This window comes from Pseudomonas sp. FW300-N2F2 (genome assembly GCF_017351655.1).
GTDB classification, from domain to species: domain Bacteria; phylum Pseudomonadota; class Gammaproteobacteria; order Pseudomonadales; family Pseudomonadaceae; genus Aquipseudomonas; species Aquipseudomonas fluorescens_AA.
On the sequence record NZ_JACNDQ010000002.1, the window covers coordinates 860,260 to 974,644 of the forward strand.

A 114,385-nucleotide genomic window follows, 5' to 3' on the forward strand; every position below is an offset into this window, starting at 1 on the left:
CTCCGAGCTGATCGAGAAGCGCCAGGCGCAGACTCTGGCCGATGTGCTGGCCAGCGATCCGGGCGTGCGTCAGTCGTTCGGCTTCGGCAACTTCTCCCAGGTGTTCGTCGTGCGCGGGTTCCAGCTGTTCAGCGACGATATTGCCTTCAACGGGCTGTACGGCATTCTGCCGCGACAGATCATCTCCACCGAGTCGGTCGAGCGGGTCGAGGTGTTCAAGGGGGCCAACGCCTTTGTCAATGGCGTGTCGCCGTCGGGCAGCGGTGTCGGCGGGGCGATCAACGTGGTCTCCAAGCGTGCCGAAGACACCCCCACGCGCAGCGCCACCCTGGACTATGCCAGCGACAGCCGAGTGGGCGGGCACCTCGACCTGGGCCAGCGCTTCGGCGAGGACAACCGCTTCGGCGTGCGGGTGAACCTGGCCCAGCGCGAGGGCGAGACCGCGGTGGACGATGAGCACTCGCGCTTCAGCCTGGCCACCCTAGGCCTGGACTATCGGGGTGACCGTCTGCGCCTGTCCGCGGATCTCGGTTACCAGAAACAACGGGTCAATGAGGGGCGCTCGGTGGTCTACCTCACCACGACGGGACCTACCAGCACACTCAACGGCAAGACGCCGTCGGCACCGGACTCCGACCACAACTACGCGCAACCCTGGAGCTGGTCGCAGCTCGAAGACACCTATGGCATGTTCAGCGCCGAGTACGACCTGTCGCCCACGTGGACCGCCTACCTGAGCGCAGGCGGCAAATACACGCGGGAGAATGGTGTCTATGCCTCCAACTACGTCTACGGCGCGAATGGCGATGCCCGTATCGGCCGTCTCTATTCGCCGCTGGACCAGGAAACCCTGAGCGCCGTCACCGGGCTGCGCGGCGAACTCGCCACCGGGCCGGTCAGCCACAGCATCAACCTGGCCGGCAACGGCATCTGGCAGGAAAAGCGCAACGCGTTCGAGTCCACCGCGGCGGGCAGTCGTGGCTTCGGCAATCTGTATCAGGGCCAGCCCGTCGCCGAGCCGCCGGCCACCAGCGTCTCCGGCGATATCCACGACCCGGACACCACCGCCAAGGTGCAGAACCGTAGCCTGGCGGTCTCCGACACCCTGGGCTTGCTCGACGACCGCGTGCTGCTGACCCTGGGCGTGCGCCGCCAGTCCATCGGCGCCGACGCCTGGAGCGCGGCCAGCGGTGCCCGCACCTCCAGCTATCAGGAAAGTATCACCACGCCGGCCTATGGCCTGGTGATCAAGCCCACCGAATACCTGTCGCTCTATGCCAACCGCGTCGAGTCTCTGCAGCAGGGCCCGACCGCGCCGGCCGCCGCACTCAACAACGGCGAGATGTTCGCCCCCTATCGCTCCAAGCAGACCGAGGTGGGCGCCAAGCTCGACTGGGGCACCTTCGGCGGCAGCCTCAGCCTGTTCCGCATCGAACAGCCCCAGGGCGTGCTCGGCGGCGACGGCTACTACCGGGTGGATGCCGAGCAGCGCAATCGCGGCGTGGAACTGAGCCTGTTCGGCGAGCCACTGGACGGCCTGCGCCTGCTGAGCGGTGCCACCTGGACCAAAGCCGAACTTAGCGGCACAATCGGCGGTCGCGACGATGGCAACCAGGCGGTGGGCGTGCCGAAATTCCAGTTCAATCTGGGCGCCGACTGGGATGTGCCCGGCTTGCCCGGGGCGAGCCTGAACGGCCTGCTACTGCGCACCGGCGGCCAGTTCGTTGACAGCGCCAACGAATACAGCATCCCCGCCTGGACCCGCGTCGATCTGGGCGCGCGCTATCGGACGAAAATGGAGGGCCGCGGGGTGACTTTCAACGCGATGCTGGAGAACGTCGCCGATGAGAATTACTGGGCCTCGGCCAATGGTGGTTATCTGACCCAAGGGGCACCGCGTACGCTGAAAGTGTCGGCTACTGTTGATTTTTGAGGTTGTTGGCGATTAAAGAGGTGTTGTTGCAAGTTGTGTGATTACTAAAGGTGGTTTTGTCAGACGCTCTGAGAGGCTGCATTTGTGGCCTCTGTTGTTATTGCTGTGATTGGGTCGATTGGCGCTTTTCGCTAGGCAGGAGCCAGCCAGAAGCTGCCACTCAAAGCGACTCGATAATTCCCACCCGACCGTGCATCATCATGCTCCCCACGATCCCGTCTTGGCAGCGAGGCCGTAGGTGCAGTACCTGCCCGCCCGCAAAAACAAGCCTTTTGAAATGGAAGTCATCTCATGTTCGTACGTAACAAACTGGTTCCGGAGTTAATGGTCACCAACCTGGATAGCAGCCTAGCTTTTTGGGTTTCTCATCTGGGGTTCAACGTAGCTTATCAACGTCCGGATGATGGATTTGCGTACCTTGATTTGAATGGTGCTCAAGTAATGCTTGAGCAGGTTGATCCAGACGCGGGTCAATGGCTGACTGCGTTGTTGACCAAGCCGTTTGGAAGAGGCATCAACCTACAAATTGATGTAGAGGCTGTCGCACCCATCATCCAAAAACTTGTTCAGGCTGGATGTCCACTCTATCGAGAATGCAAAGACACCTGGTATCGGGCTGACGACATAGAAGTAGGCCAACGCGAATTCATCGTTCAGGATCCCGACGGTTATCTCGTAAGGTTGGTAGAGCGGTTGGGTGAGCGACCGGCTTGTTCAATGTGAATCTGAGCCAAGCCGACCGTCAGCAATGGGTCGGTTAGCGACCTCCACGCATTGTGACTGATCCACCCTTGTCCTTCCTCAACCTGGAGGACAAGCCATGAACACTATCGCTTTATATCGCCATCAGCCTTGGAACAAGGGAAAGCTTATAGGGCAGAAAGCCCCGCTTCGAGTCAGAGATATCTGGGCCATTCGGGTCAGGCTTCAGCTCGCGGAGAAGGCACGGGATCTGGTTCTCTTCAACTTGGCCATCGACAGCAAACTGCGTGCCTGTGACTTAACCAAGCTACGAGTACGTGACATTGCGCATGGGGAGCATGTTTCGTCACGGGCCATCGTGATTCAGCAGAAAACTCAACATCCAGTGCAGTTTGAAATTACTGAGCAAACACGAACAGTTCTGGAGTCTTGGATGCGTCAGGCGCATCCGCAGTGAGGATTATCTGTTCCCGGCGCGATTGCATGACTCAGATCATCTCTCCACCAGGCAATACGTTCGAATAGTCAAAGCATGGGTAACAGCCATTGGACTTGACCCGACGATGTACGGTACCCACACGCTACGGCGAACCAAGGCTTCGTTGATCTATCGCAGGACCAACTTAAGGGCAGTTCAACTCTTGCTTGGTCATACGAAACTCGAAAGCACTGTCAGGTACTTGGGCATTGAGGTAGACGATGCTCTAGAAATGGCAGAGCAGACAGACGTGTAATCCTCCACTGCGACGGTCTGGGCCAGACCGTCGCTTTCCGACCCATTGCGGTCGGTCGCCGCTTTTAGAAAACTAGGGGCGATACACAACCTGCCGCCCGCCAAGGGAGGCTTGTCGACGAGCTGACTCTTTTACAAAGGCCTCCGCCGCTGGTCTACGCTGAGAACTCAGCGCGCTTGAGCTAGGCGCAGGCTTCAAATGGCGTTGGAACTGTAAGGGAATGATCCAGATTCAATCAACGAAGGAGAGATTGTATGCCGCAAGCTTATCGAGGAAGAAACAACGTAAACCCCCAATTTTCAAGGGTTCAAGATATCCTCGCGAGAATAAACGCGCAAATAACTGGGGTGGGACAAGAGGTGACAATTGGAATTGCAAAGAACGACCTGCTTATTGAGTGCGGCCGCCTATGGATGGCCCAGCTTTTGGTCCCCGGCGGAAGAACCTACGGCTATTATGCATCAAACTATAAAGACCCGGAGCGTGGTTGTCAGGCCAACTACCTTATTTATTTGAACGGATCAACCATATTGAACGCTCATGTAAGTCAAATGCCTTAGTCGGAATTGGGGGCGTCTTTGCTCCGGTGGCCACGGCCATGATGTGTAAGCGTCCAGCAAACGCGCCACATCAGGCTTGCCGTGTGAGGCAATGAACAAGAAATACTTATGTACATAGAGTTGGGGGGGGCGAGATTCGCGCTTTTGAAATGGGTATGCGTCTTTAAACAATGAACTGCCACGAGTCTGTCATTACCACGGCCGTCCGCTGTAGGTCTGATAATAAATCTGTCCCCTCTTTCTTTTCCCTTCGGCCAATAGCTGCCTTGCGGGTATTAAGGCTGCAGCTAGTAACCACAGTCGGTGATCGCGGTCAGGTCGTGCAATAGCGTGCTTGGTACGTTGATGGCTAAACACCTACGTTGTGCCCCCTGAAGATGGACGCCTAATCCTGTAAGTCCTTGTCAATGCGCGCCGAATAGCCGTCGACCGAATCGGCGTAGACGCGATGGTCCAAAATGCCCCAGTTGCTCTTCAACCTCGGCGGATACGGCATTCTGCTTAAGAGCAAACATCAGGCCAAGGAAACTGGTGAGATGAGCTGACAGCTTTGAGGACTTATCGTGGTTATTTTGCCACCGACTTTTCAAGTTTTCGAGTGTAGATACCAGCGTATTTCCGCAGACGGTCCATCCCGCAGACGGTTGGTGAAGTTCGCGCCAGCGCGAGAAAACCCAGTAAATGTAGATCGACGTCGGCAGATATCCCTCATACCACGCGAGGAATTCATCGAACTGGAGACTCCAGAATCTATCGAAGAATATCTCAGCTTCAACGTTAAGGCGTTCGGAGCTCCATGCACTTGCAAATCCTGAGGCCGATTCTGCCTGTGCGATCAGCAGCTCACAGCGCTTCTTCTGCATTTCGTCAAATTGCTTATGGAAGTGAATGATGAGGTCCGCTTGCTTGTTTTGAATGCTGAAGCGTGCATTCATATAAATAAAAACCAGAGTCAATAAGGATGTGGCGATCGGCATGATCTGCCAAAAACCGATTTCGGGTTGAGTGCTCATCTTTGCTCCCAACGAACTTGACGTAAACACACGCTGCCTGTGGCGGGATACCCACATCGCTATGAGCATAGACCTGAACCGTCATTTGGTACTTTAAGGAGTTGCCTTAAGGCAACATTCGCGACCGGCGGCTTGTGGCCGATTGCAGCCCTTCACGAGAGACAGCAACGGAAAAAGCGGACAGATATATTTTTTGATAGTAAATCTGCCCCTTTTTGGGCTACTGCTGTGGGCCTAGCGTTTGTCGTGGCAGTCGGGCTGCTAATTAGCACCAGCCCGGCGCAAGCGGCGGGGTTAGCCACCAACGCTTTGCGGCAGCGACACCAGCTCAATCTGCGTACCCCACGGTGCTTGAAAATAGAACCAACGAACGCCGTCCGTGTTGGTGATGGGTTCGTTGAGAATGCTCACATTCAGGCGCTTGAGGGTCGCTAGGCTGCCGTCAATATCGGCGGTGCGCAAGGCCACATGGCTGGCTCCGGCGTCGTCGCCATGGGGTTGGACCTGATTGACCTCAGAGCCTTGGTATTGGAACAACTCCAGCTTCGCGCCGCCGTCCATTTGCAGCATCACAAAGCGTTGCAGCTCGCTGGAGCCATGCCAGCGGAATTGGCTTTTCCACTGATCCGGGATCTTGCCAGGGCTGATATCCGAGACCACCCGTGCGCCCATCAGCGCGGAGAAAAAACGGGTAGCGGTGTCGATGTCCGGTACATTGATGCCGACATGGTCGATGGCTGAAACCTGAAGCGGTGCGGCTGAGTTCATACCGGGGTGGCTTTGAGGGGGCGTGGTCGCCGCCTGAGTAGCGGCAACCAGGGTCACGCTGGCGGCCAGCAATATCGATTGCAATGGGTTCACAGCCTGTTCCTCTTGAGATGGGTTGGCGGGCGACTGTGGCAGTCGCCCGCTGGGTGGTCAGATTTGCGCCTGGCCGCCGTCAACAAACAGCTCGATACCGTTGACGAAGCTGGCGTCATCCGAGGCCAGGAACAACGCGGCGCTGGCAATTTCGTCAGCTTCACCGACACGCCCCATGGGGATCAGCGACGCCATGTAGTCGAGCAAGCCCTGCTGCTGAGCGGCATTGGGGCCGGCCAGTTCAACCAGGCCAGGAGTGCGGGTGGCGCCAGGGCTAATGGTGTTGATGCGCACCTGGCGGTCTTTCAAATCCAGAATCCAGTTGCGTGCAAATGAGCGCACGGCGGCCTTGGACGCGGCGTACACACTAAAGGCGGCGGTGCCCGAGCTGCCCGCCGTGGAGCCGGTGAGAATCACCGAGGCTTTTGGGGCCAGCAGCGGCAGCGCTTTTTGCACAGTGAACAGCACGCCTTTTACGTTGCGATTGAAGGTGTCGTCGTACTGCTGTTCTGTGATGTCACCGAGTGGCAGCATGGAGCCGCCACCCGCATTGGCGAACAGCACATCGATTCGGCCGTGGGTCGCGCCAATCTGGCGATACAACGCGTCCAACTGATCGAGGTTGGCTGAGTCCACCCGCACGCCGGTGGCGTTGCCAACAGCGGCGACAGCGGCGTCCAGTTCGGCTTGGCGGCGGCCCGTGATATAGACGTGGGCGCCTTCCTGAGCGAAGCGTTTGGCAGTGGCCAGACCGATGCCTGTACTGCCGCCGGTAACCAATGCAATTTTGCCTTCGAGTTTGTTAGTCATGGTGTTTCTCCCGTATTTCGATTGAGTAAGTTGCGGTGTGGGAGAAGCTTATCGACGGGGCAAAATTTTCAAAATAGAATTGTCTGAAACCTATCGTTGCAGAAATGAAATGAGCAAGCTTCCAGATTTCGAAGGGTTGGCGATGTTTGCCAAGGTGGCCGAAGAAGGGTCGTTCGCCGGCGCGGCGCGCGTCATGAGCGTGTCAGTGCCAACGGTATCGCGGGCGGTCGCGCGCCTGGAGGAACGCCTGGGCGGGCGCTTGTTCAACCGCACTTCGCGGCAACTGGCACTCACCGAATTCGGCGCGAGCATGGCGGCCAAGGCGGGGGAGATTTATCGGCAGGCTGAAGAGGTGGAAAGCGAGGCTCAGGAGTTATCGGTCCAGCCCCGCGGCCAAGTACGCCTTGCGATCCCCATGTCGTTTGGCCTGCGTTGGGTGGCACCGCTGATGCCGCAGTTGATCCGGCAGTATCCCGAGCTGTCGATTGACCTGCACCTTTCAGACGCCTCGGTAGACCTGATCGCCGAGGGCTTTGATGCGGCGTTACGCATTGCCGTATTGCCGGACTCCTCGCTGGTTGCGCGGCGTCTCTGCGCTGTCACCCAATACCTGGTCGCCTCACCGGCTTATCTGGATGCCCATGGCCACCCTGGCCATCCCCGCGAACTGGCGGCCCGCACGTGCCTGAGTTATGCCTACCGAGCCCGCAGCCAAGTATGGCGGTTCACCCATAAGGACGGCACCGAAGAAGACGTGGTGCCCAGCGGCCCGTTAAGGGTGACCAACTCGGATGCGTTATTGCCGGTGTTGCTTGAAGGCCTGGCCATCGCCGAACTGCCGGAGTTTATTGCCAGCGAATACTTGGCAGATGGACGCTTGGTCGTGGTGCTACCGGAATGGAGCATGACCCGTGGTGGCCTGTATTTCGTCACCCCCTCAGCCCGCACACGGCCGGTAAAAATCACAGCTCTGTCGGACTTCTTCGCCGAGCATTTAAGCGAGCCCGTATGGCGATGGCCGTTATGAGACGATGGGGGCAGCTCTTTCAATTATGAAATGATGACTTTCATTAACTGCTATTTTTGAAACCTGGTGGATACCTTAACGTGGTTTGGTCGGCACAACACAGCGTGCCATCCAATTATTCGTTTCGGGAGAAAGTCGTCATGAAGAATGCCGTGGAATTACTTCAACAGTACTTGGATGCCATCCAGACGCCTTACTTGGCAGCGGCCCTGTTCGCCGAGGACGGCGTGCTGGAGCTGCCCTACCTGGAGTCGCTCGGCATTCCACACCGCGTGAAGGGGCCTGCAGCGATCGAGGGTTTTATCGGCTCATTGCTCGGTAAAGTGCCGGATTTCAAATTCCACAATGTGCGCTTTTTGATCGACACCCCCGATCAAGTGTTTGCCGAATACAGCGTAGAGGCGCTGGTGCCTGCCACAGGCCGCATCTACCGGCAGATGTACGCAGGCCGCCTAGTGGCCAAAGACGGCAAAATTCAGCTGCTGCGCGAATCCATGGATACCGTGGCCGCTGCCAAGGCGTTCGCGCCGGTTGAGCCAGCGTAAGGCTATTGAATCGCGACACTAAAATTCGTGGCTAGAACCGCTTCTACTGAAAACCAAATGTCCTTGTGGGAAAGGCTTTAGCCTCGATCCTTTCGTTTTTAGCTGAGTGGCAGAGACTGTCTGCTTCTGGCCAATTGTGCCCATTGTGAAAGGCAGCTTTGGGTCGGATTCTGTTGAAAAAGTCGGATTTTCCGCTCGCCTGAACTCACACACGATCACCACCGGAGAACCTACTCACCACATTGAGTGGTTTTTTGGCCCTTCGTTGACCGTTGCCGCTCAGTTAGTGGGTTAGTTTGAGGTTTTTTGCTTAGTGCAGGCGCACCTATCCCGTGACCGGCGGACCTTGAGAGGTAAATTTGGCCAGCCGGCGCAGATTCTGCACCGCAGCGGCCAGCGTGAACTCATCGGTCGCGCCGCTCATGCCACGTAGTTGCAAGCGATCCAGTTTCAGGATGCGTTTGAGATGGGCAAACAACATCTCGACCTTTTTACGTTCGTGGCGAGAGCGCTGATATGCCGGCGTCGCTGCAATGCGCCGCGCTACATCACGAGCGGCTTCATGGACGCTGCGAGCGATCTTGCGGAACGCAGTCTTGCGCTCGGTTTTGTCCCACACCGGCACATGCGGCTCGATGTCTTTTTTCTCCACCATCCAGGCTAGCATCGGCGCGGTACCGTAAGCGGTGTCGCCAATACAGATCGCTGTCCTGAAAACGGCCGTGTCTATTTTTGGAAAAGGTCGAGTGATTGGGGACTTCATCTTCAAGGCTCAACCGGCAGAACCCGCGATACGCCAGGTTCAGATGGGCCTCTTCGCACAACCGCCGCTCTGAGCGAATGCCGTAGCAATAGCCGACGATCAGCATGCGAATCATCAGTTCGGGATCAATCGACGGACGGCCAATCGGACTATCGAAATCGGCGAGGTAATGGCGCAGGTCGCTCAGATCGGGGCACTGATCGATGCTGCGCAGAAGGTGATTGGCTGGGATGTGATCTTCAACGTTGAAGGAGTAAAACAGTCGCTCCTACTCACTCGATAACTATCCCATCATGCTGCATGCATCGCTGCTGGCCAATGCAGAGATTTTGCCGGAGGTCGGTTAGGGGAGCTACTTTTTCAACAGAATCGACCCAAAGCGGACAGTCAAGATCTTAGCTGCCCCCTCGACGTTGGAACATGGAGTTTGAGAGGGTCGACTCTCTGGCCCCGAGGAATCATCAGCTGGTCAGCTTACCTGCCATGCGCCGGGTCCGCTTGTCGTGGGGTAGACGTAGACCGTTCTCATAGACTTCGACCTTGTCTCCATGACGAGCATAAACCACGAGCCCTCCGACCAGATATTCCACGTCCAGAGATCGAACGGGTGACGGGTCTCGAACAATCACCGTCACTGTGGCTCCGCGCTCGATCCAAAATTCGCTGGATCGGGGCTCTAAGACAAGCAGCATCCGCGATGATGTGCTGTTGATAAATTGCAGCTCTTGACTTGTTTGCATGATTTTTCCCGAGTTGCTCTGGGCCGAAGACGGCAATATCAATTGCTGATCAGCTTGGCACCGCAGCGGTGACAATCACTTCTATACGGATATCTGGTTCGTCAAATGTCACTTGGGAAGTCGCGCGTGCAGGGGCTTCTCCGGGTGCAAACCACGCGCTCCAGACGTCGTTCATCAGGTCAAAATCAGCGGCCATGTCCTTCATCCAGATCTGCGCACTCAGAATCATTGAGCGGTTGCTCTGTACGGTCGCCAACAACTCATCTAGGCGCGTCATTACCTGCTTCGTTTGACTCACAATATCCTGCTTCCAGTCGGCGGCGACGATTCCGCTGAACCACGCTATCCCGTTATAGACGACCACTCTACTTAGCTTCGGATTGCTTTCGATTCGGGTGATTTTTGTCATGTTTCCCTCACGCCCCCCCACACCAGGCGGTCTCGCTGGGCGACTGCCTGGCACGAATACGTCATCTACTTAATCAATGAGCTGCGCTTTCGTTGAAGCGGCGAACAAACTGATCGAACCGTTCATTGACCCCTCCTGCAAACAGTTGCTGGGGCTGCCCTTGGGCTTCGATGCGCCCTTGGTCAAGGAACAGAATCCGATTAGAAACATCGCGGGCAAAAGCCATCTCGTGCGTGACGATCAACATTGTTCGACCTTCAGTAGCGAGATCGCGCATGACCTTGAGCACCTCACCTACCAGTTCTGGGTCCAAAGCTGACGTCGGCTCATCGAACAGCAGCACGCGAGGTTTCATCACCAGAGCGCGTGCAATGGCCGCTCGTTGCTGCTGCCCACCCGATAGCTGTGCTGGGTATGCATCGGCTCGATGTGTCAGGCCTACGCGCTCCAGAATCGACAGCGCTTCGTCACGGACCTCAGCCTTTTTTCGCCCTTGGACATGAACAGGGGCTTCCATCAGATTTTCCAGAACGGTCATATGACTCCACAAGCAGAAGTTCTGGAAGACCATGGCGACCTGGGTTCTTAAACGGTCCACTTGTTTGCGGTCAGCAATATGGGCGTCCGAAGCGCCTTGTTTCAGCTTTACGCGCTCCCCAAAAACATCAAGTGATCCTGCGGAGGGAAGCTCCAGCAAATTAAGGCAGCGCAGGAACGTCGACTTACCCGATCCAGAGGCTCCAAGAATCGAAACCACTTCGCCTTCGCGAGCAGTAAAATCGATACCTTTCAACACCTCTATTTCACCATAACTTTTACGCAGCCCCTGAGTCGCGATAGCAGTGGCGCGAGCCGATGACTCGTTAACAGCAACAGACATTAAATGCTCCTTCCCAGCGCTCGGCAGGGTTAATTGCGGCGATAGGCAAGATGTTTATTGAGTCGGCTCTCGATGACTGAAAACGCCAGACTGATGAGGAAGGTCAGAGTCAGATAGAGCGCTCCGGTGACGGCGAACACTTCCATGACGCGGTAGGAGGAGGAGATCAGCTTGTAAGCAATCCCGGTTACCTCTGTCAGAGTGATGATGCTCGCGAGCGATGTGGCTTTGAGCATGAGAATCACCTCACTGCCGTAAACCGCAAGCCCTTGGCGAACCGCGATTGGCCATACGACCCTGCGCCGCAGCAACAGCCCGGACATCCCACAGGACCGGCCAGCTTCGATCTCTCCAAGGGGAACAGCCTGCAATGCCCCACGGATGATCTCTGCTGTATAGGCCGAAGTGTTGAGCGCAAGCGCCAAAACCGCACACCAATAGGGTTCACGCAAAAAAGGCCAGAGAAACGACTGACGCAACCCAGGAATCTGACCTAACCCGTAATAGATCAAAAAGATCTGCACTAACAACGGGGTTCCTCGGAATAGTTCGATGTGGGCATTGCCTATCCACCGAAAGAGCCGAAAGCTGCTCCCTGCCGCGGCCGCCACCAGGATCGACAACGCAAAGCCCACGGCAAGCGCCATTGCCGAAAGCTGAAGAGTCAGCGGTAAGCCTGTCAGTAACTGCTGAAATACATCCGTTAGAAAATTCCAATCCATCATCAACGACTCCACGGTCTGGCAAGACGTTTTTCCGTGCGGCTCAGCAGTGATCCAGTTAAACGGCCAATGATGAAGAACATCGCAGCTGCCACGCCGTAAAACAGCAACGGTTCACGTGTTGACCCAGCAGCGGTAATTGATTGGCGAAGTAACTCGGTCAGACCAATTACGGATAGCAGGGCGGTCTCCTTCAATACCGACTGCCAGACGTTCCCCAATGCAGGCAATGCGAAACGCAAAGCTTGAGGGGCGATGATTCGGCGCAGCAGCAAGAAGTCGGACATACCACACGCCAACCCCGCTTCGATCTGTCCGCGATCAAGTCGAAGAAAACCTGCACGATAGGTTTCGGTCTGATAAGCGCCGGATACTATTCCCACCGCCAATACGCCGATGGCAAATGCCGGTAGGGAGAAAAAGCCAGGGAACCCACTCATGTTCATGACTTTGGTGAACGCTACGCTGCCGCCAAAATAAAAGAGGTAAACGATGAGGATCTCCGGGATGCCGCGAAAAACTGTCGTATAAAACGTACCCGCAGCACGCAGAATCCTGCTTCTCGAAAGTTTCAAGGCAGCACCGATGACCCCTAGCAAACTGCCGAGGGCGAATCCGCTGACAGCAGCCGCTAGGGTGATACTAGCGGCAGTCAGTAATGGCAAACCCCACCCATGGGGGCCGAACCCAATCAATTCAAAAATACTCAGCGTCATTGTTTTTGGCCTTGTAGTTGCGCAGAGGGAGAAGAGGTAAATCGTGTCGTGCTGAAAGGTTCGATCAGCGGGTGGACTGAACCGCTGATCAACGAATGAGCTACGGTTTCACCTACAGCCGGTGCTAATTGGAAACCGTGCCCGCAGAAACCAAACACGTGCCATAGCCCTTTGTGCGTGGCACTCGGCCCTATGTAGGGGACTCCGTCCGGCGTTGCTCCTTCGAGCCCTGTCCAGGTGCGAAGCACAGGCACACCTGCCAATACAGGAAAGGCCTCAAGCGTCGCGGCGGCGCTGGATGCCATGCGATCCATGACGGTGAAGGACGTCCCGTCGTCCAGGCAGGGCTTGCCAGATATGCCGCCACCGATGACCAATGACCCCACCGCGCTTTGCTTGAATGACAGTGGTCGATCAATGCCTATCACCACGGGTTCGATAAATGGCTTTACCCGAGCAGTCACCATCATGCTGAGCGCCAACACCCTCATGGGAAGCTCGTCCCCCAATGACGCCGCAACTTGCGAACCCCAAGCCCCTGCGCAGTTGATAACCCAATTGGCCTCAATGAGTCCTCGTTCGGTTCGCGCCGCCCAGCGCCCACTGGAATATTGATCGAGCGCCTTGACTGCAGATCTCTCATGGATCACCACCCCGGCTGTTTCCGCCGCTCGCCGGAACGCCTGTGAAGCGCTGGCAGGATTGGCATGACCATCACCCCGGGAAATGAGACCTCCCAATGCGGAGTCGGCTAAGCCAGGAAGCATCTGATGCAGTTCATGAGCGTCTATGAACTCTTCGCTGGTGTAGCCCCGACGCATCATTTTTTGATGCCGGTCACGCACCCATTTCATCTCCGCATCGTCGAGCGCAAGAGCAATCTGGGAAGAGCCGAGTTGCACCTCGCAGGCTAGTGCTTGCTCATGCCCAACGATGCTTCCGAGATCCTTCCACATCTCCATGGCACGAATGGAAAGCGGGTATTCCCGAACATCTCTCATCAAAAGGCGAAGTCCGCCCGCGTTGACACCTGAAGCATGGCGACCCGGTAAGCCCTTATCTATGAGGGTCACTTTCCAACCCGACCGGGCAAGGAACAAACCAATTGAGCACCCTTGCAGTCCGCCACCAATGATCAAAACGTCATCTGTTCGCTTATTCATGGGAGTGCACCTCAACTCCGTCGACAGGCTTATCTTCCAAGGAGACGATTTGCGCTAGATCGGGATCCAGACTTGTGAGATTTGCCAGTGCGACAAGGGGCAGAGGGCGCAGAGGGGGACGAGCCCTGAAAGGGCTTGGGGAGGCAGTACCGGAATCTTCAGCCAGGAGGCGGGCGACGGTCACTGCGCAACTACGTCCCTGGCATGGCCCCATCCCACAACGCATGATGCCCCGCAGATGGTTCATGTCAGTAGCACCGTTATGAATCGCTGACCGAATATCACCGGCGGTCAACTCTTCACAGCGGCAGACTATCGTGGAGTCTTCAGGAAGTTGCGCGGCGATACCGCGAGGAAAGGCTTTATCAATGAATGGGCGAGCGGAGAGTGTCCGAGCGACGTGAGAAGCCCCTTTAACCAGCTCACTTCTTAGGTTTACTCCAAGAAGCTCGGCCACGATGCAGGAAGCAACCTGTCGTCCATGGGCGATTGCCGCGTCGGCTCCGCCAATGCGTCGAGCGTCACCGGAAATCCAGATGGCACAGGGACGTTCCGTCAGCGAAGGGCCCGCGGCTAACTCTGCTCGACCATCTTCAGTCGTTTTAGGTTTCCAGCTCGTGTCATCGTGTAGCCATTCCATCGCCAGCCCAGCGCAGTGGGCAACGTCGGTCGCGGGTACGATGCCGTCGTGTACCACCAAAAGATCACAAGGCAGTTCAATAGTGCGCCCGGCGACAGACAGGCTGACCGATTCAACTTTGTCACGTCCGTAGGCCTTGAGATCAGATACCCCTGTGCGCATGGTGATACCAGCGAGCTTGAGGCGAGAGAGCCATCCAAACCCTTTGGCGAGAGGCGCTATGGCACTGAGTTTGATCGAGCCAACCGCAGCGAGCTTGTCGCGTATCGTGTCGGTGCGACCAATCAAACTAGGTCTGACGCCAAGCCTGCGCAGTTGCTCGGCCAACAGCAAAATGAGTGGGCCAGTTCCGACCAGTACCACTCGGCCATCTGGCTGTAACCGCCCAGCCTTGAGCAACGTTTGTACGGCGCCTGCTGTCATTACGCCTGGCAAGGTCCAACCTGGAAACGGCATCGGGCGTTCCATCGCACCATTGGCTACGACTACTTGTCGTGCCCGCAGATACCCGGCAGAGTTGCCGCGTAGCCATCCTACAGTTGCCTCCGCGCGAAGCTCCCACACCGTCGTTTCGGGTCGGTAATCGATGGCAGCTACGGAGCGGAACTCCTCTATCAACGCTTGTCCTGCGAGATAGGTAGGACCCAAGGCATTCAGCAGCTTGTCAGTCGATGGGCGGGCGAGAAGATTGGATTCGAGAGAGCGAAAAATCTGCCCTCCAGGCGTTGGCTGCATGTCGAGCACAATGACCTTCAGGCCAGCTTTAGCGACTCCGATTGCAGCGGACATTCCCGCCGGACCTGAGCCGATAACAATGACATCCGCATCTAGAGCACGAGGGTTGTCTGCTGCTGGAGCACGAGACTCTTGCGATAAATCAGGCATCACACCCCCCACTCAATTGACGCCACACCTTGTTGGGGGGTGACTCTCATGCCGTCTTCAACGATCTGGAGACAGGCCTGCCGGTTGCCAATGCCGTTGACCTCGACCAGACAGTCGAAACAGTGACCGATCATGCAATAGGGCAGTCGAGCTGAACCTGTGACAGGGGTGGTGCGAAATGCCGATATCTCAGCTCTCAACAAACACGCCGCAAGCGTTTCGCCTGTGCGAGCGGTGATCGCCTGGTCATTAAAATAAATGGTGATTGTTGCCTCGACGGCACCCACGGGGATAAACATGCCTGTACCTGCCAGGATGAAATTGCGAAATTGCGTTTGATGGGCAAGCGGCTGAAAACCTCTCCCGTTTGCCGAGAGAGGTTTTCCGGATCAGTCTTTTGTCGAGATGTCCGTGCCGAACCATTTCTCAGTCAGCGCTTTGTTGGTGCCGTCGCTGTTGACTGCGGTGATGGCGGCATCAAATGCCTGACGAAGGGCTTCGTCGCCTTGTCGCAGCGCTATGTTGGTCGTCCCTTGGCCCAAGACGCCGCCAGCGAAGGTCGGCCCGGTAGAAACCAATACGCCTTTGTTCACCTCTATGACGGGCTTAAAGGTCGTGACGTTCGCTACGCCTATATCCAGACGGCCATTAGCCAAATCCAACGCGAGTTGTTCAAATGTCGGGTAATCACGAATGTCCAAACCTTTGAAATACTCTCGTACAAAATTCGACGCAGTCGACCCGGTCTGGACACCGATTACCTTGCCTTTGAATTTGGCTTTTAGCGCATCAATCGCAGCTTGTGCGCTGGCTGGCGAGTCAGTCAGATCGTAGCTATTGCCCGCATCTGCCAGGCCTTTCAGCTCATTGTCTGAAGTCGTGAGAAAGCCATTAGGTGCTTTGGCGTACGATTTAGAAAACGCGATGACCTTTTTGCGTTCGGCAGTAACGCCCATCGAAGCGATGATCGCGTCATATTTACCAACTGTCAGGCCAGGAATAATTCCGTTCCATTCTTGGCTGACGATGGTGCACTTGACCTTCATTCGTTCGCATAACACGTGGGTCAGCTCGATCTCGTAACCGGTCAGCGAGCCATCGGCATTCGTATAATTCCAAGGAGGGTAGGCGCCCTCTGTTGCAACTTTGATTTCGCTTGGCAAAGCCTGAGCACTGGCTATACCTACAAACATTGGCATTAGCGCCAAAGCGAGCCACGCACGGTTTTTCAACATTTCCATCTCCCTGCTTTATTCAGGTTATTAAAAGGGCAGATAGCGAAAGGATTTAAATCAATTACTAGTCGTTGTGGATTCACTATACCCACGGATCAGGAGGTGCTACAGACGTCATCTAGTTGACCTGAGCGAAAGCTGAACTTATGCTTGGGTTATGAGCAGATCACTTATTCCTTCACTGAACTGGCTTCGTGTCTTTGAGGCCGCTGCTAGACATCAAAGCTTCTCGAAGGCCGGGCAAGAGTTGAGCATGACGGGTGCTGCGGTAAGTCAGCAGGTCCAGTCATTAGAGGCCAGTCTTGGCCGTCCTTTGTTCGAGCGCTCGGCGAACCGAATTCTGCTCACACCAGAAGGCAGGGATTTTCTTCCCACCGTACAACTCTCCATCAGTGCAATGGAAAGCAAGGCGGCGGCGCTCTTTTCCCCTCAACGTATTCAACGTGTGTCGTTGCAGGCCAGCCATCTGATGTCGATGAGCTGGCTTCCTCAAGTGCTTGCGGACTTTGAGCAGGGTAACCCCGGTATTCGGGTCGAACTCTGGATGGAAGGTGCGCAACAACGGAACATGGAACCTGATCTAGCGATAAAATTCGGTGAGGATCCTGATTTAGTGCGTCATCCTGGCCGTCTGATGGGACTTTCCTACGTAGCCATGTGCCGCAAAGCCGACGTGCCTGGGCTGACATCACTGGAAGCCCTGCTGAAATATCGGCTGCTGGAAATGGTGCCGCATTCAATGGGATGGATGGGGCTGCTCAATCACAATTTTGGCCCAATGCGTGCTCACAGTCTGAAGTTGGAACCCGTAGATACGACCCCTCTAGCCTTCATGATGGTGAGCCAAGGACTAGGACTCGCCATTGGTCCCGTTCCAGTTTGTCTGCCTTTAGCGGATTCGCTTGGGTTAGAGATATGCCCGCTCATTCCCGTGACTCCAGGACCAGGGAATTACTATCTTGAGCATCCCGCAAATCAACCTCGCAGCGCCGCAGTACTGAGGTTGGAGCAAGCGCTCCATGAAGCAGCCCAGCGCTCGATGAAGATGTTGACCGTCGTAGCAGCAGAGTGAGCATGGTTCACCTGGATGCATGGCCGGTGCCCGCTTCTGGCACAGAGTGTGTAAAAACCCCAATAGCCTGAAAAGCCCCGTATCGAATTTTTACTTCGTTGTGAGTTGAAGCCGCGAGCGGCCTTAACTGAATGATGACCATCCCCGGCCACAACAACACTCGCAAAGGAATGCACATGATCGATGGTCCCGCCGTTTTGACAGTCTTTTTGGTTTACCTGGCCGGTGTCGTTATTCCAGGTCCAAATTTCATTGCAGTAGTCCACAAAGCGGTAGCTGCTACGCGGTTTTGACGATACGAGCGTATTGACGAGTGGATAGATGGTTTGACGTATGCAGCCGGCTAGGAAAAAGCCAGTCCTCGCTGCGTTTTCTGCTGCATCACCATGGCTCGTGATGATATGTACTCACCATGGGCAATGTCGCGCACGCGGAGCTTGGTTAAGTCGCAGGCTCGAAGCTTGCTGTCGATGGCCAGATCGAAAAGAGCTAGATCCCGGGTTCTTTCTGCGATTTGAAGCCTTACTCGGATGGCCCAGATATCTCTCAGTCGGAGTGGGGCTTTCTGCTCGACCAATGTTCCTTTGTTCTACGGCTGACGGCTGCAGGTCGCAATGATGTTCATGACAAGTCCTCCACGTGTGGAAGGACAAGGATGGCTACTAAGAGCAACGGTCGCTAACCGACCCCCTTGCTGCCGGTTGTGACAGGCAGCATGGGGCCAATCTCTCTCGTCCGCTGCGTCGGCAGCAGTGGCAGCACATCTTTGAGATAGGCATACGGATCATGCCCATGCATGCGTGCTTAGATATCCAGGCAAATTTTGCCGAAATGCTGGTTGGTTTCCTGATACTTGAACGCTTCGACAATCTCGCTCAAAGGGAAATGACGATCGATAATCGGGCGCATGCCATTAGCATTGATGGCTCGGATCATGTCCTGCTGCTGGCTGCGGCTACCCACCAATACACCCTGCAGACGCACTTGCTTGATCAGTGCCGGTACAAAATTCATTGCACCGCTTACGCCACTCAATATGCCAATGACAGAGATGTGACCAGCAACCCGAACTGCACTCATCGATTGCTCAAGCGTCGCAGGGCCGCCGACTTCGATGATGTGGTCAACACCACGGCCACCCGTTAGCGCGCGTGCAGTTTCGCCCCAGTTGAGGTCTTTGCGGTAATTGATCACATGGTCAGCGCCTAGCGCTTTCAGACGTTCAAGTTTTTCGTCGCTTGAAGAGGTCGCAATAACGGTAGCACCGGCCATTTTAGCGAACTGCAGGGCGAAAATTGAAACGCCACCAGTGCCTTGGACGAGCACGGTGTCGCCCGGCTTGAGTGAGTCATCGGCCATCAGGGCGCGCCATGCAGTAAGGCCGGCGGTGGTAAGCGTCGACGCTTCAGCATGGCTGTAGCCAATAGGCGCGAGGGTGAACGATGTGGCGTTGGCCGTCACTTGCTCACGAGCGTAGCCGTCGATGCCATCACCTGGCACGCTGACAAAGCCTTCAACCAGTGGCGCACCGTTGATCCATTCCGGGAAGAAGGTGCTGACGACCGAGTCACCCACCTTGAATTCAGTGACATCTGGGCCGACAGCAATGACTTCACCTGCACCATCGGCCATGGGGATGCGTTTTTCGCTAGGGCCCCACATACCGCTGACCACCGCGAAGTCGTGGTAGTTGAGCGAGTTGGCATGAAGGCGTACGGTGATTTCGCCACGCGCTGCGGCTCGGACTTCGCTGCTGCCAACCACAACCTTTTCATAGCCGCCACCAGGTTCAACGAAGATAGTTTTGCTGCTCATAGGGGGTTTCCTCATGTTTTCTCATTACGCGAAATAACGAAATGAAGGTTTAAAAATTACAATTCGATGATCAGCCTAGCCGCAAAGTCATCAATCGCCTGCTCATTGCGCCGGTAGTAAGTCCACTTTCCGATGCGGGTGGTCAGCACGAAGCCTGCACGTTGCAAGATAGCCAAATGTGCAGACGCGGTAGAAGGTGAAAGCCCGGCCTTGTGCTGCAAATGGGTGACGCACACGCCTATCGCAGGATCGCCATGATCCTGAGGGGGGAAATTACTGAGTGGGTCTTTGAGCCACTCCATCATTTGCATGCGAGTGTCATTGCCCAGGGCTTTGAGCTGTTCGAGTATCATGGGCGGTGATGTTACGCTTTTTTACGAAATGTTCAATAAGTAATCTATTACCCAGCGCAAAGGATTGAAATCAAAAAACGCATCCAGCTGAATCGACGCTGCTTTTGTGGACGCATTGAATGACTGCTCGGACGACCCCGCTCTGGTAGACATCCCTGGTATATGCTTGAACGACTGCTTGTGGCCGGAAGCCGTCTTTGTAGAGTGCCCTACGTTACAACTATCCGCCAGCCACGACCTGTAAATGCCAAACATGAAAACGGGCGCCGTAAGCGCCCGTAACGCCATCAGTTTTCAACCTGCGCCTGAAGCCGCCGACCAATCACCTCCAGCAAATCACATCCATCCCGCAACGGAATCACCAAAAGCTGCGCGAAATCCGAAAGCACCACCGTATCGCTGGCAATCTCAGAGCGAAACGCGATGTTTTCCAACACTTGGGTCACCGTGCGGATGCGGTAATCGGCAGTTGCGTGCAGGACGTCAAGCGGCGCCTGGGTATCGATGAGTAGGGCGGCCGGGGTGCAGTCGATGCCGGTGATGGGGATGTATCTCTGCATGGGATTGCTCCATTTGGTTAGAGGGCTTATCCGATACGCAGGTCGCCAAACCTGATCACCATGGTTGGCGACAGAAAGAACTATAGATTTGCGCACCCAAGACGAACAAGGTGAGAGATTCCGAGGCCTTCGTAGGAATCATGAGAATTCTCCGAGGAAACGAACCGACGTGATCCATTTCTGTAGGAACAATTACTCACACCGCAGAAAACCCCACCCCAACCCCGAGGTCGCGACATCCGGTATCCTGCGCCTCTGGAACACCATCCCGGCCCGAGGCGTTCCAATCGTCATCCCGGCCTCTCGAACAGTCTGCAAAGCAACGCAACAGGAGGCATGCATGTTGATAGGACATCGGTTCGAGCGCACCGCGCAGGGTGACCTGCACATCCATTCGCGCAACGTGGTGCAGAGCTTGGTCGTGTTGGTGATAGGGGCGTTGGCCTTTATCTTGCCCATGGCGTTCGCCGTGTTCGTGATGGTTGATGGGGCCTCGTTGATGGCGGAGGTGGATCCACTGTCCGCTCTATTGATGGTGCTGCTGTGGCTGCTGATTCCTGCCCTTGGTCTGCTGCTGGTGGTGTACACCGGCGTCCACGAGACGTTGGTGTTGTCGCGGGTCGACGGCGAAGGCAAGCGCCTGACCCGTAACTTTTTCGGGGGCCGCGAGCGTGTGCAATCGGCCTTCCGGATCGATGCTGCCAAATCCCTTGAACTGCGCCGCCTCCCGCAGGCTGGGCGAGCTCGCACCCAGCTGTGGCTGATACTGCGCGATGGCACCGCGCAGCGCCTGACCACCGACAACGTTCCGGTGGTGCCGGGCAGTCAACGCACGGACGTGTGGCTGCGGGAGCTGGCCGATTACCTGGGCGTGGCGCTGCCCACCGAGGTCGTCGAGGGGGCGGCGCCGGTTGTGAAGGTGCCTTACAGGCCAACTCCGGCCCCTAGCAGCGGCAAGGCGGTAAAGGCAGCTCGTCAGCGCCGGGAAAACGGCGACGCTGCTGCGCCTGAGCCGACCGAGAAACTGGGCGTGCCCGCACGTGCCTTGCTCACGCTATTGGGCGCCTTCTTTGCGGTGCTGGAACTGACTAACGTCATGACCTTGGTGCCGGCCATTTTTACCGGACGGCTGCGCGTCAGTGGCTTTCGAACGGGCTCGACGACGTTCTATTGGGCCGAGCAGCCGCTGAGCTTTTCCTTCAACTTGCTGGTGGGTGTGGCCGAGGGCGTGATCGTCGGCTTTATTGCCTGGGGTTGCCTGCGCGTGGCGATCCAGGGGCGCATGAGCTCCAAGACCTGAAAGCGGTCGATTCGGTCGTCGTTGGGTTGGAAGGTTGAGAGGGCGCGGCGCAACTGAATGCGATTTTTAAACATCTACAGAGGAGATGAGTATGGAACGCCACAACGACAGCAGCGCCTACATCACCACGGCGCAAGCGCTGGAAAGCCTCTACGGCCCCGTCGCGGCGCCCTCGATGCTCAAGGAAGTCGACCATATCCATCCGGTTTACCAGCCCTTCATCGAGGCTGCATCCTTTGTGATCCTTGCTTCCTCGGGCCCCGGAGGGCTGGATGCGTCTCCGAGGGGCGACGCGCCGGGGTTCGTTCATGTTCACGACAGCAAGACGCTGTATTTGCCCGACCGCCGCGGCAACAACCGTATCGATTCGCTGCGAAATATCGTCGAGGATCCCCGGGTCGCGCTGCTTTTCCTCGTGCCCGGCGTGGGGGAAACCTTGCGCGTGAATGGCACGGCCAGGATATCCATCGAGCCAGCCCTGTTGTCCCGCTTTGCAGTGAAAGGGCAACTCCCTCGAACCGTTCTGGAAGTCACCGTAACCAGTGTTTATTTCCAGTGCAGCAGGGCGGTGGTCAGGGCGGGGTTGTGGGACGTGAAACGGCAGATCGAGCGCAGTGCATTGCCCACGGCAGGCGAGGTGTTCAAACGCATCTGCCCATCGCAGGTCGATGGCGACGCTTATGACAAGGCACTGCCGGAGCGTGTTGCCAATACGCTTTACTGACGGTTTTCCAAAGTACTTCAATACCCAGGTCTGATAGACCCTGGGTATTGCCTGTTTTTGTCGATAAGCCGAGGTGCAGTTCTCCGTAAGATCATTTATTTGAAATGACCTCACTCATGTATTGATGCAGATCGCGCAGGTCCTTGACGCTCCAAGGGTGCGGCGGGATCTTCACGCCATTCTCTTTCAAGGTCCTTGGAATCAGGTTTCCATTGGGGCGAAGTATGATCGAAGAGACAATCACGCCCGGGTAATCGGTCAGTCGCTTCTTGAAGGCGGGTGTCGTAAGGTCAGGGGTTGGAGGGTTGCTTTTCCTGGCCAATGGCCCTGTTCCCTTGATGTCCGCGCCATGGCACACGGCGCATCGCTGAAGATAGAGCGTTTTCCCATTGGCGTTGTCCGCGAAGGACGCTGACGCTTGCATGCATGACAGGATTCCGAGTAGAGCGACGAACAATGTTTTGATGTTCATGTGACCTATTCATGGCCGAGCGTTTATCGGTGGTAGCACCGAACGCGTACAGCTGTGTATGTAATTGGGAGTGACTGCGGGATAGGACAGCTTGGCTGTTAAACCACGTTAGATCTAAGGTTAACAAGCGCGATGATTTCCTGGGGTGGGGCATGAGGATAGGCGAACTGGCGAAAATCAGCGGGTTGGCGCCTTCGCGCATCCGTTTTTACGAAGCGAGCGGCCTGATCAAGTCTGTCGAGCGCAAGGCCAATGGTTATCGGGACTATGCCCCCGAGACAGAGTGGGTCCTGGAAATCATCACCGGCGCACAGGCAGCGGGGTTTTCATTGGAAGAAATCCGACAATTGCTGCCGGTCGATGCCAGCGGCTGGCAGCATGAAGAGTTGCTCAGTGGGCTCAGGCGCAAAGTTGCGGAGATCGAAATCCTCCAGCAACGACTGGCCCAGAATAAAGCTCAGCTTTTGTTGGTCATTGATGGTATCGAGGGTAAGCCCGAAGGCTTGGGGTGCGCGGACAACACGCAGCTGTTGTTGCACCGATTGCGCGAAGAGAGTGTGGCGCCTGCCAAGAAAAAAGCGGCTCGCCAGGTTTCAGAACACAACACCAGAAATCACCAGGCCTCGTTGCGGGAGCTGAAAAAAGGGGGTTGACCTTAAAGTTCACTTCAAGCTTAAGGTGGCCCTACGTCAAATGAGGACCACCCCATGAATGTGTTCGATGCCCTGATGCTTCCCAATGGTTCGACGCTCAAGAACCGAATCGCCAAGGCCGCCATGGAGGAAAACATGGCGGATGCCGAGCAGGCACCCTCCGAAGAACTGATGCGGCTCTACCAGGCCTGGGCTGACGGTGGGGCCGGCCTGATCATCACTGGCAATGTGATGGTCGATGGCCGCGCCATGACCGGTCCGGGCGGCGTGGTGCTGCAGGATGACCAGCAATTGGACAAGTTCAAACGCTGGGCGCGTATTGGTCGATCCGCAGGTGCTCAATTCTGGCTGCAGATCAATCACCCCGGTCGTCAGATGCAGGCAAACCTTGGGCAGAAGGCCTGGGCACCGTCAGCCATACCGCTGGAATTGGGCACATTGTCCAAGCATTTCGCCACGCCGCACGCGATGACTCAAGAGGTGATCGAAGAGGTTATCCAGCGCTTTGCGCGCACCGCACACCTGGGTGAACAGGCCGGTTTCAACGGCGTAGAAATCCATGCCGCCCATGGCTATCTGTTGAGCCAGTTTCTTTCGCCGCTGAGCAATCGCAGGACGGACCAGTGGGGCGGTTCCCTGGAGAATCGGGCGCGTCTGTTGCTTGAGATCGTCAAGGCGGTGAGGGCAGTGGTTTCTGCGGACTTTGCAGTGGCGGTCAAACTGAATTCTGCCGATTTCCAACGGGGAGGATTCACGGCCGACGACGCCAGGGAGGTGGTCGAACGGCTCAATGACCTGGGTGTGGACCTGGTGGAATTATCCGGCGGCAGCTACGAAGCACCCGCCATGCAGGGTGAGGCCCGCGATGGTCGAACCCTGGCGCGCGAGGCCTATTTCGTTGAGTTTGCCCGTGATATCCAGGCGGTCGCCAAGATGCCCGTCATGGTCACCGGTGGCATACGTCGACGTCCGGTGGCCGAAAGTGTCGTCCAGAGTGGGGTGGACATGGTGGGCATCGGAACGGCCTTGGCCATCGATCCGCACTTGCCTCGCGATTGGCTCCAAGGCAAGGACAATGCACCTCAGTTGCCACCGATCACTTGGAAGAACAAAGCCGTCGCGTCCTTGGCCAGCATGGCTGTCGTGAAATTCCAGCTGCGCAAGCTCAGTCGACAGGGAAAGACCGATCCTGATGTATCGCCGTTACGCGCGCTGATCTTGCAGCAGCTTGGCATGGCATGCCGCACTCGCCAGTACCGGCGCTGGATAGAAAAACGTTCAGCGTGACGCGACGCCGTGGCTGCTCAAGCCCCGGCCACGGCCTCGCGCACGAAGTCTTCATAGGTGCGTAGCGGGTGGATTCGTCAGGAACAGTCGAACCATCCCGGCTTCTGCAGATGCCTCTCTTGAGGCGCTCAAGACAAGTCGTGCAGATCCTTGCCAAGCGCTGGCCCAAGCGTCCAGTCCGAAAACAGCACTTTCAATCCACTTCGCTTGGGGCTGCAAGCCATCGGGCCGACCCGGTAATTCGGTGCGACAGGGAAGGGGCATAACCGCACCAACGGCCAGTGGTTGCCGTCGGACGAAACCTGCAGCCGAAGCACGCCGTCGGCCACCGTGGCGCGCATCCAGAAGTCGGTGGGGTCTGCGGTATAAGGGCTGGTCGCCCAGTCGGACTTTCCGTCGGTAAGAACGCTGCTGAGCATGGCGTGTCCGTCGCTCAGCTCGATACCTGCCTTGACCCATTGCCGCTCGTTGATCCGGACCATGATGCCGGCTTGGTCGTACAGCGCCTCGAAGGTGCCGCGGATACGGAATTGGCAGGTGAAGCGGGAGGGGGCTTCAAGGCCCAGGAAGTGACCGCTGTCGTGGGTGAAGCCGTAGTAGGTCTCGCGCCAGAAGTCCGTTTCTTTGTCTGTTAGCAGTTCCAGCGTGGTTTCTGTGGGCGTGTAGATCTTCGGTTCATTCAACCATGAGCCGTTGAGCAGTGCTAATTCCAAAGCAGACTCCTGTCGTAGTGCGGTTAGGACCGATCCCTCAACTATGTAACATTTTTCAGCCGTGCGCTGACAGGTGAGTTGATGAAAACCTGTGGCGAGGGAGCTTGCTCCCGCTGGCCGCGAAGCGGCCTTCTAACAAGCGCTGGGAGTTGACTGGATACACCGTGTTGGCAGGTTTCGGGACTGCTTCGCAGTCCAGCGGGAGCAAGCTCCCTCGCCACGGGGTTTGTGTTGGTCGGTGGGCCGAGTTGTCGGCTTTTAGGGCCGCTTCGCGCCCCAACGGGGATAAATCCCCTCGCCACAAGAAGGGTCAGCGGGATGCCGCTCAGCGCAGTCCGATGGCTTTTGTGGGGAGGGTATTGCGACTACCCTTCGAACTCCGTCTTCAACATCGTCAAAAACGCTTCCCTGGCAGGATGCCGGCCAGCGTTTTCATGCCAGTAGAACAGGTTATCGATGCCCGTCAGCTCAGGGAATTCATACCCTGTCCAGCCAGCCCCCTGACGGTATTGCTCGTAGATCCCCCGAGGCACCAGCGAGACGCCGGCACCGGCGCTGACGCAGCCGACGATGGCGCCATAGCTGGCGATGCTGATGATCGGTTGCACTTGGTCATGGCGCAGCAACCACTGCTCCAGGGCAAGGCGGTATGGACAGCCCGGGGGCCACATGAAGATGGCCTTGCCTTGCAGGTCTGCGGCGTTGCGCAAGGGGCCGTGGGATTCGGAGGCGATGAGCATCAGGTCTTCGCGGTACATCACCGCGCGCTTGAGTCCGGGCCGTTCCACGTCTACCGCCACGATCACACCGTCGAGCCGGTGGTGCTGGGTATCGTCCAGCAACTGCGCCCAAGTTCCCGTGCTCAGTTCCAGCGACACCTGAGGATACTGCGCGTGGTATTTGGCCAACAACTGCGGCAGGCGCCCGGTGGCGCTGGATTCGATGGCGCCTATGCGCAACGGTCCGCTTGGCGTGTGGTTGGGGTTTACTGCGCGGCGGGCTTCTTCCGTCAGGCTGAGGATTTTTGTCGCGTACCCCAGGAACACCTCGCCCGCCGGGCTGACCCGCAAGCCGCGACCTTCACGAAAAAACAACGGTGTACCCAACTCCCGCTCTAGGGATTTGAGCCGTGCCGTGATGTTGGACGGTACGCAGTGCAGCACTTCGGCGGCACGGGCGATGCTGCCGGTGTCGCAGACGGTCTTGAGCATGCGCAGTTGGGACAGTTCCATGACTCACCAGAAGTGAATGGTTGGCTGAGTTTAAGTCACTTGTATTGAGGATGGGTGGTTTTGATACTGCGGCGTAAATAGACCAGACGCTCAGTGCGCAGGAACTCTGAATGGAAACCCGATGTGTGCCGTTTGACGGCTTGAAGAATCCCGGCAGACCCCGCGTAAAAGTGATTCTGGCGACGCTGTTCGTGATTCTTTGCTGGGCCTATTCGCCGATTGGTATTCGCATCGGCTTGCAGGCTTACGAACCGGGTCAGCTGGCGTTGATGCGGTTTCTCATCGCTTCGGTGTTCATGGCCGTCGTCGCGATAGCAAATGGTATTTCCTGGCCACGTCTCGGGGATTTGCCGTTGCTGGCGGTATTGGGTTTCTTTGCCGTGAGTCTGCACCACATCGCTCTCAATTACGGTCAGCGGGGCGTCAGCGCAGGGGCGGCCAGCGTCCTGGCCCAGTCCACGCCTTTGTTCAGCACGTTGTTGGCGCATTTTGTCTTCAAGGACAGAGTCGGCGCTTGGCAATGGGGCTGTGTACTGTGCGGCTTGCTTGGCGCTGCCGTGGTCGTCACGGGGGATCGAGGCTTGGGTGATATGGACGCCCGTGGGCTATTGATCCTCCTGGCGGCGCTGTCCTGGAGTGTGTATTTCGCTTTGCAGAAGCACCATACCCATCGCTACGACGGCTTGACCCTGGTCTGCTACACCGTCTGGTCGGGCACGCTCCTGTTGTTCATTTTCGCGCCGGGCATGTTGAGCGCGGCGCGACAGGCTTCGGCTTCGGTGAACCTGGCGGTGTTGGTTCTCGGTATTTTTCCCAGCGCGCTGGCGTACCTTGCTTGGGCTTACGTGCTGGCCCACAGCAACGTGAGCCGCGCTTCCACGGCGCTTTACCTGATACCGCCCACGGCGATGTTGATGGCTGGTCTAATCCTGGCCGAACGCCCAGCGGCGATGGTGATGGTTGGGGCGGTTATCGTGTTGGCGAGTGTGCTTGCGTTGAATGTCGGGCCGGCGAGTGTGGCGAAAGCCGGCTGATTCTGTAGTAGATGCAGGCAATGATGTTCGATGCTGTCCTGTTTAGGGCTGCTGCGCAGCCCAGCGGGAGCAAGCTCCCTCGCCACGGTTGTGTTTCGAGCCAACAACTTTCGATCGCTCCCGTGCGTGGGAATGCCACCAGGGACAATCAACGCACCGCCACCTTATTTTTTAACCTGATAATCCTGGCCCCACACCCGCACGGTGTTGATTTTCTCGTTCAACCCTTCAAACACAAACTTCTGCCGCACGGCCGTCTTCGGCGGAATGGTGACTTCATCCGGGTTTTCAAACCCTGCGAGCTTGTTGGCGTAACCGGCCTGGTCGATGGCGAGCAAGGCGCCCGTCTGGCCGAGGTTGATCAGGCGCAGTTGCGTGTCGGTGCTGTTCTTGAAGCCGAGGGTGATGCTGAAGGTGTCGTCGACGGGCTCCAGCTTCAGGACTTCGATGGTGACGCGGTCTTTCAGTTGCTCATTGGAAGAAATGATCGCGGCGCCATCGGCGCCCTGGGCCGATTCGCGGCCATCGAGCACGCCTTCGCTGACGCCGCCCAACAGGTTCTTGCCTGCGGTAATGAAGCTTGAGACGGCTGCCTTGGTCGAGTCCTTGATGAGGCTGCCGTCGGTTGGCTCGCCTTCGGCGAAGCACAGCGAGCTGAGCAAAAGGCTGGAGACGAAGAGGGTGGAGCGTGACGGCAGAAGGTTCATACCTGAGTCCTTGAGGGGGGCAGCGACATCGCCCGTTAACAGGGCGAACGGCAATGATAGCCGTGATCATGGGCCGCTAGCGATCTGCTTCCTTGAGTTTTTCCGACATCTTCACCAGCGTTGCCAACGAGTCCGCATTCATCTTGCGCATCAACGACCCGCGGCGCACTTTCACGGTCACCTCGCTCAAGCCCAGTCGGGCGGCCACCTGCTTGTTCAACAGCCCTGACACGACCAGCTCCATCACCTCGCGCTCGCCGTCAGTCAACGCGTCATGCCGACGTTTCAGCGCGTCGACACTCGCCGCGGCCTTGCGCCGTTCCTGGTCGCGGTTCAGGCCCAGGGTGATTGCATCGAGCAGGTCCTGTTCGCGGAACGGCTTGGTCAGGAACTCCAGCGCCCCGGCTTTCATGGCTTTGACGGACATGGGAATGTCGCCATGGGCGGTGATGAACACCACCGGGACCTGGATATTCAAACGCGCCATTTCCTGCTGGAAATCCAGCCCGCTCAGACCCGGCATGCGCACGTCGAGGATCAGGCACGCCGGGACGTCCGGCCGTTCGGCGTCCATGAATTCACGGGCCGAGCCGAAGGCCATGCTGGCCAGGCCCACGGAGGCCAGCAGGTCTTGCAGTGAAGCCCGCACCGAAGGGTCGTCGTCGACGATGAAGACCCGCGAGTCGGCCTGGTCATGCATGTCAGTCTGGCTCATCGGATTCCCTTGTGACGGCGGGCAGGGTGAAGTGAAAGGTCGAACCTGAGGGCGAATGGCTGGTGGCCCAGAGCCGTCCGTCATGGGCCTCGATGATCGAGCGGCTGATGGCCAACCCCATCCCCATGCCGTCCTGCTTGGTGCTGTAGAAGGCGTCGAACACCCGTTCGCGGTCGCTGGCCGGCAAGCCATTGCCTTGGTCGGATACTGAAAAGAGCAGTTGCCCAGGCGACTCGAGCGTCACCTGAAACTGCAGAATCCGCTGGTCGACGTCAACCTGACGCATGGCGTCGAGCGCGTTCATCGCCAGGTTCAGGATCACTTGCTGGATCTGCACTTCGTCCGCCAGCATCGGCGGCAGTCCGTCCTGGACCTGCACCTGCACAGTGATGTTCTGCTCGTTCAGCTCGCCCGTCATCAGGCGCAACGCGGCATGGACCGTGTCGGCCACGTTCAGCCACTGCTTCGTCGGTGCTTGATGCCGGGCCATGCCGCGCAACCGAGCGATGATGTCGCTGGCCCGGTGGGTGTCGGCGATGATCCGCTCCACCGCCTGCCGGGCCTTGGGCAGATTGGGCGGCTCGGTCGCCATCCAGCGCAGGCAGGCACCGCCGCTGGTGGCCACGGCAGCCAGGGGCTGGTTGACTTCGTGGGCGATCGAGGCGGCGAGCTCGCCGAGCATGTTGATGCGGGCGATGTGCGCCAGGTGGGCACGGGTCTGGTGCACCGTGCGCACGGCGGCCGAGAGCCGCAGCGCCAGGTACGTGGTGCCGGCGATGGCCGCGAGGCTGATCAGCACGTTGATCAGCCCGGCCTCCGTGTCGCCAAAACGCGTCAGTCGATAGCTCAGGATCGTCAGGATCATGCAGAGGATCGCGACCCCTGCCACGGCACGTGCCGGCAGGATTCTCACCGCGATCAGCACCACCACGATCTGGAAGACCCCAACGGCGATTTCCAGGTCGGTGACCGTATCGATCGCCGCGATGCCGAGGGCCAACCCCAGCAGGAGCAGCAGGCGCAGGGTCAACTGGGTTCTTCTCATTGAATGTCCATCGCGCATTGCTCCAACGACCGATCCACGCAGTTTATACCGCAGCACCTCAGGATGGATTGTCCAGGCTGAACTGATCGGCCACTTCGTCATAGGCGAACAACTCGGCGTAGCGTCCCCATTGCGTGACACAGTCCAGCGTAATAGCGGCATCGTGCTCGGACATGAAATCTTCCAGTTGGTCACGGAAACGCCTGGCCGGTGCGGTGCGGGTGGGGCGGTCGTCCAGCACCCGACGCACATGCCCTACCAACGGCACATATTTAAGCAGGTGCCGGGCAAACAGGTGCTTGCGCTCATCCACCGCTGACTCGGCGTAGCGCAGCCCGGCCGGCAGGAGAGTGATGTGGCCGTCCTGCAGGTCGGCCAGGCGCAGGAGCTGCAACACCTCGGCGACCGGCAAAAGATCACTGGCGGTGTAGCGCAATGCGTCGGCGAGCTCGCGCAAATCCGCTTGGCCGGCAAACGGCTGATCCTGCACCGCTTCGATCAGCCCGGCCAGGGCATTGCTGGAAATCGACGGCAGGACCATGCCCACGCCGCTGCCTGCAAAGGTCTCCTGGCGTGCGGAGCCGATATTCGCGCCGCCGGTCATCTGCACGTAAATGTGTTCAACCAAGGCTTGGAACGCCGGGTCGGCGCGATTGCGCGGCTGGCTGAGGTCCACGGTGATCTCACTCATGACCCGCCCCGGGTTGGAGGAGAAAATCAGTATCCGGTCACACATCAGCACGGCTTCTTCGATGTTATGGGTGACCATCAGGATCGACCTGATCGGCATGCGCCCCTCACGCCACAACTCCAGCAGATCGGTGCGCAGCGTTTCGGCGGTCAATACGTCCAGGGCGGAAAACGGCTCGTCCATTAACAACACATCCGGATTGACCACCAATGCGCGGGCCAGGCCGACGCGCTGGCGCATGCCGCCCGACAGTTCCTTGGGGAAGGCGCTTTCGAAGCCGTCGAGGCCGATCATATCGATGGCGGCCAGCGCCCGCCGACGTCGCTCGGGCGCCGCCACGCCTAAGGCTTCGAGGCCGACCTCGACGTTCTGCAGCACCGTCAGCCAGGGGAACAGGGCGAAGCTCTGGAACACCATGCGCACCGAACTCGCCAGCCCTTGGGCATTGGGCGGAAAATCCACCACCCCCGTGGTGGGCGAAATCAGGCCGGCGATGGAGCGCAGCAAGGTCGATTTGCCGGAGCCCGAACGCCCCAGCAGGCCGACGATTTCGCCCTCGTCCAGGCGCATGCAGACATTGTCCAGGACCCGGCGCTCGGCACCGCCAGCCGTGCCGTAGACATGGCCGATTTGCTGCACATCCACCAGGCAGCGTTTGTCTATCACTTGCATGGGATTGCCCTCAATCAATTCGAAGCCGACGTTCGGCGAAACCGTACAGCGGGCGCCACAGCAACCGGTTGAAACCCACCACGAAAATCGACATGACCACGACGCCCAGCGCCACCCGATGCAGATCACCGGCCGTGGTGGCCTGGGCGATAAAGGCCCCCAAGCCGGACGCATACAGATGCTGGTCGCCCCAGGACACTGCCTCGGCGACGATGCTGGCGTTCCATGAGCCACCCGCTGCCGTGAGGGCGCCGGTGATGTAGTAAGGGAAGACGCCCGGCAGCGCGACCTGGCGCCACCACTGCCAGCCGCGCACGTGGAAGCTGCGCGACGCCTCGCGCAAATCCGTTGGCAGGGCGCTGGCACCGGCAATCACGTTGAACAGGATGTACCACTGGGTGCCCAGGATCATCAGCGGCGAGAGCCAGACATCGGGGTTGAGTTTCAGGGCGACGATGGCGATCACCGCAAACGGAAACAGCACGTTGGCGGGGAAGGCCGCCAGCAATTGCGCGACGGGTTGCAGGCGTTCGGCCCAGCGCGGGTTCAAGCCGATCCAGACGCCGATGGGCACCCACAATACGCTGGCCAGCACGATGAGCACGCTGACTCGTAACAGGGTGGCCAGGCCCAGGCCGAAGGTACTGGCGACGTCGTCCCAGCCCAGCGTGCTGCCAATGAAGCGCGACATGTGCAGGATGCCGGCGATGCAGGCCGCGGCAACCAGGACGAGCCAGGCCAGGTCGGCGGCGCGGCTGACGCGGGCGCTGGTCTTGAAGCGGATGGACGGCAGCCGAGGGATCTTTTCCAGAAACATCGACGCCTTGAGGCTGCCCAGCGCCAGCAGCACCAAGGGCACCAGGCGAGTCGAGCGCAGCAGGTCATAGACCCTGGACCGTGGGCGTTTCTGGGAGGCGGTCTGTTCAAAGCGGAATTTGTCCGCCCAGGCGACAATCGGCCGGAAGAACAGCAAGTCATAGGCAATGATCACCCCAACCATGGCCAGCACCGCCCAAGCGATCGCGGCGATATTTTGCTGCTCGATCGCCAGTGCCAGCCACGAGCCGATGCCCGGCAGGCTGACGGTGGTGTCGCCGACGGTAATGGCTTCGGACGCGACGACGAAAAACCAGCCGCCGGACATCGACATCATCATGTTCCACACCAGGCCTGGCGTGGCGAAGGGCAACTCCAGCCTGACGAAACGTTGCCATGGCGAAAACGAGAACTGTCGGCTGACGTCGTAGAGATCGTTGGGCACGGTTCTCAGCGATTGATAGAAACTGAAGGTCATGTTCCAGACTTGGCTGGTGAAGATGGCGAAGATGGCCGCGCACTCCACGCCGGTTTCCTTGCCCGGGAACAGTCCCATGAAGAACACAACGGTAAAAGTGAGAAAGCCCAGGACTGGCACGGATTGGAGAATATCCAACGCCGGCAGGATCACCATTGCCGCCTTGCGGCTTTTGGCTGCCAAGGTGGCAATGACCAGGGAAAAAACCAATGAAACAAACAAGGCGATGAACATGCGCAACGTGGTGCGCAAGGCATATTCCGGCAGGTGCACCAGGTCCAGGGACAGTGGCGAAGCGTCCAGCACGCCGAGGGGCTGGTTCATCTGACCCAGGCCTTGGAATACAAAGACAGCCAAGAGCACCAGGAGGCCCAATGACGCTATGTCGGCGCGCCAGGAATGGGCAGGGAGTTGTTCTCTGTTTTTGAAGGGCGTCAATGCAGGTGCAAGGAATGAAGGGCGCATGGATCACCTCTATTACGCTTTGAAAACCAGGGCTGCGACCACACTTGCGATCATTGGAAGTCATGAAGTTGAAGCGCACTTGAGCGGGGGGCGTTAAGTGCCCGGCAAGATTAAGTGTTGCCCGGGTCGATGACCACGCTGACTTGGGACATGAAAATATACGTTGGTATATCCGTTCCCTTTGGTGGGAGAACTAAGCGGTAGGGCTTTATCTTTTGTTGCTCACTAAAGTTGCGCGAGGAGGGTAGAAGGGCGTGCGTCTGATCCGTATTTTTCTGCGCCAGGTGCCTCTGTAATGAACCCGGGCCCGGCCCCAGAATAACCGCGCGGTTAGCCTAGTGAGCTGCCCGTGTACTGCAATTTTTTGGTCCAGGAGTACTCATGGCGAAGATGGCGATTTTTCTAGGTGGGTTTTTGGCACTGACTCTTTTGATCGGCGTGCTGGCGACGATTTCGCCCGTATAGGCACAAGCGGCTGAAGCATCTGTGGTTTTGATTGCACCTCGCCACAACTTCACTGTGGCTTTGATTGCCTTTGTGGCGAGGGAGCTTGCTCCCGCTGGGGCGCGAAGCGGCCCTAACGCTCGCACCTCGGTCTAGCATTTTGAGCATTTTGGGGCTGCCAGCGGGAGCAAGCTCCCTCGCCACAGGGCGGCTCCTGTTGCAATTTTTTGGTCCAGGCGTACTCATGACGAAGATGGCGATTTTTCTAGGCGGGTGATTGCACCTCGCCACAACTCCACTGTGGGAGCGAGCTTGCTCGCGATAGCGGTGGTTCAGCTTGCATCCGTGTTGAATGGGCCGCCGCCATCGCGAACAAGCTCGCTCCCACAGGTTTTGATTGCCTTTTTAATGCTGTTACCGATGCAAGATCACCTGCGCGATTTCCTGCAGCCCCATCACCCGTTGCGCAGCATTGAGTTTGATCGCTTCCTTGGGCATGCCGAAGACCACGCAGCTGGCTTCGTCCTGGGCCACGGTACTGGCGCCGGCGTCGAGCATTTCCTTCAGGCCGCGGGCGCCGTCGTCGCCCATGCCGGTCATGATGATGCCGGTGGCGTTGCGGCCGGCGAATTTGGCGACTGAGCGAAACAATACATCCACCGAAGGGCGGTGACGGTTGACCAGCGGGCCGTCCACCACTTGCACGTGATAGAACGCGCCGCTGCGGGTCACCATCATGTGTTTGCCGCCCGGGGCGATGAGCGCCAGGCCCGGGTGGATGCGGTCGTTGTTGCGGGCTTCGCGCACTTCGATCTGGCACAGGCTGTTGAGCCGAGCAGCGAACGAGGCGGTGAATTTTTCCGGCATGTGCTGGACGATGACGATGCCTGGGCAGACCCGCGGCAGGGCGGTGAGCACCGCTTCCAGAGCCTGGGTGCCGCCGGTGGAGGTGCCCAGGGCGACGATGCGTTCGGTGGTCTGCGCCATGGCATGGCCGTTGGCGGCGGGCAGCATGGCGTCGGCGTTGAGTTTGATCGCTGGCGCCAGCGCCGTCGGGGCGGGGCGTTTGCCGAGGTTGCGCACGTTGACCTGGGCGGCGGCACGGATCGCCGACACCAATTCGGGCGCCGATTCCAACAGAAAATTCTTCAGCCCTGTGGTGGGCTTGGTGATGATTTCCACCGCGCCCGCGGCCATCGCCTGCAACGTCGTTTCCGCGCCCCGGGGCGTCAGGGACGAACAGATCACCACCGGGGTGGGGCGTTCGCTCATGATTTTCTTCAGGAAGGTGATGCCGTCCATGCGCGGCATTTCCACGTCCAGCACGATCACGTCGGGCCATTCCTTGGCCAGTTTATCCATGGCGAAAATCGGGTCGGACGCCGCGCCCATGACGTGGATGTCCGGTGTCTCGCTGAGAATCGCCAATAACACCTGGCGAACCACGGCAGAATCATCCACCAGCAGTACATTGATCTTTTTTGACATGGTCAGTGCCGGGTCCTTATGGGTTGGTGCCTGACCCACACATCACCGCTGCGCAGGTCGAAGATGATGCTGCGGTGGCCGGTGCTGCCCATGTCCTGGGCGATCAGGTCGAGGCGATAGAGGGCGGCCATTTCCAGCGCGGCGTTGACGTTCAGTCGTGCCACATCGCCGTAAGGCACATGACGTTGCAGCTCGGGGAACATCTCCCCGCCGCCGAACAGCTTGAGTTGGTAGTCCTCGGGATCGGTGTGGTGCGCCCGGGCCTGACGGATGAACAGTTCGATGGCTTCGTCGGCGTAGAGGCCGTTCAGTGCGTTGGAGCAGCGCACTCGGCTGGGCAGCATGAAGTGGCACATGGCGCCGATCCTGCGTTCGGGGTGCCACAGCGTGATCGCCACGCAAGAGCCGAGAATCGTGCGCAGGCGGGTCGGGCAGGTGGCGAAGCGAAACTCCCCTGGTGCCAGGTACACCTCGGCCACTGCTCTGATGGCGGCGTTCATGGTTTGCGGTAAATCGAGGGCGCCACCAGTTTCAACGCGTCGGACACACCGTTGAGACTCTCCGAGTGGCTGACGATGAAATACCCGCCGGGCTTGAGCCGGGGGATCAAGCGGGCGACCACTTTGCTTTTGGTCGGTTGGTCGAAATAGATCATGACGTTGCGCAGGAAGATCACATCGAACTCCCCCAGCTCCGGCAAGGTGTCGTTGAGATTGACCTGGATGAAGTTGACCCGGTTGCGCAACGCCCGGTCGATGAGGAACGTGCCTTGCTGGCTGCCGGTGCCCTTGAGGCAATATTTCACCAGCAGCGGCTGGGGCAGGGTGCGGGCGCGTTCCATCGGATAATGCCCGGAGCGCGCCTTGGCCAGCACCTGGCTGCTGATGTCCGAACCGATCACTTCCCAGGGCGTGGTGCCCAGCCCTTCGGCCAGGGTCATGGCCAGGCTATAGGGTTCTTCCCCGGAAGAGCTGGCCGCGCTCCACAGGCGGAAGGTCTTGCCCGGCGTTGCGTGGGGCAGTACGTGTTGGCGCAGGAAATCGAAATGCTTGGGCTCGCGGAAAAAGTAGGTCTCGTTGGTCGTCAGCAGGTCCAGCGCCACTTGTAATTCATCGGTGCGCTGACCGTTCATGATCAGCTTGAAATACTCGCCGTAGCTGTCCAGCCCATAGTGCTTGAGGCGTTTGAACAGACGCCCGGCCACCAGGGCTTTCTTGGCCTCGGACAGGCTGATGCCGGCGGCCTGGTACAGCCAGGACTGGAACTGGCTGAATTCTCGGTCACTGAGCGCCAGCGCGTTCGCCGGGCGTTCCTTGCAGGTATCGGTGTTCACGGGGCATCCACTTCCAGCGCGTTCGGGCTGGCTTCGGCGAGTTGGGACATTTCGTCGATGGACAGCACGCGGTCCACCTCCAGCACGATGACGAACTTGCCATCGACCTTGGCCATGCCACTGATGAAATCGGCCCGGATCTTCGCGCCGAAGCTCGGTGGCGGCTCGATCTGCGAGGCCGGGATTTCCAGCACCGCCGACACCGTGTCCACCAGCAGGCCAATGTCCTGGGCCTGGCCGTCGGCGCTGGACGCCTCGATGATCACCACGCACGAGCGCCGGCTGATCGCCGAATTCGGCCGGCCGAAACGGGCCGACAGGTCGACGACCGGCACGACCGCGCCCCGCAGGTTGATCACCCCGCGCACGAAGGTCGGCATCATCGGTACCACGGTCAGGTTGCCGTATTCGATGATTTCCTTGATGCACAGGATGCCGATGGCAAACATCTCCGTGCCGAGCATAAACGTCAGGTATTGCGCTTCTTCCTCGACCGCGAGGGCGGTTTGACGTGTGGTCGCGATGGCGCCCATTGCTTTTTCTCCTTTAAGCAAGCCTGTGGAACCGGGCCATCAGAACCGGGTGAATTCCGATTCGTCCGGAGCGCTGGCCATGTTGTAGGCAAACGCCTTGGGCATGATCGGTGCCGGTGCCCGCGTCGGTTTGCGGCCGGAGGAGCCTGGGGTGTTGTCGACCCTGGCAACTTGCACAGCAGACTTGGGCGGTGTGTCCAGGGTGAAGAAGCTCATGGCCTGTTGCAGCTGTTCGGCCTGGCTGCTCATTTCCTCGGCGGTGGCGGCCAGCTCTTCGCTGCTGGAGGCGTTCTGTTGGGTCACCTGGTTGAGCTGGGTCATGGCGGTGTTGATCTGCGCCACACCGGCGGCCTGTTCTTCGGAGGCGGCGCTGATTTCCTGCACCAGGTCCGAGGTCTTGTTGATCGAGGGGACCATCTCGTTGAGCAGGTTCCCAGCCTTTTCCGCCATATCGACGCTGCTGGAGGACAGCTCGCCGATTTCCTGGGCGGCCACCTGGCTGCGCTCGGCCAGCTTGCGCACTTCGGCGGCAACCACGGCGAAGCCTTTGCCGTGTTCACCGGCGCGGGCTGCCTCGATGGCAGCGTTGAGCGCCAGCAGGTTGGTCTGGTAGGCGATGTCGTCGATGATGCTGATGCGCTGGGCGATTTTCTTCATCGCCACCACGGTCTGCTGCACCGATTCGCCGCCGTCGGTGGCTTCCTTGGCGGCTTTGCTGGCCATCCCATCGGTGACCTTGGCGTTCTCGGTGTTCTGGTTGATGCTGGCGCTCATCTGCTCGATGGACGCACTGGTTTCCTCGACACTGGCCGCCTGCTCGCTGGTGGCCTGGCTCATCGATTGCGCGGTGGCGCTGACTTCTTCGGAAGCACTGGCCAGGTTGTCCGCAGCGTTACGCACTTCGCCAATGATGTGCGAGAGCTTGCCGATCATGTTCTGCATGGCGTTGAGCACCATGCCGGTTTCGTCCTTGGAGCCGCCTTCGATTTTTGCGTTCAGGTTGCCTTCGGCCAATTGCTCGGCGACGGTCGCGGCCTGTTTCAAGGGGCGGGAGATGATGCGCGAGATGAACAGCGCCAGGCCCAGGCCCACCAGCAGGGCGGCAATCAGCGCGACGATGATCGACAGGCGCGATTTTTCAAACAGCGCTGCGCCACGCTCGCTGGCGGCGCCAGCGCCGACGTCATTGAGTTCCACCAGTTTTTGCAGGTCGTTGACCACTAGATCGAACTGACGCTTGGATTCGCCCTTGAGCAGTGCATGGGCTTGCTCGGTCAGGTTTTGCCGAGACAGCGCAAGCAGGTCCTTGCTGACGGCGAGGTAAGCGACCCAGTCATTGCGGGTGGTTTCGAACAGCTGGCGATCTTCCGCGCTGGAGAGCAGTTTTTCATAGGTCGCCATGCGGGTTTCAAACCCCTTTTTGGCTTCTTCCGCTTCTTGTTCGACGGTGAGGCGTTCCTGTTCGGAATCGGCGGTAATGTGGCGGTTTTCCTTGAGGCGGTAGTTTGCCCCGTAGAAACGCATGCCCGAGGCAGCACGCATGGATGGCATCCAGTTTTCCCGGATCTCGACGGTGGTGCTGTTCACCTCGCCCAGTTGGATGATCGCGAACACCCCCATGACGGCTGTCAGGGCCAGCACCACAAGAAATGAAGTGATCAGTTTGGTGGCGATTCTAAGATCGTAGAACCATTTCATTGGGAAGTACCTCTCCATGGAATTGCTAAAGCGTCAGCGAGCGTTGGCTTGTTGTAATTGAGTCGGGGTGTAGCGGTTTTCTTTCTGGGCGATCTCGGTGAGCAGCGCCGGTACGTCGAGAATCAACGCCACGGCGCCACTGCCCAGGATGGTCGAGCCGCTGATGCCGCGAAGGGCGCCAAACAGCTTGCCCAGCGGTTTGATCACGGTCTGGAATTCACCCAGCAAGTCATCCACCACCAGCCCGGCCTTGAGTTCGGCGTAGCGCACCACCACCACATTCTGCCGACGCGCGGCCGGGCCTTCGTGGCTGAAGTGATCGCGCAGGTAGACCAGGGGCAGCACCTCGCCGCGCAGGTCGAGGTAGCCTTGCTCGCGGCTGGCGAGCCCATCGTCTTCGCTCAGCTCGATGCATTCCTGGACCATGTCCAGCGGAATCACATAGGTCGACTGACCGATGCCCACCAGGAAGCCATTGATGATCGCCAGGGTCAGCGGCAGGCGGATGCGCACTACGGTGCCCTTGCCGGGCTGGCTGTCCAGGTCGACGGTGCCGCGCAGCAGGGTGATGTTGCGCTTGACCACGTCCATGCCCACGCCACGCCCCGAAAGGTTGGTCACGGCCTGGGCGGTGGAAAAGCCGGGTTCGAAAATCAGGTTGTAGATTTCCTGGTCGGTGGGGCTGGCACCTGGCTGCACCAGGCCGCGTTCCTGGGCTTTTTCCAGGATCCGGTCACGGTTCAGGCCGGCGCCGTCGTCGGCGATTTCCAGCACGATGCTGCCGGAGTCGTGATACGCGTTGAGGTGCAAGTGCCCCTTGACCGGTTTGCCGGCCGCCAGCCGGGCCTCGGCGGTTTCTATGCCGTGGTCCATGGCGTTGCGCAGCAGGTGCATGAGCGGGTCGCCGATTTTTTCCACCACGGTCTTGTCCAGCTCGGTCTCCGCGCCGCTGATGATCAGGTCGATGTCCTTGCCCAGTTCCTGGCTGACATCGCGCACCACCCGACGGAAGCGGTTGAAAGTTTCGCCAATGGGGATCATGCGCAGGCGCAGGGCGCCGTCGAGAATTTCTTCCACCAGCCCGGAGACCGACGAGGTGGCTTCCTGCAACGGGTCGTTGTGGCAGGTGCGGGCCAGCAGGCTGGCGCCGGCGCTGGCAATGACCAGTTCGCCCACCAGGTTGATCAACTCGTCGAGCTTGTCGGCGTTGACCCGTACGTAGGTGCCGTCCTTGGCCTTGCTGTCGCTGGTCACCGCTTGTTTGTCGGTGGCGATCTGGGCGGGCATGCGCGGCGTCTTGCGCTGGTCGGACAGCAACTCGCCGGTGGCGACCAACGCGGTGGTTTCTTCGGCTGGTTCCGGTGATGTGGTCACCAGGCCGGTGTTGGCCAGGGGCGCGATGTCTTCATCCTGGGCAACGATCTCGATCTCGCAGTCTTCCCGGACGAAATCGAACACTTCGTTGATCGCCCCGTGGCTGGCGGCCGAGCGAAACGCGATGTCGAAGCCCAGGTAGCAGGACTCGGCGTCCCAGGCATCGGCGGCGGGCAGGGCGTCGGTCAGGGTGGTGAGGTCGACGATTTCACCCAGGGTTTGCAGGTAGCGCAGGAACGACAGCGGGTCCATGCCATTGCGGAACACGTCCTGGCCGAAGCGCAGGGAAAGGTGCCAGAGGCGCGTTTCGCCGGGTTCGCGGGTTTCGGTTTCCTGCGCAGGCGTTGGGACCGTGGCCGGCGAGGGCGCCTGGTATTCCTGCAGGATCTGGCACAGCTCCACTTCCCGTTGCAGGGCCGGCGGCGGCAGCGCTCCGCCCTGGTTGGCGGCCACGTTGATCAGTTCCAGCATGTGGTCGCTGGACTTGAGCAACACCGCAATCAGGCCGGCGTCCACCTCGACGCTGCCGTTGCGCAGGCGGTCGAGCACGTCTTCGACGATGTGGGTGAAGCTGACGATCGGCTCCAGGCCGAACAGCCCGGCCGAACCCTTGATCGTGTGGGCCGCCCGGAAGATCGCACCGATGGCGTCATCGTCGCCGGGGTCGGTTTCCAGTTGCAGCAGCGACTCTTCCATCGCCTGCAACTGTTCCCGAGCCTCGACGATGAAGGTCTGTTGTGCCTGATCGAGATTGATGCTCACGCTCATTTCCTTTGTCGTGTCCGACGTCCTAGGCAACCAGGTTGCACAGGGCAAGTGTCTCCGTGACGGCCTGGCTTTGGCCGGTAAGTGTCAGTTGGGTCCCGGCCCGGGAGGCCTCGCGCTGCACCATCAGCAGCAGTTGCAGGCCAGCGCCGTCCATCTCGGTGATCTGCGACAGATCAAGGGCCATTCGTGGCGTTGCCCCCAGGTGCGGCAGCCACTGCGCGGCCAGCTCGGCCGCGGTGTAGATCGTCAGTTCACCGTCGATGTGCACCTGGGCGGTGTCATCCTGTGCTTCGTAGTGCAGCGGCATTGGAGCCTCCGACTATCAAGGAAGAATCAGCTTGGATACCGCCGCCAGCATCTGCGCCGGCTGGAACGGCTTGACCACCCAGGCCTTGGCCCCGGCGGCCTGGCCTTCCTGTTTCTTCGATTCCTGGGATTCGGTGGTGAGCATGATGATCGGCGTGAACTTGTAGCTGGCCAGCTTCTTGACCTCCTTGACGAAGGTGATGCCGTCCATGTTGGGCATGTTCACGTCACTGATGATCAGGTGCACTTTCTGGCCGTTGAGCTTGCCCAGCGCGTCCTTGCCGTCGCTGGCTTCGATCACGTCATAGCCGGCACTTTTCAACGCGATGCCGACCACCTGCCGAACGCTCGCGGAGTCGTCGACAACCAATACACTTTTAGCCATGAGCGGCTCTCCTAAAAGAAGGTAATTTCCTGTGAACTCTGTTGCGCGCTCGAGTCGCCGTGGTGATTGCGGCGTTGCTCGTCGGTGGCATAAGTGGTTTCCATGCGCGCCAGCCATTGGCGGGCATCGATGGAGACGGCCTGGTCGGGCGACTGACTGGCCTGCTGCAGATGCACATGCAGGTCCTCTATGTTGTCGCGCACGTGGCTGAGGATCTGGCTGACCCGATCCTGGAATTGCAGGCTGACCAGCACCTCGGTGAGTTCATCGCGGATGCCGAAGCTTTCCCGTTGCAGCATGTCGGCCGAGTCGGCCAGTCGGCCGGTGACACTCTTGAAGCGCTCCAGCACCTGCTGGATGCTTTGCTCGGAGGCACTGACCGAATGGCTGTCCTGGTCCGCGCCGCTGGAGGCGGCATGCACCAGTTGGGTGATGGCGGTGTTGATGATGTCGACCTTGGCCGACATCTGCTGGCCGGTCTCGCTGGACTTGCTCGAGAGGCTGCGCACGGCGTCGGCCACCACCGCAAACCCACGCCCGGCCTCGCCGGCACGGGCGGCTTCGATGGCGGCGTTGAGGGCCAGCAGGTTGGTCTGCGCGGCAATCGCCGCGACGTCGGCGGCCATGGTCCGCAGCTCGCCGGTATAGGCCGTCAGGTTGCGCACCTGGGCCAGGGTTTCGTCGCGGCTGGCCTGGGTGGCCTTCAGGGAGTCGATGACCTTGACCAGTTCACCTTCGCTTTGGGCCAGCACCTGCACGGCGCCGCCACCGCTGCTGCCGGCCAGTTCACCGGCGGCCAATTGCGAGGCTTGCACGGTGTCTTCCAGGCGTGACGAAATGCCAGTGAAGCGGCTGGTCAGTGAGACGATCGCGGTCTCGGTCTGCTGCCGGGAGCTTTCGACCTGCTTGGCCCAGATCGGCATGGCACCGAGGATGACGTCGTTGAGTTGTGCGTTGGTTCTATGGGCCAGGTGCTCGCTGCCTTGCAGGTCGTGGCGGGCCATGGCGGCGGCGAGGGCGCTGTCGAACTGCTGGCGTTGCGAACGCGCACCCCATACGCCAGCACCGACGCCCAAGACCACGATCGCCACACTCAAACCGATGTTTTGCCCACTCGTGCCATTGAGCGCCAGCACGCCAATGCTCGCGGCGATGGCCACCAGCACGGTGCTCCAGAGAATGCGTGGTTGTGATGGGGAAAGGGAATGACCGTGAGAATACGACGTCATGGTTCGGTCCTTGAACAGTGTTGCTAACAGGTTATTTGCGAATAACTGGTTATCTGCAAGGCCGGTACGGTCTTGAGGACCAGTCGTCCGATTTCGATAAAAGTAATGGCACAGTGATATCTAAGAATAGACGAGATTGGGAGATTGTCGAGATCGCCTGACCTGTGGAAATCTCCTGGCGAGGGCGCTCGCCCCCGCTGGGGCGTGGGGCGAGCCTGGTATTGGCACGCCACGAAAACGGACATCTTCTGAAACAGAATCCATGGATTGAGCTAAATTACCCCGCATCGGATTTTCGAACCTGCCATCAGAGTCCCCATGCCGACCCAGCCCCTCTGGAAAACCTATCTCCTGTTCCTGATCCCCATGGTCCTGTCCAACTTCCTGCAGTCCATGTCCGGCACGTTCAACAGCATCTACATCGGCCAGATGCTCGGCACCCAGGCATTGGCGTCGGTGTCGGGCATGTTTCCCATCGTGTTTTTCTTTATCGCTTTGGTGATCGGCCTGGGCGCGGGGGCGGGGGTGTTGATCGGGCAGGCCTACGGCGCCGGCGAAACCGGCACGGTGAAGGCGATTGCCGGTTCGACCTTGTTGCTGGGGGCGATCATTGGCCTGGTGGCGGCGGTGCTTGGCAGTGTCTTTGCTCGTCAGGCGTTGCAAGGGCTGGGCACGCCGGCCGATGTGTTGGAGGACGCCGTTTCCTATGCCCGGGTCATGCTGTGGATCCTGCCGATGCTGCTGGTATTCGTGCTGTTCACCCAACTGCTGCGCGGGGTGAGCGATACGGTGTCACCGATGTTGGCGCTGCTGGTGTCCACCAGTGTCGGGTTGCTGCTCACGCCAGCGTTGATTCGCGGCTGGCTGGGGTTGCCGCAGATGGGCATCCAGAGCGCGGCATGGGCGGGGCTGGCGGGGACGACGTCGGCGATGCTGATGCTGGCGTGGCGCCTGAGTCGCCGCGAGCATGCCCTGGCGCCGGACCGTGCGTTGTTCGCGGCGATGCGTCTGGACAGGGACATCCTCGGCAAGGTGCTGCGCATCGGCCTGCCCACCGGGTTGCAGATGGTGGTGATCTCGTTGTCGGAGTTGGTGATCCTGGCGCTGGTCAATCGCCACGGCTCCCAGGCCACGGCGGCCTACGGCGCGGTGACGCAGATCGTCAACTACGTGCAGTTTCCGGCGCTGTCGATTGCCATCACCGCCTCGATCCTCGGCGCCCAGGCCATCGGTGCCGGCCGCCTGGAACGCCTGGGGCCGATCCTGCGCACGGGGCTTGCATTCAACCTCTGGCTCACCGGTGGGCTGGTGCTCCTGGGCTATCTGTTGTCCCACTGGCTGCTGGGGCTGTTCATCACGGATCCGGCGGCGCGGGTCCAGGCCGAACACTTGCTGCATATCATGCTCTGGAGCTTGCTGGTATTCGGCTTCCAGGCGATCGTCGGCGGCATCATGCGCGCCAGCGGCACGGTGCTGGTGCCGGTCGCCATCTCGATTTTCTGCATCGTCGCCGTGCAAGTGCCGGCCGCGTATCTGCTGGACGCGCACTTCGGGTTGCAAGGGGTGTGGATGGCGTTCCCGGTGGCTTACTTGAGCATGCTGTTGTTGCAGACGCTGTACTACAAGCTGGTCTGGCAGCATCAGCCGATTGAACGGTTGGTGTAATCAACCCACCACCGAACCCTGTGGGAGCGAGCTTGCTCGCGATAGCGGTGGTTCCGCCTGCATCAGTGCTGAATGTACCGGCGCCATCGCGAGCAAGCTCGCTCCCACAAGGGTTCGGTGCCTGGCGATGTTACAGTGGCCGTCATCCGCCACGCCGCCACCGAGGATCCGATGCCTGCCAGTCCTTCACCCAACATCGCCTACCGCGCCTTCCTGTTCGACATGGACGGCACCTTGCTCACCTCCATTGCCGCCGCTGAACGAATCTGGACACGCTGGGCCCTGCGCCACGGCGTGGACGTGGCGACGTTCCTGCCGACGATCCACGGCATGCGCGCCATCGACACCATCGCTCGCCAGCATCTGCCAGGGGTGGATGCCCAGGCCGAGGCCGAGCGGATTACCCGCGAGGAAATCGAAGACGTGGAAGGCGTGGAGGCAGTGAAGGGGGCGGCTGCGTTTCTGCATAGCCTGCCGCCAGAGCGATGGGCAATCGTCACCTCGGCGCCCCTGGCATTGGCCTTGCGGCGTATGGAAGCCGCGGGGATCCCGCGCCCGGCAGTGATGGTCACCGCCGAGGATGTGAATGACGGCAAGCCCAACCCCGCCTGCTATCGCCTGGCGGCCGAACGCCTGCAGGTGACGGCCCGGGAGTGTCTGGTGTTTGAAGACGCCGAGGCGGGTATTCGGGCAGGCGAGGCCGCCGGGGCCGATGTGATGGTGGTGACGGCAACGCACACGCACCCCGTGGTCACCCTTCATCCGCAGATCAAGGATTACCTTCGGCTAGGGATTGAGGTGGATGAGGCCGGCCTGATGCGACTGCCTTCGATTCTATGACCGCAGCGAAACTCCTGTGGGAGCGAGCTTGCTCGCGATAGCGGTGGTTCAGCCTGCATCAATGCTGAATGTACCGACGCCATCGCGAGCAAGCTCGCTCCCACAGTTTTTAAGTCGTTCACCGGCATTGCAGCCACCACAAATCCCCCTGTGGGAGCGAGCTTGCTCGCGATAGCGGTGGTTCAGCTTGCATCAATGCTGGATGTGCCGACGCCATCGCGAGCAGGCTCGCTCCCACAGTTTTTAAGTCGTTCACCGGCATTGCAGCCACCACAAATCCCCCTGTGGGAGCGAGCTTGCTCGCGATAGCGGTGGTTCAGCCTGCATCAATGCTGGATGTGCCGACGCCATCGCGAGCAGGCTCGCTCCCACATTGGATCTGTGGTGTTCAGAGAGGTCAGGTCACCACGCGATAGCACGGCACGTACGCCGCGCCGCCCGGCAGTTTCATGCGGTGTTGGGCGACGAAGGCCTGGAGCAGGCGGTCGAGGGGTTCCATGATGGCGGCGTCGCCGTGGATCTCGTAAGGACCGTGCTCTTCGATCAGGCGGATGCCCTTGTCCTTGACGTTACCGGCCACGATCCCCGAGAACGCCCGGCGCAGGTTGGCGGCCAGTTCGTGGGCGGGCAGGTCGCGGCTCAGGCCCAGGCTGGCCATGTTGGCGTGAGTCGGGTCGAACGGGCGCTGGAAGCCCTCGTCGATCTTCAGCAGCCAATTGAAGTGGAAAGCGTCGTTGCGCTCGCGGCGGAACTGCTTGACCTCCTTGAGCCCCTGGGTCATCTGACGTGCCACTTCGGCCGGGTCGTCAATGATGATCTGGTAGTGCTTCTGCGCGGCCTCGCCCAAGGTTGCACCGACAAACGCATGCAACTGGTCGAGGTACGGCGCGGCGCTTTTCGGCCCGGTGAGCACGACGGGGAAGGGCAGGTCCTGGTTGGCCGGGTGCATCAGGATGCCCAGCAGGTACAGGAACTCTTCCGCCGTACCGGCACCGCCCGGGAAGATGATGATGCCATGGCCGACGCGCACGAAGGCTTCCAGGCGCTTCTCGATGTCCGGCAGGATCACCAGCTCATTGACGATCGGGTTCGGCGCCTCGGCGGCGATGATCCCCGGCTCCGTCAGGCCCAGGTAGCGACCGCCATGGATGCGCTGCTTGGCGTGGGCGATGGTGGCGCCTTTCATCGGGCCTTTCATCACGCCCGGGCCGCAGCCGGTGCAGATGTCCAGGCTGCGCAGGCCCAGTTCGTGGCCGACCTTCTTGGTGTATTTGTATTCTTCGGTGTTGATCGAGTGACCGCCCCAGCACACGACGATTTTCGGCTCCACGCCAGGGCGCAGGGTTCGGGCGTTGCGCAGCAGGTGGAACACGTAGTCGCTGATGCCCTGGGACGAGCTGAGGTCGATGCGCTGGCTGTCCAGTTCGTTCTCGGTGTAGACGATGTCGCGCAGGGCACTGAAGAGCATTTCCCGGGTGCTGGCGATCATTTCGCCGTCGACGAACGCATCGGCTGGCGCGTTCAGCAGCTCCAGGCGTACGCCCCGGTCCTGCTGGTGAATGCGGATCTCGAAGTCCTTGTAGGCTTCCAGGATGGTCTTGGCGTTATCGACATGGGCGCCGGTATTGAGGATGGCCAGGGCGCACTGGCGAAAGAGGGTATAGATACTGCCGGAGCCGGCTTCGCTCAGTTGCTGGACTTCGCGCTGGGACAAGGTCTCCAGGCTGCCCTTGGGGCTTACCGAGGCGTTGATTACATGTCTTTGAGTCATTCAGCTTTCCTTGAAAACGATGCCATGCACACAACGACGGCATCTTGAAAAAAACGTCCACGCCGAAAGATCGCACGATCCTTGCGCTATCGCCATGGACTTCGATCCGGGCCCGGCGAGTCGGCGGCCATACAAAATGAGCTCCAGCATAGCTAAATCGACCGGGCAGGCGATAATGCGTGACTCTTTTGATGCCGTACAAGGAAATTGCGCCGCGATGTTCGAGATCAAACCGTGGGATGGCGACACCTACCGCAGGCAGACCCGCCGCAGCACCCTGATCATCGCGCTGGTGTTCCTGGCCCTGGCGATGCTGCTGTCCAGCCTGGCCGTGATGCTGTTGGGTACGCCGGGAGGTGATAACTTTCGCTTCAACCTCGGCGGGGTGATTGTCGCGGTGTTGGCGATGGCCGTGCTGATGCGCCAGTATTTCTGGTCGCAGCCGTGGATGACCGCCGCGGTATACGGTTGGCAGCTCAAGCGCAGCCTGATGAAAATCACCAACGTGATGCACCAGGTGAAGGCCGGTGTGCAGGCCCAGGACCCCACCGCCATGAAGCTGCTGCGCTTCTATCATCTGGGACTGGCCCAGATGCATCAGCTGGACGCCAACTCCAGCGCCCAGGGCTCACTGGCGCGTGAAGCCGACGCGCACCTGGCGAACATGCAGGCGCTGGGCCTGGACACCGAACAGTCGCGCCTGGACCCAAGCTGGATCGAGATGGTGAAGCAGGCGTACAACGCCGGTTGAGCGGTCAGAGAGTGCCGATGCGGTCCAGCTCGGCTTTCAGGGCTTGGGCGTCCAGTTGGTCGAAGGGTAGGGCGAAGAAGGCCCGGCAGCGGGTTTCGATGCGGTCCAGCGTGCTGTGGAACGCCTGGCCGACCTGATCATCGTTGCCTTTGACCTCCGACGGGTCCGCCAGGCCCCAGTGGCTCTTGAGCGCCGGGCCGAAATACACCGGGCAGGCCTCGTTGGCGGCGTTGTCGCACACCGTGATCACGACGTCCGGCGGGCTGCTTTCGAAAGCGTCGTTGCCCTTGCTGCACAAGCCTTTGATACAGATACCGGCCTCCTGCAAGGTGCTCAGGCTGCGCGGCAGCACTTGGCCCTTGGGAAAGCTGCCGGCGCTGACGGCTTCGAACCCGGCCGGGGCCAGATGGTTGAACATCGCTTCGCTGAGAATGCTGCGGCAGCTATTGGCGGTGCACATGAAGAGGACTTTCATCGATTCGGTTCCGATAGGCGCGGGGTGGGCTGCGCCGGAGTATATGTGGATAGTCGAATATATGAAATTTCATATTTGCTGCGGAGGGAGACAGGTCCTCTCGTTTGAGGACGTCGTTGCTACCGTGGGGGCGGTTGGTCGTTGGCGATAAAGGGAGGGGCAAGCGCCAGGGCGCAGCATGTCTGCGCCCCAACGGTCTTGGAGGTTACGATTTTCTGCCGCCTCCTTGGCTGCGTTCGCTACCTTTGTTACCGGCTCCCATGCCTTTTTGCCGGTCGTTGGCAACGTTGCCGCCCGACGCCTGTCCGCCTTTCTTGCCGGCTTCAGATGCTTTTTCACGATCATTGGCGAAGTTGCCTGGGTTTTTGTTTCCGCTACTGGCCATTTCGATAATCCTCAGTGATTGAGCGAGCAACGTGCCTCGCATTATTTGTGAAGGAAAATGGCCAAGTGAAGTTTAAAAAAAACCGCTTGCTGGCGACGAATGGTCAGCCGCCGGTTGGCTTCCCTTCAGTCCTCGCCGCCGCTGACTTTCCAATGCTTGGCGTCCGTTGGAAAAACCACCTGCTCGACCCGGTGCGCAATGCCAAAGGCCAGGGAGTTTTCCGCTGGGATCACCCGTTCCTCGGCACACAGGCACTTGAAGATATCCAGTTGGGTGGCAGCGCCGGCGGTTTCCTTGACGTAGATCTCCACATACCGCGCCACGTCGTTGTCCAGGCTGGACAGGTACTCACGCAGGCGTGAGTGGTCCACGGACTTCTGACCGAAGTACCAGTTCATCGGATGAATCAGGAACCGCGAGTGCGGGGTGGTAGTGCGGTCGCTGGCGGCCAGGAACATGATGATGCCCATCGACTCGATGTTGCCGGCATTGACCGCACGCACCGGCACTGGAAGGGACTTGATAAAGGTATAGAGCGTAAAGCCGAAGTTGGTGCTGCCGCCGACGGTGGAGAGGTTAAGCATCAGCGAGTCGGCGCCTTTTTCAATGGCTTCCAGGCAATTGTCCCGGAAGCGCTCCGTGGTGCCCTGATCGATCTGGCAGTGGAAATGGACAATGTGTTCGGACATCTGCAACTCCTGTCGATTTCACCCTTTGAAGTACCTGCGGATCGGCTGTGCCGTACAGTTGGGAGTTCGCAGGCCTTCGGATGTTCCTCATCCCTGGTTGGGCGCGGGCGGCCCCATCACATCCTTTTTCTGTTCAGCACGCTTGGGCAGCGTCGGCCATGCGCTGCAAAAATATCGCCAGTGCGGCGTCTTCTTCACTGAGGCCTTTGCGCAGCCGCGGCTTGGGCAATTGCCTCAGGGCACCGAGCAAAAAAGCCTCTACCACTGCAGGATGAATGTAGCACTTGCGACAGACGGTCGGCGTATTGCCCAGTTGCCTGGCAACCTGCCTGACCATCTCGACGACGTGTTTTTTCGCCTCGCTCTCGGTTTCCCACGACAGCAACCGCAGCCCGGCCAGCGCCGCCGCGCTGCCGGCCCAGGTACGGTAATCCTTGGCAGTGAAATCGGCACCGGTGAGGGACTTGAGGTAGGCGTTGACGTCCGAAGAGCTGACGGAGTGACGCTCACCGTTCTCGTCCAGGTACTGGAACAGGTTCTGCCCGGGAATCTCCTGGCAGCGTTTGATGATCCGCGCCAGGCGTCGGTCCTTCACGGTGATCTGGTGCTCGATGCCGCTTTTGCCGCGGAACTGGAAGGCGATGGCGCTGCCGTTGATCTCGACGTGTTTGTCGCGCAGGGTCGTCAGGCCGTAGGAGCGATTGGTGCGGGCGTATTGGGGGTTGCCGACGCGGATCAGGGTGAGGTCGAGCAGGGTGATGACCGTGGCCATGACCTTGTCGCGGCTGAACCCGGGTTTGGCCAGGATGTCCTCCAGGCGTTTGCGCAGGCGCGGCAGGGCACGTCCGAATTCCAGCATCCGCGAATACTTGTCCGCATCGCGCACTTCACGCCAGCGCGCGTGGTAGCGGTACTGCTTGCGCCCGCGGGCGTCGCGCCCGGTGGCCTGGAGATGACCTCGGGGGTCGGTACAGATCCACACATCGGTATAGGCCGGCGGCACCGCCAGGGCATTGATGCGCTGGATCTCGGTCGCGTCGGTGATGCGCTGGCCCTGCGGTTCGAAATAACAGAACTTGCCACGCAATTTCTTGCGGGTAATGCCGGGGGCGGTGTCATCGACATAATGCAGGTCGGCCGGCAGTGCATCCGGCGGCAGGGTGTCGGGCATGAAGAAAGTCCTTGGCAGCGAATCCGGTGGCCTGTGATCGATTGACCGCAGCCCGTTGCGGTCGTGCCAAGATTCTGCGGTTGCCCGCACCCCTTGTGGGAGCGAGCTTGCTCGCGATAGCGGTGCATCAGCTTGTATCAATGTTGGATGTGCCGCCGTCATCGCGAGCAAGCTCGCTCCCACAAAGGGACTACGCCAACACCGCCACTGCCTTGATCTGCGCCCACAACACCAGTCCCGGCTGCAGTTTCAACTGGTCGCGGGAATAGCGGGTGATGCGTGCCAGCAGCGGAGTGCCGGCGGCTTCCAGGCGGACCAGCACATGGGCAGCGTTGTCGGCGGCCTGTTCGCTGACCACGGTGACCGGCAGGCGGTTGAGGATGCTGGTCTGGGCATCGTTCGCCAGGCTGAGGCTGACGTCCCGGGCCTGGACCTTGAAACGCAGCGGCTGGCCGAGGGCCAGTGATGTATGGGCCACGCGTACGTTCAGTTGGCTGTCGGGCAGGTTCAGGGTCAGCAATTGGTACGCCGGGTCATAGCCGCTGACCTTGCCCTCGATCACCACCCCGGCGTCATCCCCCAGGGCCAATGGCAGGTCGAGCCGGGCCAGGGTTTCGCCGATGGGGCCGCTGGCCTGCGCGCGGCCAGCGTCGAGCAGCACGATGTGATCGGCCAGGCGCGCCACTTCGTCCTGGGAATGGCTGACATACAGCACCGGGATGTCCAGCTCATCGTGGAGGCGTTGCAGGTAAGGCAGGATTTCGTTTTTGCGCCGGGTATCGAGGGCCGCCAGCGGCTCATCCATCAGCAGCAGCCGCGGGCTGGTGAGCAGGGCACGGGCGATGCCCACCCGTTGGCGCTCGCCGCCGGAGAGGTTGTGCGGCTGGCGATCAAGCAAGTGCCCGATGCCCAGCAGATCGGTGGCCTGGTCCATGTCCACCCGCCGTTGTGCCGGCGCGATGCGCTTGAGGCCGAACGCCAGGTTGGCCCGCACCGACAGATGGGCGAACAGGCTCGCCTCCTGGAACACATACCCCACCGACCGCTTGTGGGGCGGCACGAACACGCCGTGCTCGTTGTCCTGCCACACTTGGCCGTTGACCTCGATAAAGCCCCGGGCCGGCCGCTCCAACCCGGCAATGCAGCGCAGGCAGGTGGTCTTGCCGGAGCCGGAAGGCCCATACAGGGCCGTCACGCCACGGCCCGGCAGTTGCACATCCAGGTCCAGGGAAAAAGCCCCGTGGTCGAGTTGCAAACGCGCGTTGATCATCGATCAGCTCCAACCGGCACGGGTTCGACGGCTGGAGTACAGCGCCAGCAGCACCAGGAAAGAAAACACCAGCATCGCTGCCGCCAGCCAGTGGGCCTGGGCATATTCCAGGGCTTCGACATGGTCGTAGATCTGTACCGACACCACCCGGGTTTTCTCCGGGATGTTGCCGCCGATCATCAGCACCACGCCGAATTCGCCGACGGTGTGGGCGAAACCCAGAATCGCCGCCGTGATGAAACCAGGACGGGCCAGGGGCAGGATGACGCTGAAAAACGTATCCCAGGGCCCGGCTCGCAGGGTGGCGGCGACTTCCAGGGGGCGACTGCCGATGGCAGCGAAGGCGTTTTGCAACGGCTGCACCACAAACGGCATGGAATAGATCACCGAGCCGATCACCAGCCCGGTAAAGCTGAAGGTGAGGGTGCCCAACCCGAGGGCTTGGGTGAGCTGGCCGATCCAGCCGTTCGGCCCCAATGCCAGCAGCAGATAAAAGCCAATCACCGTTGGCGGCAGCACCAGCGGCAACGCCACCACCGCCCCCACCGGCCCGCGCAGCCAGGAGCGGGTGCGTGACAGCCACAACGCGATGGGCGTGCCGACGAGCAGCAGGATCACCGTGGTCAAGGACGCCAGTTTCAGGGTCAGCCAGATGGCGGCATAGTCGGCGCTGGTCAGGGGCATTTAGCGTTGGTAACCGTAGGCTTGGATGATGGCAGCGGCTTTCGGGCCCTTGAGGTAATCCACCAGGGCCACGGCGGCGGGGTTGTCCCGGCCTTTGGTGAGGATCACCGCGTCCTGTTTGATCGGGTCGTGCAGTTCAGCCGGGACGATCCACGCCGAGCCGCCCGTCACTTTGCCGTCCTTGTACACCTGGGACAAGGCGACGAAGCCCAATTCAGCGTTACCGGTGGAGACGAACTGGTAGGCCTGGGTGATGTTCTGGCCTTCGACGAGCTTGCTTTTGACCTGATCGGTCAAGCCCAGCTTGTCCAGCACCTGGGTCGCGGCCAGGCCATAGGGCGCGGCTTTCGGGTTGGCGATGGACAGGTGTTGGAAGTCGTTGCGCTTGAGGACCTGGCCCTGGTTGTCAACATAACCGTCCTTGGCCGACCACAGCGCCAGGGTGCCGACCGCGTAGGTAAAGCGCGAGCCCTTGACGGTGTCGCCTTCGCTTTCGAGTTTGGCCGGGGTGGTGTCGTCGGCGGCGAGGAAAACCTCGAATGGCGCGCCGTTCTTGATCTGCGTGTAGAACTGGCCGGTGGCGCCGTACGCCGCCACCAGTTTATGCCCGGTGTCTTTTTCGAAATCGGCGGCAATGGCCTGGATCGGCGCAGTGAAATTGGCGGCGACCGCCACCTGCACCTCGGCGGCCTGGGCGGCGCCAATAGTCAGGAACGGGATCAACAGCAACGGCGCGAAGCGGGTGAGGCGCATAGGTGAGGCTCCGTAAGGTCAGGTCGTTATATAGTGGAATATATAGCGAATGGCCGGCAAACGGAACGTGGCATTTTGCCTGGGCAGCTAGGGGCGAGGGCTGGCTCCATCGCGAGCAAGCTCGCTCCCACAGGGGGGCGGAGGTGATTGCGGGATTTATGTTCACCTCGCAACCCTGTGGAACGGGCTTGCTCCCACAGGTCCGGTGGTGTGTCCAGGTTTGCCGGTTGTCCCTATCCCTTGTGGGAGCGAGCTTGCTCGCGATGGCGGCCTGACAGGCGATGACGACCGTCAGGACCGCCCACGGTTGTTGAATCGGGCCAGGGCCTCTTCAGCCAACCGCCGGGTCAGTTCGGCGCTCGACAGCTCGCGGCCCAGGGGAAACGCCTGGCCGGCCCAGAGGTTGCTGAAGTCCGCTTCGCCCTTGGCGCGCAACGGCATCAACGCACCGCCCGCCAGGGGGAATGCCGGCGCGAGCGGGCTCATCGGCCCCACTTCGCGCATCACCCGGTTGACGATGCCCCGGGCCGGGCGGCCGGTGAACAGGTTGGTGACGGCGGTCTGGCTTTCCTTGGCCGTGCGCAGCGCCCGGTGGTGGGACGCGCTGATTTTCGCCTCGGGGGTGAACAGGTAGGCGCTGCCCAGTTGCACCGCCGAGGCCCCCAGGGCGAATGCCGCGACAATCCCGCGCGCATCGCCAATGCCGCCGGCGGCGATCACCGGTACCTTCACCGCATCCACCACCTGCGGCAGCAAGGCAAACAGACCGACCTGGGTGTTGAGGTCGTCGCTGAGGAACATCCCGCGATGCCCGCCGGCTTCATAGCCCATGGCGATGATCGCGTCGCAACCGTGCTGTTCGAGCCAGATGGCTTCCTCGACGGTGGTGGCCGATGAAAGGATTTTCGCACCGGTGGCCTTTACCCGGTCCAGCAGGGATTTTTCCGGCAGGCCAAAGTGGAAACTGACCACCTTGGGACGCATCTCCTCCAACACCCGGCAGGCGGCATCATCGAAGGGCGTGCGGTTGGACACCGGGGTCGGTGCGTCGAAGTCGACGCCCAGTTCCTGATAGTACGGCTTGAGCCGCTGCTTCCAGGTCTCGGCCCGCTGTTCGTCGAAGGCTGGCGCCTGGTGACAGAAAAAATTCACGTTGAACGGCTTGTCGGTCTGTTCGCTGATGGTCGTCAGCGCCTGGCGCAACTGCTCGACATCGAGCATCGCCGCCGGCATCGAACCCAGGCCGCCGGCATTGCAGGTCGCGACCACCATGGCCGGCCCGGTCACCCCGGCCAGCGGCCCCTGGATGATGGGCAGCTCGATACCGAGCAGGTCAAGAAGGCGAGTGTCTGGCCACTGGCTCATGTGCGGGGTCTCCGACGGCAGAAGGAAACAGTGTTTTTAGCAGGTGTGGGCCGGCGAGGGCCAGTCGAGTTTTTCAATCGTGCGCCGCAACTTGATCCCGACGGCGGGAGGGTTACCATGCGGGCTTCAGTTATCAAGGAGCCTGACCCATGGACGTGAAACTCAAGACCGTCGAACCCTTCACCGTGGCCGGTTTGCAGGTGCGCACCCGCAACACCGACGAGCAGCAGCCCGACACGGCCAGGATCGGCCCGATGTGGCAACGGTTCTTCACCGAAGGGCTGTTCGACACGATCCCGGCCAGGCAGTCGGAGTCGTTCGTCTACGGGGTGTATTCCAATTACGAGTCCGACGCCACCGGCCACTTCGACGTGACGGCCGGGGTGCAGGTGGATGCGACCAGCGCAGGCTACCCCGCCGTGGACATCGAGGGCGGGGATTACCTGGTGTTTTCGGCCAAGGGGCCGATGCCCGATTGCGTGATCCAGACCTGGGGCCTGATCTGGGCCTACTTCGCGGATAACCCACAGACGCTGCGCCGCTTCACCACCGATTTCGAGGTCTACGGCAGCCCCGACTCGGTGGCGATCTACATCGGCGTTCAGTCCCCGGCCGAGCGCTCCAGCGCGAGCAACTGACGCTTGCGCTCCACGCCCCAGCGATAGCCCGACAGGTTGCCGTCACTGCGTACCACCCGGTGGCAAGGGATCGCCACCGCCAGGCTGTTGGCGCCGCAGGCCTGGGCCACGGCGCGCACGGCCTTGGGCATGCCGATGCGCTGGGCGATCTCGGCGTAGCTGGCGGTGCTGCCTGCGGGAATGTCCCGCAACGCTTGCCAGACCCGTTCCTGAAAGGCGGTGCCGCGCAGGTCCAGGGGCAGGTCCAGGCCCAGGGCCGGCGCTTCGATGAAGCCCACCACCTGGGCGATCAACTGCTCGAACTCGCGGTCGGCACCGATGAGGTTGGCCCGGCGGAATTTGTCCTGCAGGTCCCGCACCAACGCGTCCGGATCGTCTCCCAGCAGGATCGCGCACACGCCACGCTCGCTTTGCGCCACCAGGATCGCCCCGAGGGAGCATTGGCCGACGGCGAAACGGATGTCGGTGTTCTGCCCGGCGGCGCGGTAGTCGGCGGGTTTCATGCCCAACACTTTGTCGGCCGCTTCATAGAAGCGGCTGTTGGAATTGAAACCGGCGTCGTACAGCGCCTCGGTGATCGTGCCGCCATCGGCCAGGCGTTCGCGCACCTTGCGTGAACGATGGGCGGCGGCGTAACCCTTGGGCGTCAGGCCGGTGACTGCCTTGAAGACCCGATGAAAATGGAAGGGGCTCAAGCCGGCGCTTGCTGCCAGTTCATTCAGGCCTGGCAGTTCCTCGGCCGCCTCGATCTGCCGGCAGGCCGCCGCGACTCGGGCCGCTTGTTGGGCAGCGATCTGGGTCTGGTCCCGGGCCACGCGCTTGCTGGGCCGGTAGCCGGCGGCCTGGGCCTGTTCCGGCGTGTCGAAAAATTCGACGTTGCGCGGGTTGGGCAGCCGCGACAGGCTGCTGGGGTGGCAATAGATGCCGGTGGTTTTCACGCCATAGACGAATTGCCCATCGGCGCGCGGGTCCCGGGCGAGCACGGCGGCCCAGCGGGGATCCAGTTCAGGGGCAAGATTGTTCGAAGTGCTGTTCATGGTCGTTATTCCATTGGCCCGTTTTGCCTACAGTAGCGAGCCATCCAAGTGACGACACTCCGGGTCTTGCGGTTGAATTCTGCACCTTCATCCGGCGGTGCGAAACGTCAGGTTGATCCGCTGGGTACCCAGGCGCGGGTGTTGTCCTTCCTTGAGCGCCAGCACGCCGTGGTAACGCAACCGGTCCACGCCACCCCAGACCACGATGTCACCATGGAGCAACGGGATGCGCAGGCTCTTGTCGCTGCGCTCGAAGCCACCGAACTGGAACACCGCTGGCAAGCCCAGGGAGATCGAGACGATGGGCGCGGCGAGGGAGCGTTCGTTCTTGTCCTGATGCAGCGACATCCGCGCGCCGGGCACGTAGCGGTTGATCAGGCAGCTGTCGGGCTCGAAATGCTCGAACTGCGCTTGCTGGGCGGCGGCCTGGGCCAGTTCGCGAAACACCGCCGGCATGTCGGGCCAGGGGTGGCCGGTCTGCGGGTCATGGGCGGTGTAGCGATAGCCGCTGCGGTCGGTGGTCCAGCCCAGCGCGCCGCAACTGCTCAAGGCCACCGACATGGTAAAGCCACCGGGCGTGACCATCTGCCGGAACGGCGCAGCCTGCAGGACGCTTTCCAGCGCCGGTAGCAAACGGTCGAGCCAGGGCAAGGCGAACCCACGCAGTACGAAGGATTGTTGGCCAATCTGTTCGATCTGGCCGGACGTGGTGGGCGCCTGGTCGGCGAACAGGTCCAATGTGATCGGTGTGTCATTACTGCGCATCATGAAAAATGATTCCCAAGGTGTGCCGCCTGCCGCTGTGCACGCGGCTGACGCCATGGCGCATATTCACCCGATAATAACCGCGAACGCCTTGGATCGGACGTTGGTGCACGGCGAATACCACGGCGTCGCCCTGTTTCAGATCGATGACCTGGGGCCGCGACTGCATGCGCGGGCGTTGTTCAGTGAGGACAAACTCGCCGCCGGTAAAGTCCTGGCCCGGTTCCGACAACAGGATCGCGACCTGCAAGGGGAACACCTGCTCGCCATACAGATCCTGGTGCAGGCAGTTGTAGTCCTGCGGACCGTATTGCAGCAACAAGGGTGTTGGACGTTGCTGCCCGGCGGCATGGCAGCGTTGGATGAAATCGGCATGCTGATCGGGATAGCGCACCTCAAGGCCCATGCACGCGTTCCAGCGGTTCGCCAGCGGCACCAACCGCGGATACAACGACTGACGCAGTTGCTGGATCAGGTCAGGCAGCGGGTAACGAAAATACTGATACTCGCCACGCCCGAACCCATGACGGGCCATGACCACCCGCGAACGAAAAAGCCCGCTCTCTGCGTATAGACCGCTGAGCATTCGACATTGCGTGGCGGGCAGCAGGTTGCGGATGAGCGCGCTGCCGTCCTGCTCGAGACTGTGTTCCAGGGCCGGCCAATCCAGGTGATTTATTCGTTGGGTCAGTGAGGGCAGATGCGAGGGAGTGGGCATGATGACAATCCTTGGTGCAAAGGATTGGTCAGTCTGGAGGGTGTTTCGTTGGTCAGCACTCCGGTTCTTGCGATGCATCAATGTCCTGAGTCGCTCCCGTCAGCAGGCACGACAAATCCCCTGTGGCGAGGGAGCTTGCTCCCGCTCGACTGCGCAGCAATCGTAAAACCTGCCAGCGCGGTCTGCCTGCAAGAATGCACCAGACAATTGGGGCGGCTTCGCCGCCCAGCGGGAGCAAGCTCCCTCGCCACAAAAGCATTGTGCCCACCTTGATGCCACAAAAAATTATCAGGGTGAGTGTTTACAGCGCTTTGCTGACGCCGATGTCGCTGATTACATCGTCGGTTTCGCCATGCAGTTTTTGCAACGCGGCCCGGGCTTCTTCCTCGGTGCCGGTTTCCAGTTGCGCGAACTCGAAGCGGCGTTCGCCGTTGAGCTTGTACTTGATGACGTATTTGGTCGTCTGGGCCACGGTTTTGCCTTTCTTGAAAGGGCGATGCTCAGCTCAGTTTCGAGCTGGAACGCCGGATGATTTTGATCTTGTGGGTCAGGGTCGGCTTGCGCGTGACGCTGATTGCACGGCGGTTGACGGTGTCGATGGTGATGTTCCAGAAACCGGTGCTCGGCGCCGTGATCCTGGCCGGGAACGTGTCGAACGCGCCGCCGTGATAGGTGTGCCGGCCACCGTTCTTGAAGCTGCGGAAGTTGGCGTCGTTCATCAAACGAATGTTGCACATTTGGGAGCATTCGATGACGACAATGTCGTCTTCGTTCAGGTGCTCGCGCTGGTGAATGAATTTCATGGGCGCCTCCAGAAGGGCTTTTTCTACAAAATCAAAACGATAGCAAGGGGCAATGAGGCGCAGTTTATCAGCCTCGAGTGTTAATATCCGGCCCGCGCTCCAGGCTTTGTTCATTTATCGCAGGTGGCGGGGAAAAAAAGCGGTGCGGCACCGGAGCAAAACGGCGTCTGCACTGTCGGAGGATCTTTATTGGAGGAAACATATGAAGCGCAGCGTGTGGGTGTTGGCATTGGCCATGAGTGGATGTGCATCGGTATCGGACATCAACCAGACGCCTCCCACCATGAGCGTCATCTCCGGAAAGAAACCACACGAATATGCCAAGTGCGTTGCCGACAAGCTGGCCAGCAGCCGTGGCTCGCTGCAAATGGAGCCGCACAAGAACGGCGTGCGGCTGATCGTCCCGGGCAAACTGTCGAGCTTGCCGGCGGCGGTGTTCGACATTGACGAACGTTCCAGTGGCAGCAGCATCAAGCTGCACGAAAGCATGTCCAACGTACCGGTGCGTCCGGGCGATGTGCAGGATGCGGCCAACGCTTGTATTTCCGGCTGAACACCGTCAGCGCCTGACGAGCGGGCCGGCCATCGGATAGACTGGCGCCCTCGACAAAAAATGCCGCCACGGCAACGTTGGCGGCATTGTCATTCATGGAGTCAGTCGATGAAACGCGAGCAGGTGCGCGAGCGCCATGCAGAAGGCCTTATTTATGCCACCCACGTGATTCAGAACCCGGCGAGCCCGGACGAATGGGTCGTGTTCTTCAAGAAAAGCGCAGGGCGCAGTTTTTTCCTGGTGGATGAGCAGGACGAAGTCGAGTCCTTCAGCCAACTCGATGACCTGATCGAGACCATACGCGGGCTGGGCATCAAGACCGCCGAGATCCACATCTAGTGTCCTAATAGCAGGACACTCGCTTACTTACAGACCACCACGACACTGCGGCTGCTGAAGTTGCCGACGTCGACGCCCAGGGTCTTCTCGCTTTCCTTGGCCTGGGGCGTGCCGTCGGTGCCGACGATGCGGTAGCCGGTGCCGGCACAGGACGCATCGGCCTTTTCATAGCAAGTCGCCCAGGAATTGGCCTCGCCCGAGCAGTCGATGGCCAAGCCCTGTTCGCCATTATCGAGATAGGTTTTTTCGGCCGAGGCACAGCCCGCCAGGGCCAGGACTGTAAACAGCGCCAGAAGTGTCTTCATGGGATCGTCATCGAGGAGGAAAGGGCAACGGCGAGATTATAGCGAATGGCCATTGCGGTACAGCTAAACCCGCCTCGTTCGATGCCCGGGTGGCATCTACTAGAGGCCGGTCTGGTTATTTCTTGCGGCGGGGGCTGCGTGCGGGCGCGCTTTCGCGTTCATTCGTCGCTGGGGCAGCGCGTTCGTCCTGGAATACCGCAGCCACTTCCACTGCCATGGCCTTGCTAGGCAAGGGACCGGCGACCTGCTCACCGTGGTAGTTGATAATCCACCACTGGCCGTCCTTGCCCTGGCTGACCGAATAACCGTTTGCGTTTCTTGCCGACATCTAACTGCCTCAATTGGCGTGATCAAGGACGCCATGATACGTCAAATGCTCGCAAACAGTGCTCACTGGCGTACAGTGGACCGCTGCAGCCATCGAAACGAAAGGCGATTGAACTATCCGCCGTTTTTTATTTCTCTATGATGGCATCGGTTGGCCAGTGCGGGCATTGTAAGGTGCCCGTCGCCTGATTAGACTGCGCCGAAACTCGTACACACCGCCTTTTCAAGGACTTATATGATCAAGAAATGCTTGTTCCCAGCAGCCGGTTACGGTACTCGCTTCCTGCCAGCGACTAAAGCCATGCCCAAAGAAATGCTGCCGGTGGTGAACAAGCCACTGATCCAGTACGGCGTCGAAGAAGCTCTCGATGCGGGCCTGACTGAAATCTCCATCGTGACTGGCCGTGGTAAACGCGCGCTGGAAGACCATTTCGACATCAGCTACGAGCTGGAAAACCAGATCAAAGGCACCGACAAGGAAAAATACCTGGTCGGCATCCGCAAACTGCTAGATGAGTGCTCGTTCTCCTACACCCGCCAGACCGAAATGAAAGGCCTGGGCCACGCGATCCTGACTGGTCGCCCATTGATCGGCGACGAACCGTTCGCCGTGGTCCTGGCGGACGACCTGTGCGTCAACCTCGAAGGCGACGGCGTCCTGACCCAGATGGTCAAGCTGTACAAGCAGTTCCGCTGCTCCATCGTGGCGATCCAGGAAGTCGATCCGCAGGAAACCAACAAGTACGGCGTGATTGCCGGCGAAATGATCCGCGACGACATCTACCGTGTTCACAGCATGGTTGAAAAACCAAAGCCTGAAGACGCACCGTCGAACCTGGCGATCATCGGTCGCTACATCCTGACCCCGGACATCTTCGACCTGATCGAACAGACCGAGCCAGGCAAGGGCGGCGAAATCCAGATCACCGACGCCCTGATGAAGCAGGCCCAGAACGGCTGCGTCATGGCCTACAAGTTCAAGGGCAAGCGTTTCGACTGCGGTGGCGCCGAAGGCTACATCGACGCGACCAACTTCTGCTTCGAGAACTTCTACAAGACCGGCAAGGCTTACTGATAGCCGCCGCGCCTTGAAAAACGCCCCGACTGGTTCGGGGCGTTTTTTTGCGCGGGGAAAAGTGTCTCGCCAATCACACAAGCAAACCCCCTGTGGGAGCGAGCTTGCTCGCGATAGCGGTGTGCCAGTCAATACCAATGCTGCTGATCCGACGCCATCGCGAGCAAGCTCGCTCCCACAGGAATTGCGCTCAATCCAGTCCGGCTGGCTTTTTCGTTTTCCGCCCCCATAACCCACCGCAACGCTGCCTCAAGTGAAAACAGCAGGTATGCTGATGACCTGCCGAAGGAGATAGAAAATGGCCTACGATTTTGACTTGTATGTGATTGGCGCCGGTTCCGGTGGTGTGCGGGCTGCGCGGTTCGCCGCCGGTTTTGGGGCAAAGGTGGCCGTGGCGGAAAGTCGCTATCTGGGCGGGACCTGCGTCAACGTGGGCTGCGTGCCGAAAAAACTGCTGGTCTATGGCGCGCATTACGCCGAGGACTTCGAGCAAGCGTCGGCCTATGGCTGGACGGCGGGCGAGGCGAGTTTCGACTGGACCACGCTGATCGCCAACAAGGACCAGGAGATCAATCGCCTCAACGGCATCTACCGCAACCTGCTGGTCAACAGCGGGGTCGTGCTGCACGAAGGTCACGCCAGGCTGACCGGGCCCCATGAGGTCGAGATCAACGGCCAGCGTCATACCGCCAGGCATATCCTGATCGCCACCGGCGGCTGGCCGGTGATCCCGGACATTCCGGGGCGCGAGCACGCCATCAGCTCCAACGAGGCGTTCTTTCTCAAGGAACTGCCCAAGCGCGTCATCGTGGTTGGCGGTGGCTACATTGCGGTGGAGTTCGCCGGGATCTTCCACGGCATGGGCGCGCAGACGTCGTTGCTGTATCGCGGCGAACTGTTCCTGCGCGGTTTCGACGGTGCGGTGCGCAAGCACCTGGCGGAAGAACTGACCCGTCGTGGCCTGGACCTGCAATTCAACGCCGACATCAAATCCATCGAAAAACTGGACGATGGCAGCCTGAGGGTCGAGCTCAAGGATGGCAAAACGTTAATCACCGACTGTGTGTTCTACGCCACCGGCCGGCGGCCGATGCTCGACAATCTCGGCCTGGAGAACACCACCGTCGCGGTGGACGAGAAGGGTTTTGTCAAGGTCAACGAAAAATACGAGACCACCGAACCGTCGATCCTGGCCATTGGCGACGTGATCGGTCGCGTCCAGCTCACCCCTGTGGCCCTGGCCGAAGGCATGGCGGTGGCGCGGCGTCTGTTCAAGCCCGAGCAGTATCGACTGGTGGATTACCGGATGATCCCCACCGCCGTGTTCAGCCTGCCGAACATCGGCACGGTGGGCCTGACCGAGGAGCAGGCCAAGGAAGAGGGGCATGAGGTCGAGATCTTCGAAAGCCGTTTCCGGCCGATGAAGCTGAGCTTGACCGACTGCCAGGAGCGCACCCTGATGAAACTGGTGGTGGATGCCCAGACCGACAAGGTCCTGGGTTGCCACATGGTCGGCCCGGATGCCGGTGAAATCGTCCAAGGCTTGGCCATCGCCCTCAAGGCCGGTGCCACCAAGCGCGACTTCGACGAGACCATCGGCGTGCACCCGACCGCCGCCGAAGAGTTCGTGACGATGCGTACGCCCGTCGCCTGACGTGGCCCTTAGCCGTTGCGTAGAAACGTAGAAACGTAGGAGCTGACGAGTGAAACGAGGCTGCGATCTTTCCCCAGACACTTGAGTCCCAAGCGGAAGATCGCAGCCTCCACCAGCGCCCACAGATTTTTTCTATCTATATAGATTCCTGATAGCCAAAACCAATCATTCACATCAGGTTTGCCAATGAGCCAGCCGGGGGATGAGTGGTTAAGATTCCCTCCATCAACTTCTCAACCCTGATGGAGAAACATCGATGCCTATCATCAACAGCCAAGTTAAACCGTTCAACGCTACCGCCTTCAAAAACGGCGAATTCGTCCAGGTGTCGGACGCCGACCTGAAAGGCAAATGGTCTGTCGTGTTCTTCTACCCAGCCGACTTCACCTTCGTTTGCCCAACCGAGCTGGAAGACCTGGCCGACAACTACGCCGAATTCAAGAAACTGGGCGTCGAGATCTACAGCGTCTCCACCGACACTCACTTCGCCCACGCCGCCTGGCACAACACTTCGCCAGCCATCGGCAAGATCCAGTACACCATGATCGGTGACCCGACTCACGTCATCTCCCGCAACTTCGACGTGCTGATCGAAGAAGTCGGCCTGGCTGACCGCGGTACTTTCGTGATCAACCCTGAAGGCCAGATCAAGATCGTCGAGATCAACGACGGTGGTGTAGGCCGCGACGCTTCCGAGCTGCTGCGCAAGGTCAAGGCCGCTCAGTACGTTGCCGCTCACCCGGGCGAAGTCTGCCCAGCCAAGTGGAAAGAAGGCGAGGCTACCCTGGCTCCGTCCCTGGACCTGGTCGGCAAGATCTAAGTCTGTGAGTCATCCGAGGGCGATCCGCTCTTAATCAAGTAAGCCGCTTCGCCCCAAAAAACGCCCGGGCGAGATTCGCTCGGGCGTTGTTTTTTTCTGAATTCACAAAATGGAAATCGCCCGTATGTTGGACGCCAATCTTAAAGCTCAGTTGAAGTCATACCTGGAACGGGTCACCCAGCCGATCGAGATCGTCGCCTCCCTCGACGACGGTGCGAAATCCCAGGAAATGCTCGCGTTACTCCAAGAAGTTGCCAGTCTTTCCCACCAGATTACCTTGCTCGACAACGGTACCGATGGGCGCAAGCCGTCGTTTTCGTTGAACCGCCCGGGAGCCGATATCAGCCTGCGTTTTGCCGGCATTCCCATGGGCCACGAATTCACTTCGCTGGTGTTGGCCCTGTTGCAAGTCGGCGGCCACCCATCGAAGGCCAGTGTCGAGGTCATCGAACAGATTCGCGCCCTTGAAGGCGAGTTCAACTTCGAGACGTATTTCTCGCTGTCGTGCCAGAACTGCCCGGACGTGGTCCAGGCGCTGAACCTGATGGCGGTGCTGAACCCGAACATTCGCCACGTCGCCATCGACGGCGCGCTGTTCCAGGCCGAAGTCGATGAACGCCAGATCATGGCCGTGCCCAGCATTTACCTGAACGGCGTGAACTTCGGCCAGGGCCGCATGGGCCTGGAAGAGATTCTCGCCAAGATCGACACCAGCGGCATCGAACGCCAGGCTGAGAAAATCAGCGCCAAGGATGCTTTCGATGTGCTGGTGGTCGGCGGCGGCCCGGCTGGCGCTTCGGCGGCGATCTACGCGGCCCGTAAAGGCATCCGCACCGGTGTGGCGGCCGAACGTTTCGGCGGCCAGGTGCTCGACACCATGGCCATCGAAAACTTCATCTCGGTCCAGGAAACCGAAGGGCCGAAACTGGCTGTTGCCCTGGAAGAACACGTCAAGCAGTACGACGTGGACATCATGAACCTGCAGCGTGCCGACGCCTTGCTGCCGGGCAAGGATGGCAGCCTGCATGAAATCAAGTTCGCCAGTGGTGCGAGCCTCAAGGCCAGGACCGTGATCCTGGCGACCGGTGCCCGCTGGCGCGAAATGAACGTGCCGGGCGAGCAGCAATATCGCAACAAGGGCGTGGCGTACTGCCCGCACTGCGACGGCCCGCTGTTCAAAGGCAAGCGCGTGGCGGTGATCGGCGGTGGTAACTCCGGCGTCGAGGCGGCGATCGACCTGGCCGGTATCGTGGCCCACGTCACGTTGCTGGAGTTCGATGTGCAATTGCGTGCCGACGCGGTGTTGCAGCGCAAGCTGCACAGCCTGCCGAACGTGACAGTGGTGACCAACGCCCAGACCACCGAAGTGACGGGGGACGGCCAGAAGGTCAATGGCTTGCGCTACAAGGACCGTCCGAGCGGTGAAGTGCGGGACGTGGAGCTGGAAGGGATCTTTGTGCAGATCGGCCTGTTGCCTAACACCGATTGGCTCAAAGGCACCGTCGAGCTGTCGCCGAGGGGGGAGATTATCGTCGATGCCCGTGGTGAGACCTCGATCCCAGGCGTGTTCGCCGCCGGTGACGTGACCACTGTGCCGTACAAGCAGATCGTGATCGCCGTGGGTGAGGGCGCCAAGGCTTCGCTGAGCGCCTTCGACCACCTGATCCGCACTTCCGCGCCGGCATAAACAGCCCAAAGCGGCAAGACAAAACCCCATGGGCCATGGCTCATGGGGTTTTTTATCGACCATCATTCTGTGGGAGCGAGCTTGCTCGCGATGGCGGTGGATCAGCTTGCATCAATGCTGAATGTGCTGCCTCATCGCGAGCAAGCTCGCTCCCACAATGGGCATCAGTACAACTTACAGCGGCGCCGGCTGGATGATTTCGACCCAGTAGCCATCCGGGTCCTTGATGAAGGCCAGGCTTTTCATGCGGCCATCGGTCAGGCGCTTCTGGAAGTCACAGCCCAGTGCTTCGAAGCGCTCGCAGGCTGCGACGACGTCCGGTACCGAGATGCAGATGTGGCCGAAACCCCGTGGGTCGGTGTTGCCGTTATGGTAGGCGAACGCCGGGTCGCTTTCGGTGCCGTGGTTGTGGGTCAGTTCCAGGATGCCAGGGATCGATTTCATCCATTCGGTACGCGCCGCCGCGTCCGCCGGGATCTGGTTCTTGTCCACCAGCGCCAGGAAATACAGGCTGAATTCGGCTTCCGGGAAGTCGCGTTTTTCCACCAGCGAGAAACCCAGCACGCGGGTGTAGAAATCCAGGGACTTAGTGATGTCCTTGACCCGCAGCATGGTGTGGTTGAAGACGAATCTGGCCGTGGCGGCGTCAGGTTGTGCGGTGACGCCAGGGAAAGTATTGAGTTCGTGCAGGCTCATGGGCCCTCCGGAAAATAAGTGGGGCAAACGGCGTCGCAAGCGTGGTCGCGACGGTTCCTGGGCTTGCGTCAGACGGCTTCCTTGCAGGTGCGCCCATGATACGCAAGGGGCGCGGCATCGCCAAACCACACGTGGCTATTGCCTGGTGCTGCCCCGGGCTTCAGACTTTACGATTCGTCCTTGAGTGGCCTCGCAATGATTCGACCGTTCCTTTCGCTGTTTGTCCTGCTGTTTGCCAGTGTTGCGAGTGTCGGTGGTGCCCAGGCCGCCGAACCGCAGATCCTGTGGCCCCAGGGCTGGGTTGTCGAACCGCTGCCGGCAGACGCGTCGGCCTCGGCGCCACCCGGAACCCTGCGCCAACGGGCAACCAAAAGTGATCCGGCAGGCAATGCCGTGATGGTCATGGAACTGACCACCACCCCCGTCGAGCCCGATCATCAGGTCAACTTGCAAGGCGTATTGCTGGAAATGCGCAAGTCAATCCAGAAGGATTTTTTCCAAGGCGGTTACCAAAGTGTATGCACTAAGGTCCATGCCTCAATGTTGGGCGGCGTAACTGCATTGGAAACCACTTGCACGATCACGCAAAACGGACGACATGTATTGTCTCAGGCACTCGTCGCGGCACTAAATGAGGGCAAGGCTTATGTGCTGTCCTATGCAGGGCAGGCACAGGTGTTTGTTGAAAGCCAGGATGAAATACAGTCGGTGCGAAACAGTTTGAAACTATGACGCCTTCAGCGTAATACGCCAATGGGTTTAATCCTAAAGTCCAGCCCATAAAAAAGCCCTGAGTATTCAGGGCTTTTTTGCGTCTTGGGGGTTGTCAGCCAAGCACTGTCAACCACGCAGCCAAGAATCGACGGTCGCCGCACCGTACTGTTCTTTCCAGGCTTTCAGGCCGCGGTGATTACCGCCCTTGGTCTCGATCAACTCGCCGGTGTGCGGGTTCTGGTAAACCTTCACCACTCGCGCGCGGCGTGTCTTGGTGGGCTTGGTCGATTGCAGGCTCGCCTTGGACGGGTTCGGATCGAGGATCGCGACGATATCGCGCAGGCTCTTGCCGTAGGTTTTCATCAGTCCCTGGAGCTTTTCCTCGAATTCGATTTCCTTCTTGAGCCCGGCATCGTTCTTCAGCGATTCCAGCTGCTTGAGCTGTTCTTGAAGGGCCTTTTCGGCTGCACGAAATTCAGCGAGTCTGGACAAAATGATTACTCCAATCAAAATATTTGGCTGATACCAACCGCAAACAAAGCTATAAGCCAAGCGCCTTGAAGCGACTCGGTGTTAATGACTCTCTCCTGTTATGTGGCACAGGTAGAAAAATTGTAGTAGTTAATCCAGAAAGTGTAAATCGTAACTTTTTCGTTATGTAACAACAGTAAACGCTTTTATCAATTGGCAGGACATCGTCAATAGATCGACGGCAGTTAACTGCCATTAGTGCCGGTCAAGGTCTCGACGAATGCCTGCCCGCTCATCGGTCGGCCAAATAGATAGCCTTGTAGAAAGTTCACCCCATGGGCGCTCAGGTAGTCGCTTTGTTCGACGGTTTCGACGCCCTCGGCAACCATATCAAGGTCCAACTTGCCCGACAGTTCGATGATGCTATCGAGGAGGTGGCGCGACAGGGCGTCGGCACCGATCATCGCGACAAAACTCTGGTCGATCTTCAGGAAGTCCACATTGAACTGGCGCAAGTACGCCAGGCTGGAATGCCCGGTGCCGAAATCGTCGAGGGCGATCTTGACGCCCAAATCCCTCAGTTGGTCGAACAGTTGACGGGTCACGGGGGGCGGTTCGATCAGCTCGCGCTCGGTCAACTCCAGTACCAGGGTCATCGCACCCGGCGCGAAGGCATTGAGAAACTCGCGGCAATCGTCCACCAGCGCCAGATCCTGGCAGTGGCGGGCAGTGATGTTGATGCCGACATGAAACGGCGCTTCGAGGTGAGGCGCAAGCGGCGCTAGCAGGTGCATGGTTTGCTGCATCAGCGCGCGGGTCATTGGCACGATCACGCCACTGTGTTCGGCGAAGGGTATGAACAGATCCGGGCGGACCAGGCCTTCCTTGGGATGGTTCCAGCGCATCAGCACCTCGACGCCGGCCCAGCGTTTGCTGTCGCTGTGCACGACCGGTTGCAGGTAGGGCACGAACTCGCCGGCTTCCAGCGCCCGTTGCAATTCACGGCTGGGAGACGAGGCGCGCTGTTGCAGCCAGTGTCCGAGCGTCCCGGCCACAACGCCGAAGAAGATCAGCAGGCTGAACAGCGGCGGATATTCCCTGGCCATGTAGCGCCAGGTTTCACCCTCGTCGAATCCGGCTTCTACATTGAAGGCGTAGCGCGCTGAACCCAGTTCGGTCTGGGCCACCGGCGACCCGGGCAAGGGGGCTGGCTGGACCTTGCCGTCCGCCGCCAGCCAATTCGGCCCGACTTGCAATCGCAGCCGGGTCTGGCGGCCGATCAGGCGCAGGACGTTGGCCAGGTGATACCCGTCAAGGGTGGCCAAGGCGCCTTGCCGGCCCTCATTGAGCCGGTAGATCAGCAACGCGGCGTCCGGCGTCACCGGGTTGCCGTCCAGGAGCCACAGCGTGCCCTGGTGATAGTCGCTCGGGTTGACGCGTTCCTCGAACGCCCCGAACAGCGAGCTGCAATAGAGGTTGTTGTCCCAGATCAGGTTGGTCGAGCGGACAAAGGGCCGGCGCGTCACTTGCTCGCGCAAGGCCAGCTTTACCGCTTCGCAGGGCTGGCCGGCCAGGGGCAATAGTTCACGGGCCGCCAACGCGGTGTTGTCGAGCATCAGTTCGATCTGCCTGACCGACTCCTCGGCGGTCTGCCGGGTGTGTTGCGCCAGCGTCCGTTCGGCTTGCATGTACAAAATGACCAGCCCCGACAGGATCGGCACCAGGCCGCAAAGCAGGGTGACCAGATAGCGACGGGGCCGGGTGTGCGAACGGGTGGCGGTCAAGGGCATCGGCACAACCTGAGGAAAAGGGGGATGAGGGGAGCGTCGGATGCCGACCATGATAGATGGCCTGTCGGTGACTTGCCTGTCTGTAGGCAGGCCCGCAATTGTTGCAAGCTGACCCACCGCCATCGCGAGCAAGCTCGCTCCCACAGGGAGCCTGCAGCGTTCACGCCCATACCTGTGGGAGCGAGCTCGCTCGCGATGACGTCGTGACATTCAACCTCGATGCAAACTGACTCGCCGCCATCGCGAGCGAGCTAGGCCCCCAGAGAGGTTCATGACTGTCGAGCCAGTTCGATGAACGCCAGGGTGGCGGGCGAGGCCTGGCGGCTGTCCAATACCGCCAGGCCGATCTGGCGCGGCACCCGCGGCGACAGGGGCCGGGCGACGTAACCGGGATTTCCATCGTCCGGCAACGACCCTTCGGACACCACGCTCACCGCCTCGCCACGCCTGACGACATCCAGGGTGCTGAGCAACTGCGAACAACGAAAGCGCACGTTCGGTGTCAGCCGGGCGGCATTGAACAGGCGCGTGACCAGCTCCGACGATCCGGCCTCGGTGTGCACGAAGGGGTCGTTGCACAGGTCCTTGAGGCTCAGGCTGGCCTGGGCGGCGAGGGGATGTGAGGCGGGCAGCAGGGCGACCATCTGATCTTCCAGCAACGCGAACGTATCGAAACGCTCCTCGGGCAGCACCACGAAACCGACGTCGATCCGCCGTTCGTCCAGCCATTGGATGACCTGCCTGTCGGGCCCTTCGTCGATGTGCACTTCGATCCCGGGATGCAAGGCTCGATAGCGCCGCAGGATCCCGGGCAACAGTTTCATCGATGACGTCGGCCCGAACGAGCCGATGCGCAAGGTGCCTCGGCGCATGCCCCGGGCATCGGCGGCTTCCTGACGCAAGGTGTTGGCCAGCCCGAGCATGGCCCGGGCCCGCAGCAGCAACTGCTGGCCAATGTCGCTGAGCTCCACCACCGACTGATGGCGCCTGAGCAACTCCACGCCCAACTCTTGTTCCAGGGATTTGATGGCGTGGGACACCGCGGACTGGCCAATGCCCAAGCGCGTGGCCGCGGCGGTGAAACCCCGCAGCTCGGCGACCAGGGAGAAGATTTCGAGTTGAGTGAGGGTCATGAGTGATCGCTCATTTTACGATGACAAAGCATGAGGCAAACAATGCGACATCTCAACCGTGCACGGAACCGCGGTCCAGGCATTTTCTGTGGCGAGGGAGCTTGCTCCCGTTGGGCTGCGAAGCAGCCCTTCTGGCTCAATCAGCAAGAGGCACGCTGCGCGGTCCAGCGGGAGCAAGCTCCCTCGCCACGGATGTCCGATTGATCTCAATGTGGTGAAACCATGAAAACCCTCGAACAAACCGTCCCGATCCCGTCGGACCTGCCCGTCTACCTGAAGCTCGCCATGGTCACCATGATCTGGGGCGGGACCTTCGTGGCCGGCCGGATTCTTGCCGATGCCCTGGCGCCGATGTTTGCCGCGAGCCTGCGGTTCCTGCTGGCGAGTCTCGCGCTGCTGGCGTTTCTCGCCCTGGCCGGGATCCCGCTGGCCAGGCCCACTGTGAAGCAGGGGCTGCAATTGGCGGCGCTGGGGTTCTTCGGCATCTTTTTCTACAACCTGTGCTTCTTCTATGGCTTGCAGTACATCAATGCGTCGCGGGCTTCGCTGATCGTGGCCTTGAACCCGGCGGTGATCGGGCTGGCGTCCTGGTGGCTGTTCAAGGAGCGGCTGAGCCGCCTGAAAGTGACGGGCATCGTGCTGTGCATCGGCGGGGCGGGGTTGGTGATTGTCAGTCGTGATCCGTCCTTGCTACAAGGCGCGGCGCAAGGCTGGATCGGCGACCTGTTGATTTTTGGCTGCGTGCTGGGCTGGGGCATCTATTCGCTGTTTTCGAAAAAACTCAATGACAGCCTCGGCCCCTTGCAGACCGTGACCTGGTCGATTCTGCTGGGCACGCTGATGTTGTGGCTGACCTGCGCGGCGGCGGGCGAGGTTCGGCTCGATGCCCTGCGCGCGCTGGACATGGAGCAATGGCTGAGCCTGTTGTACCTCGGCGTGCTGGGCTCGGCCCTGGCCTATATCGCCTGGTATGACGGCATTCGCCGGATCGGCGCGACCCGCTCTGGCGTATTCATCGCGCTCAACCCTCTGACGGCGGTGCTGCTGGGGGCGCTGCTGCTGGACGAACGGCTCACGGCCTTGATGTGCGTCGGCGGGGGCGTGATCCTGGTGGGTATTTTCCTGTGCAACAAACCCCTTGCGCGGTCGAAGGAAAAGGCGATTTGATACAGAAGGCGGACAAATCCGGTTACGCTGTGTAGAATCGATTTACGCATATAAGAATAACGTCTTCTGGCAGCAGAAGCCTCGCCCGCAAGAGCCTTGGGTCGACAATGAAGATACTTGGGTTTCAACTGATCTACGGCGATTTCCTCGCCCGCAGCGTTCGTGGCATTTCCTGCGCGCCGCCCCGTGTCTCCAGCATTGCCTGCAACTAACGTTTTTTGTTAATTGACCAGAATGATGAGGCGCCGACATGGCAGATCTATACGAAAACCCCATGGGCCTGATGGGCTTCGAATTCATTGAATTCGCATCCCCGACCCCCAACACCCTGGAGCCGATCTTCGAGATCATGGGCTTCACCAAGGTGGCCACTCACCGCTCCAAGGATGTGCACCTGTATCGCCAGGGCGCGATCAACCTGATTCTCAACAACGAACCCCACAGCGTGGCCTCGTACTTTGCCGCCGAGCACGGCCCGTCGGTGTGCGGCATGGCGTTCCGGGTCAAGGATTCGCAACTGGCCTACAAGCGCGCCCTGGAACTCGGCGCCCAGCCGATCCACATCGAGACCGGCCCGATGGAGCTGAACCTGCCGGCCATCAAGGGCATCGGCGGCGCGCCGCTGTACCTGATCGACCGTTTTGGCGAGGGCAGCTCGATCTATGACATCGATTTCGTGTTCCTCGAAGGTGTGGACCGCAACCCGGTGGGTGCGGGCCTGAAAATCATCGATCACCTGACCCACAACGTCTACCGCGGGCGCATGGCCTACTGGGCCGGCTTCTACGAGAAGTTGTTCAACTTCCGCGAGATCCGTTACTTCGACATCAAGGGCGAATACACCGGCCTGACCTCCAAGGCCATGACCGCCCCGGATGGCATGATCCGCATCCCGTTGAACGAAGAGTCGTCCAAGGGCGCCGGGCAAATCGAAGAGTTCCTGATGCAGTTCAACGGCGAAGGCATCCAGCACGTGGCTTTCCTCACCGATGACCTGATCAAAACCTGGGACCACTTGAAAAGCATCGGCATGCGCTTCATGACCGCGCCGCCGGACACCTACTACGAAATGCTCGAAGGCCGTCTGCCGAACCACGGCGAGCCGGTGGATGAACTGCAATCGCGGGGCATTTTGCTCGATGGTGCTTCCGAACAGGGTGATAAGCGCCTGCTGCTGCAGATCTTCTCGGAAACCCTGATGGGGCCGGTGTTCTTCGAATTCATCCAGCGCAAGGGCGACGACGGCTTTGGCGAAGGCAACTTCAAGGCGCTGTTCGAGTCCATCGAGCGTGACCAGGTGCGTCGTGGTGTGCTGGCGACCGAGTAACATCTGACCCATGAAAAAGCCCGCCCGGCAGTGATGTCGGGCGGGCTTTTTATTGCCGATACAAAGCCAAACTGTGGGAGCGAGCAAGCTCGCTCCCACAGGGCTCGCGTTGACTTCAGCCCCTGCGCCGCTGCCGCACCAGGTGCTTGAAGCCTTCGAACACCAACACCGCCACGGCCATCCAGATGGGGATGTAGGTCAGCCACTCACCGGCCTTGATGCTTTCGCCCAACAGCAGCGCAACGCCCAGCAGCAAGACCGGCTCGACGTAACTCAACAAGCCGAACAGGCTGAACGGCAGCAGCCGGCTGGCGACGATATAAGACACCAGCGCGCTGACGCTGATCACCCCGAGCAACGGGATCAGCAGCGACAGCCGCGGGTATTGATCGAACACGTTGAAACCCTGTTCACCGCTTTGCACGAACCACAGCGCCACGGGCAGCATCAGGGTCATGTCCAGCCAGAGCCCGCCGAGGTTGTCGGTCTTGATGCGTTTGCGCAGGATGAAATAGATCGGGTAGCCGATCACCACCAGCAAGGTTGCCCAGGAAAAACCGCCCACCCGGTAGAACTCGTTGAACACGCCAAGGGTGGCGAAGAACACGGCGACTTTCTGCAGGTAGGACAGGCGCTCGCCATAGACGATGCGCCCGGTCAGGACCATCGACAGCGGCAACAGGAAGTACCCCAGCGACACGTCCAGGCTGTAGCCATTGAGCGGCGCCCACATGAACAGCCACAGCTGCGCGCCCATCAGGGCCGAAGAGACGATCGCCGCGATCAATAGCCGTGGCGTGGCAACCAGGCGTTGGATCAGCGCCGTGACCAGGTGCCAGTCCCGCGTCACCAGCAGGAAGGCGGTCATGCATGGCATCGTCAGCAGCATGCGCCAACCGAAGATCTCCACGCCGCTCAGGGGTGAGAGCAATGAGGTGTAGTAGTACATGACGGCGAACAGCGCAGAGGCCGAGACCGATAGAGCGATGCCTTTGGACACTGAGGCCTCTTATTTTGATGGGCAGGAACACCGTTGTGGTGAGGAGGGTAGTTGTGGAGAGGGAGCTTGCTCCCGCTCGGCTGCGAAGCGGCCGCAACTGAAGGGTCCGCTGCGCGGCCCAGCGGGAGCAAGCTCCCTCGCCACGTTCTTGTTCTATGAATGATTATGACGTACGCGGCACTCGCCCCGGCACGAAATGACTCACATCATTGAACCCCGGCGTCGACGCATGCCCCGGCGTCACCAGCGAATCGATGAAGGCTTCATCTTCCGCGCTGATCTTCACTGCCTGTGCCTTGGTGTACGAATCCCACTGCTCCTCGGTGCGCGGCCCGACGATGGCCGAAGTCACGGCGCTGTTGTTCAGCACCCAGGCGATGGCGAACTCGACGATACCCACGCCCCGGCCCTGGGTGTATTGCAGGATCTGCTGGGCAATGCGCAGGGACTCGACCCGCCATTCGGTTTCCAGGATGCGTTTGTCCTGGCGGCCGGCACGGCTGTTGGCGTCCGGTGCCACATCCGGCGCGTACTTGCCGCTGAGTACGCCGCGGGCCAGCGGGCTGAACGGCACCACGCCGAGGCCGTAGTTCTGCGCGGCGGTGATCTGCTCGGTTTCCGCCTGGCGGTTGACGATGTTGTACAGCGGTTGGCTGATCACTGGGCGGTCGATGCCCAGGCTGTCGGCGATCCGGATCACTTCGGCGATGCGCCAGCCACGGTAGTTCGACAGGCCCCAATAGCGGATCTTGCCCTGGCGAATCAAGTCGCCGATGGCCGACACGGTGACGTGCAGCGGGGTGTTGTGGTCTTCGCGGTGCAGGTAATAGATGTCCAGGTAATCGGTGCCCAGGCGCGTCAGGCTGGCCTCGATGCCATTGAACAGGTGCTTGCGGCTCAGGCCGCTGCGGTTGGGCACGCCGTCCGGCGGGCCGAAGCCGACCTTGGTGGCCAGCACCCATTCATGGCGGTGACGGGCGATCGCCTCGCCGACGATTTCCTCGGAGCGACCGTTGGTGTAGACGTCCGCGGTGTCGATGAAATTGATGCCCTGGTCCCAGGCCTTGTCGATGATCCGCAGCGAATCCTCGGTGCTGGTCTGTTCGCCGAACATCATCGTGCCCAGGGTCAACGTCGAGACTTGCAACCCGGAATGGCCTAGCGTGCGGTAGCTCATGACAAGATCCTTTCATCCATGGGAAAGGCTCAATCAAACCCCAGAACCACCGCACGGATCAAACAGAATTCTCAAACACCGCTGAATCCCTGTGGGAGCGAGCTTGCTCGCGATGGCGGTCGAACAGTCAACATCAATGCCGACTGATCCGGCGTTATCGCGAGCAAGCTCGCTCCCACAGGGAAAAAAGGGCGTCAGGTGCGCAAGGTGCGGGTCATGCGCAGCGCCAGCAGGCTGCCACACACGATCACCCCGGCGAGCAGGTACAGCGCCGCGTCGGTCGAGCCGGTGGCGTCCTTGACCCAACCCACCAGGTACGGGCTGAGGAAACCGGCCATCTGGCCCATGGAGTTGATCAAGGCCAAGCCACCGGCGGCGGCTCCGGCGCTGAGCAGGGCGGTGGGCACCGGCCAGAACATCGGCAGGCCGGTGAGGGCGCCCATGGTGGCGATGGACAGGCCGATGATGGCGATGGCCGGGGTGGTGGCGAAGTTGACGGCGATCAGCAGCCCGACGGCGCCCATCAGCATCGGCACCACCAAGTGCCAGCGACGCTCCTTGTGCAAGTCCGCCGAGCGGCCCACCAGCAACATGAACACCGCTGCCAGCAGGTAAGGGATCGCACTCAGCCAGCCAATCACCAGGTTATCGCTGAAACCCAGGTTCTTGATGATCGACGGCAGCCAGAAGTTGATCGCATAAACGCCGCTCTGGATGCAGAAGTACACCAGGCCGAAGGCCCAGATCGCCGGGTTCTTGAACACCGCGAGCAACGAGTCGGTGGTGCTTTTTGGCTTGTTGGCCAGGTCTTCGGCATGGTCGGCGGTGAGCACGGCGCGTTCCTCGGCGGTCAGCCATTTGGCGTTGGCGAAGGTGTCGCTGAGCAGGAAGAACGCCAGAGCGCCGAGGATCACCGTCGGGATGCCTTGCAGCAGGAACATCCACTGCCAACCCGCCAGGCCGCCCTGGCCCGCGGCGAAGTGGTTGAGTATCCACCCGGAAAACGGGCTGCCCAACAGGCCGGACACCGGAATGGCCGACATGAACAAGGCCATGATCCGACCGCGGCGGAACGTCGGGAACCATTGCGAGAGGTACAGCACCACGCCAGGAAAGAATCCGGCTTCGGCCGCACCCGTGAACAGCCGCAGGGTATAGAACTCGGTGGGGGTGGTGACGAACAGCAGGCAGGTCGACAGCGTGCCCCAGGTGATCATCATCAAGGCGATCCAGCGCCGGGGGCCGAACCGGGTCAGGGCCAGGTTGCTCGGTACGCCACACAGTACGTAGCCGATGAAGAAGATCCCGGCACCGAGGCCGTACACGGTTTCGCTGAATTTCAAGGCGTCGAGCATCTGCAACTTGGCGAAGCCAACGTTGACCCGGTCCAGGTAGTTGAACAGGTAGCAGATGAAAATGAACGGGATCAAGCGCAGGGTGATGCGCTTGTAGACGGTATTTTTTTCGTCGGGGGTAGCCAGGAGGGCTGCTGCGCTCTGGGACATGGCGAGGTCTCTCTTTATTATGATTTTTGCGAGCCAGGGGGTAACGTTGACCGCCCCTTGAGTCTCGGCCAGCTCAAGGTCCCGTGTCTTTGTGCTTGAGCACAGGGTTTGAATGCAGGCCCTGTGCGCCTGACCAAACCCATGCCTGAAACAACAATTCATGCCCTCTGCAAGGAACACTGCCCATGTTCGAACTCGATCACGACCTGGCACAGGACATCGTCGACCGGGCGATGGCGATCCTGCCGTACAACGTCAATGTCATGGACAACCAGGGCCTGATCCTCGGCAGTGGCGAGCGCGATCGGGTCAATACGCGCCATGAGGGCGCGCAACTGGTCCTGGCCAACGGGCGGGTGGTGGAAATCGACGAGCACACCGCGATGCACCTCAAGGGCGTGCAGCCGGGGATCAACTTGCCGTTGATGCTCGATCAACGGCTGATCGGCGTCCTGGGCATCACCGGCGAGCCTGCGCAACTGCGTACCTATGCCGAACTGGTGCGCATGACCGCCGAGATGCTGGTGGGCCAGCGCAACCAACAGGCCGAGCAGCAATGGCGCCGCCAGCGTTGCGATGACTTGTTGGCGTTGCTGCTGGGGGACGCCGGGGATTCGCCACGCTTACTGGACGAAGCGCGGCAGATGGGCCTCAAGCCGCAACTCTCACGGGTGCCGTATCTGTTCGAACTGGGCCTGGAGCACGGGCCCGGCCAGACTGTCGAGACGCTGAGCGCGTGGTTGATGTCCCGCTACCCGGACAGTTGGTGCCTGACATCGTCCAAGTCTTCCCTGCTCTGGTGCCGGCCGGTGACCGCCTCGGTAGAGAACGAGCGCCTGCTGGCCAGGCTCGACGGGTTGGGCTGGAGCATTCTGCGCGTGGCGGTGGGCGGCCAGGCCGAAGGGCTCGCGGGCCTGCGTCGTTGCTACCGACGGGTCGGGGACCTGTTGGCCTACGGGCGCGATGTGTTGCCGCAGTCGCGAATGCTGACCCTCAACCGTTATCGCTTGCCGGTGATGCTCTGGCGTCATCGCAGCGACGACGCCCTGGATGAATTGCTGACCCCGCTGCGCAAGGTCATCGCCAAGGACAGCAACGGCCAGTTGCTCGCCACCCTACGCAGTTGGTGCGAGCACGACGGCCAGAGCCAAGCCTGCGCCGAAGCCCTGGGCATCCACCGCAACAGCCTGCGCTACCGCATGGAACGCATCGCCGAACTCAGCGGCGTGGATCCGTTGCGGCTGGATGGGATGCTGGCGTTGTACCTGGGGGTGCAACTGTTGCCCCAGGCCGCCGAGATCACCCCATAACCTGTGGGAGCGAGCTTGCTCGCGATGACGGTGTCACATCCAACACCTATGCAAGCTGACACACCGCTATCGCGAGCAAGCTCGCTCCCACAGTTTGATCTGCGGCACTACCTCTGTGGGAGCGAGCCTGCTCGCGATGAGGCCGGCAGCTTCAACCTGAATATTCCTGGAAAACCGGTATTTGTGAAATTGAACAATAATGCCCGGTGTCTTTTGTGCGGTGGACCGGCGTCACGGCTGCGGTCAACTGGCAGCATGCTGTGCATCGGAACCGGAGAATAATATGAAAATAATCATCGCCCCCGACTCGTTCAAGGACAGCCTCAGCGCCCAGGGCGTCGCCGATGCCATTGCCCAGGGGCTGGCCCAGGTCTGGCCGGATGCCCAGTTGGTCAAGTGCCCAATGGCCGACGGCGGCGAGGGGACGGTGGAGTCTGTGCTGGCCGCCTGCAACGGCGAGTGGCGTCACACCTGGGTCCGCGGTCCCCTGGGCACTTCCGTCGAGTCTCGCTGGGGCTGGTTGGCCGACAGCCGCACTGCGATCATCGAGATGGCCGAGGCCAGTGGCTTGCAGCTCGTGCCACCGGAACAGCGCGATGCCTGTTCCAGCAGCACCTACGGCACCGGCGAGTTGATCCGTGCCGCCTTGGACGAAGGGGCCGGGCGGGTGATCCTGGCCATCGGCGGCAGTGCCACCAACGATGGCGGTGCCGGCGCGATGCAGGCCCTGGGCGTGGCGCTGCTGGATGAACACGAGCAACCCCTGGTGCCCGGTGGCCAAGCCCTGGCGCACCTTTCACGCATCGACCTGGGCGACCTGGACCCGCGCTTGGCCCAGGTCAGTTTCGAGATCGCCGCCGATGTCGATAACCCGTTGTGCGGGCCCCATGGCGCTTCTGCGGTCTTCGGGCCACAGAAGGGCGCCTCCGCCCAGCAGGTGCAGGACCTGGACCGGGCCCTGGGGCATTTCGCCGACCATTGTGCCCAGGCGCTGGGCCGGGATGTACGCGACGAACCGGGCAGCGGTGCCGCTGGCGGCCTGGGTTTCGCGGCCAAGGCATTCCTGGGGGCGCAGTTCCGGACCGGCGTGGACGTCGTCGCCCAATTGACCGGGCTGGCCGAGGCGGTCAGCGGTGCCGACCTGGTGATCACCGGCGAAGGCCGTTTCGACGCCCAGACCCTGCGCGGCAAGACCCCCTTCGGCGTGGCCCGCATCGCCCGCCAGCAGGGCGTACCGGTGGTGGTCATTGCCGGCACGCTGGGGGAGGGCTACCAGGCGCTGTACGAACACGGTATCGACGCCGCCTTCGCCCTGGCCAACGGGCCGATGACCTTGCAGCAAGCCTGCGTCGACGCCCCGCGCCTGCTGAGCGAGCGCGCCCAGGACATCGCCCGGCTGTGGCGGGTGGCGCGCCGATAAAGCCGGTCGCGCATACACCTGTGGCGAGGGAACAAGCTCTCTCGCCACGGAAGCCTCGTGAAATATTTTTTTACATTCCCCTGCAAAAAGCCTGGAGCCCGGCCGATAACCACTCAGGCGTACACACAATTATTCCAACCCGTACGCTGGCGGCATGGATGCTCGACCCCATCACAACGAGGTCTTCCCATGTCTCTACGCAGCTTGAACATCGCTCCCCGGGCTTTTCTGGGCTTCACCGTCATCGCGTTGCTCGTCGTTATCCTCGGCGTATTCGCCGCCAATCGCATGTCAGTCATCCGCCAGGCTTCGCTGGACATGGAGCAGACCCAAGTGCCCAGCGTCGGCTACCTGGCCAATGTCTTGGAAAGCGTGTTGCGCATGCGCATTCTTTCGTTCCGGATCCTGGTCAACCGCGACCCGGCCAGTCTGGCAGAGGCCGAGGGCCGCATCGGTGTACTGGTGGAAAAACTGAACAAGGCCAATAGCAGCTACGCCGCGTTGCCGGCCTCGCCGCAAGAGGCTGAGCTGTACAAAATCTTTTCGGCGACTCTCGACAAATATCTGCAAGCCCAGAAAGAAATGCTCGAGTTGTCGCGCCAGAACAAGACTGACGAACTGCGTACCCACATCAATACGCGGATCAAGGAAGGCACCGATCTGATGGGCGAGCAGCTCAATAAGCTCATTGCCCTCAACATAGCCAGTGCCGGTGAGGCATCGGCCCTGGCCGGCGAGCATTACAACAGCGCCATCACCGGCATCATCGTCGTTTCGCTCATTGCCGCGCTGGCCACGGTCGTGTTGGCCTTGCTGCTGACCCGCAGCATCGTCGCGCCACTCAACCGGGCATTGGAGGCCGCCCGGATCATTGCCAGTGGCAACCTGGTCCAGGTCATCGCGGTTGATGGCAAGGATGAACCCGGTCGCTTGCTCCAGGCCTTGGCCGCGATGCAAGGCAGCCTGCGCCAGACCATCGAGCAGATCGCCGGCTCCGCCAGCCAATTGGGAGCGGCGGCCGAAGAACTGAGCGCGGTCACCCAGGAATCCTCCCGCGGCCTGCAACAGCAGCACAATGAAATCGAACAGGCCGCCACTGCCGTCAACGAGATGACCGCCGCCGTCGAGGAGGTCGCCCGCAACGCGGTGTCCACTTCCGAAGCTTCGAACCAGTCGACCCAGGCGGCCCAGGAGGGGCGCTCGCGGGTGGTGGAAACCGTCGATGCGATCCAGACCATGACCCACGACGTGCAAGCCACCGCTTCGATGATAGAAGGCCTGGCGGTCCAGGGCCGGGACATTGGCAAGGTACTGGACGTGATCCGCGCCATCGCCGAACAGACCAACCTGCTGGCGCTGAACGCGGCCATCGAAGCCGCCCGTGCCGGAGAAGCCGGACGCGGCTTCGCGGTGGTGGCCGATGAAGTCCGGGCCCTGGCCCATCGCACTGCCCAATCGACCCAGGAAATCGAAAAAATGGTCGCCGGTATCCAGAACGGTACCGGCCAGGCCGTGCAATCGATGCAGCAGAGCAACCAGCGCACCCAAAGCACCCTGGAGATGGCCCGGGCCGCTGGCGTGGCCCTGGAGCAGATCACCCAGTCGATCCACCAGATCAACGAACGCAACCTGGTGATCGCCAGCGCCTCGGAAGAACAGGCCCAGGTCTCCCGCGAAGTGGACCGCAACCTGGTGAACATCCGCGACCTGGCTACGCAATCGGCCAGCGGCGCGAAACAGACCAGCGACGCCACTCATGAACTGTCGCGCCTGGCGGTGGGTTTGAATGCGATGGTGGCGCGGTTTGTGATTTGAGATAGGGTTGAGGCTGGATTCCGCGCAACCAGGAGACGTACATGCGCTTTTCAGCCTTGACCCAACGCATCACCGGTGACGGTGCCGCTGCCTGGGATATTCACGACCGGGCGCTGGCCATGCGCGAACAGGGCATGGACGTGTTGCTGTTGTCGGTGGGCGACCCGGACTTTGACACGCCACGGGCCATCGTCGATGCGGCGGTGGGCAGCCTGCGGGCTGGCGACACTCATTATTCGGACATCCGCGGCCTGCACACCCTGCGTTCCAGCATTGCCCGGCGTCACCGCCTGCGCTGCGGCCAAGGCGTAGGCGCCGAACATGTGGTTGTGCTGCCGGGGGCGCAATGCGCGGTGTACGCGGTCGCGCAATGCCTGCTCAACGCAGGCGACGAAGTCATCGTTGCTGAGCCGATGTATGTCACCTACGAAGCGGTGTTCGGTGCCTGCGGGGCAAAAGTGGTGCCGGTGGCGGTCCGCCCGGAGAACGGTTTTCGGGTCGAACCGGCGGACGTTGCCCGTCTTGTGACCCCGCGTACTCGGGCGATGCTGCTCAACAGCCCGAACAACCCGTCCGGCGCCAGCCTGCCGATGTCCACCTGGCAAGCCTTGGCACGGTTGTGCATCGAACATGACCTGTGGCTGATCAGTGACGAGGTCTACAGCGACCTGATCTACGAAGGCGAACACATCAGCCCGGCCAGCCTGCCGGGCATGGCCGAGCGCACCGCGACGATCAACAGCCTGTCCAAATCCCACGCCATGACCGGCTGGCGCATCGGTTGGGTCATCGGGCCGCAGGCGTTGGCCGGGCACTTGGCGAACCTGTCGCTGTGCATGCTGTTCGGCTTGCCGGATTTCGTGCAACGCGCCGCCCAAGTCGCGCTGGAGCAGGCTCTGCCTGAGGTGGCGCAGATGCACGAGGAATATCGCCAGCGCCGCGACCTGGTCTGCGCCATGCTCGATGACTGCCCGGGCCTCAAGCCGGTGCGGCCCGATGGCGGGATGTTCGTGATGGTCGATGTGCGCCAGACCGGCCTCGACGCCCAGGCATTTGCCGAGCGGCTGTTGGATGGGTATGGCGTGTCGGTACTGGCTGGCGAGGCGTTCGGGCCGAGTGCGGCGGGGCATATTCGGATCGGGTTGGTGGTCGATCAGGTGAAACTGGCGGAGGCGTGTAGGCGGATTGCCTCGTGTGCCGGTCAGTCTTTGCAAATGCGCTGAAGTTTCACAGCGCTCAACACGCGCATTCTTAGCGTAATCAAAAAGTGTCCCTGATCCAGAAAGGGTGATGTTCGCGTGCAAGGCGCTTTCATTTACCGAGCTTGGATCTTGCCGTTCGCTGCTTACCAGGGCGACGAACGGTATCCGCACCTGTCAACTCTGACAGTATTCAATCGATTGGATAGAGAGTCGAATAGATTCACTTGGGTTCTGCTGTAGACCCGACGTGAACTACGCATCATTGAATGCGGTGCAAATAATCTCAATCATCGCGAGTTTGGAGTGGCAAGTGAGCGAATCGAAAGAGGGCAAAGACTCGGGTGAAGGAGAAAGGCCTCTGATAAGGAAAAGAAGCCCGATATTGGCTGATCTGGAGAAACTATCGATTCCCTTGGTTATTGACGACAGCGACCCGGAAGGACTGCTTCCCACGGGCTCGCAGAATCAACCATTACCGGTTTGGGTGCCTGAGCGATGGCCAGAGTTTGCGATTGCCGGTGAAGAAGACATTGTCGAACTGTACTGGGAGCGTCCCAACAATAGGACTGGCGTGCCCGTTCAAACAGTTACACTTCCTGGCCCCATTACAGAGGATATGTTTCCCTATCCACTTGAAGTACCGAGAAACGCTCTTCAACCCGATGGTCGTTTCGAGGTCTGGTACGAAGTTGTCATTCCTAACGGTTCGGGGGCGCCATCTGAACATCGATTCGTGACGATTGATAGCCAGCCGCCCAGTTACGATAAACAACTTGAGGCATTACTGTTTCCCAGTAATTTGCCGGGGAACGTGATCACCGAAGAGTATCTTGCGAACAACAATGACAAGGTCGAGTTTCGCCTGCCGTTGCCCCTTTATACCGGTGCGGCGGATCGTGATGTGCTGGAGTTGTTCTGGTCGCCAACAAATCCACCCACCGAGACTTTTGTCACAACGAAGACGATTCTCCAGGCAGAGATCGATGCCGGCGACATTCGTGTGGATTTGAAGGGCGACGACATTCGTGCGCCGAACCAGAACGGTACGTTCCATGCCTTTTATAAAATTCGGGATCGCGCCGGAAACGAAACGCTGACCTATTCCAAGCCCGCCACCGGGACCGTTTCACTCATACCTTGGCCCAGCCGGCTCCCGCCGCCCACCGTGCCGTTGCACGACGATGATAACCTCGTGCACCGGGCCGATGCGCGGGCGCAGGTGGAGGCGATCGTTAATAATATTCCCCCCCCCTTGCAACCCGATGATCAGATCGAACTGGTGTGGGGTGGGGTTGCGCTGCCCCCGCGTGACGCTGTGCTTCCGTTGAACATACCGGTGCCATGGGCTGTATTGATCGCCAATGGGCCAGGACCCGCGGTCGTCAAGGTGGGGTACAACTTCATCCGTAGTGGTGGTTCGCGTCCCTCGGAAGAGGCCGATATCAACATCGATTTCACGGTCGCGGGGCAAGACCATTCCAACGCACCGGCGTTGCTCAACCCGCTTTTACCACTCATCGATATTGTCGGCGGTTCCGGCGTGCCCAATGTGCTGCTGCCCAGTGACCGTACTTTTCCGGTCATCCCGAAGCTGAAACTGTATGAGGCGCCCAATCCGGGGGAGGTGCTTGAACTCTATTGGGGTCAATACAGCGGAGCCGTCGCCACTTATACCGTGCAGACAGGGGATGTCGAAGGTGCGGAAGTTTCGTTCTCCGCTGTACCTTGGGACGTGATTGATACAGAACCCAATAACGCGCGATTGCCGGTTTATTACACAACCAGTAACGGGGTGAATGAACAGCAATCGGAAAATACGTATGTGCGGGTTCAGGTCACCACTATCGATGATTTACCTGCCCCGGTTTTTGAAGATGCCGATGGCTTTGGTTATATCGGTTGCGAAGATAAACCGTGGGAGGGAATTAGGGTCCGCATCAAATTCGACAGCGGTCATTTTGCAACAGGCGACCAGATCCTGGTGTTCTGGCAAGGCTATCGAGCATTCAATTCCACCGATCCCATTGCGGAAACCTACGGCGAATTTCCGCAAGAGATAAAACCTGAGCATATGCGTGACGGTTTTGTCGACGTCTGGATCCTGCCCTTCGATCCTTACATAAAACTGGTGTCGCGAGGATCGTGGGGCGCCTATTACACACTGACCAAAGCGGATGGACAGTTTGGCAGGTCTCCGGCACCCGAAAATTTGAAGATCGTTGAAACCGTTTCGGAAGAACAATGTGCCGCCGCAAGGCGTGGGGATTGAAAGTCTGCGAGCTGTTTAATGTCGGGCTCGTTGGGAAAGGAAATGGGTAGTCAGTATTTTAGCTATTCATGGATATATCTAACTGATATCTACCGGAGCTGAAAAAATGAATGACCAGAAAAAGATCGCGCTAACCTCTGCCGAGGCTCGTCAGGCTTATGTGAATTGGTATTTAAACGAGAGGGCCGAGCAACTGGCGGATCCCTTGGAGCCGATAATTATTCCAGACTATTTTCCAGGGTATCCCGAATACACAAACTATGTACCACGGGCGCTGCAGGAAACCGATCTTGCACTAAAAGTCGAGGAATGGCCAGAGCCTGCCCAAACAGGCGAGACAGACATACTCAGGATTTACGTCAGACGCCAAGGGAGCACAGATTGGGGAGAGCCTTCGGATGAACATGATATTCCCGGGCCATTTGCTCCCGGTGACTTTCCATATGATACCACCGTGACCGCTTCCGCTTTTGCAGACGAAGGGACTTACGAGTTGAAGTACACTGTAGAGATTGCCTCGGGGGATATTTCGGACTCTGATATAGCGGAATTCGTTATCGATAAGACCCCGCCAAATGATAATCAAGCATCCACCCTCCCTTTGGAATTCAGAGATCAGGTCGCTAAAGACAGCGGGTTGACCAGGGCCTATCTGGATAGTGTCAGTGGGACAGGCGTACCTTTGATCGTGCCTGCTTACACAGGTCAACGTAATCAGGACGCCATCGAGGTTTACATCCTGTTGGAGGAAGACATTGTTCCGCACAAAGTATTCGATGATGTGATTCCTAACGATCGGATAGTTTGGATCCCGGTTGTATTCTTGACGGGCAAGGAAGATGGTTTAATTGCTTTCAAATTTAAACTGAAGGATATCGTGGGTAATGTCGGTCCAGATTCGGTACCTCTAGAAACTCATTTGCTGCTCCTCCCCCTACCTGTTGCGCCGTTCCGACCCCTGAGAGTGCCACTGGCCGAAGACGCCAAGACATTGATTGATCTGGCCGATGTTCGAACGGGCGTCCGGGCCCTGGTGCCGCTCTATACAAACCCCGCAAAGAATGATCGTATTTACCTGACGTGGGGCACACATACGGCTAGTATTCCTCACAAGGTCGGAGTTAATCCAACAAATCCCATCATCATCGATGTAAGCGATACTGAACTGATCGTACCGGATTATGGTGCCGCGACTGGCGAAAAACCGACGGCAGTTACTTATCAGATAAGACGAGGCCAACTCACGTACGATGCTGACAGTGCGCTGAACATCAAAGTCGATTTATCCCAGGTCATCGACCCTAGCATTCTGCCAATGGTGGTTGTCCAGGGAGGTGGGTCAGCGCCGGAAGATAACAAGTTGTTGCTGAGCGACGTTGGATTTAATGCAACGGCGACTTTCCAGGTACCTCCGGGCCTGACCGGTGTTGACTGGGCAAGGCTGTACTGGGGCGATCTACCCGATTACGTCGCTGAAGTATCCCCCGTGCCGACTACTGTAGGCGCTGATGTCGTATTCGATGTGCCTTGGAGTGAGATCGTGAAGGTGCCGGGTATTGTCATTGATGTGTGGTATGAGGTCGGCATAACCGGTGATAACAATCCTTCCCCTTCTCGTCCTACGGAAGTGAATGTCGAGGAAGCCGTGCCGATCAGGCTGGCTGAACCGGAGTTTCCTGATGCCAGATTTGTCGGGACCGTTTGGTGGATCAATTGCTCGTCCTGGCTCGGTACAGACGCTAACTTGCGGTTGCATATTCCACCAAATCCAAGGCTGTCGGCAGGTCAGCAAATGGACATTACCGTACAAGGATATTCCGATTTTCCACCTGTCACGCCAGTGGGAACGCCTTGGACAAAGACCATTCCTTCACTAACCACGTCACAAGTGGAGGATGGCTTTATAGAGACGGTTGGGCCCAGGACCACTCATTTTGACGATCTGCTAGGCCGAAGGGGGGCGTTGAAAGTCGACTACTCAGTGGTGGTCGGCACGACTACATTGTCCGGCACGCTTTCGATACGTGCCGCTTCGAAGGACGCGGCTGGTTTGTGTCCAATAAACCCTTGATATTCCTTCGGTCCTAAAAAATGTGAGGAAGCGGAAAGGAAAAACACAGCTTTTTTCTTTCCGTTTATTTATTCAAGCGATCGAGAAGTTCCTGTTGATGTATGTTTATGGGATTTTTCCTGTTTGTATTTGGGATTTTTCCTACATGCCGTAGGTGGTTATTTGAGTATCCTGCGGCCGCCTTGCACTTTGATTGCCGCTGAGTCTTGAAGAAGTGCACGTTCACTCTTACTTCAGGTTCATCACTATGTATTCCTCGAATTCCACACGATTGCTGTTGTCCGGTATGGCTCCGGTGTCTTGTTCCCTTGTCTTGTCGATGTTGGTAAGCACGTCGGTGCAGGCCGACCTGGTAGAAAATGGCGAAGTCAGGGACGTTGCTCCTGGCACCCCGAGTGATCGCTACCAGGTCATTCAGGAGTCCACGCTCAATGTGAACGGCGCCAGCATATTGGATGTTATTTCAAATAACTCCGCAATTAATGTCCGCCCCGGTAGTACGACCCAGCAGATATGGGCAAGTAACGGTTCGCGAGTGACACTTGATGGTGCCACGGTGACTGGCGCGAGTACCGGAAGCATCGCTGGCGTGCGACTGGAAGCCAGTCAAGGAACGATCAACGACAGCAGCGTGACCAATGCCAACGGGATTGGCCTGCATTTGTTGCAAAGCCTCGGTGTGGGATCGTCGGCGACGGTCTCCGACAGCGTTATCAGAGGATCGGAAGGCGGAGCCTTTGCTTCGGCGTTGAGCACGCTGGATATCCGCAACTCGCATATCGAAGGTACTGGCGCCGATAGCTACGGCGTCAGGTTGTTCAGTGCCGATGCGACATTTACCAACAGCACGATTATCGGTGGCTTGAATGGACTCGATCTGCGGGGCAATCGGCCACTTCCCCGTGAAAGCAATGTATTGCTCGATGGCACGACCGTCGAAGGAAAAAACGGTGCAGCCATCCGTGTCGTGCCTGCCGGTGCCGCCTCCACGGCGATCAACATCAATCTGACCAATGGCTCGAATCTCATCGCGGGCAATGGCAATTTGCTTGAGGCTGTCGACGGTGTCACGGCGAACATGAATGTGAGCAATAGCGGCGCTGTCGTGCTCAAAGGCAATGTCGATGTCTCCGGAAACAGCACCGTCAATCTGGGGTTCGATCAGGGCCGCATGGAAGGGGATTTCATTGTCGAGTCCGGAAGTACCGGCACCCTGAGGCTCGCCAACGGTTCGCTCTTCAAAGGTAACCTGACCAACGTTTCCGGCGTAACCATCAACAGCGGTTCTGACTGGGAAATGGCGGGCGACAATACGGTTGGCGCCTTGGCCATGAGCGGGGGAAGGGTGGTCTTTGGCGGTGCTGATGAGTTCTATCGGTTGAATGTGGGCACCCTGACGGGCGAGGGAACCTTCAAGATGGATGTCGACTGGGCCACCAATCAACACGATGTGCTCAATGTCACCGGCGTTGCCAGCGGGAATCACGCGTTGCTGGTGAACGGTTCCGGCGTCGATCCCACGTCTGCACAGGCGCTGACCCTGGTGCAGACGGCGGCGGGCGACGCTACCTTTGGCTTGGCCGGCGATCAGGTGGATGTCGGGACCTACTCGTATAAATTGGTTTCCGCGGCGAATGGTTCAGGGGGGACCGATTGGTTCCTCGATCCTGAGACAGCGACGGTCAGCCCCGGTACCCGTACGGTCATGGCCCTGTTCAATACCGCTCCGACAGTCTGGCTGGGTGAGCTGTACAGCCTGCGCAGCCGCATGGGTGAGTTGCGTTTCAACGGAGGCAAAGCGGGGGCGTGGGGCCGTACCTATGGCAACAAGTACAATGTGGATGCGGCTTCCGGCACCGGTTACAAGCAGACTCAGCAAGGCTTCTCCCTGGGGGCCGACGCACCGCTGCCCGTGGGCGATGGACAATGGCTCGTCGGCGCGATGGCGGGCCACAGCAACTCTGATCTGGATTTGAGCCGCGGCAGTTCAGGCACTGTGAAAAGTTACTACGTGGGGGCTTATACGACGTGGTTGGACGCGGACACCGGCTACTACTTCGACGGTGTGCTCAAGCTGAACAGCTTTCATAATGAAGCGAAAGTCTCGATGAGTGACAGCAGCCGTGCCAAGGGCTCCTACAACACCACAGGCCTGGGCGGCTCGGTGGAGTTCGGACGACATATCAAGCTGGACAACGACTATTTCATCGAACCCTATACCCAGTTCTCCGCGGTGGTGATTCAGGGCCAGGATTACGGTTTGGATAATGGTATGCAGGCCGAAGGCGACCGCACCCATTCTTTCCTCGGCAAGGTCGGCATGACCGGCGGACGTAATTTTACGCTGGACGACGGTACCGTGCTGCAGCCCTATGTCCGGCTGGCGATGGCCCATGAGTTTGCCAAGAACAACGAAGTGCAAGTCAATAACAACGTATTCAATAACGATCTTTCGGGGTCGCGCGGTGAGCTCGGCGCGGGTGTAGCTGCGCAGCTCAGCGAGCGTCTGCAACTGCATGCCGATTTCGATTATGCCAATGGCAAGCATATCGAAATGCCGTTCGGCGCGAATGTGGGGCTGCGTTACAGCTGGTAAACCCTGGACCCGACTGGAAACCACCCAAAGAACCCTGCCGCAGTGCAGGGTTCTTTGCGTTTGAAGCCGCTCACCTTACCGCCCGATGCCCAGGCCCGTGCCGATCGGGTTCAGGTCCCATAACCCCCATGTCGCACCGTTGGACATGGTCAGCGCATACATATACACCGGCGGCAGTGGAAACTTGACGCTGCTGGACCAGGTGTAGGCGCCCCCCCAAGGCCAGCGTCCCCGGTAGGCGGCGCTGATTGTATTCAACGTACCGAGGTCTGGAACGCTCAAGCCCCGTGAAGCGGCGACGTTGCGAATCGTCTGGTAATGCCCGCCTCCGAGGTTGTGACACAGCCAGACGCCTGTCACCGTAACGCTGTAGCTTTTTGCCTGCGCTGGGGTGGACGAATCGGTCACGGTGATGGTCGTGCTGCCATTGCGGCGAACGGTTACCAGCCCGGATTGATCGACCACGGCGGCTGCCTGGTTACTGGAACTGTACCAATAGGGTGGTGTGCCGCCGCTGGCAATATGGCGTACCGAGGTGCCGGCGCCGAAGTTGGGCAGCGCGGCGCTCCCGACGAGCATGTAGGCCGCTCCACTCAAGGTGACGGGGCTTTGATTGAAGTTCAACGGTGGCGTTGGCGCGCGTACGGTAAAGGTTCGCGGCTGTGAAATGGGCACGTTGTCGCCGTACAAGGCTTTGGCGGTCAGGCTGTAGTTTCCAGGGCTTACCGCTAACTGTGGCAGGTGCCAGATACCTCCGGCATCGGCTGTGATTTCCGGGGCTGTCGTCGTGGTGCCCAGTATCTGCACGACTTGATAGGCACTGGCATTACCGCTCAAGGCCACCCGATTGTCGGTGGTGGTGGCGCCATTATTGAGTTCGCCGCGGGAGTCTCGAACGCTGCTGATAATCGGATTGACAACACCAGTCACCGTGAATGACCGCGGTGCGGAGGGCGGGACGCCTATGCCATAAAGCGCTTCGACCACCACGCTATAACGCTGCAGGGCCAAGGCGCTGAAGGTGGTGCTCCAAGCACCGTTTCCATCAGTCGGCTCTTCTGGAGCCGGCGTTGAAACCCCCGTGATTTTTACATTTTGTCTGGGATTGGCCTGGCCCTTCACCGTGACTTGCCGATTAGCGGTGTAGCCTTCATGGGCAATCTCACGCCAGACGTCACTGATGCTGGTAATGGTAGGGGCGTTGGCGGCTTCTACGGAAAAAGTACGGGGTGATGAAACAAAGCCGCTGCCGTCCAGGGCGTGGGCGGTGAGCCGGTAAGATTTTACGCTTAGCGAGGCCATGATATGCGACCAGGCCCCGTCGATGTCTACCGGCACGATCGCTCCTGGAGCGTCGCGGTCATAGAGCTGGATACTGGAGTCGGGTGTCGCCGTGCCCCTCAATGTCACGCGGTTGTCGAGGGTGTTTTCTCCTTCACCCACTTCGCCCCAGGAGTCCCTGACGCTGGTGATCTCTGGAACGACCCAGTCATGATGCGTCTTGAAGGTGTAGCGGGTCAGGGGAAAGGTAAGCGCATAGATCTCTTCTGTTTCGGCGCTGAAGCCCACCTTGCATACCACGGTTAACGGTGTGTTGTGGCCGAGTCGTTCCAGCTCGGTTCGCAACGCCACTTCGCTCAGGCCATTGGCGACCTGGTTGTCGTTCAGTTCATGGCTGTCCAGCAATGCAATGGAATAGGGCATTCCCATCCCAGTGTTGCCCTCGAGCCGAAACCAGATGCGTTGTTTGGCGGCGATGAATGGCCATTTTCCAAGGATGACGTTGGCGTTTCCGTTGAAGGTTGCCAGGTTCAGCACCAACGTCGTGTCGTTTGCCTGGGTAATCCGTGGCTTGGGCAACTGCTGTTCCGGATCCTGGAAGGCCAATACTTTCAGCGCCAGGGTGTCGGAAGGAAAGACGAAGCCTTTGTGCGTCACCTCATAACCGAGCATCACGTTACGGTTGATATTGGCTCCGACCACCGAGGCCGGGACGTTGAAAAGAACGCGGCCGGTGGTACTGCCGGGCAACTCCAGATCATCGGATGTACCCGCTCCGGGGGTACCCAGCCAATTCAAATGAACCCTGTGCGGCTGATCCATGCTTGCGTATCGCACCTCTACCGTGGCGCCGGCGAGTGCATTCATCGGATCGAGCTCATCTGCGGGCAAGGCTTCGATTACCACTGGCACGGGCAGTTCGCCCAACAGGTCGCCGATGACCAGCTCAAGCAAGCCCGAGTAGCGATACCGGCCGGTGAGTTTTTCCAGGACGACATAACGAATCCGGACGATGTCGCTGATGTTCGGTTCGATGTACTTGCGCAGGATCGTAAAGTCCAGTTCCTTGCCGGCGCTGGCTTGGGATATCGGTACCCAGTCGCTGGTGCTGCCATCTCCCGGGTTGCCATGCCAGTAGTAGGTGAGAATGTCGCCTTGGGCGGTGCCGAGGTAACCGATACGCAGTGTCACGCTGCCGGTATGAATGTCTGGATCCAGTTTGTCATCAGGCGCTTCAACGACCCGGGGCGCAGGGAGTTCGGCACGGATGACCTGGACCAAGGCATCGAGGATGTCGGACTCCCTGACGTCGTACACGATTGCGTCGTCGTTGGAGACCCAGTAGCTCAGTTTCAGGCTGCCTCCCCGCAGGACCTCGATGTGCTCACCGGGGACGAACATCACAATGTCCGTGCCGACTTCATTGTTGCTGACAATGTGCTCGTCTTCATGCAGGTATGGGCCTGCGTTGTTGGCCTTTTCACCCAACCAGACCAATTTGAGATGGTCGCCATCCTTCATTCCCGGATAAGCATGGATGATCGCTGTGGCGAAAGGCTGGTCCGGTTCGAGTATGTCCCCAACCAGTTCTCTAAGTGTCGGCGCGGGCAGGGTGGATAGCTGCCCCTCGACGCTGGCAAAGGCGTGTCTGGACGACAGGGGAGGATCACCGTTGGCTTTTTCCAGGGTATAGAAGGTGTCGCCAGATCCGCCCGCCAGGGCACGGATTTCAGCGTTGGGAATCTCGAACTCATAGACGGCGGGCAGGTTGTCGATGATCTTGGATTGACGGTTTTCCAAGGGCAGGCCGATCACTGGCGTACCGATCCAGTTCATGTGCAATGTGTCGTTCAGGGCAAAATCGGGTGCGGACGCGAAAATCTGGATCGTCACGGGCTGTTTGCCCAGGGTCGGCAAATCGATAACCCCGTTGGAAGCTTCCTTGATAATGGGCGCGGACAGTCGCGCGGCGCCGGCGTCTACTGACACATAAGTGCGCAGGGAATATTTTTCGGCATAGTTCCAAACCAGATCGAACACCATGTAGTGCACCAGCAGTCGGGCGCTGTCTCCGCCAGCCAGGATGGTGTGCTGGTCGATCCTGATGAAGATCGAGTCGGTCGTAGCCGCCTCTTGCGGGGTTATCTCGCGATATACAAAAGCACTACCCCAGGCCAACTGAATGGTGTCGTGGGCCGCACGACCGGGATAGTGCATGATCTCAAGGTCGAAACCGTCCTTTGCGGAGCCGGCGTCCACCCCGTTATCGATCACATCCTGAGGGGGCAGCGGAGCCTTTAGCTCCGAATGGCCGGGGTTGTGAGGTTCTCTATCCTTGCCGCCCGGTCGATCCAGCTTGATTCGCAAGCGCCAGGGTGTCGAGCCGTCGCTGGGCGCGGTTTCGCCTACGCGGGTCAGCTTGAAGTGGAAGTTCTCGCCCCAGGTGGGGACGATTTTTTCGTGTGCCAGCGGCAAAAACAGACGCTTGTTAAGCCCTCCGACGGGGACAGTCTCCTGGGCGATGATTTCATCGTTCAGGTAGACATCGACATGGTCGCCCTCCTTCTGATCGTTCCAAGGGTCGATGACACAGAGTGCGTCCTTGGGAGGGTCTTCGGTCTGGGGCGGGATGGCGAGGTCGAAGACAATGCTGCGGTTGATTCCGAAGTCAGCATCGGCTACCGGACTGGTCCAACCTGCAATGAACAATCCCCTGAGTTCCAGCGGTGCTTGGGAAGGGGCCAGGGGAGGAAGCAGCCAGGGCATGAACCGGGTCATGAGGAGTGTCCATTGAGAGGGGGGCTGAACCCTAATCTGCTAGTCGGTCGGGGATTTGCCAACTGTCAGGATTGACAGGTTGAGTCGCCGTTGGTCGGTTATGACCTTGTTCAGCGGCCACGCTCCTGCGGCTACTGTCAGCTCTGACAGTAGCCGTGCATCGATTCCAGGCATTGAATAAACCCGGACCTTATCCGACCGGGACCCTGCCATGGACACTGCCGACAACACCCCCCTGGAATATGACGCGCTGGAGATTCCCGACGGCGGCCCGGCGCATCCGCCGGCTCCAGCCGACAGCGTCGGCATCAACATCGCCGCTGCCAGGCTTGTCTTCCCCCACGACGGGTTACGGTTGCGTCTACCGCCCTGGGGGGACCGCATGGGGCGGGGGGATGCCTTCCGGATCAAGTTGAACAATATCCCCGTGGTGACGGGCTCTATCGACGAAGAGACTGAAGTGGGCCAGTGGGTTGAGCGGTATATCCCAGTCGGCGGGCTGGTCGATGGCGACTTCAACCTGAACTACGACGTGCGAATACTCGGGGAGCCCGGCTACACGTCCTCAGCGGTGACGAAGATCCACGTCAAGATCGATTTTGCCCCGCCCGGTGGCCAGGATCTGGACGGTGCAACGCCCGGTCACTCCGAACTGAGACTGACGATCCCCACCGAGTTCCTGCCACCCGGCTTCGTGGACCAGGAAGCCGCCGAGCAAGGTGTCCCGGTGACCATCGAGCCTTATCCGATCATGGCCGAAGGGGATCGGATCAAGCTGTTCTGGGGCGGCCAACCTGTTTGGGGCACTGTGGAACCACAGCACCTGCCACCGCAGAGTGCGCCGCTGATCATCACCGTCGATGAAGCCACCATCCGCGCTGCCTTGGACACCGATGACAACGGCCTGGCGGTGGTCTTTGAAGTCTACGACGTGGTGGACAACAAATCCGAAGACTTCAGTGCCGAAGTGCGGGTGATCGTGAAGACCGACAACTCGCGCCTGGACGCGCCGCTGATCAAGGAACTCGTCAATCTGGTGCTGGACGTGGACCAGCTCGGCGAGGCGGACCTGACCTTTCAGATCATCGCGGTAGGCGACTCCTTCAAGGTGGGCGATGAAGTCGAGATGCATTTGACGGGCACCACGGCAGAGGGTGAAAAGATCGACGAAGTCATCTATGTGCCCGAGAGAATCCTCAGCGTCCCGAGTATCCTCGAGTTCAAACGCCCCAGCGCCGAGGTGCGACCGTTGGCGGGTGGTCCTCATGCGGCGTTTTTCTTTCGGCTGATCAAGGCCGATGGCAGTGATGACCGGGTCTCCAAAATACTCTCCCCGCGAATCGTGGGCCGGGCCAACCCCCTGGCGGCACCGATCCCCCTGGACGAGATCGCCGGCACCCTCGATCCACAACTGCCCAGCACCACCATCGAGATCCCGCTGGACCCGGCCATGGAAGAGGGCAACGCCATTGCCTTGGTCTGGAACGGCACCACCGAAACCGGCAGCGCTTATACGCCGGACTTGCCCCTGCATCCCCTCAGCCAGAATGAAGCGGAGGGCACTGTCCCGATCGAAATCGTCGTGGCCGGCGATCATGTCACCGCCATTGAAGGCGGCACGCTCGATCTGTACTACAAGCTGCTGCGCGATGCGGTGAGTCGTGAAGTCATCGAAGATGAATCCCTGCACGCCGACCCGCTGAGGATCGGCACGCCCCTGGCCGAATTGCCCGTGCCGGTGGTGGAGGGCGAGAGCGACGGTGTGCTGGACCCGGCGGACAAACCGGATGGCACGCGCCTGATCGTTCGCCAATACGGCGGGCAAAAGGCTGGTGACCGGGTGCATATCCTGTGGTGGGGGTCGAACACCGGGCGGTATCGGGACTCGATTCGGGTCACTGAAATCACCGAGACCCAAAACATCCCGTTCACCATCGGTGCCGCGTTGATCGAGGGCAACCGGGATGGCACGGTGCGGGCGATGTATTGGGTTCGACGCCATGAGGGCAGGACCAGTCCGTCAGAAATCTTGCAGATGAGGATTGGTGCGGGGATGGAGTTGACTGCGCCCAGCGTCAAGCAGGCCACCGGCAACTCACCGACCCAGCAACTGAACCCGGTGACGGCCAAGGATGCCTTGACCGTGGTGATTCCGGATTACGGTATCCAGCCCGGAGATAAGGTCAGCGTGACCTGGGCCGGCACTGCAGGCGCGGGTTCTTACACCACGCTGGTAGGCGATTTGCCTGCCAGCCGAGAGATCGATCTTCCGGTCAGCGTGCTCGCCTATAACCTGGCGCGATCGGTGACGGTGACCTACACGGTGACCCGTGACGGCCGCGAAGAGCCGCCGTCAGCGCCCCTGACGCTGGCGGTGCAGGCAATGCCCGAGTCCAGTCTGGCAATGCCGCTGATTCGCGAAGCGGCACAGGGCGGCATTGGCACTGAACTGGATCTGAATTCCATCAGTGCCGATGCCACTTGCCGGATCATTGTCTGGCCGTTGATTGCCCCGGATCAGGATGTGTGGCTGCGCCTCAAAGGCACCAAGGCCGACGGGACCGTTCCCTATGACCTGAATATCTGGACACCGCCGCCACGTGGTCCAAGGACCAGCCCAGTCTGGATCTCCCAAGGGCTTTATGACGTCCCGGTCGAGTATAGCTACCTGAAGGAACTGAAGGACGGCAGCACTTTGACGGTGCAGTTCAAGGCGGATTTGAGTCAGACCACCACCGAGGCCAATGCGCTGGCCTTTCCGTTGCGCACTTATACGGTCAAAACCTTCGAACTGATCAGACCGACCATCGACTCCGTCAAGGACCCGCATCAGGCGCCAATCACCAACGGTGGGTATACCGTCGAAACCAGCGTCACCCTGAGCGGCAGGGCGACAAAGGGCCAGAAGGTGGAAGTTCACGAAGGCGACGACTTGAAGGGCACCGCCGATGTCAACGGCGATGGTGTCTGGAGCCTGACAGTCAGCGGGCTTAGCGTGGCGCCGCACATTTTCACCGCGAAGGCGCTCTATGGTAATAATCCAACATCCGATGCCTGGAGGATTAATGTGGTTGCCGTCGCGCAGCCGACGATCACGGCGGTCAAGGATCCCAACAATGCCGACATCGCCAACGGCGGTTATACCCTCGCCACCAGCGTCACTTTGCACGGTCGGGCTTCCCTGGGCATGCAAGTACAGATCTTAGACGACGGCACCGACCCGAAGGGCATCGCCGATGTCGATGGCTATGGTGATTGGAGCTTGCCGCTGAGCGGACTCGCCGAGGGCCCTCACAGCTTCACCGCCAAGGGCATCTATGGCACTGGGCCGGTGTCATTGCCATGGCGTTTTACGATTGTTCGAGAACTCTTTATCGACTTCGAGGACGTTGCGTTAAGACCCATCCCGGTGGGTACATCGCTAGAGTTACCGGGACGCGCCACGATCACTACTGTCAATGCGGGATACCCGGGTCCTGTGGAAATTAAAAGCCTTAGTCTGGGGCCCGAGATCGTAAACCAAGCCTTGCGCATTGACGGCGAAGGGGGGCAGGTCAGAATCGATTTGGTGAGGCCAGCGAGCTTTTTCCGTGTCGGACACTATAGTTTTGGTCTTGAGTCTTTGATCACGCTATACGATGAGCTGGACGTGCAGATCGTGAGCTTCTTTTCCCCTGATCCACTTGATATCAGTGGAAAACGTTGGGTTGAATACACGGCCCCAAGGCCCTTCAAACGCATTGATTTAAAGCATGTACGCGGTGAAACATATTTCGATAATTTTACCTTGAGATGATCTCGCGCCGAAATGATCGACCGGTAGAAAGGTGTGCCTACTGTCAACTCTGACAGTAGGCACACTTTCCTTTCAGGCATTGAATAAACCCAGACCTCCTCCGACTGGGACCTTGCCATGGACACTGCCGACAACACCCCCCTGGTATATGACGAGCTGGAGATTCCCGACGGCAACCCGGCGCATCCGCCGGTTCCCGCCGGTAGCGTCGGCATCAACATCGCCGCTGCCATGCTGGTCTTTCCCCACAAGGGGTTACGGCTGCTTCTACCGCCCTGGGGGGACAGCATGGGACGGGGGGATGCCTACAGGATCAACTTGAACAATATCCCCGTGTTGACGGGCTCTATCAATGAAGAGACCGAGGTGGGTCAGTGGGTCGAGCGGTATATCCCGGTAGGCGGGCTGAACGATGGCGACTTCAACCTGAACTATGACGTGAAAATACTCGGGGAACCCGACTACAGACCTTCAGCGGTGACGAAGATCCACGTCAAGATCACCAACGCTCCGCCCGGTGGCAAGGATCAGGATGGTGATACGCCCGGTCACTCGGAACTGCGACTGACGATCCCCACCGACTACCTGCCACCCGGCTTCGTGGACCAGGACGCCGCCCGGCAAGGTGTCCAAGTGACCATCGAGCCTTACCCGATCATGGTCGAAGGGGATCGGATCAAGCTGTCTTGGGGCGGTGAAATTCTTTGGGCGACTGTAGAGCCGCAGCATCTGCCGCCGCAGAGTACGCCGTTGATCATTACCGTCGATGAAGCCACCATTCTCAAGGCCGGGGACACCGATACCAATGGGCTGGCGGTGGTCTTTGAAGTCTACGACGTGGTGGACAACAAATCCGAAGACTGGAGTGCCGAAGTACGGGTGATCGTGGACACCGGTAACTCGCGCCTGGAGGCGCCGCTGATCAAGGAAACGATCAATCTGGTGCTGGACGTGGACCAGCTCGGCGAGGCGGACCTGACCTTTCAGATCATCGCGGTGGGCGACTCCTTCAAGGTGGACGATGAAGTCGAGATGCATTTGACGGGCACCACGGCGGAGGGGGAAAAGATCGAAGAAGTCATCTTCGCGTCGGAAAAAATTCTCAGCGTCCCGAGTATCCTCGAATTCAAACGCCCCAGCGCCGAGGTACGGCAGCTGGCCGGCGGTCCCCATGCGGCTTTTTTCTATCGGCTGATCAAGGCCGATGGCAGTGATGACCTGGTCTCCAAGATCTTTTCCCCGCGGATCGTGGGCCGGGCCAACCCCCTGGCGGCACCGATCCCGCTGGACGAGATCGCCGGCACCCTCGATCCACAACTGCCCAGCACGACCATCGAAATCCCGCTGGACCCGGCCATGGAAGAGGGCAATGCCATTGCCTTGATCTGGAACGGTGTCACCGAGACCGGCAGCGCTTATACACCGGACTTGCCCCTGCATCCCCTCAGCCAGAACGAAGCAGAGGGCACTGTCCCGATTGAAATCGTCGTGGCCGGTGAGCACCTCACTGCCATTAATGGGGGCACGCTCGACCTGTACTACAAGCTGCTGCGCGATGTGGTGAGCCGGGAAGTGCTTGAGGAGGAATCGCTGCACGCCGACCCGCTCAGTATCGGCACTCCCGTGGCCGAATTACCTGTGCCGGTGGTCGAGGGCGAGAGCGATGGCGTACTGGACCCGGCGGATAAACCGGACGGCACGCGCCTGATCGTCCGCCAATACAGCGGGCAAAAGGCCGGCGACCGGGTGCATATCTTGTGGTGGGGGACGAACACCGGGCGGTATCGGGACTCGATTCGGGTCACTGAAATTACCGAGAATCAAAACATCCCGTTCACCATCGGCGCTCCGTTGATCGAGGGCAATCGGGATGGCTCGGTGCGGGCGATGTACTGGATTCGGCGGATCGGAGGTGGGACTTCTGCATCAGAGACCTTGCACATCACCATCGGCGTGCAGGCAATACCGACTCTCGATAACGTCAAGGACGCCAACGGCGCCGAAATTCCGGAGGGCACAGAAACGGTCACGACGACCGTTTCTGTGAACGGAACGGCCAGCAAGGGGCGTGATGTCGAGATCTACGATGGCAGCGGCTCAGGTGCGGTATTGAAAGGCACCGCAACAGCCGACTCCGTGACGGGGATCTGGTCGCTCGCGAACATCGCGGTTGCTGAAGGAGGGCATCGTTTTTATGCCAAGGCACTTTACAACACTGGAGGTACACCCTATTCCAATGTACGGTTATTCACGGTGGGAGTGGCCATGACGCCAACCATCGCCTCGGTGAAGGATCCGCAGAACGAGATTCCCAACGGCACCACGACCACCGCGACGACCGTAATCCTCAGTGGCAAGGCGTCGAACAACCAGGAGGTCGAGATTTTCGACAACGGCACCACCTCGAAGGGCACCGCGTCGTCCAACGCCAGCGGCGATTGGGACAAGGAGATCAGCGGACTTGCCATCGGCGGCCACAGCTTCACCGCAAAAGGTCTCTATGGTACCGAACCTGTCTCGGCCGCACGTACCCTGACGGTGACCGCCATCGTGACGCCAACGATCACGAATGTGAAAACAGCTACGGGCACGGAAGTGCCTGACGGCAGCGTAACTGACCAGGTCAATGTCACGCTGTTCGGCAAGGCCTCGGTCAACCAGAAGATTGAAATCTTCGACAGCGGTACCTCAAAAGGGCTTGCCAACGTCAACCGCGATGGTGACTGGAGCCAGCACCAGAACGGGATGGCAGAGGGTTTCCACAGCTTTACCGCCAAGGGCATCTATGGACCTGAGCCGGTGTCATGGGCACGCAGCTTTACGATTATTCGCGAAGTCTTTATCGACTTCGAGGACGTTCCACTAGGCGTCATCCCGGTGGGTTCATCGCTAGAGTTGCCAGGGCGCGCCACGATCACTGCTATAAAAGAGGGGTACCCGGGGCCTGTGGAAATCAGAAACTTTACTCAAGCGCCCGAGATCGTAAATCACGCCCTCCACATTGGCGGCGAAGGGGGAAAGGTCCGAATCGATTTGGAGAGGGCTGCGAGCTTTTTCCGTGTCGGCCACTATCACTATGCGCTTCAGTCTGTGGTCTGGTTGTACGATGAGCAGGATGTGCAGATCGTTAGCTTCTTGGTCCCTGATCCACTTGAAACGGGTGGAAAACGTTGGGTTGAATACACGGCACCAAGGCCCTTCAAACGCATTGATTTAATGCATGGACGCGGTGAAGCCCATTTCGATAATTTTACGTTGAGATGATCCCGCGCCGAATGAACAAGTGGTAGAAAGGTGCGCCTACTGTCAACTCTGACAGTAGGCACTTTCCCCTTTCAGGCATTGAATAAACCCAGACCTCATCCGACTGGGACCCTGCCATGGACACTGCCGACAACACCCCCCTGTTATATGACGAGCTGAAGATTCCCGACGGCAGTCCGGCGCATCCGCCGGCTCCAGCCGGCAGCATAGGGATCAACATCGCCGCTGCCATGCTGGTCTTTCCCCACAAGGGGTTAAAGTTGCGTATACCGCCCTGGGACAACATGGGACGGGGAGATGCCTTCCGGATCAAGTTGGATAATATCCCCGTGTTGACGGGCTCTATCAATGAAGAGACCGAGGTGGGTCAGTGGGTCGAGCGGTATATCCCGGTCGGCGGGCTGATCGATGGGGACTTCAACCTGAACTACGACGTGAAGATACTGGGGGAACCCGACTACAGGCCTTCGGCGGTGACGAAGATCCACGTCAAGATCACCAACGCTCCGCCCGGTGGCAAGGATCAGGATGGTGACACGCCCGGTCACTCGGAACTGCGACTGACGATCCCCACCGAGTTCCTGCCACCCGGTTTCGTGGACCAGGAAGCCGCCGAGCAAGGTGTCGAGGTGACCATCGAGCCTTATCCGATCATGGTCGAAGGTGATCGGATCAAGCTGTCCTGGGGCGGTGAAATCATTTGGAAAACAGTAGAGAGCGAGCATCTGCCGCCGCAGCGTACGCCGCTGATCATTACCGTTGATGAAGCGACCATTCTCAAGGCCGGGGACACCGATACCAATGGACTGGCGGTGGTCTTTGAAGTCTACGACGTGGTGGACAACAAATCCGAAGACTGGAGTGCCGAAGTACGGGTGATTGTAGACACCGGCAACTCGCGCCTGGAGGCGCCGCTGATCAAGGAACTCGTCAATCTGGTGCTGGACGTGGACCGGCTCGGCGAGGCGGACCTGACCTTTCAGATCATCGCGACGGATACCAACGCCTTCAAGGTAGGCGATGAGGTCGAGATGCATTTGACGGGCACCACGGCAGAGGGGGAAAAGATCGAAGAAGTCATCTTCGCGTCGGAAAAACTTCTCAGTGTCCCGAGTATCCTCGAGTTCAAGCGCCCCAGCGCCGACGTGCGACAGCTGGCCGGCGGTCCTCATGCGGCTTTTTTCTATCGGCTGATCAAGGCGGATGGCAGTGATGACTTGACCTCTAAAATACTCTCCCCGCGGATCGTGGGCCGGGCCAATCCCCTGGCAGCGCCGATCCCCCTGGACGAGATCGCCGGCACCCTCGATCCCCAACTGCCCAGCACCACCATCGAGATCCCGCTGGACCCGGCCATGGAAGAGGGCAACGCCATTGCCTTGATCTGGAACGGCACCACCGAAACCGGCAGCGCTTATACACCGGACTTGCCCCTGCATCCCCTCAGCCAGAACGAAGCGGAGGGCACTGTCCCGATTGAAATCGTCGTGGCCGGCGAGCACCTCACTGCCATTAATGGGGGCACGCTCGATCTGTACTACAAGCTGCTGCGCGATGCGGTAAGCCGGGAAGTCATCGAAGATGAGTCGCTGCACGCCGACCTGCTGAGTATCGGCCTCCCCCTGGCCGAATTGCCCGTGCCGGTGGTGGAGGGCGAGAGCGAAGGCGTGCTGGACCCGGCGGACAAACCGGATGGCACGCGCCTGATCGTTCGCCAATACGGCGGGCAAAAGGCTGGTGACCGGGTGCATATCCTGTGGTGGGGGTCGAACACCGGGCGGTATCGGGACTCGATTCGGGTCACTGAAATCACCGAGACTCAAAACATCCCGTTCACCATCAGCGCTCCGTTGATCGAGGGCAACCGGGATGGCACGGTGCGGGCGATGTATTGGGTTCGGCGTCATGACGGCAGGACCAGTCCATCAGAAATCTTGCAGATGAGGATTGGTGCGGGGATGGAGTTGACTGCGCCCAGCGTCAAGCAGGCCACCGGCAACTCACCGACCCAGCAACTGAATCCGGTTACGGCCAAGGATGCGCTGACCGTGGTGATTCCGGATTACGGGACCCAGCCCGGAGATAAGGTCAGCGTGACCTGGGCCGGCACTGCAGGCGCGGGTTCTTACACCACGCCGGTAGGCGATTTGCCTGCCAGCCGAGAGATCGATCTTCCGGTCAGCGTGCTCGCCTATAACCTGGCGCGATCGGTGACGGTGACCTACACGGTGACCCGTGACGGCCGCGAAGAGCCGCCGTCGGCGCCGCTGACGCTGGCGGTGCAGGCAATGCCCGAGTCCAGCCTGGCAATGCCACTGATTCGCGAGGCGGCACAGGGCGGCATTGGCAGCGAACTGAATCTGGGCAGCTTTACTGGCGATGCCCGTGTCACGGCAGCGCCCTGGCCACTGATCGCCGCCGGCCAGCGGGTCTGGTTGCGCTGCGAGGGCACTGCCAGCGATGGCTCGAACCACACGATTACGCTTTACACCGGCTCAGAGGTGATCCCGAGCGAAGTGGGTCCCGGGCTGTCGAAGGCGATCCAGCGGGTCGAGCTTGAGAAACTGCGCGATGGTTCCGAGCTCAAGGTTGTGCTGGAGGTAACCTTCAACCGAAGCAGTAACCAGAGTGAGGCGGTGACCTTTCCGTTGCGCACCTATACGGTCAAAACCCTCGAACTGATCAGGCCGACCATCGACTCCGCCAAGGACCCGCATCAGGCGCCAATCACCAACGGTGGGTATACCGTCGAAACCAGCGTCACCCTGGGCGGCAGGGCGACAAAGGGCCAGAAGGTGGAAGTTCACGAAGGCGACGACTTGAAGGGCACCGCCGATGTCAACGGCGATGGTGTCTGGAGCCTGACAGTCAGCGGGCTCAGCGTGGCGCCTCATATCTTCACCGCGAAGGCGCTCTACGGTAACAATCCAATATCCGATGCCTGGGGGATTAATGTGGTTGCCGTCGTGCAGCCGACGATTACAGCGATCAAGGATCCCAACAATGCCGACATCCCCAACGGCGGTTATACCCTCTCCACCAGCGTCACTTTGCACGGTCGGGCCTCCCTGGGTATGCAAGTACAGATCTTTGAGGGTGCCGACCTGAAGGGCATCGCCGATGTCGACGGTTATGGTGACTGGAGCCTGCCGCTGAGCGGGCTCGCCGAGGGGCCCCATATCGTCAACGCCAAGGCGCTGTACAGCAATCAACCAGAGTCTGATTATCGGGGATTCAATGTAGCCAAGCAGTTGGTGGTCGATACCGGCCCCGTGTACCTCAGCGGGTTTTTCCTGTACATCGGACAGCCGCGAAACGGCACCCCCATGCCAGCCGGCACAACATTCAATCGTACCCCTCTATCGGGGAACCCTGGATACGCTTACTACACGTCGAATGGTAATGTCGCCCGTGTGGATGGCTACGGTACGGTCGAAGGGTGGGCCAACGGACAGGCGACGATCACAGTCGCCGACGCTTCGGGGCAAACAGCGTCTTATTCGGTGATCCGCTCGAACGCCTGGCAGATGGCAATGATCGGTACCATCACAGGGGGGGAGGCGGCCAACTGGGCAAACTCCCAAGGGGCCGCGAACTCATTTGCCCAGCCCCCACGTCCGGACGGCGGCACCATGGAAGCCATTCGCACTTATTACGTGGTGCCCACGGGGTTCAACTACAGGCACTGGACCGGCGCGTTCGAGAATGGCAATCCCCTGTGGCCACTCTGGGCGAACCCCTACACGGGGGAGATTGGAACGCAGGCGATTCAGGATTATCTGGGCGCCTACTGTCGGATCCCCTACAACGCGGGCCAGGTGCTGGCGAGTATTCCAGACTCGCAACCGGACACTGACCAACGTTGATCCACCTAGCCGATACACCCCATGGACCATAGCCCCTCTGGAGAACACCGTGCGCGAGCGGTGCTCTCTGGCGGGCTATCGATTTCAGTATCTCAGGGGGTAATCCGGTAAAGCTTTGTAGACAGTGTGTGAAATTGTGTAAGGGGTTTGGCTCTGGGTGGGTGAGGGCGTATATCCTTGGCCGCTTGAGATTCTCTGCGTCTGGCAGGCCCTCATCGCGAGCAAGCTCGCTCCCACAGTGGTTTTGTGTCGTCCCCTCGACCCTTGTGGGAGCGAGCTTGCTCGCGATTGCGGCATTGCCGGCGCCACAGCACTTTCTGGAAACACCATGCCCAACATCCTCCTGGTCGAAGACGACCCCGCACTCTCTGAACTGATCGCCAGTTACCTGGAGCGCAACGGCTATCAGGTCAGCGTCCTCAGCCGTGGCGATCATGTGCGTGAACGGGCGCGGGTCGATCCGCCGGACCTGGTGATCCTCGACCTGATGTTGCCGGGGCTGGACGGCTTGCAGGTCTGCCGCTTGCTGCGGGCCGATTCGGCGACCTTGCCGATCCTGATGCTCACCGCCCGGGATGACAGCCACGACCAGGTCCTGGGCCTGGAGATGGGCGCTGACGACTACGTCACCAAACCGTGCGAGCCTCGGGTGTTGCTGGCGCGGGTGCGCACCTTGTTACGGCGCAGCAGCCTCATCGAGCCGCAGACGGCCAACGACCGCATCCTGGTGGGCAACCTGTGCATCGACTTGTCCGAGCGCACGGTGACCTGGCGCGGGCAGGCGGTGGAATTGTCCAGCGGCGAATACAATCTGCTGGTGGTGCTGGCCCGGCATTCCGGCGAAGTGCTGAGCCGCGACCAGATCCTGCAACGCCTGCGGGGTATCGAATTCAACGGCACCGATCGTTCGGTGGACGTGGCGATTTCCAAGTTGCGGCGCAAGTTCGACGACAACGCCGACGAAGCCCGCAAGATCAAAACCGTGTGGGGCAAGGGCTACCTGTTCAGCCGTTCCGAGTGGGAATGCTGAGCCGATGTGGAAGCTGCTGATTCGCCTGTACCTGGTCACCATTGTGTCCTACAGCGCGGCGATCTACCTGATGCCGGAACTGGTGGTCCGCCTGTTCCACGAGCGTTTCCTGACCTACAACCTCGATTATTCCCGGGGCCTGCAAACCTTGTTGGTCAAGCAGTTCCGCGCCGTGCCCAGCGCACAGTGGCCGACGCTGGCGGCGCAGATGGACAAGGAATTCGACCCGCTGCGCATCGAACTGGCCGCCATTGATGACAACGGTTTCAGCGCCGAGGAGCAGGCGCGTCTCAAGCGTGGCGAGAATGTGGTGCGCCTCGGCGACTGGGCCTGGCGAACCCTGGCGGCGGCGCCGCTGGATGAGCACATGGCGGTGAAGATGGTCGTGCCGCCAGACCCGGCCGATGTCAGCTGGTTGTACTGGAGCATCAACGTGTTGATCGGCGCGACGATGCTGGCTTGCCTGTTGCTCTGGTTGCGGCCTCACTGGCGCGACCTGGAACGCCTGCGGCGCACCGCCGAGCGTTTCGGCAAAGGTCATCTGGGGGAGCGTACGCACATCGCCTCCAGTTCGAACATCGGCAGCCTGGCCCATGTGTTCGACACGATGGCGGGGGACATAGAGAACCTGCTTAACCAACAGCGGGATCTGCTCAACGCTGTGTCCCACGAACTGCGCACGCCCCTGACGCGGCTCGATTTCGGCCTGGCCCTGGCGCTGTCCGATGACTTGCCGGCACCCAGCCGCGAGCGTCTGCAAGGGCTGGTGGCGCACATTCGCGAGCTGGATGAGTTGGTGCTGGAGCTGTTGTCCTACAGCCGGTTGCAAAACCCGCAACACTTGCCCGAACGGGTCGAAGTGGCGCTGGACGAATTCATCGACAGCATCCTGGGCAGCGTCGACGAGGACCTGGCGGCGCCGGACGTGGTGATCGACGTGCTGTTGCATGGGACGCTGGAGCGTTTTGTGCTGGACCCACGGTTGACCGCACGGGCGTTGCAGAACCTGCTGCGCAATGCCATGCGGTATTGCGAAAAGCACATCCAGATCGGCGTGCTGGTGGGTGGTCAAGGCTGTGAGATCTGGGTCGACGACGACGGCATCGGCATTCCCGACAGCGAACGCGAGCGGGTGTTCGAGCCGTTCTACCGCCTGGACCGCAGCCGCGATCGCGCCACGGGCGGCTTCGGCCTCGGCCTGGCCATCAGCCGCCGGGCCCTGGAAGCCCAGGGCGGCACCTTGACGGTGGAAGCCTCGCCGCTAGGCGGGGCACGTTTCAGGCTATGGCTGCCAACACCGCCCTGAATCCTGTGGCGAGGGAGCTTGCTCCCGCTGGAGCGCGAAGCGGTCCCAATGGCCCCTTACCCAAACAACCCCGCCGCAATATTGATCGAAAACCCCAGGATCGCCGTGTTGAACACAAACCCGATCAACGATTGCGCCAATACGATCTTGCGCAATTGCCGGGTGGCGACTCCCACATCCGAGGTCTGCACCGCCACGCCGATGGTGAAAGAGAAATACAGGAAATCCCAATAGTTGGGCGTGGTCAGCCCTTCGGCAAACCGCAGCGCCGGCTCCTTGCCCTCCCAGGTGTAATACAGCCGTGCGTAGTGAACGCTGAAAATCACCCCGATCAGCAACCATGAGCCGATCACGGTCATTGCCGTGAAGCCGTAATGCAACAGCTTGCCAGCGGCCTGCAGGTCGCGGCTGCCGGCCAGCTCGAAGGTGATGGTCGCCAGGCTGGCCAAGGCCGCGACGCAGACCGTCAGCAGCACCAGCCCGGCATTTTCATCTTCGATTTCGGCGATGCGCTTCACGTCGGGCGCCTTGGCCCGCACGGTCAGCCAGAACATCAGCACCAGGTAGGTCCAGACCCCGGCATTCCAGCCGATCAGGATCTTGCTGATGATCGAGTCCACGGGAGCCAGGATACCCACCGCCAGGCCAAGGACCGTGGCGCTGGAAAGGCGCGGGTGAGTGCGGGCGAGGAAGGGCATGGAGGCTCACTGTCCGGAAAAGAGGCGCCTAGTATGAGCCATCAAGCGAAGGGGCGACCGTCTATCGCGCTGGATTCGATCAATTGCACGCCCGCTTCCTGCATCCGCCGGATCGCCGCCTCCATCGAGCCCTCCCTGTCAATGCCCCGGCAGGCGTCCAGCACCACAAACGCGTTGAACCCGGCCAGCCGGGCATCCAGTGCCGAAAACATCACGCAGAAATCCAGGGCCAGGCCCACCAGGTAGACGGTGTCGATGCCGCGTTCCTTGAGGTAGCCGGTCAAACCGGTCGGGGTCTGGTGGTCCGCTTCCATGAAGGCCGAGTAACTGTCTATGTCCGGGTTGCAGCCTTTGCGAATGATCAGCTTGGCATGGTCAAGCCCGAGTGCCGGGTGCAGCGCGGCGCCGTGGCTGCCCTGTAGGCAGTGGTCGGGCCAGAGTGTCTGCTCGCCGTAGGGCAATTGGATGATGTCGAAAGGTTGCTTGCCCGGGTGACTGGAGGCAAACGAGGCGTGCCCGGCCGGATGCCAGTCTTGCGCGAGGACGATGTGCCTGAATGATTGGCCGAGCTGGTTGATCAACGGCACGATCTCATCACCTCCTGGCACGGCCAGTTGGCCGCCGGGGATGAAGTCGTTCTGTACATCGATCACCACGAGTGCGGTGGTCAAGGCTCGGTTGGCTGGAACGCTCATGAGTGGAATCCTCCTTGAAGTGGTTCTTCGAGAGTAGCTGAACGCCCCGGGGCCCGCGTGCAGACTGACCCACCGCTATCGCGAGCGAGCTCGCTCCCACACTGGATCTCCAGTGAATCTAAAACCTGTGCCCGACCCCAATCCCAGTGTGGGAGCGAGCTTGCTCGCGATGACGACGGTCCGTTCAACATTGATGCAAGCTGATCCACCGCTATCGCGAGCGAGCTCGCTCCCACACTGGATCTCCAGTGAATCTAAAACCTGTGCCCGACCCCAATCCCAGTGTGGGAGCGAGCTTGCTCGCGATGACGACGGTCCGTTCAACATTGATGCAAGCTGATCCACCGCTATCGCGAGCGAGCTCGCTCCCACACTGGATCTCCAGTGAATCTAAAACCTGTGCCCGACCCCAATCCCAATGTGGGAGCGAGCTTGCTCGCGATGACGACGGCCCGTTCAACATTGATGCAAGCTGATCCACCGCTATCGCGAGCGAGCTCGCTCCCACACTGGATCTCCAGTGAATCTAAAACCTGTGCCCGACCCCAATCCCAATGTGGGAGCGAGCTTGCTCGCGATGACGGCGGCCCATTCAACATTGATGCAAGCTGATCCACCGCTATCGCGAGCAAGCTCGCTCCCACAACGGAACTGCGGTGAACGCATGATGGATGGCTTGCAGAAAAAATCTCCCTGCTCGGGGAAGTGTCTTTCGTCGAAAATATTTCAGGTTTGATGGCTTTTTGACATTTGCTTCGTGCGTCCCTGTCACGATTCAGTACAATCGCCGGCCTCCAACCGGGCATGGACGCAGTCCGGTTCTCCAGTTACGAGAAAAAACCATGCTCATCGGCAGTTATTCCCCCGCCCTCGTTTCGATCTCCTTGTTTGTTGCCGTGCTGGCTTCCTACACCGCGCTGGATCTGGCCGGGCGTATCGCGACCGCCCAGGGGCGCGCCGCGCATTGGTGGATGACTGGGGGCGCGCTGGCGATGGGGGTGGGCATCTGGTCCATGCACTTCATCGGCATGCTGGCGTTCACCTTGCCGGTTGAGCTTGGCTACGATGTCTCGATCACCGCGCTGTCACTGCTGACCGCCATTCTTTCCAGCGGTTTTGCCCTGTGGCTGGTCAGCCAGCCGCGATTGCCGGCTTGGCAGTTGGCCTTCGGTGCGCTGATCATGGGCGCCGGGATCAGCGCCATGCATTACACCGGCATGGCCGCGCTGCGGATGCAGCCGGGCATCGATTACGACCCGACACTGTTCGGGGCTTCGCTGGTGATTGCTGTCGGCGCGTCGGCGGCGGCGCTGTGGATTGCCTTCCGCCTGCGCCAGAACACCCCCCACGTGCGTCTGGCTCGCGCGGGCGCCGCGGTGGTCATGGGCATCGCCATCGTCGGCATGCACTACACCGGCATGGCCGGGGCGCGGTTCAGCGAGGGCAGTTTCTGTGGTTCTCTGGACGGCTTGAGCGGCAAGGGCCTGGACAATCTGGTGTTGATCACCACCCTGGCGGTGCTGGCCATTGCCTTGCTGACATCGATTCTCGATGCGCGCCTGGAAGCCCGCACCGCCGAGCTGGCCCAGTCCCTGACCCGGGCCAACCGGGAACTGACGCAGTTGGCCCTGCACGACCCCCTCACCGAACTGCCCAACCGTGTGCTGCTGGCCGACCGGATCGATCAGGCCATGCATCGGGTGCAGGAGCAGGGCGGCTGCTTCGCCTTGATGTTCATCGACCTCGATGGTTTCAAGCCGGTCAACGATGCCTTTGGTCACCACATGGGCGATTTGTTGCTGCGGGACGTGGCCCTGCGCTTGCGCGAAGACCTGCGCAGCCAGGACACCCTGGCGCGGATCGGTGGTGATGAGTTCGTGCTGCTGGTGCAACTGGCCGAACCCGACGATGCCCTGCGACTGGCGGCACGCCAGGTCGGCTTGATCGGGCGCACGTTCCGGGTGTCTGAACATGACTTGCAGATCTCCGCCAGCGTCGGCATCGCCCTTTACCCCGGCAACGGCCAGAGCGCCGAAGAGCTGCTGATGAATGCCGACGCGGCGATGTACCACGCCAAGGGCGCCGGCAAAAACGGCTACAGTTTTTTCGACGCCTCGATGAACAGTAACGCCCGCAAGCAATTGCAGTTGCTGCAAGACTTGCGCATGGCCGTCGAACAGCGGCAGTTCAGCCTGCATTACCAGCCCAAGTTCGACGCGGCCAATGGCCGTCCGGTCGGGGCCGAAGCCTTGTTGCGCTGGACCCATCCGACCCAAGGCCTGTTGATGCCCGACACGTTCATCGACCTGGCGGAAAAGACCGGGTTGATCATTCCCATCGGCGAATGGGTGTTGAACGAAGCCTGCCGGCAGATGCGCGAATGGTACGTGCTCGGTTATACCGACTGGCGCATCGCGGTGAACCTCTCGGCCTTGCAGTTCTGCCACACCGGTCTGGTGCAGAGCGTGGCCAAGGCGTTGGAAACGCACAAGCTGCCGGCCAACAGCCTGACCCTGGAAATCACCGAAACCACCGCCATGAGCGATGCGGACGCAAGCATGACGGTGTTGCAACTGCTCTCGGACATGGGTGTGGATTTGTCCATCGACGACTTCGGCACCGGCTATTCGAGCCTGATGTACCTCAAGCGCCTGCCGGCCAACGAGCTGAAGATCGATCGCGGCTTCGTGCGGGACCTGGAGCACGACAGCGATGACGCGGCCATCGTCTCGGCCATCGTTGCCCTCGGCCAGGCCCTGGGCCTGCGGATCGTCGCCGAAGGCGTGGAGACCGATATGCAACAAGACTTCCTGACCCAGTTGGGCTGCGATTCGCTGCAGGGCTATCTGTTGGGCCATCCGCTGCCGGCCGAGCGTTTCCTGCAGGAAATTCGCCAGGCGAAAGCCGTGGCGATAGCCTGACCCCCTCAGGAGACGATATCGAACGCCGTGCTGCCCAGGCGCTCGCCGTTGACCAGCAGGTGCACGGCATGCCGGCCCGCGTAGTGTTTGCGGGTGGTCAGTTCGCGAATATGTTGCGAACGGCTGAGGTTGACGCGACCCTGGGCGGGCAGGTCGAAGGTCTTGAGTTTGAAGACCTTGGCCGAGGTGCCGCCCGAGGCTTTCACGTAGTCGACGGCGTAGTCGATCACCAGGCGTTGGCTCTGCCCGAGGGTTGATTGCACCGTGAAGGACAGCGTGACCTGTTCGCCCAAGTGAATCACCGCCGGCGTCACCTGCAAATCCAGCACCTGGACCTGCGCCTTGCCGCCGGCGCCGATGACCCCCAGCGCCCTGGGATTACCTTGTTTGATCAAGCTACGCAGCGCATGCCGGGCAATCCAAGCGGTGTGGCGGTCTTGCAAGGGCCAGCCTTCGATCTGGTCCAGCACCCACTCGGGATGCTGCTTGGTGACGTCGTTGAGGTGGTTGGCCACGGATTTGCGCACATAAAGGCTGTCGTCGGCCTTGAGCGTGTCGAGGATCGCGGCGGCCAGGTCGGGGTTGGCCTGGATCGGCTCCAGGTGAAACGACCATGGCAGGCGCGGCCGGCTGCCTTCGCTGGCCAGGCGACGCACGTGCTCGTTGGCGTCCAGGGCCCAGCCGTGCATGACCTTGAGGGTGCGTTCCAGATCGTCCCGCAAGAAGTGCCGCACGGCGAACTCCGACGAGCCGAACCGAGTGAAATACTGCAGTGCGTCCAACGACACGTCGAAGTGATTGCGGCCGTAAGACGCCACGTAGTGCGGCAGGAACATGCTGACAAACATGCTGTTCAGGCGCGGGGCCAGGGCGCGCAGCACCTCCAGCGATGCTTCATAATCGAGAGGCAGCACCGCGTGCAGGCACTCGCTGACCCGGGCCATGCGCTGCATCACCGATAACTCGGCCAGCCCGTCGTTGGCCATGCGCAAGAATGCCTTGGCGTCGAAAGCCGGATACACCGCGCGCATTTTGCTGGCGATGTGTTCCAGGCGGGCGCTGTTGAAGATTTCCTTGAGGGCAGGGGAGGCAGTGGTCGGGGTCGTCATGGCAGGGTCCGTCGTGCAGGGCTTGTCACTATATCCCGTGGCGATGGAGCAAGCTCCCTCGCCACGGGGTACAGTTTCCAGGAATTAAGGAATGATTTGCCGGCCGCGAAGTCCCAGATTCAGTCCCTCGAATAACTGGAGTTTTTTCTATGCGCAAACCCACCCTGATCGCCAGCCTGGTTCTGATTGCCGGCCTTGGAGCCCTTGGGCCTGTTGCGCAAGCGGTCGAGAAAACCGGAGACGCCCTGGAGCATTCGCCGAGCAATGGCCGCAGGCTGGTGGAGAACGACCGGGTACCGGCGGACTACCAGCGCGCGGACAGGGCCATGAAAGACTGGAAACAGAAGAAGCTCGAACAGCCGACAAGCGAGCAGCAATGGGTGCAGATCGACGACAAGTACCTGCTGATCGAAACCGTGTCCGGCGCGATCGTCAAGATCGTGCCGGCCACACGTTAAATCTTCAGAGCACTTCGCCTTTGTCCCATAGCTGAACCAGCTCGCCGGGTGCCCGGTCCTCGGGCACCTGCAGCACCATCTCGTCGTCCTGGTCGTTGGCGCGATAACGCACCTCGATCTGGAAAAACCGCTGGTCGCCGCGCCCGGGCGTGGAGGAGGTCAGCGGCAGGCAGCCCTCCAGGACCGAACAGATGCGAGTGCGCTGGTCGAGGTCGCACTGGGCGAACTCGATTTCCCGTGGTCGGGTCAACGCATGGATGGCGGCCACGCCGCCCTGGCGCGACAGCCGTACCACGGCTTTGTCGTCGAGGTCTGGAAGGGTTTTCATCAGCTCTCCTGTGTCAGGTCGACGCCGACCTGGGCCCAGCCGTTCTGTACCGCTTGCACTTCCCGCGTGCCGAAGCGCTGGCGGGCATGCTCGACGGTCAAGCGGGCGAAGGCGCTGAAGGACGCGTCATTGGCCAGTCTTCGGTCGCACAAGGTTTCATACCAGATCCGGCCGGCCTTTTCCCAGGCAAATCCGCCCAGCGTGGTCGCCACCAGATAAAAGGCCCGGTTGGGAATGCCGGAGTTGATGTGCACGCCACCGTTGTCTTCACGGGTAATGACGAATTCGCGCATGTGCGCCGGTTGCGGGTCCTTGCCCAGCAGCGGGTCATCGTAGGCGCTGCCGGGGTTGGACATGCTGCGCAGGCCGTCGCCGTTGATCTTGTCGGTGAGCAGGTCGGCGCCGATCAGCCAGTCGGCCTGGTCGGCGGTCTGTTCGAGCACGAACTGCTTGACCAGCACACCGAACACGTCGGAGATGGACTCGTTCAGAGCACCGGACTGGTTGGCGTAGACCAACCCGGCTTCGCTTTCGGTGACGCCATGGGCCAGTTCGTGGGCCACCACGTCCAGGGAACGGGTGAAGCGCTGGAAGATTTCGCCGTCGCCGTCGCCGAACACCATCTGTGCGCCGTTCCAGAAGGCGTTCTCATAGCCCTGGCCGTAATGCACGCTGCCCACCAGGGCGAAGCCTTTGTTGTCGATGGAATCGCGCCCCAGGACCTTCCAGAAAAAATCATAGGTGGCGCCCAGGGCATCGTAGGCCTCGTCCACGGCCGGATCGCCACTGGCCCGCTGGCCTTCCAGGCGTACCGGCTGGCCGGGCAGTTCCATGCTGTTCTGGGCGTCATGCACGCTGCGTTGCGGGTGTCCGGCCTTGCCGGGCTTGGGCAGCGCCGCCGCGACGGGCGGAGTGCTGGGCGGGCCAGGGTTGTGCCGCAGGTTGCGCACGTGGGTCAAGGTGCCGAGGGCGCTGGAACGTTGCTGTTCGGAACCGTGGGCGATGATGCGGTTGAGGATGTACGGCGGAATGAAACCGTGGTGCGGACGAGAGTCGATCATCAGAAAGTCCTTATCTGAAATGCAGGGTCGATACCCATGTGAACCGAATAGGCCGTTGCGGTTCCCTGATGCAGGGCAGACAACGTTTGCCATGCGTCCTGATTTCTGCGAAAACCTCGCGCCTGGATCACACGAGGGATACGCCATGAATGAAGAACTGCAAATCATCGACCTGCAACAGGGCGACGGCAAAAGCGTAGTCAAAGGTGCGCTGATCACCACCCAATACCGCGGCACCCTCGAAGACGGCACCGAATTCGATTCGTCCTACAGTCGCGGCAAACCCTTCCAATGCGTGATCGGCACCGGTCGTGTCATCAAGGGCTGGGACCTGGGCCTGATGGGCATGCAAGTCGGTGGCAAGCGCAAGTTGCTGGTGCCGGCCCACCTGGCCTACGGTGAACGGTCCATGGGCGCACACATCAAGCCCAACGCCAACCTGATCTTTGAAATCGAGTTGCTGGAAGTGCTGACCCGGGACGATTGAGGGCCGAAACCGCTCGGTGCGCTTGTTCCATTGTGGAGTGAAAGATGAACGCAGAACGTCATGACGTAGGCGTGTCCCAAGTGGCCGCCGCGATTGCCGAGCCGGCCCGTACCCGAATGCTCTGCGCCTTGATGGATGGCCATGCCCGCACCAGCACCGAATTGGCGAGCATCGCCGAGGTCAGCGCCTCGACCGCCAGCGCCCACCTGGCGAAACTCAAGGACCTGGCCTTGGTGCGCCTGCACGTCCAGGGCCGGCATCGCTATTACAGCCTGGCGGACCCACGTGTCGCCCAGGCCCTCGAAGCGCTGATGGTGATCGGCCAGAACGCCGCGCCGACCTTCACGCCGCGTACTCCGGATCGCCTGCAATTCGCTCGCACCTGCTACGACCACATGGCTGGC

The 114,385-nt window shown here is 60.1% G+C and carries 100 protein-coding genes and 7 pseudogenes (2 of these 107 running past the window's edge); 43 read left to right on the top strand and 64 right to left on the bottom strand.

The window, feature by feature from the left end:
* From J4E63_RS18515 to J4E63_RS18530, 4 genes and pseudogenes are all read left to right on the top strand, one after another.
* Nucleotides 1-1,933, top strand: partial view of a TonB-dependent receptor gene (locus J4E63_RS18515; protein WP_207282911.1) — the 3' portion only. It extends 467 nt beyond the left edge of the window; only the last 1,933 of its 2,400 coding nucleotides appear in the window; the start codon falls outside the window, past its left edge; the stop codon is at nt 1,931-1,933.
* Nucleotides 1,934-2,224: 291 nt separating this feature from the next.
* Nucleotides 2,225-2,656 carry a VOC family protein gene (locus J4E63_RS18520; protein ID WP_207282912.1) on the top strand — a complete coding sequence of 144 codons (432 nt, stop codon included), beginning with the start codon at nt 2,225-2,227 and terminating at the stop codon, nt 2,654-2,656.
* Nucleotides 2,657-2,753: 97 nt separating this feature from the next.
* Nucleotides 2,754-3,369, top strand: a pseudogene (locus tag J4E63_RS18525) (tyrosine-type recombinase/integrase).
* A gap of 254 nt (nt 3,370-3,623) precedes the next feature.
* Nucleotides 3,624-3,929: a hypothetical protein gene (locus J4E63_RS18530; protein ID WP_207282913.1), complete on the top strand. Its 306-nt coding sequence runs from the start codon at nt 3,624-3,626 to the stop codon at nt 3,927-3,929.
* A 404-nt stretch (nt 3,930-4,333) separates the two neighbouring features.
* On the opposite strand, the gene J4E63_RS18535 is transcribed toward J4E63_RS18530, so the two are convergent.
* The 3 genes from J4E63_RS18535 to J4E63_RS18545 form a co-directional block, all read right to left on the bottom strand.
* Nucleotides 4,334-4,942: a hypothetical protein gene (locus tag J4E63_RS18535; protein ID WP_207282914.1), complete on the bottom strand. Its 609-nt coding sequence runs from the start codon at nt 4,940-4,942 to the stop codon at nt 4,334-4,336.
* Between the two features lie 294 nt (nt 4,943-5,236).
* Nucleotides 5,237-5,803 carry a VOC family protein gene (locus J4E63_RS18540; protein WP_207282915.1) on the bottom strand — a complete coding sequence of 189 codons (567 nt, stop codon included), beginning with the start codon at nt 5,801-5,803 and terminating at the stop codon, nt 5,237-5,239.
* Between the two features lie 57 nt (nt 5,804-5,860).
* On the bottom strand, nt 5,861-6,613 hold the full coding sequence (locus J4E63_RS18545; protein WP_207282916.1) for an SDR family NAD(P)-dependent oxidoreductase: 753 nt from the start codon (nt 6,611-6,613) through the stop codon (nt 5,861-5,863).
* 109 nt (nt 6,614-6,722) lie between these two features.
* Here J4E63_RS18545 and J4E63_RS18550 point away from each other — a divergent pair, with 109 nt between their 5' ends.
* Together J4E63_RS18550 and J4E63_RS18555 are read left to right on the top strand one after the other, a co-directional pair.
* A complete protein-coding gene (locus J4E63_RS18550) occupies nt 6,723-7,640 on the top strand; it encodes a LysR family transcriptional regulator (RefSeq protein WP_207282917.1) in 918 nt (305 codons plus the stop codon).
* Between the two features lie 140 nt (nt 7,641-7,780).
* Entirely contained in the window at nt 7,781-8,185 is a 405-nt protein-coding gene (locus J4E63_RS18555) for a nuclear transport factor 2 family protein (protein WP_207282918.1), read from the top strand.
* A 325-nt stretch (nt 8,186-8,510) separates the two neighbouring features.
* Here the strand turns inward: J4E63_RS18555 and J4E63_RS18560 are convergent.
* The 10 genes and pseudogenes from J4E63_RS18560 to J4E63_RS18605 form a co-directional block, all read right to left on the bottom strand.
* Nucleotides 8,511-9,210, bottom strand: a pseudogene (locus J4E63_RS18560) (transposase).
* A 199-nt stretch (nt 9,211-9,409) separates the two neighbouring features.
* Nucleotides 9,410-9,688 carry a hypothetical protein gene (locus J4E63_RS18565; RefSeq protein ID WP_207282919.1) on the bottom strand — a complete coding sequence of 93 codons (279 nt, stop codon included), beginning with the start codon at nt 9,686-9,688 and terminating at the stop codon, nt 9,410-9,412.
* Between the two features lie 49 nt (nt 9,689-9,737).
* Nucleotides 9,738-10,097 carry a RidA family protein gene (locus tag J4E63_RS18570; protein WP_207282920.1) on the bottom strand — a complete coding sequence of 120 codons (360 nt, stop codon included), beginning with the start codon at nt 10,095-10,097 and terminating at the stop codon, nt 9,738-9,740.
* 73 nt (nt 10,098-10,170) lie between these two features.
* Nucleotides 10,171-10,977 carry an ABC transporter ATP-binding protein gene (locus J4E63_RS18575; protein ID WP_060742922.1) on the bottom strand — a complete coding sequence of 269 codons (807 nt, stop codon included), beginning with the start codon at nt 10,975-10,977 and terminating at the stop codon, nt 10,171-10,173.
* Between the two features lie 29 nt (nt 10,978-11,006).
* Nucleotides 11,007-11,702, bottom strand: a complete 696-nt coding sequence (locus tag J4E63_RS18580; RefSeq protein WP_207282921.1) for an ABC transporter permease — start codon at nt 11,700-11,702, stop codon at nt 11,007-11,009.
* Nucleotides 11,702-12,415: an ABC transporter permease gene (locus J4E63_RS18585; RefSeq protein ID WP_207282922.1), complete on the bottom strand. Its 714-nt coding sequence runs from the start codon at nt 12,413-12,415 to the stop codon at nt 11,702-11,704. The genes J4E63_RS18580 and J4E63_RS18585 overlap by 1 nt, the downstream gene beginning before the upstream one ends.
* Nucleotides 12,412-13,578 carry an FAD-binding oxidoreductase gene (locus J4E63_RS18590; protein WP_207282923.1) on the bottom strand — a complete coding sequence of 389 codons (1,167 nt, stop codon included), beginning with the start codon at nt 13,576-13,578 and terminating at the stop codon, nt 12,412-12,414. The genes J4E63_RS18585 and J4E63_RS18590 overlap by 4 nt, the downstream gene beginning before the upstream one ends.
* On the bottom strand, nt 13,571-15,103 hold the full coding sequence (locus J4E63_RS18595) for an FAD/NAD(P)-binding oxidoreductase (RefSeq protein ID WP_207282924.1): 1,533 nt from the start codon (nt 15,101-15,103) through the stop codon (nt 13,571-13,573). The genes J4E63_RS18590 and J4E63_RS18595 overlap by 8 nt, the downstream gene beginning before the upstream one ends.
* On the bottom strand, nt 15,103-15,402 hold the full coding sequence (locus J4E63_RS18600) for a (2Fe-2S)-binding protein (protein ID WP_207282925.1): 300 nt from the start codon (nt 15,400-15,402) through the stop codon (nt 15,103-15,105). Before J4E63_RS18600 ends, J4E63_RS18595 begins: the two co-directional genes overlap by 1 nt.
* 90 nt (nt 15,403-15,492) lie before the next feature.
* Nucleotides 15,493-16,338, bottom strand: coding sequence for a transporter substrate-binding domain-containing protein (locus J4E63_RS18605; RefSeq protein WP_192260580.1), 846 nt, complete (start codon nt 16,336-16,338; stop codon nt 15,493-15,495).
* Nucleotides 16,339-16,495: 157 nt separating this feature from the next.
* On the opposite strand from J4E63_RS18605, the gene J4E63_RS18610 reads away from it, so the two are divergent.
* Nucleotides 16,496-17,410 carry a LysR family transcriptional regulator gene (locus J4E63_RS18610; RefSeq protein WP_081015451.1) on the top strand — a complete coding sequence of 305 codons (915 nt, stop codon included), beginning with the start codon at nt 16,496-16,498 and terminating at the stop codon, nt 17,408-17,410.
* 176 nt (nt 17,411-17,586) lie between these two features.
* Nucleotides 17,587-17,697, top strand: a pseudogene (locus J4E63_RS31110) (LysE family translocator); the annotation flags it as partial.
* A gap of 1 nt (nt 17,698) precedes the next feature.
* Here the strand turns inward: J4E63_RS31110 and J4E63_RS18615 are convergent.
* The 5 genes and pseudogenes from J4E63_RS18615 to J4E63_RS18635 form a co-directional block, all read right to left on the bottom strand.
* A pseudogene (locus J4E63_RS18615) lies at nt 17,699-17,987 on the bottom strand (integrase); the annotation flags it as partial.
* A gap of 101 nt (nt 17,988-18,088) precedes the next feature.
* Nucleotides 18,089-18,214 (bottom strand): annotated as a pseudogene (locus J4E63_RS18620) (transposase domain-containing protein); the annotation flags it as partial.
* A complete protein-coding gene (locus tag J4E63_RS18625; protein WP_092460027.1) occupies nt 18,215-19,225 on the bottom strand; it encodes an NAD(P)-dependent alcohol dehydrogenase in 1,011 nt (336 codons plus the stop codon).
* Between the two features lie 56 nt (nt 19,226-19,281).
* Complete coding sequence (locus J4E63_RS18630; RefSeq protein WP_072405141.1) at nt 19,282-19,578, bottom strand: helix-turn-helix transcriptional regulator; 297 nt, start codon at nt 19,576-19,578, stop codon at nt 19,282-19,284.
* A 287-nt stretch (nt 19,579-19,865) separates the two neighbouring features.
* A complete protein-coding gene (locus J4E63_RS18635) occupies nt 19,866-20,138 on the bottom strand; it encodes a hypothetical protein (RefSeq protein WP_063320592.1) in 273 nt (90 codons plus the stop codon).
* A gap of 340 nt (nt 20,139-20,478) precedes the next feature.
* Here J4E63_RS18635 and J4E63_RS18640 point away from each other — a divergent pair, with 340 nt between their 5' ends.
* On the top strand, nt 20,479-21,438 hold the full coding sequence (locus J4E63_RS18640; protein ID WP_207282926.1) for a hypothetical protein: 960 nt from the start codon (nt 20,479-20,481) through the stop codon (nt 21,436-21,438).
* A gap of 91 nt (nt 21,439-21,529) precedes the next feature.
* Nucleotides 21,530-22,162: a pyridoxamine 5'-phosphate oxidase family protein gene (locus tag J4E63_RS18645; protein WP_207282927.1), complete on the top strand. Its 633-nt coding sequence runs from the start codon at nt 21,530-21,532 to the stop codon at nt 22,160-22,162.
* A gap of 91 nt (nt 22,163-22,253) precedes the next feature.
* On the opposite strand, the gene J4E63_RS18650 is transcribed toward J4E63_RS18645, so the two are convergent.
* Nucleotides 22,254-22,634, bottom strand: coding sequence for a cytochrome c (locus J4E63_RS18650; protein WP_207282928.1), 381 nt, complete (start codon nt 22,632-22,634; stop codon nt 22,254-22,256).
* A gap of 152 nt (nt 22,635-22,786) precedes the next feature.
* Between J4E63_RS18650 and J4E63_RS18655 the strand changes: the two genes are divergently transcribed.
* A complete protein-coding gene (locus tag J4E63_RS18655) occupies nt 22,787-23,287 on the top strand; it encodes a MerR family transcriptional regulator (protein WP_207282929.1) in 501 nt (166 codons plus the stop codon).
* A gap of 54 nt (nt 23,288-23,341) precedes the next feature.
* Nucleotides 23,342-24,574: an NADH:flavin oxidoreductase/NADH oxidase family protein gene (locus tag J4E63_RS18660; RefSeq protein ID WP_207282930.1), complete on the top strand. Its 1,233-nt coding sequence runs from the start codon at nt 23,342-23,344 to the stop codon at nt 24,572-24,574.
* Nucleotides 24,575-24,702: 128 nt separating this feature from the next.
* Here the strand turns inward: J4E63_RS18660 and J4E63_RS18665 are convergent, their stop codons facing one another.
* The gene (locus J4E63_RS18665) at nt 24,703-25,287 is read right to left on the bottom strand and encodes a DUF1349 domain-containing protein (protein ID WP_259333948.1); all 585 of its coding nucleotides are present in this window, start codon (nt 25,285-25,287) and stop codon (nt 24,703-24,705) included.
* Between the two features lie 365 nt (nt 25,288-25,652).
* Nucleotides 25,653-26,519, bottom strand: coding sequence for a LysR family transcriptional regulator (locus J4E63_RS18670; protein WP_207282931.1), 867 nt, complete (start codon nt 26,517-26,519; stop codon nt 25,653-25,655).
* Nucleotides 26,520-26,629: 110 nt separating this feature from the next.
* Between J4E63_RS18670 and J4E63_RS18675 the strand changes: the two genes are divergently transcribed.
* On the top strand, nt 26,630-27,553 hold the full coding sequence (locus tag J4E63_RS18675; protein ID WP_207282932.1) for a DMT family transporter: 924 nt from the start codon (nt 26,630-26,632) through the stop codon (nt 27,551-27,553).
* A gap of 164 nt (nt 27,554-27,717) precedes the next feature.
* Here J4E63_RS18675 and J4E63_RS18680 read toward each other — a convergent pair whose 3' ends face one another.
* The 14 genes and pseudogenes from J4E63_RS18680 to J4E63_RS18745 form a co-directional block, all read right to left on the bottom strand.
* The gene (locus J4E63_RS18680; RefSeq protein ID WP_060741644.1) at nt 27,718-28,260 is read right to left on the bottom strand and encodes a hypothetical protein; all 543 of its coding nucleotides are present in this window, start codon (nt 28,258-28,260) and stop codon (nt 27,718-27,720) included.
* Between the two features lie 76 nt (nt 28,261-28,336).
* Nucleotides 28,337-28,975: a response regulator transcription factor gene (locus J4E63_RS18685; protein ID WP_207282933.1), complete on the bottom strand. Its 639-nt coding sequence runs from the start codon at nt 28,973-28,975 to the stop codon at nt 28,337-28,339.
* Nucleotides 28,962-30,038 (bottom strand): sensor histidine kinase, encoded by a 1,077-nt coding sequence (locus J4E63_RS18690; RefSeq protein WP_404943338.1) that lies wholly within the window; start codon nt 30,036-30,038, stop codon nt 28,962-28,964. Before J4E63_RS18690 ends, J4E63_RS18685 begins: the two co-directional genes overlap by 14 nt.
* A 40-nt stretch (nt 30,039-30,078) precedes the next feature.
* Nucleotides 30,079-31,383: an AAA-associated domain-containing protein gene (locus J4E63_RS18695; protein WP_207282935.1), complete on the bottom strand. Its 1,305-nt coding sequence runs from the start codon at nt 31,381-31,383 to the stop codon at nt 30,079-30,081.
* A 10-nt stretch (nt 31,384-31,393) separates the two neighbouring features.
* Complete coding sequence (locus J4E63_RS18700) at nt 31,394-33,142, bottom strand: ABC transporter permease subunit (RefSeq protein ID WP_207282936.1); 1,749 nt, start codon at nt 33,140-33,142, stop codon at nt 31,394-31,396.
* An 858-nt stretch (nt 33,143-34,000) separates the two neighbouring features.
* Nucleotides 34,001-35,074, bottom strand: coding sequence for a chemotaxis response regulator protein-glutamate methylesterase (locus J4E63_RS18705; RefSeq protein ID WP_060741648.1), 1,074 nt, complete (start codon nt 35,072-35,074; stop codon nt 34,001-34,003).
* A 2-nt stretch (nt 35,075-35,076) separates the two neighbouring features.
* Nucleotides 35,077-35,574, bottom strand: coding sequence for a chemoreceptor glutamine deamidase CheD (gene cheD, locus J4E63_RS18710; RefSeq protein ID WP_207282937.1), 498 nt, complete (start codon nt 35,572-35,574; stop codon nt 35,077-35,079).
* Nucleotides 35,571-36,407 carry a protein-glutamate O-methyltransferase CheR gene (locus J4E63_RS18715; protein WP_060741650.1) on the bottom strand — a complete coding sequence of 279 codons (837 nt, stop codon included), beginning with the start codon at nt 36,405-36,407 and terminating at the stop codon, nt 35,571-35,573. The genes cheD and J4E63_RS18715 overlap by 4 nt, the downstream gene beginning before the upstream one ends.
* A complete protein-coding gene (locus J4E63_RS18720; protein WP_060741651.1) occupies nt 36,404-36,940 on the bottom strand; it encodes a chemotaxis protein CheW in 537 nt (178 codons plus the stop codon). The genes J4E63_RS18715 and J4E63_RS18720 overlap by 4 nt, the downstream gene beginning before the upstream one ends.
* Before the next feature lie 39 nt (nt 36,941-36,979).
* The gene (locus J4E63_RS18725; protein ID WP_207282938.1) at nt 36,980-38,638 is read right to left on the bottom strand and encodes a methyl-accepting chemotaxis protein; all 1,659 of its coding nucleotides are present in this window, start codon (nt 38,636-38,638) and stop codon (nt 36,980-36,982) included.
* 33 nt (nt 38,639-38,671) lie between these two features.
* A complete protein-coding gene (locus J4E63_RS18730; protein ID WP_207282939.1) occupies nt 38,672-40,774 on the bottom strand; it encodes a chemotaxis protein CheA in 2,103 nt (700 codons plus the stop codon).
* Nucleotides 40,775-40,802: 28 nt separating this feature from the next.
* Nucleotides 40,803-41,087: a lipid asymmetry maintenance protein MlaB gene (locus J4E63_RS18735; protein ID WP_060741653.1), complete on the bottom strand. Its 285-nt coding sequence runs from the start codon at nt 41,085-41,087 to the stop codon at nt 40,803-40,805.
* 15 nt (nt 41,088-41,102) lie between these two features.
* On the bottom strand, nt 41,103-41,471 hold the full coding sequence (locus J4E63_RS18740; protein ID WP_003203044.1) for a response regulator: 369 nt from the start codon (nt 41,469-41,471) through the stop codon (nt 41,103-41,105).
* Between the two features lie 11 nt (nt 41,472-41,482).
* A pseudogene (locus J4E63_RS18745) lies at nt 41,483-42,427 on the bottom strand (methyl-accepting chemotaxis protein); the annotation flags it as partial.
* Between the two features lie 591 nt (nt 42,428-43,018).
* On the opposite strand from J4E63_RS18745, the gene J4E63_RS18750 reads away from it, so the two are divergent.
* The gene (locus J4E63_RS18750; RefSeq protein ID WP_092167304.1) at nt 43,019-44,365 is read left to right on the top strand and encodes an MATE family efflux transporter; all 1,347 of its coding nucleotides are present in this window, start codon (nt 43,019-43,021) and stop codon (nt 44,363-44,365) included.
* A gap of 171 nt (nt 44,366-44,536) precedes the next feature.
* Nucleotides 44,537-45,205: an HAD-IA family hydrolase gene (locus J4E63_RS18755; protein WP_207283233.1), complete on the top strand. Its 669-nt coding sequence runs from the start codon at nt 44,537-44,539 to the stop codon at nt 45,203-45,205.
* Between the two features lie 397 nt (nt 45,206-45,602).
* Here the strand turns inward: J4E63_RS18755 and ppnN are convergent, their stop codons facing one another.
* On the bottom strand, nt 45,603-46,976 hold the full coding sequence (ppnN, locus tag J4E63_RS18760) for a nucleotide 5'-monophosphate nucleosidase PpnN (RefSeq protein ID WP_025213122.1): 1,374 nt from the start codon (nt 46,974-46,976) through the stop codon (nt 45,603-45,605).
* Between the two features lie 217 nt (nt 46,977-47,193).
* Between ppnN and J4E63_RS18765 the strand changes: the two genes are divergently transcribed.
* Nucleotides 47,194-47,727 carry a DUF3087 family protein gene (locus J4E63_RS18765; RefSeq protein ID WP_207282941.1) on the top strand — a complete coding sequence of 178 codons (534 nt, stop codon included), beginning with the start codon at nt 47,194-47,196 and terminating at the stop codon, nt 47,725-47,727.
* Between the two features lie 4 nt (nt 47,728-47,731).
* Here J4E63_RS18765 and J4E63_RS18770 read toward each other — a convergent pair whose 3' ends face one another.
* From J4E63_RS18770 to J4E63_RS18805, 8 genes are all read right to left on the bottom strand, one after another.
* Nucleotides 47,732-48,202: an arsenate reductase ArsC gene (locus J4E63_RS18770; protein ID WP_192261029.1), complete on the bottom strand. Its 471-nt coding sequence runs from the start codon at nt 48,200-48,202 to the stop codon at nt 47,732-47,734.
* Nucleotides 48,203-48,407: 205 nt separating this feature from the next.
* Complete coding sequence (locus J4E63_RS18775; RefSeq protein WP_060741657.1) at nt 48,408-48,587, bottom strand: general stress protein; 180 nt, start codon at nt 48,585-48,587, stop codon at nt 48,408-48,410.
* A 125-nt stretch (nt 48,588-48,712) separates the two neighbouring features.
* Nucleotides 48,713-49,276 carry an ATP-dependent Clp protease proteolytic subunit gene (locus tag J4E63_RS18780; protein WP_060741658.1) on the bottom strand — a complete coding sequence of 188 codons (564 nt, stop codon included), beginning with the start codon at nt 49,274-49,276 and terminating at the stop codon, nt 48,713-48,715.
* Nucleotides 49,277-49,409: 133 nt separating this feature from the next.
* Nucleotides 49,410-50,447 (bottom strand): DNA topoisomerase IB, encoded by a 1,038-nt coding sequence (locus tag J4E63_RS18785; RefSeq protein WP_207282942.1) that lies wholly within the window; start codon nt 50,445-50,447, stop codon nt 49,410-49,412.
* 190 nt (nt 50,448-50,637) lie between these two features.
* Complete coding sequence (modC, locus tag J4E63_RS18790; protein WP_207282943.1) at nt 50,638-51,717, bottom strand: molybdenum ABC transporter ATP-binding protein; 1,080 nt, start codon at nt 51,715-51,717, stop codon at nt 50,638-50,640.
* Between the two features lie 3 nt (nt 51,718-51,720).
* Nucleotides 51,721-52,401, bottom strand: coding sequence for a molybdate ABC transporter permease subunit (modB, locus tag J4E63_RS18795; protein ID WP_060741661.1), 681 nt, complete (start codon nt 52,399-52,401; stop codon nt 51,721-51,723).
* Entirely contained in the window at nt 52,402-53,154 is a 753-nt protein-coding gene (modA, locus tag J4E63_RS18800) for a molybdate ABC transporter substrate-binding protein (protein WP_207282944.1), read from the bottom strand. It abuts the gene before it with no gap.
* Between the two features lie 291 nt (nt 53,155-53,445).
* Nucleotides 53,446-54,519, bottom strand: a complete 1,074-nt coding sequence (locus J4E63_RS18805; RefSeq protein ID WP_207282945.1) for a nitronate monooxygenase family protein — start codon at nt 54,517-54,519, stop codon at nt 53,446-53,448.
* Between the two features lie 149 nt (nt 54,520-54,668).
* Between J4E63_RS18805 and J4E63_RS18810 the strand changes: the two genes are divergently transcribed.
* Nucleotides 54,669-55,157 (top strand): GyrI-like domain-containing protein, encoded by a 489-nt coding sequence (locus J4E63_RS18810; protein WP_192261034.1) that lies wholly within the window; start codon nt 54,669-54,671, stop codon nt 55,155-55,157.
* Here J4E63_RS18810 and ada read toward each other — a convergent pair.
* The 5 genes from ada to J4E63_RS18835 form a co-directional block, all read right to left on the bottom strand.
* Complete coding sequence (gene ada / locus J4E63_RS18815; RefSeq protein ID WP_060741665.1) at nt 55,121-56,194, bottom strand: bifunctional DNA-binding transcriptional regulator/O6-methylguanine-DNA methyltransferase Ada; 1,074 nt, start codon at nt 56,192-56,194, stop codon at nt 55,121-55,123. The two genes, J4E63_RS18810 and ada, sit on opposite strands and share 37 nt — an antisense overlap.
* 87 nt (nt 56,195-56,281) lie before the next feature.
* A complete protein-coding gene (gene alkB, locus J4E63_RS18820) occupies nt 56,282-56,962 on the bottom strand; it encodes a DNA oxidative demethylase AlkB (protein WP_207282946.1) in 681 nt (226 codons plus the stop codon).
* Complete coding sequence (locus tag J4E63_RS18825) at nt 56,949-57,677, bottom strand: 2OG-Fe(II) oxygenase (protein ID WP_207282947.1); 729 nt, start codon at nt 57,675-57,677, stop codon at nt 56,949-56,951. The genes alkB and J4E63_RS18825 overlap by 14 nt, the downstream gene beginning before the upstream one ends.
* A 301-nt stretch (nt 57,678-57,978) precedes the next feature.
* On the bottom strand, nt 57,979-58,149 hold the full coding sequence (locus J4E63_RS18830) for a hypothetical protein (RefSeq protein ID WP_170866872.1): 171 nt from the start codon (nt 58,147-58,149) through the stop codon (nt 57,979-57,981).
* Between the two features lie 28 nt (nt 58,150-58,177).
* Entirely contained in the window at nt 58,178-58,480 is a 303-nt protein-coding gene (locus J4E63_RS18835; RefSeq protein WP_003182962.1) for a DUF1883 domain-containing protein, read from the bottom strand.
* A gap of 202 nt (nt 58,481-58,682) precedes the next feature.
* Between J4E63_RS18835 and J4E63_RS18840 the strand changes: the two genes are divergently transcribed.
* Both J4E63_RS18840 and J4E63_RS18845 read left to right on the top strand, forming a co-directional pair.
* Entirely contained in the window at nt 58,683-59,033 is a 351-nt protein-coding gene (locus J4E63_RS18840) for a hypothetical protein (protein WP_092196636.1), read from the top strand.
* 108 nt (nt 59,034-59,141) lie between these two features.
* On the top strand, nt 59,142-59,372 hold the full coding sequence (locus tag J4E63_RS18845) for a hypothetical protein (RefSeq protein WP_207282948.1): 231 nt from the start codon (nt 59,142-59,144) through the stop codon (nt 59,370-59,372).
* A gap of 23 nt (nt 59,373-59,395) precedes the next feature.
* On the opposite strand, the gene J4E63_RS18850 is transcribed toward J4E63_RS18845, so the two are convergent.
* Nucleotides 59,396-59,677 (bottom strand): hypothetical protein, encoded by a 282-nt coding sequence (locus J4E63_RS18850; protein WP_053122949.1) that lies wholly within the window; start codon nt 59,675-59,677, stop codon nt 59,396-59,398.
* A 115-nt stretch (nt 59,678-59,792) separates the two neighbouring features.
* Entirely contained in the window at nt 59,793-60,005 is a 213-nt protein-coding gene (locus tag J4E63_RS18855; protein WP_072411522.1) for a hypothetical protein, read from the bottom strand.
* A 234-nt stretch (nt 60,006-60,239) separates the two neighbouring features.
* On the opposite strand from J4E63_RS18855, the gene galU reads away from it, so the two are divergent.
* The 4 genes from galU to ahpF all read left to right on the top strand — a co-directional run bounded on the left by galU (nt 60,240) and on the right by ahpF (nt 65,240).
* On the top strand, nt 60,240-61,079 hold the full coding sequence (galU, locus tag J4E63_RS18860) for a UTP--glucose-1-phosphate uridylyltransferase GalU (protein WP_003182953.1): 840 nt from the start codon (nt 60,240-60,242) through the stop codon (nt 61,077-61,079).
* A 298-nt stretch (nt 61,080-61,377) separates the two neighbouring features.
* A complete protein-coding gene (gene gorA / locus J4E63_RS18865; RefSeq protein WP_207282949.1) occupies nt 61,378-62,733 on the top strand; it encodes a glutathione-disulfide reductase in 1,356 nt (451 codons plus the stop codon).
* Between the two features lie 256 nt (nt 62,734-62,989).
* Nucleotides 62,990-63,553, top strand: a complete 564-nt coding sequence (gene ahpC / locus J4E63_RS18870) for an alkyl hydroperoxide reductase subunit C (RefSeq protein ID WP_047227636.1) — start codon at nt 62,990-62,992, stop codon at nt 63,551-63,553.
* Between the two features lie 124 nt (nt 63,554-63,677).
* Nucleotides 63,678-65,240, top strand: coding sequence for an alkyl hydroperoxide reductase subunit F (gene ahpF / locus J4E63_RS18875; protein WP_207282950.1), 1,563 nt, complete (start codon nt 63,678-63,680; stop codon nt 65,238-65,240).
* A 174-nt stretch (nt 65,241-65,414) separates the two neighbouring features.
* Here the strand turns inward: ahpF and gloA are convergent, their stop codons facing one another.
* A complete protein-coding gene (gloA, locus tag J4E63_RS18880) occupies nt 65,415-65,936 on the bottom strand; it encodes a lactoylglutathione lyase (RefSeq protein ID WP_192261040.1) in 522 nt (173 codons plus the stop codon).
* Between the two features lie 195 nt (nt 65,937-66,131).
* On the opposite strand from gloA, the gene J4E63_RS18885 reads away from it, so the two are divergent.
* The gene (locus J4E63_RS18885) at nt 66,132-66,668 is read left to right on the top strand and encodes a DUF4946 domain-containing protein (RefSeq protein WP_060741673.1); all 537 of its coding nucleotides are present in this window, start codon (nt 66,132-66,134) and stop codon (nt 66,666-66,668) included.
* A gap of 108 nt (nt 66,669-66,776) precedes the next feature.
* Here the strand turns inward: J4E63_RS18885 and J4E63_RS18890 are convergent, their stop codons facing one another.
* From J4E63_RS18890 to J4E63_RS18900, 3 genes are all read right to left on the bottom strand, one after another.
* Nucleotides 66,777-67,142 (bottom strand): histone-like nucleoid-structuring protein, MvaT/MvaU family, encoded by a 366-nt coding sequence (locus tag J4E63_RS18890; RefSeq protein ID WP_058544518.1) that lies wholly within the window; start codon nt 67,140-67,142, stop codon nt 66,777-66,779.
* A gap of 224 nt (nt 67,143-67,366) precedes the next feature.
* Nucleotides 67,367-68,911 carry an EAL domain-containing protein gene (locus tag J4E63_RS18895; protein WP_207282951.1) on the bottom strand — a complete coding sequence of 515 codons (1,545 nt, stop codon included), beginning with the start codon at nt 68,909-68,911 and terminating at the stop codon, nt 67,367-67,369.
* Nucleotides 68,912-69,180: 269 nt separating this feature from the next.
* Nucleotides 69,181-70,044, bottom strand: coding sequence for a LysR family transcriptional regulator (locus tag J4E63_RS18900; RefSeq protein ID WP_192261043.1), 864 nt, complete (start codon nt 70,042-70,044; stop codon nt 69,181-69,183).
* 222 nt (nt 70,045-70,266) lie between these two features.
* Here J4E63_RS18900 and J4E63_RS18905 point away from each other — a divergent pair, with 222 nt between their 5' ends.
* Both J4E63_RS18905 and hppD read left to right on the top strand, forming a co-directional pair.
* Nucleotides 70,267-71,211, top strand: coding sequence for a DMT family transporter (locus tag J4E63_RS18905; RefSeq protein ID WP_207282952.1), 945 nt, complete (start codon nt 70,267-70,269; stop codon nt 71,209-71,211).
* A 250-nt stretch (nt 71,212-71,461) separates the two neighbouring features.
* Nucleotides 71,462-72,538, top strand: coding sequence for a 4-hydroxyphenylpyruvate dioxygenase (gene hppD / locus J4E63_RS18910; RefSeq protein ID WP_072411540.1), 1,077 nt, complete (start codon nt 71,462-71,464; stop codon nt 72,536-72,538).
* A gap of 115 nt (nt 72,539-72,653) precedes the next feature.
* Here the strand turns inward: hppD and rarD are convergent, their stop codons facing one another.
* From rarD to J4E63_RS18925, 3 genes are all read right to left on the bottom strand, one after another.
* Nucleotides 72,654-73,538 carry an EamA family transporter RarD gene (gene rarD / locus J4E63_RS18915; RefSeq protein ID WP_207282953.1) on the bottom strand — a complete coding sequence of 295 codons (885 nt, stop codon included), beginning with the start codon at nt 73,536-73,538 and terminating at the stop codon, nt 72,654-72,656.
* Nucleotides 73,539-73,701: 163 nt separating this feature from the next.
* Complete coding sequence (locus J4E63_RS18920; RefSeq protein ID WP_103310355.1) at nt 73,702-74,715, bottom strand: aldo/keto reductase; 1,014 nt, start codon at nt 74,713-74,715, stop codon at nt 73,702-73,704.
* A gap of 194 nt (nt 74,716-74,909) precedes the next feature.
* The gene (locus J4E63_RS18925) at nt 74,910-76,220 is read right to left on the bottom strand and encodes an MFS transporter (protein WP_207282954.1); all 1,311 of its coding nucleotides are present in this window, start codon (nt 76,218-76,220) and stop codon (nt 74,910-74,912) included.
* A 185-nt stretch (nt 76,221-76,405) separates the two neighbouring features.
* Here J4E63_RS18925 and J4E63_RS18930 point away from each other — a divergent pair, with 185 nt between their 5' ends.
* The 8 genes and pseudogenes from J4E63_RS18930 to J4E63_RS18960 all read left to right on the top strand — a co-directional run bounded on the left by J4E63_RS18930 (nt 76,406) and on the right by J4E63_RS18960 (nt 88,903).
* Complete coding sequence (locus J4E63_RS18930; RefSeq protein ID WP_207282955.1) at nt 76,406-77,530, top strand: sugar diacid recognition domain-containing protein; 1,125 nt, start codon at nt 76,406-76,408, stop codon at nt 77,528-77,530.
* A 283-nt stretch (nt 77,531-77,813) separates the two neighbouring features.
* A complete protein-coding gene (locus J4E63_RS18935; protein WP_207282956.1) occupies nt 77,814-78,950 on the top strand; it encodes a glycerate kinase in 1,137 nt (378 codons plus the stop codon).
* 189 nt (nt 78,951-79,139) lie between these two features.
* Nucleotides 79,140-79,910 (top strand): annotated as a pseudogene (locus J4E63_RS31320) (MCP four helix bundle domain-containing protein); the annotation flags it as partial.
* A complete protein-coding gene (locus J4E63_RS31325; protein WP_371919228.1) occupies nt 79,902-80,765 on the top strand; it encodes a methyl-accepting chemotaxis protein in 864 nt (287 codons plus the stop codon). The pseudogene J4E63_RS31320 and the gene J4E63_RS31325, both read left to right, overlap by 9 nt.
* Before the next feature lie 41 nt (nt 80,766-80,806).
* A complete protein-coding gene (locus J4E63_RS18945) occupies nt 80,807-81,988 on the top strand; it encodes a pyridoxal phosphate-dependent aminotransferase (RefSeq protein WP_207282958.1) in 1,182 nt (393 codons plus the stop codon).
* A 289-nt stretch (nt 81,989-82,277) separates the two neighbouring features.
* On the top strand, nt 82,278-84,236 hold the full coding sequence (locus tag J4E63_RS18950) for a hypothetical protein (protein WP_207282959.1): 1,959 nt from the start codon (nt 82,278-82,280) through the stop codon (nt 84,234-84,236).
* 106 nt (nt 84,237-84,342) lie between these two features.
* Nucleotides 84,343-86,307: a hypothetical protein gene (locus J4E63_RS18955; RefSeq protein ID WP_207282960.1), complete on the top strand. Its 1,965-nt coding sequence runs from the start codon at nt 84,343-84,345 to the stop codon at nt 86,305-86,307.
* Between the two features lie 247 nt (nt 86,308-86,554).
* Complete coding sequence (locus J4E63_RS18960) at nt 86,555-88,903, top strand: autotransporter outer membrane beta-barrel domain-containing protein (RefSeq protein WP_207282961.1); 2,349 nt, start codon at nt 86,555-86,557, stop codon at nt 88,901-88,903.
* A gap of 75 nt (nt 88,904-88,978) precedes the next feature.
* Here J4E63_RS18960 and J4E63_RS18965 read toward each other — a convergent pair whose 3' ends face one another.
* Nucleotides 88,979-92,962: an Ig-like domain-containing protein gene (locus tag J4E63_RS18965; RefSeq protein ID WP_207282962.1), complete on the bottom strand. Its 3,984-nt coding sequence runs from the start codon at nt 92,960-92,962 to the stop codon at nt 88,979-88,981.
* A 211-nt stretch (nt 92,963-93,173) separates the two neighbouring features.
* Between J4E63_RS18965 and J4E63_RS18970 the strand changes: the two genes are divergently transcribed.
* From J4E63_RS18970 to J4E63_RS18990, 5 genes are all read left to right on the top strand, one after another.
* On the top strand, nt 93,174-96,758 hold the full coding sequence (locus tag J4E63_RS18970) for a hypothetical protein (protein ID WP_207282963.1): 3,585 nt from the start codon (nt 93,174-93,176) through the stop codon (nt 96,756-96,758).
* A 117-nt stretch (nt 96,759-96,875) separates the two neighbouring features.
* On the top strand, nt 96,876-100,022 hold the full coding sequence (locus J4E63_RS18975) for a hypothetical protein (RefSeq protein ID WP_207282964.1): 3,147 nt from the start codon (nt 96,876-96,878) through the stop codon (nt 100,020-100,022).
* Nucleotides 100,023-100,138: 116 nt separating this feature from the next.
* On the top strand, nt 100,139-103,888 hold the full coding sequence (locus tag J4E63_RS18980) for an Ig-like domain-containing protein (protein ID WP_207282965.1): 3,750 nt from the start codon (nt 100,139-100,141) through the stop codon (nt 103,886-103,888).
* A 328-nt stretch (nt 103,889-104,216) separates the two neighbouring features.
* The gene (locus J4E63_RS18985) at nt 104,217-104,918 is read left to right on the top strand and encodes a response regulator transcription factor (protein ID WP_103310362.1); all 702 of its coding nucleotides are present in this window, start codon (nt 104,217-104,219) and stop codon (nt 104,916-104,918) included.
* Nucleotides 104,919-104,922: 4 nt separating this feature from the next.
* Nucleotides 104,923-106,224: an ATP-binding protein gene (locus tag J4E63_RS18990; protein WP_207282966.1), complete on the top strand. Its 1,302-nt coding sequence runs from the start codon at nt 104,923-104,925 to the stop codon at nt 106,222-106,224.
* A gap of 56 nt (nt 106,225-106,280) precedes the next feature.
* Here J4E63_RS18990 and J4E63_RS18995 read toward each other — a convergent pair whose 3' ends face one another.
* Nucleotides 106,281-106,922, bottom strand: a complete 642-nt coding sequence (locus J4E63_RS18995) for a DUF1345 domain-containing protein (protein WP_060741690.1) — start codon at nt 106,920-106,922, stop codon at nt 106,281-106,283.
* Between the two features lie 41 nt (nt 106,923-106,963).
* Nucleotides 106,964-107,617, bottom strand: a complete 654-nt coding sequence (gene pncA / locus J4E63_RS19000) for a bifunctional nicotinamidase/pyrazinamidase (protein ID WP_207282967.1) — start codon at nt 107,615-107,617, stop codon at nt 106,964-106,966.
* 842 nt (nt 107,618-108,459) lie between these two features.
* On the opposite strand from pncA, the gene J4E63_RS19005 reads away from it, so the two are divergent.
* The gene (locus J4E63_RS19005) at nt 108,460-110,538 is read left to right on the top strand and encodes a bifunctional diguanylate cyclase/phosphodiesterase (protein WP_207282968.1); all 2,079 of its coding nucleotides are present in this window, start codon (nt 108,460-108,462) and stop codon (nt 110,536-110,538) included.
* Nucleotides 110,539-110,543: 5 nt separating this feature from the next.
* Here J4E63_RS19005 and J4E63_RS19010 read toward each other — a convergent pair whose 3' ends face one another.
* Nucleotides 110,544-111,647, bottom strand: coding sequence for a DNA alkylation repair protein (locus tag J4E63_RS19010; RefSeq protein ID WP_207282969.1), 1,104 nt, complete (start codon nt 111,645-111,647; stop codon nt 110,544-110,546).
* Between the two features lie 149 nt (nt 111,648-111,796).
* On the opposite strand from J4E63_RS19010, the gene J4E63_RS19015 reads away from it, so the two are divergent.
* Nucleotides 111,797-112,105 carry an RcnB family protein gene (locus tag J4E63_RS19015; protein WP_060741694.1) on the top strand — a complete coding sequence of 103 codons (309 nt, stop codon included), beginning with the start codon at nt 111,797-111,799 and terminating at the stop codon, nt 112,103-112,105.
* Nucleotides 112,106-112,109: 4 nt separating this feature from the next.
* On the opposite strand, the gene J4E63_RS19020 is transcribed toward J4E63_RS19015, so the two are convergent.
* Complete coding sequence (locus tag J4E63_RS19020; protein WP_092171974.1) at nt 112,110-112,433, bottom strand: protealysin inhibitor emfourin; 324 nt, start codon at nt 112,431-112,433, stop codon at nt 112,110-112,112.
* On the bottom strand, nt 112,433-113,494 hold the full coding sequence (locus J4E63_RS19025) for a M4 family metallopeptidase (RefSeq protein ID WP_207282970.1): 1,062 nt from the start codon (nt 113,492-113,494) through the stop codon (nt 112,433-112,435). The genes J4E63_RS19020 and J4E63_RS19025 overlap by 1 nt, the downstream gene beginning before the upstream one ends.
* A gap of 145 nt (nt 113,495-113,639) precedes the next feature.
* Between J4E63_RS19025 and J4E63_RS19030 the strand changes: the two genes are divergently transcribed.
* On the top strand, nt 113,640-113,981 hold the full coding sequence (locus J4E63_RS19030; protein ID WP_092254046.1) for an FKBP-type peptidyl-prolyl cis-trans isomerase: 342 nt from the start codon (nt 113,640-113,642) through the stop codon (nt 113,979-113,981).
* Nucleotides 113,982-114,025: 44 nt separating this feature from the next.
* Nucleotides 114,026-114,385 carry the beginning of a helix-turn-helix transcriptional regulator gene (locus J4E63_RS19035; protein ID WP_207282971.1) on the top strand. It continues 396 nt past the right edge of the window, so the window shows 360 of its 756 coding nt (coding positions 1-360); its start codon is at nt 114,026-114,028; its stop codon lies beyond the right edge, outside the window.

What these genes read in the sequence shown, in the direction of transcription:
- J4E63_RS18520 (WP_207282912.1), top strand. Translation starts at nt 2,225, where the DNA reads ATGTTCGTACGTAACAAACTGGTTCCGGAGTTAATGGTCACCAACCTG.
- J4E63_RS18530 (WP_207282913.1), top strand. Translation starts at nt 3,624, where the DNA reads ATGCCGCAAGCTTATCGAGGAAGAAACAACGTAAACCCCCAATTTTCA.
- J4E63_RS18535 (WP_207282914.1), bottom strand. Translation starts at nt 4,942, where the DNA reads ATGAGCACTCAACCCGAAATCGGTTTTTGGCAGATCATGCCGATCGCC.
- J4E63_RS18545 (WP_207282916.1), bottom strand. Translation starts at nt 6,613, where the DNA reads ATGACTAACAAACTCGAAGGCAAAATTGCATTGGTTACCGGCGGCAGT.
- J4E63_RS18550 (WP_207282917.1), top strand. Translation starts at nt 6,723, where the DNA reads ATGAGCAAGCTTCCAGATTTCGAAGGGTTGGCGATGTTTGCCAAGGTG.
- J4E63_RS18555 (WP_207282918.1), top strand. Translation starts at nt 7,781, where the DNA reads ATGAAGAATGCCGTGGAATTACTTCAACAGTACTTGGATGCCATCCAG.
- J4E63_RS18565 (WP_207282919.1), bottom strand. Translation starts at nt 9,688, where the DNA reads ATGCAAACAAGTCAAGAGCTGCAATTTATCAACAGCACATCATCGCGG.
- J4E63_RS18570 (WP_207282920.1), bottom strand. Translation starts at nt 10,097, where the DNA reads ATGACAAAAATCACCCGAATCGAAAGCAATCCGAAGCTAAGTAGAGTG.
- J4E63_RS18575 (WP_060742922.1), bottom strand. Translation starts at nt 10,977, where the DNA reads ATGTCTGTTGCTGTTAACGAGTCATCGGCTCGCGCCACTGCTATCGCG.
- J4E63_RS18580 (WP_207282921.1), bottom strand. Translation starts at nt 11,702, where the DNA reads ATGATGGATTGGAATTTTCTAACGGATGTATTTCAGCAGTTACTGACA.
- J4E63_RS18585 (WP_207282922.1), bottom strand. Translation starts at nt 12,415, where the DNA reads ATGACGCTGAGTATTTTTGAATTGATTGGGTTCGGCCCCCATGGGTGG.
- J4E63_RS18590 (WP_207282923.1), bottom strand. Translation starts at nt 13,578, where the DNA reads ATGAATAAGCGAACAGATGACGTTTTGATCATTGGTGGCGGACTGCAA.
- J4E63_RS18595 (WP_207282924.1), bottom strand. Translation starts at nt 15,103, where the DNA reads ATGCCTGATTTATCGCAAGAGTCTCGTGCTCCAGCAGCAGACAACCCT.
- J4E63_RS18600 (WP_207282925.1), bottom strand. Translation starts at nt 15,402, where the DNA reads ATGTTTATCCCCGTGGGTGCCGTCGAGGCAACAATCACCATTTATTTT.
- J4E63_RS18605 (WP_192260580.1), bottom strand. Translation starts at nt 16,338, where the DNA reads ATGTTGAAAAACCGTGCGTGGCTCGCTTTGGCGCTAATGCCAATGTTT.
- J4E63_RS18610 (WP_081015451.1), top strand. Translation starts at nt 16,496, where the DNA reads ATGAGCAGATCACTTATTCCTTCACTGAACTGGCTTCGTGTCTTTGAG.
- J4E63_RS18625 (WP_092460027.1), bottom strand. Translation starts at nt 19,225, where the DNA reads ATGAGCAGCAAAACTATCTTCGTTGAACCTGGTGGCGGCTATGAAAAG.
- J4E63_RS18630 (WP_072405141.1), bottom strand. Translation starts at nt 19,578, where the DNA reads ATGATACTCGAACAGCTCAAAGCCCTGGGCAATGACACTCGCATGCAA.
- J4E63_RS18635 (WP_063320592.1), bottom strand. Translation starts at nt 20,138, where the DNA reads ATGCAGAGATACATCCCCATCACCGGCATCGACTGCACCCCGGCCGCC.
- J4E63_RS18640 (WP_207282926.1), top strand. Translation starts at nt 20,479, where the DNA reads ATGTTGATAGGACATCGGTTCGAGCGCACCGCGCAGGGTGACCTGCAC.
- J4E63_RS18645 (WP_207282927.1), top strand. Translation starts at nt 21,530, where the DNA reads ATGGAACGCCACAACGACAGCAGCGCCTACATCACCACGGCGCAAGCG.
- J4E63_RS18650 (WP_207282928.1), bottom strand. Translation starts at nt 22,634, where the DNA reads ATGAACATCAAAACATTGTTCGTCGCTCTACTCGGAATCCTGTCATGC.
- J4E63_RS18655 (WP_207282929.1), top strand. Translation starts at nt 22,787, where the DNA reads ATGAGGATAGGCGAACTGGCGAAAATCAGCGGGTTGGCGCCTTCGCGC.
- J4E63_RS18660 (WP_207282930.1), top strand. Translation starts at nt 23,342, where the DNA reads ATGAATGTGTTCGATGCCCTGATGCTTCCCAATGGTTCGACGCTCAAG.
- J4E63_RS18670 (WP_207282931.1), bottom strand. Translation starts at nt 26,519, where the DNA reads ATGGAACTGTCCCAACTGCGCATGCTCAAGACCGTCTGCGACACCGGC.
- J4E63_RS18675 (WP_207282932.1), top strand. Translation starts at nt 26,630, where the DNA reads ATGGAAACCCGATGTGTGCCGTTTGACGGCTTGAAGAATCCCGGCAGA.
- J4E63_RS18680 (WP_060741644.1), bottom strand. Translation starts at nt 28,260, where the DNA reads ATGAACCTTCTGCCGTCACGCTCCACCCTCTTCGTCTCCAGCCTTTTG.
- J4E63_RS18685 (WP_207282933.1), bottom strand. Translation starts at nt 28,975, where the DNA reads ATGAGCCAGACTGACATGCATGACCAGGCCGACTCGCGGGTCTTCATC.
- J4E63_RS18690 (WP_404943338.1), bottom strand. Translation starts at nt 30,038, where the DNA reads ATGCGCGATGGACATTCAATGAGAAGAACCCAGTTGACCCTGCGCCTG.
- J4E63_RS18695 (WP_207282935.1), bottom strand. Translation starts at nt 31,383, where the DNA reads ATGCAAGTGATAGACAAACGCTGCCTGGTGGATGTGCAGCAAATCGGC.
- J4E63_RS18700 (WP_207282936.1), bottom strand. Translation starts at nt 33,142, where the DNA reads ATGCGCCCTTCATTCCTTGCACCTGCATTGACGCCCTTCAAAAACAGA.
- J4E63_RS18705 (WP_060741648.1), bottom strand. Translation starts at nt 35,074, where the DNA reads ATGTCAAAAAAGATCAATGTACTGCTGGTGGATGATTCTGCCGTGGTT.
- cheD (WP_207282937.1), bottom strand. Translation starts at nt 35,574, where the DNA reads ATGAACGCCGCCATCAGAGCAGTGGCCGAGGTGTACCTGGCACCAGGG.
- J4E63_RS18720 (WP_060741651.1), bottom strand. Translation starts at nt 36,940, where the DNA reads ATGGGCGCCATCGCGACCACACGTCAAACCGCCCTCGCGGTCGAGGAA.
- J4E63_RS18725 (WP_207282938.1), bottom strand. Translation starts at nt 38,638, where the DNA reads ATGAAATGGTTCTACGATCTTAGAATCGCCACCAAACTGATCACTTCA.
- J4E63_RS18735 (WP_060741653.1), bottom strand. Translation starts at nt 41,087, where the DNA reads ATGCCGCTGCACTACGAAGCACAGGATGACACCGCCCAGGTGCACATC.
- J4E63_RS18740 (WP_003203044.1), bottom strand. Translation starts at nt 41,471, where the DNA reads ATGGCTAAAAGTGTATTGGTTGTCGACGACTCCGCGAGCGTTCGGCAG.
- J4E63_RS18750 (WP_092167304.1), top strand. Translation starts at nt 43,019, where the DNA reads ATGCCGACCCAGCCCCTCTGGAAAACCTATCTCCTGTTCCTGATCCCC.
- J4E63_RS18755 (WP_207283233.1), top strand. Translation starts at nt 44,537, where the DNA reads ATGCCTGCCAGTCCTTCACCCAACATCGCCTACCGCGCCTTCCTGTTC.
- ppnN (WP_025213122.1), bottom strand. Translation starts at nt 46,976, where the DNA reads ATGACTCAAAGACATGTAATCAACGCCTCGGTAAGCCCCAAGGGCAGC.
- J4E63_RS18765 (WP_207282941.1), top strand. Translation starts at nt 47,194, where the DNA reads ATGTTCGAGATCAAACCGTGGGATGGCGACACCTACCGCAGGCAGACC.
- J4E63_RS18770 (WP_192261029.1), bottom strand. Translation starts at nt 48,202, where the DNA reads ATGAAAGTCCTCTTCATGTGCACCGCCAATAGCTGCCGCAGCATTCTC.
- J4E63_RS18775 (WP_060741657.1), bottom strand. Translation starts at nt 48,587, where the DNA reads ATGGCCAGTAGCGGAAACAAAAACCCAGGCAACTTCGCCAATGATCGT.
- J4E63_RS18780 (WP_060741658.1), bottom strand. Translation starts at nt 49,276, where the DNA reads ATGTCCGAACACATTGTCCATTTCCACTGCCAGATCGATCAGGGCACC.
- J4E63_RS18785 (WP_207282942.1), bottom strand. Translation starts at nt 50,447, where the DNA reads ATGCCCGACACCCTGCCGCCGGATGCACTGCCGGCCGACCTGCATTAT.
- modC (WP_207282943.1), bottom strand. Translation starts at nt 51,717, where the DNA reads ATGATCAACGCGCGTTTGCAACTCGACCACGGGGCTTTTTCCCTGGAC.
- modB (WP_060741661.1), bottom strand. Translation starts at nt 52,401, where the DNA reads ATGCCCCTGACCAGCGCCGACTATGCCGCCATCTGGCTGACCCTGAAA.
- modA (WP_207282944.1), bottom strand. Translation starts at nt 53,154, where the DNA reads ATGCGCCTCACCCGCTTCGCGCCGTTGCTGTTGATCCCGTTCCTGACT.
- J4E63_RS18805 (WP_207282945.1), bottom strand. Translation starts at nt 54,519, where the DNA reads ATGAGCCAGTGGCCAGACACTCGCCTTCTTGACCTGCTCGGTATCGAG.
- J4E63_RS18810 (WP_192261034.1), top strand. Translation starts at nt 54,669, where the DNA reads ATGGACGTGAAACTCAAGACCGTCGAACCCTTCACCGTGGCCGGTTTG.
- ada (WP_060741665.1), bottom strand. Translation starts at nt 56,194, where the DNA reads ATGAACAGCACTTCGAACAATCTTGCCCCTGAACTGGATCCCCGCTGG.
- alkB (WP_207282946.1), bottom strand. Translation starts at nt 56,962, where the DNA reads ATGATGCGCAGTAATGACACACCGATCACATTGGACCTGTTCGCCGAC.
- J4E63_RS18825 (WP_207282947.1), bottom strand. Translation starts at nt 57,677, where the DNA reads ATGCCCACTCCCTCGCATCTGCCCTCACTGACCCAACGAATAAATCAC.
- J4E63_RS18835 (WP_003182962.1), bottom strand. Translation starts at nt 58,480, where the DNA reads ATGAAATTCATTCACCAGCGCGAGCACCTGAACGAAGACGACATTGTC.
- J4E63_RS18840 (WP_092196636.1), top strand. Translation starts at nt 58,683, where the DNA reads ATGAAGCGCAGCGTGTGGGTGTTGGCATTGGCCATGAGTGGATGTGCA.
- J4E63_RS18845 (WP_207282948.1), top strand. Translation starts at nt 59,142, where the DNA reads ATGAAACGCGAGCAGGTGCGCGAGCGCCATGCAGAAGGCCTTATTTAT.
- J4E63_RS18850 (WP_053122949.1), bottom strand. Translation starts at nt 59,677, where the DNA reads ATGAAGACACTTCTGGCGCTGTTTACAGTCCTGGCCCTGGCGGGCTGT.
- J4E63_RS18855 (WP_072411522.1), bottom strand. Translation starts at nt 60,005, where the DNA reads ATGTCGGCAAGAAACGCAAACGGTTATTCGGTCAGCCAGGGCAAGGAC.
- galU (WP_003182953.1), top strand. Translation starts at nt 60,240, where the DNA reads ATGATCAAGAAATGCTTGTTCCCAGCAGCCGGTTACGGTACTCGCTTC.
- gorA (WP_207282949.1), top strand. Translation starts at nt 61,378, where the DNA reads ATGGCCTACGATTTTGACTTGTATGTGATTGGCGCCGGTTCCGGTGGT.
- ahpC (WP_047227636.1), top strand. Translation starts at nt 62,990, where the DNA reads ATGCCTATCATCAACAGCCAAGTTAAACCGTTCAACGCTACCGCCTTC.
- ahpF (WP_207282950.1), top strand. Translation starts at nt 63,678, where the DNA reads ATGTTGGACGCCAATCTTAAAGCTCAGTTGAAGTCATACCTGGAACGG.
- gloA (WP_192261040.1), bottom strand. Translation starts at nt 65,936, where the DNA reads ATGAGCCTGCACGAACTCAATACTTTCCCTGGCGTCACCGCACAACCT.
- J4E63_RS18885 (WP_060741673.1), top strand. Translation starts at nt 66,132, where the DNA reads ATGATTCGACCGTTCCTTTCGCTGTTTGTCCTGCTGTTTGCCAGTGTT.
- J4E63_RS18895 (WP_207282951.1), bottom strand. Translation starts at nt 68,911, where the DNA reads ATGCCCTTGACCGCCACCCGTTCGCACACCCGGCCCCGTCGCTATCTG.
- J4E63_RS18900 (WP_192261043.1), bottom strand. Translation starts at nt 70,044, where the DNA reads ATGACCCTCACTCAACTCGAAATCTTCTCCCTGGTCGCCGAGCTGCGG.
- J4E63_RS18905 (WP_207282952.1), top strand. Translation starts at nt 70,267, where the DNA reads ATGAAAACCCTCGAACAAACCGTCCCGATCCCGTCGGACCTGCCCGTC.
- hppD (WP_072411540.1), top strand. Translation starts at nt 71,462, where the DNA reads ATGGCAGATCTATACGAAAACCCCATGGGCCTGATGGGCTTCGAATTC.
- J4E63_RS18920 (WP_103310355.1), bottom strand. Translation starts at nt 74,715, where the DNA reads ATGAGCTACCGCACGCTAGGCCATTCCGGGTTGCAAGTCTCGACGTTG.
- J4E63_RS18925 (WP_207282954.1), bottom strand. Translation starts at nt 76,220, where the DNA reads ATGTCCCAGAGCGCAGCAGCCCTCCTGGCTACCCCCGACGAAAAAAAT.
- J4E63_RS18930 (WP_207282955.1), top strand. Translation starts at nt 76,406, where the DNA reads ATGTTCGAACTCGATCACGACCTGGCACAGGACATCGTCGACCGGGCG.
- J4E63_RS18935 (WP_207282956.1), top strand. Translation starts at nt 77,814, where the DNA reads ATGAAAATAATCATCGCCCCCGACTCGTTCAAGGACAGCCTCAGCGCC.
- J4E63_RS31325 (WP_371919228.1), top strand. Translation starts at nt 79,902, where the DNA reads ATGCAAGGCAGCCTGCGCCAGACCATCGAGCAGATCGCCGGCTCCGCC.
- J4E63_RS18945 (WP_207282958.1), top strand. Translation starts at nt 80,807, where the DNA reads ATGCGCTTTTCAGCCTTGACCCAACGCATCACCGGTGACGGTGCCGCT.
- J4E63_RS18955 (WP_207282960.1), top strand. Translation starts at nt 84,343, where the DNA reads ATGAATGACCAGAAAAAGATCGCGCTAACCTCTGCCGAGGCTCGTCAG.
- J4E63_RS18960 (WP_207282961.1), top strand. Translation starts at nt 86,555, where the DNA reads ATGTATTCCTCGAATTCCACACGATTGCTGTTGTCCGGTATGGCTCCG.
- J4E63_RS18965 (WP_207282962.1), bottom strand. Translation starts at nt 92,962, where the DNA reads ATGACCCGGTTCATGCCCTGGCTGCTTCCTCCCCTGGCCCCTTCCCAA.
- J4E63_RS18970 (WP_207282963.1), top strand. Translation starts at nt 93,174, where the DNA reads ATGGACACTGCCGACAACACCCCCCTGGAATATGACGCGCTGGAGATT.
- J4E63_RS18975 (WP_207282964.1), top strand. Translation starts at nt 96,876, where the DNA reads ATGGACACTGCCGACAACACCCCCCTGGTATATGACGAGCTGGAGATT.
- J4E63_RS18980 (WP_207282965.1), top strand. Translation starts at nt 100,139, where the DNA reads ATGGACACTGCCGACAACACCCCCCTGTTATATGACGAGCTGAAGATT.
- J4E63_RS18985 (WP_103310362.1), top strand. Translation starts at nt 104,217, where the DNA reads ATGCCCAACATCCTCCTGGTCGAAGACGACCCCGCACTCTCTGAACTG.
- J4E63_RS18990 (WP_207282966.1), top strand. Translation starts at nt 104,923, where the DNA reads ATGTGGAAGCTGCTGATTCGCCTGTACCTGGTCACCATTGTGTCCTAC.
- J4E63_RS18995 (WP_060741690.1), bottom strand. Translation starts at nt 106,922, where the DNA reads ATGCCCTTCCTCGCCCGCACTCACCCGCGCCTTTCCAGCGCCACGGTC.
- pncA (WP_207282967.1), bottom strand. Translation starts at nt 107,617, where the DNA reads ATGAGCGTTCCAGCCAACCGAGCCTTGACCACCGCACTCGTGGTGATC.
- J4E63_RS19005 (WP_207282968.1), top strand. Translation starts at nt 108,460, where the DNA reads ATGCTCATCGGCAGTTATTCCCCCGCCCTCGTTTCGATCTCCTTGTTT.
- J4E63_RS19010 (WP_207282969.1), bottom strand. Translation starts at nt 111,647, where the DNA reads ATGACGACCCCGACCACTGCCTCCCCTGCCCTCAAGGAAATCTTCAAC.
- J4E63_RS19015 (WP_060741694.1), top strand. Translation starts at nt 111,797, where the DNA reads ATGCGCAAACCCACCCTGATCGCCAGCCTGGTTCTGATTGCCGGCCTT.
- J4E63_RS19020 (WP_092171974.1), bottom strand. Translation starts at nt 112,433, where the DNA reads ATGAAAACCCTTCCAGACCTCGACGACAAAGCCGTGGTACGGCTGTCG.
- J4E63_RS19025 (WP_207282970.1), bottom strand. Translation starts at nt 113,494, where the DNA reads ATGATCGACTCTCGTCCGCACCACGGTTTCATTCCGCCGTACATCCTC.
- J4E63_RS19030 (WP_092254046.1), top strand. Translation starts at nt 113,640, where the DNA reads ATGAATGAAGAACTGCAAATCATCGACCTGCAACAGGGCGACGGCAAA.